This window comes from Bradyrhizobium sp. 2TAF24 (assembly GCF_052115025.1).
Classification (GTDB): Bacteria; Pseudomonadota; Alphaproteobacteria; order Rhizobiales; family Xanthobacteraceae; genus Bradyrhizobium_A.
The window spans coordinates 512,293-623,593 of sequence record NZ_JBFRFW010000001.1 but is presented as its reverse complement, the minus strand read 5'-3'; the positions used below and the strand labels follow the sequence as shown (position 1 = coordinate 623,593).

Here is a 111,301-nt window from a genome sequence, read left to right as displayed (position 1 = left end):
CGACGCCGCGCTGCCCCGGAGTTCCCTTCGGCGCGAGATCGATCGCCGCGGTGAGGCCGACGGTGCGGATGTCGACCACGTTCGGGGCGTTCCTGAGCGACATCACCGCTTCGGCCAGCACCGGCTCGAGCTTGCGAGCGCGTTCGAACAGCTCCTCCTGGCGGTAGAGCTCGAGGGTCGCAAGGCCGGCGGCACAGGCGAGCGGATGGGCCGAATAGGTGTAGCCATGGAACAGCTCCACCACATGCTCCGGTCCGGTCATGAAGGTGTCGTGCAGCGCATCGCGCACCAGCACGCCGCCCATCGGCACCGCGCCATTGGTGACGCCCTTGGCGAAGGTGATCATGTCGGGGAGGACGCCGTAGCGCTCGGCGGCAAAGCTGAAGCCGAGGCGGCCGAAGCCGGTGATGACCTCGTCGAAGATCAGGAGGATGCCATGGGTATCGCAGATCGTGCGGAGCCGCTGCAGGTAGCCCTTCGGCGCCGGCAGCACGCCGGTGGAACCCGCCATCGGTTCGACGATCACCGCGGCGATGGTGTTGGCGCCGTGCAGGCCGACCAGCTTTTCCAGCTCGTCGGCGAGATGCGCGCCCCATTCCGGTTCACCGCGGGTGAACGCCTGCTGCTCGCGATTGTAGGTCGAGGGCAGGTGGTCGACACCGGTCAGCAGGTTGCCGAACAGCTTGCGGTTGTTGACGATGCCGCCCACCGCGGTGCCGCCGAAGCCGACGCCGTGGTAGCCGCGCTCGCGGCCGATCAGGCGGTTGCGCGCGCCTTCGCCGCGAATGTTGTGGTAGGCGAGCGCGATCTTCAGCGCGGTGTCGGCGGCTTCCGAGCCGGAGTTGCAGAAGAACACATGGTCGAGCCCTTTGGGGGCCAGCGCCGCAATCCGGCTGGCGAGCTCGAACGCTTGCGGATGGCCGAACTGGAAGGGCGGCGCATAGTCCAGCGTTTCGGCCTGCTTGGTGATCGCGGCGGTGATGGCGTCGCGGTTATGGCCGGCATTGCTGCACCACATGCCGGCGGCGCCGTCGATCAGCTTGCGCCCGTCGGAGGTGAAGTAGTGCATGTCCTTGGCGCCGACGACCATGCGGGGCGCACGCTTGAAGGCGCGGTTCGCCGTGAACGGCATCCAGTAAGCGGCGAGATCGTTGGGAACCGTGGAGGGCGCGAGGGGGGCGGCGCTGCTGTTCGAGGACATGATGACCTGCTGTTTTTTGAACGGTTTTTGAGGCGGTGTCGCCGAGTGTCCGATTCTTACATTCGCATCACTCTGCGGCGGGCCGCTTTGCGAATGCGGGAGCTGTAAGGACACCAGCGAATATCAGTTTCTAGCGTGGTCTTGGACCTGACATGGGGCTTGAGAACCAGCGGCGAAGCTGACGCGAATGTCAGATCCACCATGCCAGCATCGTCACCCTATCAGGTCGCGGACGAGGCGGAAGGGTCGATGCTGACCATGCCATCGTAGGGGATTCGACGGATGGATGGCGGCAGGAAAATACTACCTAAGATTTAGTTTCTGATTCATCCGCACTTAAAGGTTGTGTGGTGTGATTGTGGCGATGACACGGAGAGCCACCATGCGTTGGTTTCGACGGTTTCGGGCCTGCCGCGGCGGAGCATCGGCTGTCGAGTTCGCGATGATCGCGCCGGTGTTTCTGATGCTGGTGTTCGGCATCGTCATTTATGGCAGCTATCTTGCGGTGGTGTATGGCGTGCAGCAGCTGACGGCGGCTGCGGCGCGCTCCTCGATCGCCGGGCTCAGCGACACCGAGCGCAGCAGCCTCGCCACGAGCTACGTGACCGCGAATGCCGGCTCCTATCCGTTGCTGTCCGCGGGCAACCTGACGGTCAATGCGGCGGCTTCCCCGTCCAACGCCAATGTGTTCGTCGTGACCGTCAACTACAACGCGTCCGGTCTCTTCATCTACACGCTGCCGAGTTTCATGCCGACGCCGCCGACGACGATCGTCAGCTCCGCGGCGATCCCGCGCGGCGGTTTCTGAGGAGATCATCATGCGGCGAACGATCCGGGGCTTCCGACGTGACCGCCGCGGCAACATCGCGGTGAGCGGCGCGTTGATGATGCTGGTGATGTGCGGCTTCGCCGCCTTCGGCATCGACATCGGCTCGATCTTTCTCGATCAGCGGCGCACGCAGAGCGCTGCCGATCTCGCCGCGATCGTCGCGGCGAGCAACATCAACAATGCAGTCAATGCCGCTACGGCGGCGGTGGTGGACAACAACTATCCTGCCAACTCTCTCGTGGCTGTGGAGTATGGTACATATGTTGCGAACGCGGCGCTGTCGCCGCAGCAGCGGTTCACCACCGCCGCCGGGCCCGGCCCCGGCACCAATGCCGTCCGGGTCACGCTGCAGACCCAGACCCCGCTGTATTTCGGCAAGGTCCTGGTCGGCAGCAACAGCGTCAATGTGCGCGCCACCGCGACCGCCGCGACCACCGGGATGGCGTCGTTCGCGATCGGTACGCAATTGCTGTCGCTCAATGCCGGCCTGCTCAACCAGATCCTCGGCAGTCTGCTCGGCACCACCTTGTCGCTGTCGGTCATGGATTATCAGGCGCTGCTCAACGCCCAGATCGACGCTTTCAAATACATGTCGGCGCTGGCGACGCAGGTCAACGTCACCGGCGTGACCTACAATCAACTGCTGGCGGGACAGGTGAAGATGCCGGACCTCGTCGCGGCGTTGCTGGCGACGCAGCGGGCGGCCAACGGCAACAATTCGGCGACGCTCGCGCTGTCGAGCATCAACCAGGCGGTGGTCGGTCTCACCAGCAAGTTCACTGCGCAAGCGCTGATGAATCCCGGCCCCTACGGCGGGTTGGTGGCTGGCCAGACCCCGCAAGTCGCGGTGCCGGTATCGGTGCTCGACATCCTGACCGCGATGGCGGTGATCTCCAACGGCACCAATCAGATCGCGGCGGGGCTCAATCTCAACCTGCCCGGCATCGCCAGCGTCGCGCTGCAGGCGACGGTCGGCGAGCAGCCGGTCGGCTCGAGCTGGTTCACCGTCGGCGCGGTCGGCGCCAGCGTTCATACCGCTCAGACGCGGGTGTTTCTTCAGATCCAGCTGCTCGGCAGCGGCAGCGTTGCCGCGGTCAACCTGCCGATCTATGTCGAGGTGGCGCCGGGGACCGCGACGCTCAACGCGCTGCAGTGCGGCTATCCCGACATCAGCACCTCGACGGTCACGCTCGGCGTATCGCCCGGCATCATTGATGCCTGGATCGGTGGGGTGACGAGCGCCGACATGACCAACTTCACGACCAAGCCCAACCCGCCGCCGGCGACGCTGGTCAATCTCGGCCTTATCCAGGTGACAGGACTAGCGCACGCCACGATGTCCAACAGCTCGCCGACCAGCGTCAATTTCAGCTATGCCGATATCCAGGCGATGACCCGCAAGACCGTCAACACCACCTCGTTCCTGTCGTCGCTGACGGCGAGCCTGCTCGGCAACCTGAACCTGAATGTGCAGATCATCGGGCTCGGCCTGCCGATCCCGGGGCTCACGGCCCTGGTCGCCAGCATCATCGGTGGAGTGACCGCGCCGGTCGATCAACTGCTCGCATCGGTGTTGCAGACGCTCGGCATCAGCCTCGGCCAGGCGTCCGTCTGGGTGACCGGCATCCGCTGTGACGGCGCCGTGCTGGTCAACTGACGAGCGGCGCGCGATTCCGATCTGCTTGCCCCTGCGTCCCCCGGCTGCTAACCGGTGGCCACGAGTAGGTTATTCTGACCTGCATCCGTGGTGGCGAGCGACATGTCCGAGAAAGCCAAAAAGCCCCAGAAACTCAAGGCCCGCCTGCCGCGCGGGCTGGCCGACCGCGGTCCCGTCGAGATCGCCGCGACGCGGCGCATGATCGCCACCATCCAGCGCGTCTACGAGCTCTACGGCTTCGAGCCGGTGGAGACGCCGGCGATGGAATATACCGATGCGCTCGGCAAGTTCCTGCCGGACCAGGACCGCCCCAACGAGGGCGTGTTCTCGTTCCAGGACGACGACGAGCAGTGGATCAGCCTGCGCTACGACCTCACGGCGCCGCTGGCGCGCTATGTCGCCGAAAATTTCGACGCACTGCCCAAACCCTATCGCAGCTACCGCGTCGGCTACGTCTATCGCAACGAGAAGCCGGGCCCCGGGCGTTTCCGCCAGTTCATGCAGTTCGATGCCGATACCGTCGGCAGCGCCTCGCCGGCGGCGGACGCCGAGATCTGCATGATGGCTGCCGATACCATGGAGGCGCTCGGCATCCCGCGCGGGGCCTATGTGGTCAAGGTCAACAACCGCAAGGTGCTCGACGGCGTGCTCGAGGCGATCGGCCTCGGTGGCGACGCCAACGCCGGGCGCCGCCTCACCGTGCTGCGCGCGATCGACAAGCTCGACAAGTTCGGGCCCGACGGCGTGCGGCTGCTGCTCGGCGAGGGCCGCAAGGACGAGAGTGGCGATTTCACCAAGGGCGCGCAATTGTCTGTCGACGCCATCGAGAAGGTGATCGCCTTCACCGAGGGTAAGCCGGCCGGGGACTCGCCGCTGGCGGCGGAGGGCCAGGCCGAGCTCGACCAGATCCGCCAGCTCGTCAACGCCGGCGGCTACGGCGAGGACCGCATCCGCATCGATCCGTCGGTAGTGCGCGGCCTCGAGTACTACACAGGCCCTGTCTACGAGGTCGAACTGCTGCTCGATACCAAGGACGAGAAGGGGCGTCCGGTACGCTTCGGCTCGGTCGGCGGTGGTGGTCGCTATGACGGGCTGGTGTCGCGCTTCCGCGGCGAGCCGGTGCCGGCGACGGGCTTCTCGATCGGCGTGTCGCGCCTGCAGGCGGCGCTGTCGCTGATCGGCAAGCTGGACAGCGCGCCGGACATCGGGCCTGTCGTGGTCACGGTGTTCGATCGTGATCGCGTTGCCGATTATCAGGCGATGGTCACGAGGCTGCGCCAGGCCGGTATCCGCGCCGAGCTCTATCTCGGCAATCCCAAGAACATGGGCAACCAGCTCAAATACGCCGACCGCCGCAACTCGCCCTGCGTCATCATCCAGGGATCGGACGAGAAGGCGCGGGGCGAGGTGCAGATCAAGGATCTGATCGAGGGCGCCAAGGCGGCGGCGGCAATCGCTTCCAACCAGGAATGGCGTGAGACGCGTCCGGCGCAGTTCGCGGCGCGCGAGGATGCGCTGGTCGAAGCCGTGCGCGAGGTGCTGGCCCGCCACGACGTCAACTGGTCCGCCTGACCGCGCCGTCTGCCGGTGCACAGCCATGCATCGGCGGAGCAGAGCGGTTGAGCAAATGATCGATGAAGGAATGCGCAGGGTCTGCCACACTGTCGCTGCGCAGCAGGAGGAGAAACGATGCCCGAAGTTCACGTCTTCATGGCCGAAGGCCGCACCGACGAGCAGAAGAAGAATATGATGTTCGACATCACCCAGGCGCTGGTCAAGAACCTTGGCGTGCCGGCGGACGTGGTCACGGTGCAGATCGTCGAGGCGCGGCTCGCCGACAAGATGAAGGGCGGCGAGACGTTCGTCGAGCGGGTGGCCAAGCAGGCCAAGAAATAGACGCCGTCATCGTCGTCAACCGCGCGGGGATGACATGAACGAGATGGCGGCGATCTCCATCGGGATGAGCGCCGAGCGCGGCGTGACGGTGACCGATGAGCTGACGGTCGCCCATGTCGCCGCGCACATGCCGCGGGTCTATGCCACCCCGATGATGATCCTGCTGATGGAGATGGCCGCGACGGTGGCCATCGCGCCGCATCTGCCGGATGGCTTTGTCAGTGTCGGCACGGAGGTCAATGTCCGCCACCTCGCGGCGACGCCGGTCGGGCGCCTGGTGCGCGCAACCGCGCGGGTGATCCGGATCGACGGCCGAAGCGTCCTGTTCGACGTCGCGGCTTTTGACGGTGATCGCAAGATCGGTGACGGCACGCACCGGCGTGGCGTCATCAATGTCGCGAAGTTCGAGAAGCGTTTTTCGGTCGCCTGATTGCGGCGTCGGCCGGCATCACGGCTTGCGCATCAGGCTCTTCGCCGCTTCCAGGTCCTTGATGTTGACCTTCATGCCGCCGGGCATCACGACATCGCCCGGCTTCTGGTCGGGTTTGCAGGCGCCCAGCCATTTCGCGTCGACGGTGACGGCGGTTTCACGCGGCACCGCGGCCGGGCCGCCGGACTGCTGTGATGTGATCCTGGCGGTGTAGGCCGAATTGAAGTCGCCGGCGATCTCCGCATGGGAAGTCATCGAGACCCCGGCAGCGGCACACTGGGCGTCGACCACAAAACCTGTCGCGGTCTTCTGGACCTTGCGATCGGCGCAGGTGTCGCGCTGCATCGGTCCGGCCATGGCAACCATCTGCTTGTCGGTGGTTTCGTCGGTGCATTGCTGGATCGTCATCGCCGGCACCTGTCCGCCTGCGATCGCCACCTTGAGGTCCCATAGCCCGGCCTTGCGGGTCGGCAACTCCTCTGCGTGCGCGGCGGCGGGCAGTGCAACGCAGATCAGGGCCGCACCAAGCACGCGGGACAGCGGGACGGTTCGCATGGAAGAAGAACTCCGGGCAGACGTCAAAACCTCGTCGCAGCTTGGACGATGCGGCGGGGAATTTGGTTCGGAGAATTCGTGCCGCCTCAGTAGCGCACGCTCAGCGGCCGCTCCGCCCGTCCCTGCGGCACCCAGATGCAGGCGAACGAGAGATAGCCGCCGTAGGACGGCTGCACGCCGGTCAGCTTCACCACCTTGCCGTACTGCGCACAGTGATTGACAGCGAGCGCCCTGACGTCGGTCTCGCCGGCCAGCGCATAGGCGATGATGCCGCCGGTATCATTGCCCTTGAAGGGCGGCACGTAGTCGGCCCGCGCGTGGCCGACCGTCAGCCCCCCGGCGAGGGCGCCAAGCACTGCCAGCACGCCGGTCATCTTCGTTCGCATGTCGATCTCCGGTTCGATTCCGACCCTCAACTTACCGGGCGCCCGCACAGCTGAGAAGCCGGCAAGGGCGATCCGCCGGGAGTTGTCGCTCGGTGTTGCCGCGGTGCACTTGACCTCATGCCGGCTTCGCGGCACCGTCCGCCGCAATCAACTTTGGCAGGCGGTCATGCGCAAGCTCCTCACGTCTTTCAGCCCATCCAGCATCGGAGCCGCTTTCGGCGTGCTTTTCGCCATGCTGGCGTTCCAGCCGGCGGCGCAGGCCGCCAATCCTCTCGAGATGAACTTCTGGCTGTCCGGTCCGCACTATGACGGCAATGTGCCGGGGTGCGAATCGGCGCTCGACACCATCTCATCGCGGTTCTCCGCCAAGGAGGGCGAGTTCTGGAACTCGGGTCTGCAGATCACCGGCTTCGCCAACGTGCGCGAGGTGGCGTTCCGGCCGTGGGCGTCGAACACCATTCCGCGGCGCTTCTGCTCGGCCAGCGCGATGCTGAGCGACGGCCATGCGCGGCAGGTCCACTATTCGATTATCGAGGATGGCGGTTTCGCCGGCTACGGCCCGGATGTCGAGTGGTGCGTCACCGGGCTCGACCGCAACTGGGCGTACAACCCGGCCTGCAAGGCGGCCCGCCCGTAAGCCCTTCTCCTATTTCAAGAATACGAAGCCCTGCGGAAGCGATCCGCAGGGCTTCGTATTTTGTTCTTGAAATGTTCTGGTTCGCTGGCTAGGGTCGCCGCGTGTCCGGTTGCGTCTCTGTTTGCGTTTTGGGGGATTGCCATGTTCGATTTGTCGGCTTTGCGTTTCTCGACCCGCGCTGTTGCCAAGCTCCTGCTGTTTTCCATCCTGATCGGCCTGCTGGCCGGCGTGCTTCCCCCAGGTCCGGCATCGGCGCAGGACCGGCGGCAGAATGCACCCGGCGAATTTGATTTCTACGTGCTGTCGCTGTCGTGGTCGCCGTCGTTCTGCGAAGCAGCGAGCGAGCGGGGCAACACTGGCCGCAACCAGCAGATCCAGTGCGGCGGGCGGCCCTATTCGTTCGTGGTGCATGGCCTGTGGCCGCAGTATGACCGTGGCTTTCCGAACTACTGCCAGCGTCCGGCACCGCGGCTCGACCGCAACATCGTCTCCTCGATGCTCGATCTGATGCCGGCCCCGGGATTGATCTTCAACGAATGGGACAAGCACGGCACCTGCTCGGGCATGCAGGCGCGGGCCTATTTCGAGACTGTGCGCAAGGCGCGGGCGGTGGTGAAGATTCCGACCGAATATCTCGAGCTGTCGGAGACCAAGGTGGTGTCGCCGGCCGAAGTCGAGGACGCCTTCGTGAAGGCCAACCCTGGACTCAGCAACGCGGCGGTCGCGGTGACCTGCGACAGCCGCCGCCTCAGTGAGGTGCGCATCTGCCTGAGCAAGGACCTCCAGTTCCGCGCCTGCGAAGAGATTGATCGGCGCGCCTGCCGTCGTGACAAGGTCGACATGCCGCCGATGCGCGGCGGTTCGAGCGGCTAAGTCCCGCCCCGGGGCGCCGCCAGGCCGAGCGGCGGCGTTTCCCTTTGCCGGAAAAATGCTCTACCGATGCCGGCATGAACTACCGCCATGCCTTTCACGCCGGAAACTTCGCCGATGTCGTCAAGCACATCGCGCTGGTGCGGATCCTGTTGTACCTGCAGGACAAGCCGGCCGCCTTCCGTGTCATCGACACCCATGCGGGGGCGGGGCGGTACGACCTGACCAGCGTCGAAGCCCAGCGCGGCGGAGAATGGCTGACCGGCATCGCGCGAGTGATGCAGGCGCGATTTTCCGACGCCGCGCTGGCATTGATCAGCCCTTATCTGGACATCGTCCGGGCCTTCAATCCGCCCGGGCAGCTCAAGGTCTACCCTGGCTCACCGTTGATCGCACGGGCGCTACTGCGGCCGCAGGATCGCCTGGTGGCCTGTGAGGTCGAGCCCCAAGCCCGCAAGGGCCTGATCGATGCCCTGCGGCGGGACGAGCAGGGCCGGGTGGTCGACCTCGATGGCTGGACCGCCTTGCCGGCCTTTGTGCCGCCCAACGAACGGCGCGGCCTCGTGCTGGTGGACCCGCCGTTCGAAGCTGCCGACGAGTTCACCCGCCTGGCGGACGGTTTTGCCGCAGCCTTCGCCAAGTGGCCGACCGGCAGCTACCTGCTGTGGTATCCGGCCAAGCAGCGCCGGGCGACCGATACCCTGGCCCAGGCGGTGGCGCGGGTCGCCGCCACCCGGCTTACGCCGGACAAGGTGCTGCGAATCGAGTTCAGCGTGGCCCCCCAGGACCCCGACGGGGGCCTGACATCCGCCGGCCTGCTGGTGGTCAATCCGCCTTGGACGCTGGCGAACGACCTGCGAATCCTGCTTCAGGAATTGGAGAAGCCCCTGGGGATCGGTGGTGCGGCGCGCTTCAAGGTTGAGTTTGCCAAGACCTGACAACCCTTTGGCGGTTAGATCCAGCCAAACGATCTGAAATTGCAACTGAGCCATAGTCAATTTGCATAGAAGCGTATTATGCTCGTCATGTGAGGGCGGGCTTTACGTTCCGCTTCCGCGAATGGAGGCGGCGGAGTGACGAGGCCTCTGGGGGATTTCAGGGCAAGGTCGGCCGTGACAGGCCTGCCCCGCCTGCCGGGATGAACCCCCAGCGTGCCGATGCTTTCCGGAAGTGAATGTCCGGTCGCGCCGATGCGTGGAATGCGCAGCGGTGAAGCATTGCGGGGAGAGGAGTTTTCCCGATGGCTATGACGGGTACCGTCAAGTTCTTCAATGGTGAGCGTGGCTATGGCTTCATCAAGCCGGACGATGGTGGCCGCGATGTGTTCGTCCACATCACGGCGGTCGAGCGCGCCGGTCTGAAGGACCTGAAGGAAGGACAGCGCATTACGTTCGAAGTTGAGCCGGACAAGAAGGGCAAGGGTCCGAAGGCGGTGGACCTGGTCGTTTCATCCTGAGCCGTCGGCTCGGGCGGACTTGAACTGAACGCGTCGAACGAAGCTTGCGGCGACTGCTGAGTGCTCCGCATCCGAAGTTCGTGATACATCGCAGCGTACTCCTCCACGATTTTCGGATGCAGGAGGGGCACTAGCAAATCTCGGATTCTAGTGCCGCTTTTCGCTCCGAAGCTCCTGAGATGAGCTTGCGGCGGGTTGTGCGGGAACTTCAGGCTGGTGGCACGAGTGCCCTCGCACGCAACCGGCTTGCTGTTTCCAGACAACCGCTCGACAACGGTATCGTCGGCAAAAAAAATCCCGGCTTGCGCCGGGATTTCAAGGGCTGGTGTCCGGCAGCTCGAGCTGCTCTTAGAAGTGATAGTTCACGCCGAGGCGAATGGTGCTGAAGGTGAAGCCGTTGTTCGTGCCGGTGAGCACGAAGTTGTGGTGCGACAGGTCCGTGTACAGATACTCGACCTTTGCCGACCAGTTCGGGGCGAAGCTCATTTCGGCGCCGCCACCCAGCGTCCAGCCTGCGGTGGTGTAGGATTCGGTGCCGCCGAACGCTTCCGCCTTCACCTCGCCGAATGCGAGACCGCCGGTGCCGTAAATCAGGATGTTGTTCATGGCGTAGCCGACGCGGCCGCGCACCGTGCCAAACCACGGATTGGAGAACTTCCAGGCCGCGAAGCGATCATCGGCGCCGCTCGCCTGGATATCGCCTTCGATGCCGAACACGAACTGGCCCGACTGCCAGTTGTAGCCGGCCTGCACGCCGCCGACGAAACCGGACGGCCGCGTCAGGCTGTTGTCGACCTCGCCCCAGCTGTAGCCAAGGTTGGCGCCGAGATAGGGGCCGGCCCAGCTGAAGGCGTTGAGCGGCTGATTGACCGTGTAGGGGCGGTAAGGCAGGTCGGCAGCCTGGGCCGACAGGGCCGTCATGCAGATGGCCGCGCACATCGCGGCTCCAAGGTGTGCCTTGCTCATCTCGATACTCCGAACTCCACTCGCCCGCCTGCCGCCCGTTCCCAGCCACGTCCTGCTGGAACCCGTACGGTTACGGAAGTCCAAACCTGATACGCGGGATTTATCGAGATCTTTAAGTTAAACGGGGGTTAAGTCCGGCACTCGCCGCCGTATCGTTGTTAAAAGAGTCTTACTTGTGGTCGTCTGCGTGGAACCAGCGCGGCCGTGAACCTTGCGACAGGAGCCCAAACGGCACCGCTATCGACGATTTGCTCCGCGGGTTCCGGACCATTACTTAGCGAACATGGACAGCGATCCGATCAATCCGACCAAGTCTGGCGACCAGCCGCGTTTGCCGAAAGCTGCGACGAGCGACATGCCGCCGCAGGACATCGACCTGACCGAGGTCRCAGCCGACGAGGATGATGAGCGTCTGCCCGATCTCGTCGATGAGTCCGGCGAGGCTGCGCCCGAGGGGCCGCTCGCGGTGGGGCGGGCGGCGATCGCTCAGGCGGTGCGGCTGGCGCCGACGCTGCCCGGCGTCTATCGCATGCTCAATACCGCGCACGACGTGCTCTATGTCGGCAAGGCCAAGAACGTGCGCAAGCGGCTGTCCTCCTATGTCCGGCCGACCGGCCATCCGCTGCGCATCGCGCGGATGATTGCGGCGACCGTCAGTGTCGAGATCGTATCGACCGCCACAGAGACCGAGGCGCTGCTGCTCGAAGCCAACCTCATCAAGCAGCTGCGGCCGCGTTTCAACGTGTTGCTGCGTGACGACAAGTCGTTTCCCTACATCCTGATCACCGGCGATCACTGGGCGCCGCAGATTCTCAAGCATCGCGGGGCGCAGAGCCGGCCCGGGCGCTATTTCGGCCCGTTCGCCTCGGTCGGCGCCGTCAACCGCACCATCACTGCGCTGCAACGCGCCTTCCTGGTGCGCTCCTGCACCGATTCGTTCTTCGAAAGCCGCAGCCGGCCGTGCCTGCTCCACCAGATCAAGCGCTGTGCTGGTCCGTGCACCCGCGAGATCGACTTCTCCGGTTATACCGAACTGGTGCGCGAGGCGACCGACTTCCTGTCCGGCCGCAGCCGCGCGGTGAAAGAGCAACTGGCTGCCGAAATGGAGAAGGCGTCGGCCGATCTCGCCTTTGAGACCGCCGCGATCTATCGCGATCGTCTCGCCGCGCTGTCGGCGATCCAGTCCCAGCAGGGCATCAATCCGCGCACCGTGGACGAGGCGGACGTGTTCGCCATCCACCAGGAGGGCGGCTACTCCTGTGTCGAAGTGTTCTTCTTCCGCACCGGCCAGAACTGGGGCAACCGCGCCTACTTTCCCCGTGCCGACAAGTCGTTCGACGCGGGCGAGGTGCTCGGCGCATTCCTTGCCCAGTTCTACGACGATAAGCCGCCGCCGAAGCTGGTCCTGCTGTCCCATGACATCGAGGAGCGCGGCCTCCTGGCCGAGGCGCTGAGCGCCAAGGCCGGCTTCAAGGTCGAGGTCAACGTGCCGCAGCGCGGCGAGAAGAAGGACCTGGTGGTCCATGCGCTCAACAACGCCCGCGAGGCGCTCGGCCGCAAGCTCGCAGACACCGCGACCCAGTCGCGCCTGCTGGAGGGGATCGTGACGACGCTCGGCCTGCCGCGGCCGCCGCGCCGCATCGAGGTCTATGACAACAGTCATATCCAGGGCACCAATGCAGTCGGTGCCATGATCGTGGCGGGGCCGGACGGCTTCATGAAGAACCAGTACCGCAAGTTCAATATCCGCTCGGAGGCGCTGACCCCGGGGGACGACTACGGGATGATGCGTGAGGTGCTGGAGCGTCGTTTCAAGCGGCTGCTGGCCAGTGCGCCGGAGGCCTTGCCGGAGGCGGGCGCGGACGCGGAGGGGGCGGCGGACGAGGTGACGCCGCAATGGCCGGATCTCGTCATCATCGACGGTGGTCTTGGCCAGCTCAACGCGGTGCGCGAGATCTTCACGTCGCTCGGGGTGACCAATGTCGCGTTGATGTCGGTGGCCAAGGGCCCGGACCGGGACGCCGGACGGGAGACCCTGTTCCTGCCGGATCGGCCGGCGATCAAGCTCGAGCCGCGGGACCCGGTGCTTTATTTCATCCAGCGCCTGCGCGACGAGGCCCATCGGTTCGTGATCGGGTCGCACCGCAAGTTGCGCAAGAAGGACATCCGCGAGGCTGGATTGCAGGAAATCCCGGGAATCGGCCCGTCACGCAAACGTGCGCTGCTGCACCATTTCGGCACGCTGAAGGAGATCGAGCGGGCGTCCGTCGCCGACCTCTGCAAGGTTCCGGGCATCAGTGCGGAGGGGGCCCGCAAGATCTTCGATTTCTTCCATGCACAGTCGAAATAAGGGCCTGCAAACACAGGGATCTTCATAACGGGTCAAAATTCGCCGTTCTCGGGCCGGGCCGGCTTTGCGGACGGCCGGAATGAGGCTATCTGTCCTTGCGCCCGTCCGGGCGATTTGGTTTGCAAGGGTGGGGACGCGAGCGATGCGCTCTCGGCGGTTGACGCCGATACGCGGGCGGTATTGGTAATGCAGATGGACAGCGTGACGGCCAGGGGATCGGCGAGGCACTCGTTCTCGCTCCCGAACGTGCTTACCTATTCGCGGATTGCCGCGGTGCCGGTCGTGGTCGGCTGCATCTACGCCCAGTCGATCATGGATGGGCCGCTGTGGTTGCGCTGGGTCGCGCTGGCCGTCTTCATTGCCGCCGGCGTGACGGATTTCCTCGACGGCTACTATGCCCGGATCTGGGACCAGCAGTCGGCCTTCGGCCGGATGCTCGATCCGATCGCCGACAAGCTTCTGGTCGCCTCCTGCCTGCTGATGCTGGCTGCCGACCGCATCATTCACGGCTGGACCCTGTGGGCTGCGATCGTCATCCTGTGCCGCGAGATCCTGGTGTCGGGGCTGCGGGAGTATCTCGCCGGACTGCGCGTCAGCGTGCCGGTCACGCGTCTCGCCAAATGGAAGACTACGGTGCAGCTGGTCGCCATCGGCTTCCTGCTGGCGGGTGAGGCCGGTGATCAGGTGCTGCCGGTGGTGACGCCGGTCGGCCTCGCGCTGCTGTGGATCTCGGCGATCGTCACGCTTTATACCGGGTGGGATTATTTCCGTGCCGGCATCCGCCATCTGATCGCGGAGGAATCATGAAGGTTCTCTATTTCGCCTGGGTACGCGAGCGCGTTGGCAAGGCGGAAGAGACCATCGATCCGCCGGCGTCGGTACGGACCGTGGCGGACCTGATGCAATGGCTGGCGGGACAGGGCGAGCACTACGCCAGCGCTTTCGAGAGGCCTGTGGTGCGGGCCGCGATCGACCATGCGCACGCCAAGCCGGATGCGGCGATTGCCGGCGCGCGCGAGATCGCATTCTTCCCGCCGATGACCGGCGGTTAGCACGGCCATGACGATACCTGTCACCATTCGCCTGCAGCAGGCCGATTTCGACATCGCCCGCGAGATCGCCGCTCTGACGGACGGCCGTACCGACATCGGCGCCGTGGTGAGTTTCAGTGGCATCTGCCGTGGCGGCGAGGGCGCCGACGCGATCACGGCGCTGACACTCGAACACTATCCCGGCATGGCCGAGGTAGAGATCCGTCGCCATGTCGACGAGGCGCTGGCGCGCTGGCCGCTCACCGCCGTCACGGTGATCCATCGCCATGGCCGCGTCGTGCCGGGCGACAATATCGTGCTGGTGCTGACGGCGTCGGCGCACCGCCAGGCGGCGTTTGACGGCGCCGAATTTCTCATGGACTATCTCAAGACCAACGCGCCGTTCTGGAAGTCCGAAGAGCGCGCGCAGGGTACGGCAAGCTGGGTCGAAGCGCATCAGCGCGACGACGTGGCGGCCGCCCGCTGGGGCAAATCCTGATGGCAAAGACTGCAAAGACGTCCGGCCGGCGCGGCAGCACGGCCAAATCGGCCGGCGCAAAGACTGCCTCCAAGTCTGCGTCCAAGTCCGACGCCAAGTCCGTCTCGAAGTCCGTCTCGAAGTCCGCCGTGACCAAGCCGGCCAAGGTCGGCCCGTCCGAACTCGTGACACTGCTCGACCATGTCCGTTTCGCCGTGAGCCGCTTCAATGCGGCCGAGCTGGTGTTCGCCCATGGCACCACCGATCCGGTGGCCGAGGCGATCTTTCTGGTCGGCGAGGCGCTGTCGCTGCATCCTGATCAGTTCGAGACGTTTGCCATGGCGCGGGTCACCCGCGCCGAGGGGCTCAAGCTGCTGGCCCTGATCGATGCCCGCGTCCGTACCCGCAAGCCGTCAGCTTACCTGCTCAACAAGGTCTACATGCGCGGGCTGCCATTCTATGTGGACGAGCGCGTCATTGTGCCGCGTTCCTTCATCGGGGAGCTGCTGGAGTCCCACTTCAGCGGCGACGACGGCTCGCTCATCGAGGATCCCGGCGCGGTCGGGCGGGTGCTCGATCTCTGCACGGGTTCGGGATGTCTTGCCATTCTCGCGGCGCGGCATTTCCCGAATGCCCAGGTGGATGCGGTCGAACTGTCCAAGGACGCGTTCGCGGTCGCCACCCGCAACGTCACGGACCATGGTCTCGACGGCACGGTCACACTCTACCGCGGCGACCTGTTCGCGCCCCTGCCGAAGGACGCGCGCTACGACCTCATCATCACCAATCCGCCTTATGTCGATGCCGAAGGCATGGCGGGCCTGCCGCGCGAATGCCGTCATGAGCCGAAGATGGCGTTCGACGGCGGCGACGACGGCCTTGATATCGTTCGCCGCATCCTGGCGGACGCGCCGCGCCATCTGACCGAGGATGGCGGGCTGTTGTGCGAGGTCGGTCGCGGTCGCAGCGCCATGGAAGAGGCATTCCCGCATCTGCCGCTGCTGTGGCTCGACACCGAGGAGTCCGAGGGCGAGGTTTTCTGGCTGCCGGCTTCAGCCTTGTGAGGCTGCGCGACGTCTCGTCGCAGCGCACGATCTCATGACCGTCCTGCGAGCGTCGCGCGGCTCAGGTCATCTTGCTGCCGTGATGTTGCGGTCATTCGGGTGTGCCCGGGAATTACTGTTGTCCCTTACTCACGGTTCGTGCGCTCCGACACCCATGGTCCGACCTCCATGGGATGACGGCCGCGCATGTATTGGTCTGAATGATTGATCATCCATGCTGCTGGTCCCCCGACAAAACGCGTTCTCACGCGACGCCTGGCTCGGAGAGCTCCGGGCGACGCTGGCGCTCGGCTGGCCGCTGGTGCTCACCAATCTCGCCCAGATCGCGCTGACCACCACCGACGTGATCGTGCTGGGACGGCTTGGCGCGGCGCAGCTCGCCGCCGCGACACTCGGCGTCAATCTCTATTTCGGCCTGCTGATCTTCGCCATCGGCGTGGTGACGGCGACCTCGCCGATGATGGCGAGCGCGATCGGGCGCGGCCGGCATGTGGTGCGCGACGTGCGCCGCACCTTCCGCCAGGGATTGTGGACGGCTGTCATCCTTGCGGTGCCGAGCTGGCTCGTGCTGTGGCACAGCGAACCGATCCTGCTGCTGTTCGGCCAGGAACCGCAGCTCGCCGCCGACGCGCAATCCTTTGTTCGCATGCTGCAGTGGGGATTCCTCCCGGCGCTCGGTTATATCGCGCTGCGCTCGTTCGTCGCCGCGCTGGAACGCCCGACATGGGCGCTCGTCGTGACCGGCACCGCGATCCTGTTCAACGTCGCGGCGAACTGGGTGCTGGTGTTCGGTCATTTCGGCGTGCCGGCGCTCGGCCTGCGCGGTTCGGGCCTGGCGACGACGCTGTCCAACCTGTTCGTGTTCGTCAGCCTCGCGTGCCTGGTGGCGTTCAGCCACCGGTTTCGCCGCTACCGCCTGTTCGGCAACTGGTGGCGGCCGGACTGGGCGCGTCTTGTCGCGCTGTGGCGGCTCGGCCTGCCGATCGGCGCGACGCTGGCATTCGAGATCACGGTCTTCAATGCCGCGGTCTTCCTGATGGGGCAGTTCGGCACCGTGGCAATTGCCGCGCACTCCATCGCCATTCAGATCGCCTCGGCCTCGTTCATGGTGCCGATGGGGCTCGGCCAGGCTGCCACGGTGCGGGTTGGTCTCGCCCGCGGCGCGCGCGACCGCGACGGCATCACCCGCGCCGGCTGGACCGCGTTCACGCTCGCGGTCACGTTCATGTCGACAACCTGCGTGCTCATGCTGTCGGCGCCGCATCTGCTGATCGGTGCCTTCGTCGACATCCATGATCCGGCGAATGCCGCGGTGGTGGCGACCGCAGTGTCGTTCCTGCTGTGGGCGGCGATCTTCCAGGTCGTCGACGGGGCGCAGGCGGTCGGGGCCGGCATGCTGCGGGGCCTGCAGGACGCCCGTGTGCCGATGCTCTATGCCGGCTTCGGCTATTGGGGCGTCGGCCTGTCGCTGAGCGCGATCCTCGCGTTTCGCACCGACCTCGGCGCTGTCGGCATCTGGATCGGGCTTGCCGCCGGGCTTGCGGTGGTGGCGTGCGTGATGATCCGGCGCTGGAGCCTGCGTGAGCGGCTCTGCCTGGTGCCGCTCTCCTGAACGGCGGCGCTCATCGTGCTGGCGGTGGCTGTCACCCTGTTCCTGATCAACAGCAGCGCGCTTGCGCCGCAGCCGGCCGGAGGGCCGCGGCTTCTCGCTCACCGCGGCATCGCCCAGCAGTTCGACACCACCGATGTGCGCAATGACACCTGTACGGCGACGCGGATGCGGCCGCCGACGCATCCCTATCTCGAGAACACCATCGCGTCGCTGCAGGCGGCATTTGCGGCCGGTGCCGATATCGCCGAGGTCGACGTCCATCCGACGACCGATGGGCAGTTCGCCGTGTTTCACGACTGGACGCTGGACTGCCGCACCAACGGCAGCGGGGTGACGCGTGAGCATGCGATGGCCGAGCTCAGGACGCTGGATATCGGCTATGGCTACACTGCCGACGGCGGCCGGACCTTTCCGTTCCGGGGCAAGGGCGTCGGGCTGATGCCGACCCTCGACGAGGTGCTGGCGGCGTTTCCCGATCGCGGCATCAACATCAACATCAACGTCAAGAGCCGTGACCGCAGCGAGGGAACGAAGCTTGCTGCCGTCCTGGCGCGGCTCGATCCGGCGCGGCGCGCGCAACTGAGCGTGTATGGCGGCGACGAGCCCGTGGGCGAGGCGCGGCGGCTGTTGCCGGATCTCAGGATCACCTCGCGCGCCTCTCTGAAAGCCTGCCTGCTGCCCTATCTCGCGCTCGGCTGGAGCGGTTTCGTGCCGGAGGCCTGTCACGGCGTCGCGGTGCTGGTGCCAATCAACCTTGCGCCCTGGCTGTGGGGGTGGCCCAACCGCTTCCTCGCGCGAATGGCTGGGGTCGGCACCGATGTCTATGTGATCGGGCCATACCACGGCGGCGAATTCTCCACGGGGATCGACTCGGCTGCCGACCTCGCCCGTCTGCCGGCAGGCTATGCCGGCGGCATCTGGACCAACGAGATCGTGCTGGTGGCGCAGCGGCTCAAGGACAGAGGCCCCTGAGACAAACAAAAACGCCGGGCTTTCGCCCGGCGTCGTGGACCTGTCGGCCTGAGGTGGCTCAGGCGGCGGCCTTCTTCGGCTGCACCTCGGCGGTGTAGTCTTCCATCAGCTGCTTGGTGATGGCGCCCGGGGTGAACTTCCAGTTGGCGATCTCGGCCACCGGGGTCACCTCGGCAGCAGTGCCGGTGATGAAGCATTCGGTGAAGCCATTCAGCTCCTCCGGCAGGATGCGGCGCTCGACCACCTCGATGCCGCGCTTCCTGGCGAGCTCGATCACGGTTTCACGTGTGATGCCGGCGAGGAAGCAGTCGGCGATCGGCGTGTGGATCTTGCCATCCTTGATGAAGAAGATGTTGGCGCCGGTGCATTCGGCGACGCGACCCTGCCAATCCAGCATCATGGCGTCGGCATAGCCCTCGCGCTCCGCCTTGTGCTTGGAGATGGTGCAGATCATGTAGAGGCCCGCAGCCTTCGCCAGCGCCGGGATCGTCTTCGGATCCGGACGGCGGTAGTCGGCGAGCGCGAGGCGGATACCCTTCAGCCGCTCGGCCGGGTCGAAGTAGCTCGGCCAGCTCCAGCAGGCGATCGCCAGATGGATGGTGTTGCTCTGCGCCGACACGCCCATCATCTCCGAGCCGCGCCAGGCCACCGGCCGGACATAGGCGTCGGGCAGGCCGTTCTTTTCCAGCACGAGCTGCTTGGCGGCATCGATTTCGGCCACCGAATAGGGGATCTCGAAGTCGAGGATGTTGGCCGAGCGCTTCAGCCGCTCGCTGTGCGCGGTGCTCTTGAAGATCTTGCCGCCATAGGCCCGCTCGCCCTCGAACACGCAGCTCGCATAGTGCAGCCCATGGGTCAGGACGTGGACATTGGCGTCAGCCCACGGCACCAGCTTGCCGTCGTACCAGATGACACCATCGATTTTGTCGAACGACACACCCATTGCTTTTCTCCCGGTGTAGAGCGGTCTTGCGTGGTTGGCGCACGGCCGAGGTTTCGTCGGGGCCCGGGTGGCCGACTTTTGCGGGAACACCCGAAGTCCAGTATGTTTCGCCAAGTCCTATTGCGCAAAGGACTGGCCGACAATCGGGCTCCGAAAAATCAGGGATTTTCCGGCAACCGGTTGTCCGTCATCCCGCCCGTGAGGCTGTGAAATATTCTAATATTTCGTGGCGACGGGTGTTTTTGTAACAATGAAACCGAAATATGTCAATATGCCTGACGTAAATTTCAAGCCTGATATGCCCCAGCCGCGCAGCGGGGCCGGCGAGTCGCAGTCGGTCTCCGACGGCGCAGATCCGCGCTGGGACATCATCGAGCTGTTGTTCTTCGCCTACCGCGACTTCGTCGGCGACGCCGATGACGTGCTGCGGGCGTTCGGGTTCGGCCGCGCCCACCATCGTGTGGTCCATTTCGTGACCCGCTACCCGGGGCTGAAGGTCGCGGATCTGCTGGATGTGCTGCGCATCACCAAGCAGTCGCTGGGACGGGTGCTCAAGCAACTGCTGGACGAGAATTACATCGTGCAGAAGTCGGGCGACAGCGACCGCCGGCAGCGGCTGCTCTACGCCACCGCCAAGGGCGAGGCGCTGGTCGCCAAGCTCGCTGGCCTGCAGACTGACCGCATCAACCGCGCGTTGCAGGGGGTGGGGGCGATGGAGGCCGAAACCATCCGCCATTTCCTGCGCGCCATGATCGATCGCCATGATCCGGACAAGGTGCTCGAAATCATTCTGGGCGCCGAGCCGATCGTCCCCGGATCCAAGACCGGGCCCAAAGTGGCGCTGAAGCCCGGGCCGAAGTGAGACCCAGCATGACCACAACGACCGCGCCGGTATCCCGCGCGAGACCCCAACCGACCGACGATGCCCCGCATATCCTGCTGGTGGACGACGATCGCCGTATCCGCGATCTGCTGTCGCGCTTTCTTGCCAACGAAGGCTATCGGGTGACGACGGCCATGAGTGCGGCGGATGCGCGCTCCAAGCTGGTCGGCCTGCATTTCGACCTGCTCATTCTCGATGTCATGATGCCCGGCGAGAACGGCTTCGACCTTGCGCGCTCGTTGCGCGCGTCGTCGCCGGTGCCGATCATCATGCTGACCGCACGGCACGAGCCCGAAGCCCGGATCGAAGGCCTGCAGATCGGCGCCGACGACTATGTGGCCAAGCCGTTCGAGCCGCGCGAGCTGGTGCTGCGCATCGCCAACATCCTCAAACGGGCGATGCCTGCACCGGCGCCTGCGATCGAGGAAGTGGCATTCGGTCCCTATGTCTATCATCTCGAGCGCGGCGAGCTGCGTCAGGGCGATGAGATCCTCAAGCTGACCGATCGCGAGCGCGAGATGCTGCGTATCCTGGCCGCGCAGCCCGGCGAGACCGTGCCGCGCGGTGCCCTGACAGGCGGCGGTTCCGTCAACGAGCGGGCGGTCGACGTGCAGATCAACCGGCTGCGCCGCAAGATCGAGCGCGATCCGGCCAATCCGCTGTTCCTTCAGGCGGTGCGGGGCATCGGCTATCGCCTGGTCGCTGCACCCTAGGGCAGGCCGGCAAAAGCCCTCTTTGACAAGATCGACGCGATGAGCACCCTCGACACTGGCCTCACCCTGATCCGCACCGCCTCCCAGAGGGTTTCGGATGCCAGCGGCTGGATGGGCACCACCTTCAAGAACTGGATGCCGAAGGGACTGTACGCCCGCGCACTGCTGATCATCATCGTCCCGATGGTGGTCCTGCAGTCGGTAGTCGCCTTCGTGTTCATGGAGCGGCACTGGAATACGGTGACACGGCATCTGTCGGCCGCCGTGGTGCAGGACATCGCCGCGCTGATCGAGGTCTACAAGGCGTATCCGCAGGACAAGGACCGCACCCAGCTGCGGCGCATCGCCCAGGAACGCCTCGGACTCGTGGTCGACTTCCTCCCCGTCGGCGACATGCCGCCGCCGGGACCGAAGCCGTTCTTCTCGCTGCTCGACCAGACGCTGTCGGTGCAGCTCAGCCAGCAGATTGGCAAGCCGTTCTGGATCGACACCGTCGGCAAGTCGTCGCTGGTCGAGATCCGCATTCGGCTCGACGACACCATCATGCGGATCTTCGCGCGGCGCAGCGCCGCCTACGCCTCGAATTCCGAGATCTTCATCTTCTGGATGCTCGGCACCTCGTCGATCCTGCTGATCGTCGCGGTGCTGTTCCTGCGCAACCAGATCAAGCCGATCCTGCGGCTGGCCGACGCCGCCGAGAGCTTCGGCAAGGGCCGCGAGCAGCCGGATTTCCGCCCGCGCGGCGCGCGCGAAGTCCGCCGCGCGGCACAGGCGTTCTTCGAGATGAAGACCCGCATCGAGCGCAGTATCGAGCAGCGCACCGCGATGCTCGCCGGCGTCTCCCATGACCTGCGCACCATCCTGACCCGCTTCAAGCTCGAGCTGGCGCTGATCGGCGACAGCCCCGAGGTCGAGGCGATGCGCAAGGATGTCGACGAGATGAACGGCATGCTCGAGGCGTATCTGGCGTTCGCCCGCGGCGACAGCGGTGAGACGGCGCAGCCGACCGACATGGAGGCGGCGCTCGAGGAGCTGCGCAGCGACGCCGAGCGGCATGGCCACACCGCGACCGTGGTGTTCCATGGCGATCCGCGGGTGACGGTGAAGCCGGCGGCGTTCAAGCGCTGCCTCGCCAACCTGGTGTCGAACGCGGCGCGTTATGCCGACACCATCTCGATCACCGGCCATCGCGATCACCGCTACCTCAGCGTTGCGGTGGACGATGACGGCCCCGGCATTCCGCCCGACAAGCGCGAGGAGGTGTTCAAGCCGTTCCTGCGCCTCGACGACGCCCGCAACCAGGACGAGGGCGGCACCGGGCTCGGCCTTGCCATCGCTCGCGACATCGCCCGCTCGCACGGCGGCGACATCATGCTCGGCGACAGCCCGCTTGGCGGCCTGCGCGCGACGGTCCGGATTCCGGTGTAGGCGGTCGCAGGCGGCGCGGCCTTCAGGTCTTGTCGCCGTCGAGACGCGACGTCCAGCTTTCGACGGTGTGGGAGTTGACGCGGCGGGCGGCGAGATTGCGCCAGCTCTCGGCGAGCTCAGGCAATTCGGCGAGCACGGCGAGTTCGTCGAACGCCGTGGTTCGGTGGTACAGCAGCGTGCAGATCCGCGACAGCGACCATTCGGGTTGAGGCCGCTCCACCAGCGTGATCGCGTCGCCCGGCATGATGCAGCCGCTCTCGATCACGCGATAATACCAGCCGGTGCGTCCCGTCATCTGGACGCGATAGGCCATGTCGTCGACCGCAAAGCGTGCGTTGAGCTTCCAGCATGGCTGGCGGCCCTGGCTGACCTGCACCAGCACGGCGCCGATGCGGTAGATGTCGCCGACGCACACCGTGGCCTCGGTCATGCCGAAGGTCGAGATGTTCTCGCCGAATGCGGGAGTGGTCGCCAGCGTCGGCGCGAGGGCCGGGTTCTCGTCCAGCCAAGTGGCATAATGTTCGCGTGCGTAGTGATGCAGCGCTTTCTCCGGACCGCCGTGATGACGCATGTCGGCCTGGGTATCGCCGACGAGGCCGACCAGGGTGATGTCCCAAGGGCCGGGCACGGCGGACTTGACGATCGCACTCGCGATCTTGCGCGGGCCGAGCGGGCTCGGCGCGCCGGCATACATCGTCTCGATCGGGATCGGTCCAGTCATCGCACCCGGCTACCCTGCCAGCTCTTTCGATCGCCTCGTCGCGGCGGCGACAGCCCGCGTGAGCAAGGGCTGCAATCCATCCGTCGCCATCAGCACACCAAGGGCAGCGGCGGTGGTGCCGCCGGGCGAGGTGACGTTCTGGCGCAGCACGGCGGCATCGAGGTCCGTGCGATGCAGCAGCTCGCCCGAGCCCGACACGGTCTCGCGCGCGAGCTTGGCTGCCAGGGCGGGGGGCAGACCGGCGGCGACGCCGGCGCGCGAGAGCTCTTCGGCGAGCAGGAACACATAGGCCGGGCCGGAGCCGGAGACCGCGGTGACTGCGTCCATCAACGCCTCGTCCTCGACCCACTCGACCGCGCCGGTGGCGCGCAGCAGCGTGTCGGTCATCGTTCGCTGCGCGGCGGTTACGCGGGGGGCCGGCACCGCGACCGTCATGCCGCGGCCGATCGCGGCCGGCGTGTTGGGCATGGCACGCACCACGGCGCCGCCGCAGACTTCGGTGATCGATGCGATGGTGGCGCCCGCCATGATCGAGACCACCAGCGTGGTATCGCCGACCAGCTGCCGCAAGGTCGGCCCGGCCTCGCGGAACATCTGCGGCTTCACCGCGAGCACCAGCGCGCCGACATGACCGACGTCGGCAGCCGCGGGATTGAGCCGCACACCGTGCGCGGCCTGAGTGCGGATATCGTCCGAGGGCTGAGGATCGATGACGACGACGCGCCGGGGATCGAGGCCCTGCGCCAGCCAGCCCGCGAGCATGGCGCCGCCCATCTTGCCCGCGCCTGCAAGCGCCAGGGTGCCGGAAAAGGTTGCGAGTGCGCCGGAAGGGGAAGTCATCGTCGGTGTCCTGGTCTGAATGATCAGGACGCCATATCACCGGAACGGGTCGGCGATGTCCATTGCAAAGGCTCGGTGCGGCCGAGCGGCAGCATGCGCCCGGCGACGGTTGCGACTGCTAAAATCGCTTCTGGAAAAAGATGCGCTTGTGGCCGCGCGGGTGATCCTCGATCGTGCCGAAGGCCGTGTAGCCCTGCTTGCGATAGAAGTCCGGCGCCTGGAAGGCGTAGGTGTCGAGCCACACCCCGATGCAGCTGCGGCTGCGCGCGATCGTTTCGGCCTGCGCCAGCAGGCGTGAGCCGAGGCCGCGACCGCGGAGCTGCTCCGGCACCACCAGCAGTTCGACAAAGAGCCAGTCGTAGATGGTGCGCCCCCACAAGCCGCCGAGCGTCGTGCCGGAGGCAGGGTCCTTGACCAGAATGGCAACAGGCTGGAAATGCGCCGGGCCGCCGGCCTTCTCGTTGAAGGCCATGAGAGCGTCGACGATGGCCTTGCGATCGCTGTCGCTTGCGGTCTTCGCGACCACAATGGCGGGGTCGCTCATCGTCGTGTCTCCCTGCGCGAAACCGTCAGGCTTCGCCCGCGGTGTCGAACAGTGCGGCGCTCATGGCGTCGGGAGCCGACTTGCCTGCCCACACCACGAACTGGAAAGCCGGAAAATAACGCTCGCAGGATTGCAGTGCGCCGACGAACATGGTCTCGCACTGCGCTTCGGAGGCGATGATGCCGTTCGGCAGCACCAGCGCCTGCCGGTACATGATGAGGCCTGACGACGTCCACAGGTCGAAGTGGCCGACCCAGAGCTGTTCGTTGATCGCCGCGATCAGGCGCTGGACTTCGGCGCGCCGTGCCTCGGGAATCTTCATGTCGAAAGCGCAGGCAAGATGCAGCGCTTCGATCTCGCCCATCCACGTGAAGGAGAGTTCGTAGTCGGTCCACGTCCCCTTGGAGAGGATCGTCACCTCGTCGGTGCCCGAACGCTCGAACGTCCAGTCGTTGAACGCAGCGATCTCCTCCACCACGCGGATGGGGTTGTTCCCTGAATCAAAATTGATGTCCAAATGGGACATGCTGTTTGCGCCCTGCCTTGTGCCGATGATGCGCACGCCGAATACAAGACGCCGGATGTCGCGCGATGTGTCGCAGCACGTTGTTCCCTGCTCATCGCCCGATTCCGTCTTGAATCAGGATGTTGCCCGGCGGAACAAACTGCGTTGATGGATTGATCAGTGATTTGCGGCAGGCGTGCAACGGGGGGCGAATCCCGTCCACAGGCAAAGGCCCGGTCGTCCACAGCCGATCATGGCAATAATGAGAACAAAACGGAATCGGATTCAGGCTGCGTCGATGGCTGCCACGTCCGGGCACGTCGACCCTCGCATGCCCGGCATGCCAGGCCGTGTCGTGGGGCGGCTTGCGCGCCTCGATCCGGTTCTGCATAGTTCGTGCAAGCCGTCCATACGGGCGGTGATGTTCTCAGGGCGGGGTGAAAGTCCCCACCGGCGGTAAGGGCGACAGCCCAAGCCCGCGAGCGCCCATCGGATGTCTTCGGACGTGTGAGATGTCTTCGGACATGTGATGGGGTCAGCAGATTCGGTGTAATTCCGAAGCCGACGGTTACAGTCCGGATGAAAGAGAACGGGAAGTGGCAGCCGCACGCCTCGCGCGCGGCTGAAGGCCCGTGTGCCCTGATTCTGGTCCTAATGAGGAAGAGCCATGAATCAGATCTCGAATGACCTTGTCTCCAACCAAGCCGTATCCAACCAGGCTGCATCCAGCCAGATCGTCTCCCCGGGCGAGCCGCTGCGGTTCGCGAAGCCGCATCGCGTCGCCTTCATCCAGTCGTCGTGGCATCGCGAAATCGTCGAGTCCTGTCGCCACGCCTTCCTGCAGGAGGCGGCTGTTCTCGGCATTCCCGAAACCCAGGTCGGTTTGTTCGAGGTGCCCGGAGCTTATGAGATTCCGCTCCACGCCCAACTGCTCGCCAAGACCGGGCGTTACACGGCCATCGTCGCGGCGGCGCTGGTGGTCGACGGCGGCATCTACCGGCACGAGTTCGTCGCCAGCACGGTGGTCAATGCACTGATGCAGGTACAACTGCAGACCGAGGTGCCGATCTTCTCGGCGGTGCTGACACCGCAGCAGTTCCACGAACATGCGGCGCATGTCGATTTCTTCCGCCAGCATTTCGCGACCAAGGGGCAGGAGGTGGCGCAGGCGTGCGCGCGCACGCTCTACAGCCTCGACTATCTCGGCAGCCAGGTCGCCGCCGGTATCGATTGACGGGCGAAGACGGGGCGCGTGGCATCGCTGCGCGCCCCATCGGCCATGGAGCAGCGCCCGCGTGCGGCGCTGCGCGTCTGCGAATGGCGCGGGATATGGCTGCAGCCGGCGCGCCGCGCCGGCTGTGATCAGTCGAACAGGCTGGAGACCGACTCTTCGGAGGCCGTGCGGCCGATGGCTTCGCCGATCAGGCTGGCGATCGACAGCACGCGGATGTTGTGCGCGACGCGAACCGCCTCGGTCGGCTGGATCGAGTCGGTGATCACCAGTTCCTTGAGCTTGGACGAGGCGATGCGCGCGGTGGCGCCGCCCGACAGCACGCCGTGGGTGATGTAGGCGTAGACCTCCTTGGCGCCGTTGGCGAGCAGCGCGTCGGCCGCGTTTACCAGCGTGCCGCCGGAGTCGACGATGTCGTCGATCAGGATACAGGTGTAGCCCTCGACGTCGCCGATCACGTTCATCACTTCGGATTCACCGGCACGCTCGCGGCGTTTGTCGATGATGGCGAGCGGTGCGTTGATGCGCTTGGCGAGGCCGCGGGCGCGCACCACGCCGCCGACGTCTGGCGACACCACCATCAGGTTGGTGAGATCGAACCGCTCCTTGATGTCCCGCACCATCACGGGCGAGGCATAGAGGTTGTCGGTCGGAATATCGAAGAAGCCCTGGATCTGGGCGGCATGCAGGTCGAGCGTCATGACGCGGTCGGCGCCGGCATGGGTAATCAGGTTGGCGACCAGCTTGGCCGAGATTGGCGTGCGTCCACCGGCCTTGCGGTCCTGGCGGGCATAGCCGAAATACGGGATCACCGCGGTGATGCGGCGCGCCGAGGCACGGCGCAGGGCGTCGGTGACGATCAGCAGTTCCATCAGGTGGTCGTTGGCCGGATACGACGTCGACTGGATGACGAACACGTCCGAGCCGCGCACGTTTTCCTGAATCTCAACGAACACTTCCATGTCGGCGAAACGCCGGACTATGGCCCTGGTGAGCGGCTGACCAAGAAAGGCTCCGATCGCTTCGGCGAGCGCCGGATTGGAGTTTCCGGCGACGAGTTTGATGGCCCCGTTTTTCGCCGACATCGACGCTTCTCCCCGTGTCATTGTGGCGATGGTCTTCAGCATGCCTACTGTTACCTAAGGTGGCTCAAACCGTGCCGGCTCCCGCCGGGCGAGCGAGGGAATAGCAAGGAGCATGCCGGACTGGCAATACGTCGCAGGGCGTTTTCCGGCGCAAAATCAGGTAGCCGCAATGCCCGCGGTTAATGGGCGCTGAAGCTCAGGGCCATGCCACCACCAGTGGTGGAGGAGATGTCCGTCATCCCCTCGGCGGATGCGATCGCGGGTCCTGCCTGGGCAGGCGCGGTGGGCTCGGGGGCCTCGGCCGGTGCGGTTCCATTGACGAAGCCGGACAGGCTGATCAGCCCGGTCTGGGCGATCCGGCGCAACAGTGCCTCGTCGGCCGTGGCCCACGCATCCTGGCCGGCCTTGCCTCCGGCTTCCTCGCCGGTCAGGCGCAGTGCACGGTTGTGGTTGCGGTCGTAGACATCCCACACCCAGGCGATCGAGGTGCGACCGCCTCGGACCTGGGCGGCGAGATAGCCGCGGACGCGGTAGCTCGCGGCGCCGTCGCGGGAGACCACCGTGACGTTGCGGGACTGCGCCTCGCTATCGAGCACCCGCACGAAGCGGTCGAATACCTGGGGCGGCGGACCGTCGATGGAGTCGAAGCTGACGGTGTTGCCGCCGCTCGTGGAGGCCGGCATCGCGGCCATCGCCGCCATTGGTCCGCCGGCATTGCCGGCCGGGCCACCGGCGCAACCGGCCACGGCGCCGGCAACAAGCAACAGCAGAGCCACCCGAATCCAGCCGGGGATCCAGCCCCTGACCGTCAGCCGCCCTGCCACGCCTTGCCCTGTCATGCCGCGATGTCCCGACCGTCCACCGGACCGGGTGCGTGCCCCCAAGGCATCGCCACCGGCATGGCCGAGCGATATCGTTAAAATCCGTTAACGTCTAGGGCAGGCGGCGGACAAGGTTACCGGGGCAGTGAGATCAAAGCTCGAACAAGCCTCGAACATGGCTCGAATTTGAGCCGCATTCGAACGGCCCGTTGTGGATGGCTCCATTGAGAAGGCTCGGGAGGCCCTGCTCACGCTCGGCGGACCCCGGATTAAGGAGGGGCTGTCGAGCGGGGCGTCCGCCGGCGAGAGCGTCAGCCGAGGCCTCCGTCGGCGATCAGCAGTTCCTGAGTATCCGCGAGCTCGCGTAATTGCCGGACCGCGCTCGGAAGATCCCCGACACCGACGGCGTTCCAGATGTCGTCCGTATGTCTTGGCAGATTGGCGATCGTCACGGCGAACGTGGCGGCCTCGGCCAGCGCTCCCTTCTCATTGATGAGATAGCGCCGGTTCAGCGCGAACAACACCTGGGCGAGGCAGCTCAGGGCGCGATAAGCGCAGCCGGCGGCGTGAGTCCGGTCGCCGCGAGCGATGGCGCCGGCTGCATTGTCGATGCTGAACGACACTTCCCAGGCGAACCGCTGGACGAGAGCGGAACGCAACGCGTCAGGGTATGGCAAGACCTCGGATTTGAGCGAGGCGATGGCATGTGCAGGATCGTGCAACGGTCGGCACAACGCGACCTCGCCGATCCAGATCGCCGAGCAGAAACCGTGCGGGTGTCCCGGCTGATAGTCGATGGCGATTTTCCCGGCCCTGCCCTCGGCGATGACCGCGTGCACACGCTTGAGATCGCGGTACAGGAGGTCGATCTTGCGGCCAGCGATGGAAAGCCACGCGCCGCCGTTGATCCACGGCCCCCATGCACCGGGCGGTGTCACGGTGGCAGCGGCGATATCGTCGACCAGCGGCGCGAGAGCCGTTCTGATCTGCTCGATCGCGAGTGGTGCCGTTGGTTCGTAGTAGAGCCCGAGATCATAGTCGGATGTCGCGATGGCCGTGCCGCGTGCCCGGGAGCCGCCGAGCACCAGTGCGGTCAGTCCGGTGATGGGGCGAAGAGCATCGGTCAGTTGCTGGAGGATGGCATCGGTCATGGGGCGCGCGGCTGTCAGGCATTCTCGAATGTCGTCGTCGGCATCGCGGTTACCGGTGATGTTCGTCTTCTCATGGCGGCAGGTCGAAGCCGATCGCGGCTTCCGCCTCCAGCGTTTGCTTCACCGCGGGGCGTGCCAGCATGCGTTCGAGATGGGCGTCGAGGTGCGGGAAGGTGTTCGGCGCGGGCTTGAGCGAGTTGAACAGCCGCCAGTACAGGCGGAACAGGTGGATGTCGACGATCGAGTAGCGGCCAAGCGCCCAGTCCCGCGCGCCGAGGCGGCGGTCGGCGATGCCATAGACCTGCGTCGCATAGTCAAGGCCGCGCTTGCGCGCTGGATGCAGGGTCGCCGCGATGAACGACATCCAGGACACCGCGCGCGCTTCCGTCTCGATGTCGTCGCCCGGGAGCAATGCCGCTTCGGGAAAGCGCTTGGCGAGATAGAACAGGATGCCGGCGACTTCGGTCAGCGGCCGGCCGTCGATCACCAGCGTCGGGACCTTGCCTTCGGGATTGAGAGCCAGAAATTCCGGCGCGCGTTGCTCCTGTCCGGCAAAAGACAGCGGGTGAACCTCGAACGGCACGCCGATTTCATACAGCGCGATGTGCACCGCCATCGAGCTCGAGCCGGGAGAAAGGTACAGCATCAGCATGGCGCGGCCTTGTCGCGGCGTGGGGCCTCGGTCGCTCAGCCCTCCAGCACGAGGCCGTGGATGTGCCGGCCGTAGTCCGGCTCGGAGCGGTGCACCGAGCGACGATAGCTGAAGAAGCGCTCGTCCTCATAGGTACAGATGTCGGGATCGTCGATCAGCAGTACGCCGGCGCGCTCGAGCCGCATCCGGATGTAGCCGGCGAGGTCGAACATGGCATGGCCGGTCCGTTCCGCAGGCGCGAAGAACGCGGCATTGGCCGGGTCGGCGCGGCCGAAGCGGCCGACGAACTCCTCGCCCACCTCGTAGCTGCGTTGCCGGATCAGCGGGCCGATCGCCGCGACCACGCGGCTGCGGTCGGCGCCGAGCTTGTCCATTTCCGCGAGCGTCGCTTCCAGCACGCCCATGAAGGCGCCGCGCCAGCCGGCATGCGCCGCGCCGATCACCCGCGCCTGCGGGTCGGCGAGCAGGATCGGCCCGCAGTCTGCCGCGCTGACACCGAGGGCGAGGCCAGGCGTCGCGGTGACGATGGCATCGACCTTCGGACGCGCCTCCAGGCTCCAGGGCTCGGTCACGACGGCGACGTCGGGCGAATGCACCTGGTAGGCGGTGAGGAAGTGCGCCGGCTGCACGCGGAGTGTCTCCGCCATGCGGCGGCGGTTCTCCGCGACATGGGCCTGATCGTCGTTCGAGCCGAGGCCGCCGTTGAGGCTGGCATAGATGCCTTGGGAAACGCCGCCTTCGCGGGTGAAGAAGGCGTGGCGCAGGCCCGGGACGGCGGACAGCAGCGGGGAGGTCAGGATCATTCCGGCTCTTCTCGTGTTGCGGCAGCGATCAGGCGCGCTGTGGCAGGCAAATTCGCGGCAAATGAGGCGGTCAATCGGATTCCGCAGCGGCGCCGTCTGCTGTTGGCGTGCTGCTGCGCGCCGGCGGGGCGTCCGGTTGATCGGAAAGGCCGGCGAGCTCGGTCAGCGCGGGATGTGAAACGCCAAGCACCTTGAACAGCGAGCCCATGCCACCGCGTCCGGAATCGGTCAGCCGCTTCAGCCCGCCGGCGATATCCTCGCCGACCTGGGGCGAAGCCTTCGACATCAGCGTGAGAGCGCGGGTCTCGATGCCGAGGCGGCGCAGGAAGGTGCCCTGTTCGACCGGGCCGTGCACCCGCGCGCCGATGTCCTCGGCGGCCTGAGTCAGCGCCTGGAAGTCGACATGGGCGGTGACGTCGATCTGGCCGGCATTCTTCAGCGGATCGGCGAAACTGTGTCGCGCGATCGCCTGGAGCGTGTCGCCGGCGTCGCTGCGCAGGTGGCCGTAGTCGATGAGCAGCGCCGCGCCGCCGAACTTCCGCACCCGGCTGGCGAGCTTCATGATCTCGGTCGGGGGGCGCCACTCGAACACGGCGCCGACCGGTGCCGCCTGCAGCAGCGGCGGCAGCAGCACGTCGAACTGCGGGGTCGGCGCGGCGGCGGTGCCGAAGGCGAGACGGTCGGTGCGGTCGATCTCCACCACGCGCTCGTGCCAGCCAGTGTCTTTGCGCACCATCTGGTGCACCGGCAGCACATCGAAATACTCGTTGGCGAAGATGATCGACGGGCCCTCCGGCACTTCGTCGATGCTGTTGTGCCAGTGCAGGTTCTTGACGCCTTCGAGCGCCGAGCCCTGGCGTTCGCGCAACGCGGCGTTGATCTCGACGAGGTGCACATGGCAGGCGAGATAGAACGGCGGCACGATACGGATGGCGCGCAGCGCGTCCATCATCAGTGTGCCGCGGCCGGGCCCCAGCTCGATCAGGCGCACCGTGCCGGGGGCTCCCATCGCCTTCCAGACCGATGCCGCCCATAGCCCGAGCAGTTCGCCGAACATCTGGCTGACTTCGGGCGCGGTGATGAAGTCCCCTTCGCGGCCGAGCGGGTCGCGTGCGATGTAGTAGCCGTATTCCGGATGGCTGAGGCACAGCTCCATGTAGCGCCACACCGGCATCGGGCCGGTGGCCTTGATCAGCCTGCGGATCTCGGCCTCGAGGGGCGAGCTGGCGAGCACGGGGGATCCTTGATTAATCTGTTCGGCCTTGGTCAGCCGTGTTCAACCCTGGGGAGCAATCAGCGGCTTACGGCGCCATGCCACCACAAGGAAGGCGATCCCTGCAAGAATCATCGGCACCGACAGCAGCATACCCATGGTCAGGCCGCCCCACAAAAAGCCGAGCTGGCGGTCGGGCTCACGGAAGCATTCGCCGGTGATGCGGAAGATGCCATAAAGTGTCGCGAAGGCGCCAATGATCAGGCCTGGGCGCTTGAGCGCGCCGCCGCGCACCAGCAGCGCCAGCACCGCGAACAGCACGATACCCTCCAGCGCGGCCTCGTAGAGCTGGCTAGGGTGGCGTGGATCCGGGCCGCCGGTCGGGAAAACCATCGCCCAGGACACGTCCTTCGCGACGCGGCCCCACAGCTCGCCATTGATGAAGTTAGCGATGCGGCCGAGGAACAGCCCGATCGGTCCCACCGCACAGGTGATGTCGCCGAGCGACAGCACTGAAATGCCCCGCCGGCGTCCGAACAGCAGCACCGCGGCGACGCAGCCGAGGAAGCCGCCATGGAACGACATGCCGCCCTTCCACAGCTCGATGATCTCGGCCGGGTGCTGGATGAAATAGTCGAGGTTGTAGAACAGAACGTAGCCGGTGCGGCCGCCGAGAATGATGCCGAACGTCACCCACAGGATGAAGTCGTCCATATCGAGCAGGGTGATCGGCGAGGTGCCGCCCCACAGCCGCCCGTTGCGAATGATGGCACGGGCATACATCCAGCCGAGTACGATGCCGCCGATATAGGCAAGCGCGTACCAGCGGACGGCGAACGGTCCGAAACTGACCGCGATCGGATCGAAGACCGGAAAAGCGAGGGCGAACATCGGTGCTGGTTTATGGCGTCAGCCGCCGCCGGTAAAGCGCGAACAGGCGCTCCCAGTGGCGTTCGGCGGCTTGCTTGTTGAAAGCGGCCCGCTGCGGGAAAGCGAAGCCATGCTCGACGCCGGGATAGAGCTCGACCTCGGCGTCGAGGCCGGCCTCCTTGAGGGCGGTCCGCAGCGGTGCCACCGTCTCCAGCGGCACGTAATGGTCGATCTCCGCACAGGCGATGTAGAACTCCGCCTTGGCCTGCCGCGCGGCGAGATGCGGGCTGTCGGGGTGGTCGGTCAGCAGGTGGGTGCCGTAGATCGAGGCTGCGGCCGCGACGCGGTCCGGGTAGCGCGCGGCGGCGCTGATGGCGTAGCGGCCGCTCATGCAGTAGCCGAGGGTTCCGAGCGGTCCCCGTGCCGCGGCGGCATCGCCGTCGACGAACGCCAGCAGTGCCTCGGTGTCCGCCATTACCTTGGGAATGTCGATCGAAGCCATCAGCGCGAACACGCGATCGAAATGGCGCTTGCGCTCGGGGGAGGCCGGGTCCTGCGGGATCGGGCCGAGTTCCAGCACGTCCGATCGATAGTACAGGTTCGGCAGCACCACATAGTAGCCGACGGCCGCCAGGCGCCGCGCCATGTCGCGCAGTTCCTCGCGGATGCCGGGGGCATCCATGTAGAACAGCAGCACCGGATGTGGGCCGTCGCGCTCGGGGTGGGCGATGAAGGTGGCGATCCGGCCGTCCTGCGACGGAATGTCGATCTGGCGCTCGATCATGAAATTGAAGCTTCGGCTGGATGGTCCAAGGAAAGGCGAATCACAGCTTAGCAGCCGCCGCCGTGCGAAAGTGTGACCGTGGCCGGCATGCTGGCGCATGCCCCGCTGCGATCCGGAAAATCCGACTTGAAGTGCGCCGTCTTCATCGCCATTTTGCCGCCTGGATGCAGCCGCCTGCTGCGCCGGACGCCAGCCTCAGGGAGACTTCGCGATGACCCAGACCACCAACCGGTTCTTTGACGAGATGGCCCGGCTGATGAACGACGCCGCCGGCGCCGCGCAGGGGGTCAAGCGCGAGGTCGAGGGCGCGTTCCGGCATCAGGCCGAGCGGATCCTGCGCGATCTTGATCTGGTCAAGCGTGAGGAGTTCGAGGCGGTGAAGGAAATGGCCCGTCTCGCCCGCGAAGAGAACGAGGCTTTGAAGGCGCGCCTCGAGAAACTGGAAAAGAAGGCGGGCCCGCTGGCGGAGACCTGATACGCGCGCGATGCGCAAGCCGCATGTGCCGCCGGCCGGAGCGCCAGCCAGCAAGACACGCGCTGGCAAAACGCCCGTCAGCAAGGCGCCTGCCCGAAAGGCGGCCGCAGCAGTGTCGGCGAACGGCAAAGCGTCGGCTGGCAAGACAGTTGGGTCCATTGTGAAGCGCAAGCCAGCTGGGCGGGCCGGGATGCTTCGCGATCTTCCGATTTTGGCTTTCGAGAGCCCGCGTGCGTGGGAGGCGTGGCTAAAAGCGCAGCCTGCCGCTGCGCCCGGCGTCTGGCTCAAGCTGGCGAAGAAGTCGGCGGGGACGCCCAGCGTGACCCGCCCGGAGGCGATCGACGGCGCCCTCTGCCACGGCTGGATCGACGGTCAGCTCGATGTCTACGATGCCGACTGGTGGTTGATCCGCTTCACCCCGCGCAGGTCCGGTAGCAAGTGGTCGCAGAAGAACCGCGACCGGGCGATCGAGCTGATCGCGGAAAAGCGCATGGCCGCGGCAGGGCTGCGTGAGATCGAGCGAGCCAAGGCGGACGGCCGTTGGGATGGCGCCTATGCGCCGCAGAAGACCGCAGGCGTTCCTGACGATCTCGCCGCGGCGCTGATGCAGAACCGGAAAGCCAAGGCGCTGTTCGGCGATCTGGACAGCGCCAATCGTTACGCCGTGCGGCGATGATCTTCTGACGGTTGTCCGGATCGTTGACCGCCCTGAGATAGGCCTCGCGGAATTTGGCGATGATGTCCGGGGCGGTTTTTATCGGTGCCGAGAAGCCCTGCCAGGCCCAGGCCTCGTAGCCGGGAATGTCGGCGGCGACCGGTGGCACACCGGGCAGGCCGTAGAATTCCTTCGGCGAGCACACCGCGATCGCCTTCAGCCCCTTGAGGTTGAGCTGGCCGCGGGCGGTGGCGAAGTCGATGAACATCATGCCGATCTGGCCGCTGGCGAGATCCTGCAGCGCGGGGCCCGCGCCCTTGTAGGGCACATGGTTGATCTTGATGCCGGCGCCTTGCGCGAACAGCTCGGCGGCGAGGTGGAACGGCGAGCCGACGCCGGCGCTGGCATAGTCGATGGCACCCGGGGCCTTCCGGGCGGTCTCGATGAGCTCCTTGACCGAGCCGACATTGAGCTTGTCGGTGTTGACCATCAGCACCAGCGCGAAGCGCCCGGTCAGCGTCACCGGCGCGAGATCCTTGTGCGCGTCGTAGGCGAGCTTCTGGTACAGCGAGCGGTTGGAGGCGTAGGTCGAGGTGTCGCCGAGCAGGAAGGTGTAGCCATCGGCTTCGGCCTTGGCGGCGGCTTCGGCGCCGATGTTGGTGCCGGCGCCCGGGCGGTTCTCGACCACGATCTGCTGGCCAAGGGTGGCGCTCATGGCCGTGCCGGCGAGGCGCGCGAAGAAGTCGGTGCCGCCGCCGGCGGCATAGGGCACGATCAGGCGCACGGGCCGCGTCGGCCAGGCGGCATCGGCATGTCCGCGTCCGGCGAAGGTGGCGGCAAGGCCCGCCGTGGCAGCGGTGGTCAGGAAGTGGCGTCGGCTGAACATCTTGAAGTCCTCCCGGGATGGTTGTGCGGATGGCTGGTTGCGTGGTGAGCCACCTTCTTGGAATAGTTGCACGTGCATCTAATAACCTCCCTTGCCCGATGGCAATGGGCGGCGTGTCCGAGCCAGAAAATCCCCGGCATTCCTTGTGTTTTCGCCCCTTTGGGGCTATGACGGCCGCGGTCTGCCACCCCCGCACCCCTGGAGGCTTGTGGCAGGCGTTTCACGAGGCCGCGGTGCGGCCTTTAACTTTATGAAAATGAACGTGTTTTTGACGCTGCGGGCTGCTTCCGCGCGTCCGGGGCATGTTCGCAACAAGGACTGACAACAATGGCGACCGTCAAGGAATTGAAGGCGACCGCGCGTCCGAAGGCCGGCAAGGGGGCCGCCCGCGCAGAACGCCGTGCTGGCCGCGTGCCGGCAGTGATCTATGGTGACAATCAGGCCCCGCTGACCATCTCGCTCGACGACAAGGCGCTGCGTCAGAACATCTTCGCCGGCCACTTCCTCACCACGATCTTCAACATCGATCTCGAGGGCAAGAAGCACCGTGTGATTCCGCGCGACTACGCGCTCGATCCGGTGAAGGACTTCCCGATCCATGTCGACTTCCTGCGCCTCGGCGAAGGCGCGACCATCCGCGTCAGCGTTCCGCTGCACGTGGTGGGCGCGGAAGCCTCGCCCGGCGTCAAGCGCGGCGGCACCGTCAACATCGTCAACCACACCGTCGAGCTGGAAGCGGAAGTCGATCACATTCCGCAGTTCATCGAGGTTGACGTCAGCAAGCTCGAGATCAACAACTCGGTGCACCTCAGCGAAGTCGTGCTGCCGAAGGGCGTGAAGGTCGTGTCGCGCGATGACCAGACCCTGGTCACCGTCGTGCCGCCGTCGGGCTACAACGAGGAGAGCAAGCCGGCCGGTGACGCGGCTGCGCCTGCTGCCGGTGCCGCGGCGCCCGCGGCGGCGGCTGCCGCTGCCAAGGCTCCTGCGGCCAAGGCTCCCGCTGCTGCCAAGGCCCCCGCGGCCGGCGGCGACAAGAAGAAGTAACCAGCAACCCGCGCCATGCGCCTGTTCGTCGGACTGGGCAATCCCGGCTCGAAGTACGAGCGCAACCGGCACAATATCGGGTTCATGGCTGTCGATGCGATTGCGCGGCGTCACGGTTTCTCACCGTGGCGCCGCCGCTTTCAGGGGGAGACCTCGGAAGGCACGCTCGACGGCGAGCGTGTCGTGCTGCTGAAGCCGACGACGTACATGAACGAATCCGGCCGCGCCGTCGGCGAGGCCGCGCATTTCTTCAAGATCGGCCTCGGCGACATCTCCGTCTTTCACGACGAACTCGAGCTGCCGCCGGGCAAGGTCCGCCTCAAGGTCGGGGGCGGCATCGCCGGCCACAACGGTCTGCGGTCGATCTCGGCTCATGTCGGCAACGACTATCGCCGCATCCGCCTTGGCATCGGTCATCCCGGCGTGAAGGAACGGGTGCATGGTCATGTGCTCGGCGATTTCGCCAAGTCGGACCAGCCGTGGGTCGAGGCGCTGTGCGAGGCCGTCGCCGACCATGCGGGGCTGATCGCCGGGGGGCGCGACTCCTCGTTCCAGAACAAGGTGCATCTGGCGATGGAAGCGAAGGGCTTCGGCGCCAACGGTGACAACGGCAACGGCAACGGCGGCGCGACGCCGTAACAGCATTCAGGACACGCTATGGGATTCAAATGCGGAATCGTCGGTCTGCCCAATGTCGGCAAATCGACGCTGTTCAACGCGCTGACCGAGACGGCCTCGGCGCAGGCCGCCAACTATCCGTTCTGCACCATCGAGCCGAATGTCGGCGCCGTGGCGGTGCCGGATCAGCGGCTCGACAAGCTGGCCGGGATTGCCAAGTCCGGCCAGATCATTCCGACCCAGCTCACCTTCGTCGATATCGCAGGGTTGGTGCGCGGCGCCTCGAAGGGCGAGGGCCTCGGCAATCAGTTCCTTGCCAACATCCGTGAGGTCGATGCGGTGGCGCATGTGGTGCGCTGCTTCGAGGACGACGACATCACCCATGTCGAAGGCAAGATCGCGCCGCTCGCCGACATCGAGACCATCGAGACCGAGCTGATGCTCGCCGACCTCGACAGCCTCGAGAAGCGTGTCGACAACCTCAGCAAGAAGGCCAAGGGTGGCGACAAGGACTCCAAGGAGATGCTGGATCTCGTGCAGCGGGCGCTCGTCCTGCTGCGCGACGGCAAGCCGGCACGCCTCCTGGAGCGCAAGCCCGAGGAAGAGCGCGTGTTCCGCATGCTCGGCCTGCTGTCGTCGAAGCCCGTGCTCTATGTCTGCAACGTCGAGGAGAGCTCGGCCCACAGCGGCAACTCGTTCTCCGCGGCCGTCGCCGAGTTCGCCAAGAAGGAAGGCGCGGTCGCGGTGGTTATTTCGGCCAAGATCGAATCCGAGATCGCGACGCTGTCGCGCGAGGAGCGCGAGGAGTTCCTCGCCACGCTGGAGCTGGAAGAGCCCGGGCTCGACCGCCTGATCCGCGCCGGGTATCAGCTGCTTGACCTGATCACCTATTTCACGGTCGGTCCGAAGGAGGCCCGCGCCTGGACCATCACGCGCGGCACCAAGGCGCCGGCGGCCGCCGGCGTCATCCATACCGATTTCGAGAAGGGCTTCATCCGCGCCGAGACCATCGCCTTCGACGACTATGTTGCGTTCAGCGGTGAGGCCGGTGCGCGCGATGCCGGCAAGCTGCGGCTGGAAGGCAAGGAATACGTCGTCGCCGACGGCGACGTCATGCACTTCCGCTTCAATAACTGAGGCGGATGGGCCTTGAGGCCGACGCGGCCGGATCTTGCCGATCCCGCCGCGTCGTGCCGGACAACTGGCTTAGTGGTGCTGGCCCTGGTCGCGGATCGCGCCGAGGTGCTCGTTGATGCGGAACACGATCAGGATGAACTCGGCGCCGATGCGCGCGGAGATCAGCCCGACGATGATGCCCGCCAGACTGAGCAGGATGCTGATGAAACCGCCGAACGGGGTGACCGCCATCAGCGCAAGGCCGGAGAAGATGCCCGACAGGCCGCCCAATCCGATCAGGATGATGACAAGCCAGTAGAACGACTTGATGATCGTCGGCGTGATGAACCGATCCCACTGGAACAAGTCGCGAAATTCGAACATCGGCAATCTCCCTGCAATCACGTCACGTTCGGCATGGCCGCGTGGACGGGGGTCCCGTTCGCCACACCGACCCGTCGGCGGAGCGGGCGCTCCACGGGCATCGGCGGCACGGCTTAGCCTCCACGCGTTCACGCGGCAAGATCGCAACCCGGCCGTGCGGACCGGATGGCTTGAGATTGCCGCCAATAACGGCCACAATCAGGCTATGCAAGATGTCATCCCCATCCATGACGCTGTCTTTTGAAGATTTTGAACCCGGTCATTTCGGGACTTTCGGCCCGCGCCATGTGACGCGGGAAGAAATCATCGCTTTTGCGGCCGAGTTCGATCCGCAGCCCATGCATCTCGACGAAGAGGCGGCGAAGCATTCGATGCTGCGCGGCCTGTCGGCGTCGGGCTGGCATCTGTGCTCGCTGATGATGCGGATGATCTGCGACGGCTTTTTGCTCCGGTCCACGTCGCTGGGCGGTCCCGGCATCGACGAGCTGAAATGGCTCGCGCCGCTGCGACCGGGGGACGACATCACCCTCGATGTCCATGTGCTGGAGACGCGGGTGTCACGCAACCGGCCGGAGCTTGGCATCGTGACGCTCAGGGTCGAAATCCACAACGCTTCCGGGCAAAAGCTGCTGGAAGGACGATGGCCGGCGATGTTTCGCCGGCGCGACGCCGCGCCGGCGGCGTGAGGAACGCTCATGCCCTATCTTGACGACATGGAAGTCGGCGCGCGCAGCGAGCTGGGCTCGTTCACCTTCACCGCGGAGCTGATCAAGGCGTTCGCGCGCCAGTTCGATCCGCAGCCGTTTCATCTCGATGAGGAGGCGGGGCGCAAGTCGCTGTTCGGCGGCCTTGCCGCCTCCGGCTGGCATGTGGCGTCGGTCGGCATGAAGCTGCTGGTCACCAAGCGCCGCGGGGAGATCGAGGAGGCGGCAGCGCGCGGCGTGGTCGAGCCGCCGTCCGGTCCGTCGCCCGGTTTCCGCGATCTGAAATGGCACAAGCCGGTGCTGGCCGGCGACACCCTGACCTACAGCTCGGAGATCACCTCGCTGCGGGCGTCCGGGTCGAAGCCCGAGTGGGGCATTCTGGAAGCCCGCAACAGCGCCACCAACCAGCGGGGTGAGCTGGCGTTCTCCTTCACCGCGATCGGCTTCATCCCGCGCCGGATAAGTTGATCTCGCCGGCTGTGGAAAACCTCTTGCGTGGATGGGGCATTTTTTGCCTATCTCCCGCCGGGTAAACGCCTCGTTAAGACTTTCGTCAGAATGTGGCCGCAGCATCATTTTGAACCTGTTGCGGCGACCGCCCGACCAAACTGCACGCACTGATGGGGACCACCATGGCCGACCGGGCCGGACTGAAAATCGTCGGCTTCATCTTCGCCACGGTGACCCTGGCGGTGATGTTCACCACCGTTCAGGTGGTCAAGGGGCAGGCTGACGGCCGCTATCAGCTCGAGGATGAGGCGTCACGCTAAGCACACGCCGGGCCGTTATCCTCTCGATCTCCAGACATCTGTGGCGTTGCGTTGCCGCACCGGGATGGTACCGGTGCGTTGGGAGAGCCACGACATTCGGATATCGAGGATGATGAGTATCGTGCCGTCACGACGCCCAAGCCCGGTGTGCTCACTGATCCTGGGGGCGCTTGGCATGCTGCTGCTCATATCCACGGCGCCTGCCTGTGAGGTGCCGCCGCCGCTCGCTTCCGTTGATGTCCCCGGCTTTTACGATGATCCGGAAGGTTATGGCCGGGCGATCGCGCCGCTCCATGCGTTCATCGATCGGGTGAACAAGGCGTCCGATGCTGGCGATGTGTCCTGTCTGGCGGATCTGCTTGGCCAATGGGCGCACGCCGACGCGCTGATGGCGCCGCTTCGTGGCTATCAAGGCTATTATGAGCGGTCCTGGGCGGGCACCGATTTTGCGCTGGTGTTGCTGAGGATTCGGCGGGCAGGCCGTCCAATGCCGGCGGCGATGCCCGAGATCGTGCCATGGCTGGTGCGGATCGCGGCCGCGACGCGCGACGCCGACGCCATCAATCATCTGCACAACAATCTCGTCTACTGGGCCGGTCTGAACCTCGCGGCGATCGGCACGCTGGCCGATCGGCCGGACCTGGTGGATGCCGGCATCGCGCGGGCGCGCGAGGGCATCCGTGACATCCAGCCCGATGGCACGCTCGCGCGCGAACTCAAACGCGGCGAGCGCGCGCTGCACTATCACAACTTCGCGCTGATCCCGCTGGTGTTCACCGCGGAGCTGGCTCGTGCCCGGGGTGTCGATCTCTATGCCGAGAACAATGGCGCGCTACGGCGGCTCGCTGATCTGGTGATCCGCGCGGTGATCGACCCGAACAGTTTTTCGGCCTATCTGCCGACGCCGCAAAAGCTGTTTCCCTGGACCTTCACCAGTGACCTGGCCTGGCTGGAGCCTTATCAGACCCATGTCCATGATCCGCAGTTGCTTGCACTGATGGCGCCGCGGCGGCCCTTCATCAATCTGCGGCTCGGCGGTGACGTCACCGCCGCTTGGGCGAAGCCTCCGCTGGCGGCTGCAGCGCCGCCGCCGCGACGCTAGAGCACGTTCGCTCCTGGTGAAAGCGCGAATGCGCTCTCATTTTTCGTTTTGACGCGTTGCCTTCACGCGAACCCAAGCCCATCCCGAATCAAGTCCGGGAGCATGCCTCGCTCGAAAGCGCTGGAGCTAACGGCTCCAGGCCAATGCCAGCAGCACGACGGCGACGGCCAGCAGCGCGACGAAACGCAGAAAGATTCGGCCCATGCGGTGCTGTGATGGCGGGGCGGGAATCGGGTCGGAATTGTTCGGGCGAATAATCTTCACGAAATGATCCCCGGTTGTCCCCGCCGCGCCAGCGGTGCCGCTGCACGGTGGCGGACAGAGGCCCGCGCACAACTGCTGGTATTGTCGCGTGTCGGCCGCAAATGCGCGGCAACGGCCGTTGGTCGCGGCCGGGTGGGCGCAGGTTCAAGGTGTGATGGGGATGCGCGCAGCCGTGCGGCGGATCTGCCACACCATGCTTCGCTTGGAGGCCGTGCGGCCGTTGCGAAGCCATGTCAGGTCCGCCACACGGGATGACCCGGAACGAAGCCGCCGCCTTTCGTTCGAAAGGCGGCGGGGTCGAATGCACGGGCCCTCGGGCGAGGCCGCCCAGATCAGAGCTGGCGCACGTTTTCCGCGGCGCGCTTCCACTGAGCGACGTTGTCGGCGATCATGCGGGTCGACTTCATCGCGGCCTGGCTGAGCTGGGCATAGCCGGCGATTTCCCGCTGCACGCGCTGACCTTCGCTGTGCAGGAGGTCGCGGAGCGCCTCGAGCTCGCCGATCAGGTTCTCGATTTCTGTCAAGGACGTCCCTGCGACGCGCTGGATCAGCGAGTTGACATTGCTGACGGTGGCTTCGGCGGAGGCATCCAGAGGCACGTCGCTGGCGGCACCACCAGCGGGCCGGCGCAGATAGGCGATGTCGTTGCGCACGAAGTCCCGAATTCCGGCCTCGACCTCCGTGACGGCGGCCAGATTGGCGTCGTCCTCGGGTGTTTCGGGCTTCTCTGGTCGAATGGCATTCATCGGCTTTTCCCTGTTTCGCATGGAGCGAGCGCGGACTGTCCCCCGCACGACGAAAGTTACGGCGCCATCAGTCCAGCCGATTTTGGCCATAGCGCGGCCAATCTGCGGCGTGTCCCCGGCAATCCTTCGGAATGAATCGGAGGCGGTTGTAGCCGAATCTTTTACCAGTTGCTCTTGAAACCTGCAGTCAGGCTTTTATTCAGGCTGCCGGTGGCGGTTTCACTGACCTGCCCCGACAGGCTGACGCCGCCGAATAGCTTCTGCTCGGCGCCTACCCGCCCGAGCCACCTGTCGTCGTTGGCGGAGAACGACTGGCCAGCGACGAAGCTCGTGCCGGTCTCGGCGATATTCAGTTTCGCGGCGTGGTCGACCTCGTAACTGCGTGCTGCGCGGCGCGCCACCGGTGCGAAGGATTGTTCGATGACGTGATAGCCCCCCTCAAGGGTGAGCGAATAGGCATCACCGTTCAACGGCACCGACTTGCTGATGGATGTGCCGACCTTGCTCTGGTCCTGAAGCGGGTCGACGCGGGCCTCGATGGCCGTCTTGTCCCAGACCGGTCCGAGGCCGGGGGCCGTCATCGATGCCCAGGCCGTGCCTGAAGATTGTGACAGCCGTGGATCTGTGGAGAGCTTTTCCGGGAGCGGCGCGAGCGTATAGGGGCCGCCGGCCACGTTCATGTCGGCCCCGACGCGGGTATCCCAGAACGGTGTCACGGCCTGCTTCACCGTCAGGGAAGAAAAACCTTCCGGCTTGCTGTCGCGGGACCACGCTGACGGACTGGCGTCGACGTTACGGACATTGGCACGCTGCGTCGGTCGGCGCCCGAGTTCGGACGCTGAGGGCTGGTTGGAATTCAGCGCGCTCCAGTCGACGCTTGCTGCATCGGGCAGCGCGGTGGCCTCGATGTCTGCGGTGGCACTGGCCTTGTCGGGACCGATCGCGGGGGCATCGGCTGCCGGCGCGGCCTTCTCGATGAACGCCCAGGGATTCTCAGCCGCGGCCGCCGGTGCGGCCATCGCCAGCACGCCAAGCGCGAGTGACGCAAACGGCCACCCGATCCACGACCGATGGCGGTGAAAGAAGGAGAGTGTCACGGACATCGAATGTCATTCACCACGGGCGCTCACGACGGGTCCGATCGCCAGATCGGACGGTCAACAGCAGCGCCAACACACGCATCTTTGTTCCAATGGTCTGTGGTGCAATTGTGGCGTGTCCTGCGGACGGAATTATGACGCGTGGATAACGTTCCACCGTCGGCTGCCGCGGCGCTCAAACCGCGCGGGCAGCTTTCGGTGAGAACGCGACCTCGACCAGTGTCCCGGCCTGCGGGGTCGCCTTGATCTGGAATTGGCCGCGATTGGCTTCCACCAGCGCCTTGGTGAGCGACAGGTTGATGCCGGCATTGTCCTGGGCGAGCTGCTCGCCGGCGGATGACCGTGACGGATCACCGGCAGCGTCGGTTTCAGGATGATTGAGACCGCGACCGGTATCGCGAATCCGCAGCACCACGTCGCCGAGATCAGTGAGCGCGGTCGAGACGATGACCTGGCCGCCGGCGCGGGCGACATGGATCGAGTTGCCGACCAGGTTCAGCACGATCTGGCGCAGGGCGCCGGCGTCGGCCGTCACCGGCGGCAGCGCATGGGCGAGCGACGTGCGGATGATGATGCGTTCGCGATTGGCCTGCGGCTGCATGATCGTCACGCATTTTTCGACCATGTCGTTGAGATCCTGCCGCGCGAATGTGAGGTCGAGCTTGCCGGTTTCGGCGCGAGACAGATCGAGCATGTCGTTGATGATGGTCAGCACGCGCTCGCCGGCGGCGCGGATGTCCTTGAGATAGGCGGCATAGCGCTCGTTGCCGAGCGCGCCGAAACGTTCCTCGACCATCACATCGGTGAAGCCGATGATCGCATTGAGCGGGGTGCGAACCTCGTGGCTGATGCGAGCCAGAATGTCCGCGCGGGCGTGCGCGGCACGATCGGGCTGCGGCGTGTCCGCCGTTGTCGCGCCGGGCGCTTGCGGTGCTGCCTCGCGGCGGCCGATGGCAAAGAAGCGGTCGCCATGCGCGGTGCTGCGGCCGAGCGTCAGGCGCAGCGGCACGACGTCGCCGCCATGCGTGCGCCCCTTGGCGCTGGCGCTGATGCGGCCGGTCGGGCCCGCGTGGCCGACCTCCGCGATGGCCTTGCGGATCGTGTCGTGATCGGCCGGAGCGAACAGGTCGGTGAGATGGCAGCGCACGATGTCGCGGTCGCCGTATCCGAACATGGTTTCGGCGCCACGGTTGCAGGTGACGATGTCGCCGGCGGCGTCGAAGATCAGGATGCCGTCGTCAGTGGCGTCGAGGATGGTCCCGAGCTCTTCCTCCACCGAGGTCGCGGGGGCGAGGGGAGGTGGCGCAGCCGGCGCGGCCGCTGGTGGCTGCGATCCCAGCGACGTCACCGCGGCAAAGATCAGCGCATGGGCATCTTCGCCGTCCCAGACGATGCGGTGCAGCCGCGCATCGGTTGGCGCACCGTGGCCCCCTGGGGCGGCGATCGTCACCGGCGTGCCGTCTTCGCTGGAGCTGTTGCCGCCGGAGCCGTGGGGTTCGACATACAGCGCGTCGAGGCCGCCGGCAGCCGTCAGCGCCGGCAGGTCGCTGTAACCGACACCCGCCAGGAAGGTCTTGTTGGCATACAGCAGCCGGTCGAGGCGGTAGATCAGGATGCCGACCGGCATGCGATTATAAAGCAGCGTGTCGCGCCGGGCATCGCCTTGCGGCAGAGCTTCGTTCGGGGCGGTTTCGATCATGGCGGCCAACGGCGCAGGGTCATCCAGCGTCGGCGGCTCCGGAGCGATCGGCGGCGCCGCATGCGCTTCGTCACGGGCATCGAGTTCGCGCCGTTCGGATTCCAGCCGTGCGGCGAGCTGGCGCGCCAGTTCGTTGAAGGCGTTGTTCTCGACCGGGGTCAGCGTCGGGGTTTTCAGATCGCTCGCCGGCCGGAACGGCACGACGTTCTGGGGAGTGTCCACGGGCTTGTTCGTTTCCGTTGCGGGCGCCGCCGAGGCAACGCCATGAGACGAGGGAGGAGGCGTGTCGCCAGCGCGCAGGGGCGTGTCGATGTCCAGGGGGGCTTGCGGCTCGCTGGGCGGCGGTGGGCGCAGCGGTTGCGCCGGCAGCAGGGTGTCGTGTCGTCGCAGCTCCGCGAGTTTGGCGAGCGCGTCGAGATCGCGGCAGACACCGAAGCCGCGATAGCCGAGAAACTGTCTTGCCTGATCGTAGACGGGCAGCCCCGACAGCTCGACAGGGAGACGGGTGCCATGGCCGTCGGCGGGCCAGTCGACGACGATCCCGCTCCAGGTGTCGCGGGTGGCGACGGCGGCGGCGACGCGGCCGTCCGGATCGAGCCCGAAGGCGGCGACGATGTCGGGCCAGGGCCGCCCGAAGGCCGTGGTCGTGCGCGGTCCGATCAGGCGGGAGAACTCGTCGGAGCCGAGTGCGAAGCGCCCCTCCGCGTCCATCTGCCACATGAAGCGCAGCGGGTGCCGGCGCGGCACGAGTGGCGGGGGGAATTCAGGTGCGGGGGCGAGGCCGGCGTCCTGAGGTCGCAAGGGCTGTGCAGCCGCGTCGAGCGGTGCGTCTTGCGGGATGTCTTGCGGGATGTTTTGGGGCGGATTGACAGGAGATGCCGCCATCGTCGCCGTCGGCGTTGCGGTGGGCGGCTGTTCGGGTGCTGCTGCGGCCGGCTCGGTTGCGGAGGGGATTGGCGCCGGGATGGCCTCCGCGATGTTGGGCTGCGCAGATGTTTCGATCTCGGCAGGGAGCGGCGCAGCCGGTTCGTCGTTGGGCCGCGCATGCATGTCGGCGGCGGCCGCGGGCGATGCGTGATCGGGCGCCGCCGGCTCGACAGCTGTCGTGGCCGTGATGGCGACATCGGCCGCCGCATGACCGGTCATGTCAGGCAGCGGTGTCGGCTCCGGCATCGCGGGCGCGGGTTCGTGGCTCAGGATCACAGCGCTCGGATGGACCTGATCGATCGTCGGCTCCGCATCCGGCTGTGGAGGCGGCGCGCGCGGCACTGGTGCGATCGGTGCGGCATCGTGCACCGCAGGCGCGGCCTCCGGCTGAGGAGCGGTCGGTTCGGCGGCTTGTTCGACAGCCGGCTCGGCGACGGCTGGCTCCTCAGTCACCGGCGGTGTGATGATCGCGATCACCGCGAGATCGGCGCCCTGGCCGACGCGATTCAGAACGACATCACCTGCCGCTGTCGTCGTTTCGGTGTGGCCGATACGCAAGGCGTCGTGAATGTTCGGCTCGAGCCCGAGCGATGCGGGGCCGGCGGCGGCCATGGGCGTGGTGGCGAGCAGCGCCGTTGCCGCAGCATTGGCGACCGCAGGCAGCCCGTCGGGTGTGAAGGCCACGACCGCAGCATCGATGTCGTCGACAAGGCCCAGCAGCCGGGCCTGGTAGGGCAGCGTGCGGCCGACCGGGTCGAGTGCCACCACCAGCACGCCGATGCCGCCGCCGGTGAACACCAGCCGCGTGCAGGCGCAGGTGAGAAGCTGTCCCAGCGACATGCCGAAGCCCCGCAGGCGTTCCAGGCGAACGGCGCCGTTGAGAGGCAGGCGCCCCGCCATCCGCGCGACCTGACGGCGGTGCTGGTCCGCCGGTCCGAAGGTGCGCCTGGCGAGCATGGTGCTGTTGTGGACGCCGAAAACCGCGGCGCCGGCCGGATTGGCCCAAAGGATGCGCGTTCCGTCGTTCGCCCAGAGCCAGGCCGGCCGACCGCTGGTCGCGTGAACCGCAAGCTGCGGGTCGCGGATACCCCGGACCTGAAATTCGGCTTCATTGATCGGCATGATCGATCGAATGGTCTCCGGTGGCTGTGGTCGCCCGCATGCTGGCCGTCGATGCCGGCGGCCATAAGGTAAACAGCCTTAATAAAACCTTTAGTAAAGGGCTGCCGCCCCGAGGTCCATGTCCGGGCCCCTGCCTATACCCGCAAACCTCAGATATCCTTAATTGTTATGGTCTTCGGCGCGGTTATCGGGGGCTGCGTCGAGATTGCGGGCGGTTGCAAAAAACATCCGAACGGTCACGATGTCGGCTGTGGGCGGAGCAATCCGGTGTCGGTTGTGTCCATTGGGCGCGCCCGCGACAACAGCAAAGAGCGCCGCGATCGGCGACAGCAGGGAGGCAGGCGATGGAGCAGAACAACCGGTTCGAGATTCCGAAGGAGCTGCGCACCATGGCGGAGGCGAGTTTCGACCAGGCCCGCAAGGCGTTCGAGGGCTTCCTGAGCTCCGCGCAGCAGGCGGTCAGCTCGTTCGAGGGCCAGGGTGAGGCGGTGCGTGCCAGCGCCAAGGACGTCAGTGTCAAGGCCATCACCTTCGCGGAGAAGAACATTGCGGCGTCGCTCGACTATGCCGAGCACCTGCTCAAGGCCAAGGACATGACCGAGGTCATGAAGCTGCACAGCGAATACGTCCAGGCCCAGATGCGGGCGCTGGCCGAGCAGGCGAGCGAGATCGGCCAGGCCGTCACCAAGGCGGCGCTGGATGTCGCCAAGCCGAAGTAAAGCTGAGGCCGCGGCGTCCGGGCCGGGCGCGTCCGGCAATGTTGCAATGCACAAAATGATGCGGTAGTCTGTTGAGATTGCAGGTCGGCGACGCCCTGCAATCGATCCTTGCGGATGGCCTGCCGCCACTGGTTGGGTTCCGCTTCCCCAAACCCGCCGAAGGATGCTGGCATGGCTCGCGATTCTGATCCGTTCTCGTTTTCCCCCACTTCGCTGACCGACTTCCCGGAGAGCATGCGCGCGTTTGCCGAAAAGGGCTTTGCCCAGGCGCGCGACGGCTATCAGAAGCTGAAGGAAGCTGCAGAAGCCAACAATGGCGCCATCGAGGCCGCCTATCAGTCGGCGACGCGCGGGGCGAGCGACTACGCCACCAAACTGCTGGAGATCGCCAAGACCAATACGGACGAGGCGTTCGGCTTTGCCCAGGCGCTGCTCGGCTCGAAATCGGTGACCGACGCGTTTGGCCTCATGAATAGCCACGCCCACAGGCAGTTCGAGCTGCTCACGGCCCAGTCGAAGGACCTTGTCGAGCTTAGCCAGAAGGTGGCAAGCGAAGCGGTCGAGCCGATCAAGAGCAGCGCCGCTAAGGCCTTCAAGACCGGCCTCTGAGGCTGGACCTGAGCCGGGGCGCTCACGCGCGCCCCGCGCGATACAAGAACGTTGTCCAAAGCGACCCGATGGCCTTGCCAAAGGGCCGCGATGCTCATAGTTTCCGGCCCGTTCGAGGGCCGTCGTCCGGGCCATGCGCTGGACCGGACAGAACGCCCCCCGTCATCGGGAATGCAGTTGTAGCTCAGTTGGTTAGAGCGCCTGTCTGTGGAACAGGAGGTCGGTGGTTCGAGCCCACCCAACTGTACCAGATGGCTTGACCATTTCCCCTCCACATCTTTCGGTTGACTGATCGCTCGGCCCCGCGATTTCCTAGCCCCGGGGCATGAGGGTCTCGTCGTGCGTGTGCGGACCAGCGCGCGGAGTGTCTTCGCGCCTTCGGAATGAGCGTGCCGCTGTCTCGCGGGCCGGTTGCGCCCTGCGTGGCTGCCCGGGGTACGTACGCATGGGGGAACCGGATGAGCGAGCTTTGGTACTATATCGACCCGAACGGCACGACGGCCGGGCCGGTGGGCTTCGCCGACCTGGTCAACGTGCTGCGGACCAATGGCACGGGATTGAACACCCTGGTCTGGATCGACGGAATGGGCGCCTGGGAGAAAGCCGCCGACAACCCGACCGTCGTCGAACGGCTGCGGTCGCGCCGCTCAGCAGTGCCGCCACCGCCGCCGCGCAGCCCGGGGGCAGCCCCTGCCGCACGCACCGATTCATCGCGGGCCGAGGCTTCATATGAACAGACGGCGGACACGCATCCGTGGCGGCGCTTTTTTGCCCGGTGCCTCGATGCGACGTTCGCGGCATATCTGATCGGGATCGTCGGCGCTGTTGTCTTCTTTTCGGCGGCGGCGGCCTTTTCGTTCTCTGCCTCGCCCCTGTTGCTCGCGATCCTGCTATTCCCGTTGCTGTTGCTCTTCGCCGTCCTCTTCCTGCTGGTCGAGGCTTTTTGCCTCAGCCGCTTTGGCACGACGCCGGGAAAGGCGCTGTATGGCATCTCGGTGAGAAGCCTGGAGGGCAGGCGCCTCACCTTCAAGCGCGCGTTGTGGCGAGCATTTGCTGTCCTGGTGAGAGGGCAGGGACTGTGGCTTCCGTTCGTCAGTCTGGTCACCGCCATCGTCGCCTACATCACATTGAAGCGCGATGGGCAGACGACCTGGGATCGTGACGGAGACATCGTCGTCCGTCACCGTCCTTTCAGCGTTCTGCGGATCGTCGTTCTGATCGTCATCTGGCTATCGGTCGTGGTCGTCTTTGTTGCCGGCTACACGTGATCGACAAGGCGACGATGTGGCACCGTGCAGCACTTGCGCATACGGCGACAAAGGAGCTGCGAGGATGGCGCATCCGCGATAGAATTCACGCGTGATCATCGACGCGATCGCCGCGTCTTCGAATGAGGATCGTCATGAAAAAGTCAGCGTTCGCCGTGCTCGCCATCGTGCTGCTTCCGCTCGCCGCTGCCGCCGCCGATCCCGCGGACGCGATCAAGGTGATCAAGCAGGTCTGGAAGAAGGGCGGGCACAACACCGCCGGGATCGCCGACATCACCATCGGCAACGACAATCCGTTCGCGGTGAAGGACATCAAGATCAAATGCGTGTTCACGACGCGCAGCACCGGCAAGGTGACCGAGATCCAGCAGACCATCGCCGGGCCGGTGAAGCCGAAGTCCGAGCACACCTTCAAGAAGGTGAGCTTCGGTTTCGTCGATACCCAGGGAGCGGACGGCGCCTGCGAGGTGCGCGGCGCCACCCAGATCTGACGGCCGGTTCTCGCGACATCGTGTCGTGCTTGGCTCGCGCCGACTGCGGGGCGTATCGGCGCTGCGCGTGAGGGGCAGGGCAGGCGAAAGCTCGGGACTCCAGCGGCGCTGCATCGGCAGCGGGGCGTATGGCCGTGTCCAGAATCCTTTTTTTTGCCACAATCTCGCATTGCGCTGCATGATGTGACTCAAATGTCGATGTTTTGCGCAAATCGGCGAACTCAAGACTTGCAATCAGAGTTTGCACTTTAACGAATCAAAATTTTGATTCATTTTTCGGCCCTGGGGTCAATCTGGAGGCCAAGCTATGAACGTCATTGTTTTTGCTTCGCGTAAGGGAGGCTCAGGCAAGAGTACTCTCGCCGCGCATCTTGCGGCCCATGTGCATAAGACATCGAAGCCCTGCCTGTTGATCGATGCCGATCCGCAGGGATCGCTCACCCTGTGGCAGAAGCTGCGCGGCACCAACGAGCCGCCGATCCGCACGGCCTCGCGCTCGGTCAGCGAGCTGGTGGCCGCGGCGAAGCGCAATGGCTTCGAATGGGTGTTCATCGACACGCCCCCGAACACCTCTGCGGTCGTCGAGGACGCCATCAGTTGCGCGACGATGGTCGTGATCCCGGCGCGTCCGGGCGTCTTCGACATCGACGCCGTGCAGGAGACGATTTCCACCTGCCGCTCGGCACGCAAGCCCTATGCCGTCGTGATCAATGGTGCGCCTGCGCTGCGCAACGATCAGGAAAGCCCGATCGTCACGCTCGCGCGCGAAGCGCTGTCCAAGTTCCGGGCTCCGGTGTGGAGCGGGCAGGTCACCAATCGCGCCGATCTGCTGCTGGCGCTGGCCCATGGCGAGGGCGCACGCGAATATAACGCCGAGGGGCGTGCGGCCACTGAGATCAACCGGTTGTGGTCTGCGATCGAGCGGTCGGTGAAGGCCATCCGCGGCATGGCGTCGAGTGCCGGCGCAATGCACAAGCAGGCGGCCTGACCCGCTTTCCCTCCCGCCGCAATTCGCCAGATAAAACGCGCGGGTCTCGCGCGTTTTTCGTTCGTGGGGGTCTGGCTGGTCAGGCGACGCGGACCGCAGCGCTCGCCGGCTGCTCTGCGTCGTCGCCGTTCGGCTCGTCATGGGTGAGGTTGCGGAAGACATCGATCGCCGACGGCTTGCCGACCAGGTAGCCCTGCACTTCGTCGCAGTGCTCGCTGCGCAGGAACGACAGTTCGTCGCTGGTCTCGACGCCCTCGGCCAGCACCGGCAGTCCGAGGCCACGGCCGAGGCCAAGCACGGCACGCACGATGGTCGCGGCCTGCTCGTTGGCGTTGACCGAGGTGATGAACGAGCGGTCGATCTTGATCTTGTCGAACGGGAATGCGCGCAGGTTGGACAGCGACGAATATCCGGTGCCGAAATCGTCCATGGCGATGCGGATGCCGAGCGCCTTGATCTGGCGCAGCGTGGTCAGCGCGCGGTTGAGGTCGCGCACCAGCGCCGTCTCGGTGATCTCGATCTCGAGCCGCCCGGGCGACAGGCCCGTCTCAAGCAGGATCTGATGCACCGTTTGTGAGAAGTTCGGGCTGTGGATCTGCACTGCCGAGACATTGACGGCGACCGTCAGCGGCCGCGACCAGGACGCCGCTTCGCTGCAGGCCTCGCGCAGCACCCAGGTGCCGATCTCGAGGATGGCGCCGGTTTCCTCGGCGATCGGGATGAAGGTGGCCGGCGACACTGAGCCGCGTTGCGGGTGCTGCCATCGCAGCAATGCCTCGAAGCCGGTGACTTCCTGGCTCTCGATGTCCTGCTGGGGCTGATAGACCAGCCGCAGTTCGCCGCGGGCGGTGGCGTGGCGCAGGTCGTGTTCGAGCTCGCGGCGGTCACGCACTTCGACGCCCATCTTGGCCTCGAAGAAGCGGAACGTCGAGCGTCCCTCGCTCTTGGCGCGATACAGCGCCGTGTCGGCGTGGGTGAGCAAGCTTTCGCGGTCCCGCGCATCGTCAGGACACAGCGCGATGCCGATGCTGCACAGGATGCCGTCGGCATCCGAATTGTTCACCTCCTGGCGCAGAGCGTCGAGCACGGCCTCAGCAAGCCGGCCCGCAGCCGAAGGGCTGGTCAGCTCCGGCACCAGGATCGCGAATTCGTCACCGCCGAGCCGCGCCATCATCTGCCGTTCGCCAAGCAGTGCGGTCACGCGCGAGGCGACTGTCTGCAGCACCTTGTCGCCCGCGGCATGGCCGAACAGGTCGTTGATTTCCTTGAAGCGATCGAGATCGAGGCACAGCACGGCCAGCCGCTCGCCGCGCGCGAGAGCGAGGGTGATTTCCTGATCGAGGCGAGTGTTGAAGTGGCTGCGGTTGGGGAGCGACGTCAGCGCGTCGTGGTGGGCGAGGTAGCGGATGTGCCGCTCCGCTTCCTTGCGGGCGCGCAGGTCGCGCACGGCGATGACATGGTGCGGCCGTCCGCCATAGTTCATCGGTCGCAGGATCACCTCCACCGGCAGCACGGAACCGCTGCGGTGGCGCAGTTCGGTTTCGATCGGCTGGTCGGACGTCGACAGCAGCCGGGTCTGCAGGGTCACGTCGGGGAAGCAAATCGAGAGGCTGTTGTGGGCGAGCTCATCGAGATCGTAGCCGCACAGTCGCGCAAAACTGTTGTTGACGGTGATGATGGCGCTGCCGCTGGTCAGCACGAGGCCCTCGACGGCAGCGTTGGCGAGACTCTGCATGCGGTCGGATTCCAGTTCCGAACGGCGCCGGTCATGGATATCGAGCGCGACCCCAGCCATCGCCAGCAGCATGATGCTGAAGCTCGCGACCGCGACACCGGCAGCCAGCCAGCCGTTGGGGATGGCGAGCTCCGAGATTGGGATGGTCGGATCCGGAATGATCGCGACGGCGCCCATCGCGGTGAAATGATGGCTGACGATAGCAAGGGTCAGCAGCAGGGCGCCGGCAGCCTTTCGCAGCTGCGTCGTGGCGTGCAGGGCGACCGGCATTGCGGTCGCGCCGATCACCGCACCAAGCGCGATGGAGAGCGCGATGAGCGTCCTGTCCCACAGGATGAGGCCCTGGATCTCGAACGCTGCCATGCCGGTGTAGTGCATGGCTGCGATGCCGCCGCCGACGACGGCGCCGCCCATCCACGGAGCGAGGCGCCGGTTCGGCAGCAGCGACACCGCAAGTCCGGCGCCGGTCAGCAGCATCGCCATGACCAGCGAGGCGACCGTGAGGATGATGTTGTAACGGTTCGGAATGCCGGGACTGAAGGCCAGCATCGCGATGAAGTGCGTCGCCCAGATGCCGGATCCCGTCGAGATCGCCGCCACGGCAAGCCACACATCGCGCATGCGGCCCTTGGAGCTGCGCGCGTGACGAAGCAGGTTGACAGCGGCAAACGAAGCTATGGCGCAGATGACGGCTGCGAGCGCCACGAGAGAGAGATCGTGAGCTGTGACGATGCAGTTGTAGACCTTGAACATGGATATCCGCGCCCGTTTGTCTCAACATTCGGGCTTACGGGGAACTGCGTAACCTGAGGTAAATAGATCGGTCGTGGACAAAACCAATAAGCAACAAGGTAAATAGTTTGCGCGATGGTCAGCTGATTGCCGTCATAATTTGCAGGGTCGGCGCGAACATCCTTCAGGAAACACGCCGACGTAGAGTCGCGGCGATGGAACTCAAGCTCGCATGGCGCTGCGTTAGCGGTCGGCGCGGCTGATCACGTCCATCAGCTCTGCGATCTTGCGTCGCTGATCCGCCTTGTCGCCTGAATGGATCGCATGCTCGACGCAATGCGCGACGTGATCGCGCAGCACCTCTTCCTCGACCCGGCGCAGGGCCGCACGTGCCGCGGCGATCTGCGTGACGATATCGATGCAGTAGCGGTCGTCCTCCACCATTCCGGCGAGGCCGCGGATTTGCCCTTCGATGCGCTTGAGGCGCTTCAGGCACGATGACTTGATCTCGGTGCGCATGGCCTTTATATACCCCCATGGGGTATAAAGTTCAAGCCCGTGATGCAGGCGGTGCGTAGCGCCGAAGGAGTGCGAAATGTCGACGTCAGGGAAGAGTGAGGGGGCCGGCTGCGGCCATGGCGATCATGCCGAAGCGGCGGTTGCCCCGCCTTCCCCGACATGCTGCCAGCATGACCACACGCATCATCACGGCAGTCACCGTCATCATGGCCATGACGACGGTCGCGAGACGGTGCGGGCGATTGACCCCGTCTGCGGCATGAGCGTCGATCCGGCGAAGGCAAAGCATGGCTTCAGCTATCGCGGCCAGGATTACTTTTTTTGCTCGGCCGGTTGCCGCAGCAAGTTCGAGGCAGCTCCGGAGACTTATCTGGCGCGTACACCGCCGGCGCCGAAGCGGCCGGCGCCAACTGCCCAGCCCGTCGCAGAGGATGCGATCTACACCTGTCCGATGCATCCGGAGGTGCGTCAGGTCGGCCCCGGCGCATGCCCGCTCTGCGGCATGGCGCTCGAACCTGAGCTGGTGACGCTCGACGACAAGCCGGATCCTGAACTGGTGGACATGACCCGTCGCTTCTGGATCGCGCTGGCGCTGACGATTCCCGTCGCGGTGATCGATATGGCCGCGCATCTTGCCGGCGTGTCCATCCTCCCCGCGCCCTATGCCAACTGGGTCTTGCTGACGCTGGCGACGCCGGTGGTGGCATGGGCCGGAGCGCCGTTCTTCGCGCGCGGCTATCGCTCGCTGCAGACCGGGCATCTCAACATGTTCACGCTGATCGCCATGGGGACGGGCGTGGCCTGGCTCTACAGCGTGGTCGCGACGCTCGCGCCGCAGGTGTTTCCCGATGCGTTTCGCGATCACCATGGCGCGGTCGCCGTCTATTTCGAGGCGGCGGCGGTCATCACCGTGCTCGTGCTGTTGGGGCAGGTGCTGGAGTTGCGCGCCCGCGAGCGCACGTCAGGTGCGATCAAGGCGCTGCTCGGGCTCGCGCCGAAGCTGGCACGCCGGATCACCAGCAGCGGCGATGAGGACGTGTCGCTGGAGGCGATCGCCGTCGGCGACCTGCTGCGGGTGCGCCCCGGCGAAACCATTCCTGTCGACGGCGTCATTGTCGAGGGGCGCTCGAACATCGATGAATCGATGGTGACGGGCGAGGCGATGCCGGTCGGCAAGGGGGAAGGTGCAGCGGTGATCGGCGGCACGCTCAATCAGAGCGGCGGCCTGGTGATGCGGGCGGAGAAGGTCGGCCGCGACACCATGCTGGCGCGGATCGTGGACATGGTGGCGCGGGCGCAGCGGTCGCGCGCGCCGATCCAGCGCCTCGCCGATCGGGTGGCGGGCTGGTTTGTCCCGGCCGTGATCGCGGTGGCCGTGATCGCGTTCCTGGCGTGGGCCGTGTTCGGGCCGGAGCCGCGGTTGTCCTTTGGCCTCGTCGCCGCCGTAACCGTGCTCATCATCGCCTGTCCCTGCGCGCTTGGCCTCGCGACGCCGATGTCGATCATGGTCGGCGTCGGGCGCGGCGCGCGCGCAGGTATCCTGATCCGCGATGCCGACGCGCTGGAGCGCATGGAGGCCGTGGACACGCTGGTGCTCGACAAGACTGGCACGCTGACCGAGGGCAAGCCGAAGGTGGTGGCCGTTGTCGTCGCGCGGGATGGCACGGAGACCGAGCTGCTGCGGCTTGCCGCCAGTGTCGAACGTGCCAGCGAGCATCCGCTGGCGCGAGCGGTGCTCGCCGAAGCTGACGCTCGCAAGCTCACGCTCGGCGATGTCCGGAATTTCCAGTCGCCTGTCGGCAAGGGGGCTTCGGGTGAGGTCGACGGCCATCGCGTTTTGCTTGGCAATGCGATGCTGATGGCCGAATCCGGTGTGGATGTCGGAGCGCTCGAGCCGCGCGCGCGGGAGCGGCGCGAGGCCGGCGCGACCGTGATCTATGCCGCGATCGATGGAGTGGCGGCGGGGACCATCGCCATTGCCGATCCGGTCAAGGCGGGCGCGCGGGCGGCACTCGATGCGCTGCGCAGGGAGGGCCTGCGGATCATCATGCTGACCGGCGATCATGCGGCGACCGCGCAGGCGGTGGCCAGAACCCTCGGCATCGATGAGGTCGAGGCCGGCGTGCTGCCTGAACGCAAGGGCGCCGTGGTAGAGCGGCTCAAGGCCGAAGGCCGGCGGGTCGCAATGGTCGGCGACGGCATCAATGACGCCCCCGCACTGGCGAGCGCCGACGTCGGTATTGCGATGGGGGGCGGTACGGATGTCGCGATCGAAAGCGCGGGCATCACGCTGCTCCGCGGCGATCTCAACGGCCTCGTGCAGGCACGGACGCTGTCGCACGCGACCATGCGCAACATCCGGCAGAACCTGGCGTTTGCGTTCGTCTACAACGCCGCCGGTGTTCCCGTCGCGGCCGGCGTGCTCTATCCGCTGTTCGGCTTGCTGTTGTCCCCGATGGTCGGCGCTGCCGCCATGGCGCTGTCGTCGGTCAGCGTCATCGCCAATGCCCTGCGGTTGGCTCGGCTGCGCCTGTGATGGCATGCGGCGTTCCACGCCGCGATCACACCGAGCAACAAACTGACATCGGGCGTGAGCGTCCGGTGTCATCGCCGGGCGTCCAGGCGCCGGTGATTTCACAGTCGTCAGACGCGGCACCGCAAAAGAAAAAGCCGGACTCTTGCGAGCCCGGCTGGACAGTTATGGCCATGAGAGGCCGACACAATCACCTTCCAAGAGGGATAGCTGAAGTCCAGCGGTCACTGGAGGAGGGGGACGATGCGCAACCGCAAGCATTCAGTAAGCGCATTTGATTCCTGTTCGCGTGATGCGGCAACAGCCCACTCCGCATGTCAGTCATGCGGAGTTTGCGGGAGCGATCACAGGATCATGATGGCCAGCGCTGCGCCTTGCTCACCACGAAGTCACGGAAAACCTGCACGCGGGCAACGGTTTTCAGCTCCTCGGGATAGACGAAGTAGGTGTCGAGCTGGATCGAATCGGCTTCGCCGAACAGCTGCACCAGGCGGCTGTTTTCATCGACGAGATAGTCGGGCAGGGCGGCGATGCCGAGCCCCTGCTGGCAGCCGCGCAGCAGGCCGAGGATGTTGTTGACCTTGAAGTAGGGCTCGCGCGGGCCGGAACCGTTGCGGCCGGCCTCGATCAGCCATGCACGGTTTTGCAGATGCGACGGAACCTGGGAATCGCTGAGGATGATGATGCGATGGTTGTCGAGGTCGTCGAGGGTGCGCGGCGTGCCGAAGCGCTTGATGTATTCCGGCGAGCAGTAGGCATGAAAGCCGATCGAGAACAGCTTGCGCTGGATCAGGTCGGGCTGGGTCGGCTTGCGGGTACGGATGGCGACATCGGCCTCGCGCATCGACAGGTCGAGCTCTTCGTCCGTGACCATCAGCTGCACGCGGATCTCGGGATAGAGCGAGGTGAACTCGCCGAGCCGCGGGATCAGCCAATTGATGCCGACGCCCGGCGTGGTCGTCACTTTCAGTTCGCCGCTCGGGCGTTCGCGGCTGTCCGTCAGCTTGGCGCGGGCGGCCTGCAGCTGCATGAACACGTCATGCGCCGTGCGAAACAGCAGGTCGCCCTGTTCGGTCAGGATGAGACCGCGGGCGTGGCGGTGAAACAGCGAGACGGCGAGCTCCTGCTCCAGCGCGCTGACCTGACGGGATACCGCGGACTGCGACAGCCCGAGTTGCTCGCCGGCATGGGTGAAGCTGCCGGCTTCTGCCGCAGCATGAAATACCTTGAGCTTGTCCCAATCCATCGAAGTCGATCCGTGACGATTCTGAGGCATCAAACTGTTCCGTCTGTTCGGCCTACTCGGCGGCGGCGCGCTCGGCCGCGGTGGCATGGATGAAACGCTCCGCTTCCAGAGCGGCCATGCAGCCGAGGCCGGCGGCGGTCACCGCCTGCCGGTAGGTTTCGTCAGCAACGTCTCCGGCGGCGAAGACGCCGGGGACCGAAGTGGCAGTCGAGTGCGGGGCGATCTCGACATAGCCCGACGGTTTGAGTTTGAGCTGGCCCGCGACCAGATCGGTCGCCGGCGCATGTCCGATGGCGACGAAGACGCCGTCCGCCGGCAGGTCGGTGACTGCGCCGGATTTCAGATTCTTCAGGCGGATGTGGGTGACCTTCGACGGGTTCTGCTCGCCGCGGATCTCCTCGATCGCGGTGTCCCAGATCACCTTGATCTTGGGGTGCTTGAACAGGCGGTCCTGCAGGATGCGCTCGGCGCGCAGCGTATCGCGACGGTGCACCAGCGTGACCTGCGAAGCGAAATTGGTGAGGAACAGCGCTTCCTCGACGGCAGTGTTGCCGCCGCCGACGACGAACACCTGCTTGCCGCGGTAGAAGAAGCCGTCGCAGGTGGCACAGGCCGATACGCCAAAGCCCTTATAGGTTTCCTCCGAGGGCAGGCCCAGCCAGCGCGCCTGCGCGCCGGTCGCCAGGATGACGGTCTCGGCGAGATAGACGTCGCCGGAGTCGCAGGTGATGCGGAACGGGCGGTGGCCCAGCTCCAGCTTGTTGACATGGTCGGTGACGATCCGCGTTCCGACGTGGGTCGCCTGTTTCTCCATCTGCTCCATCAGCCACGGGCCCTGGATCACGTCGGCAAAGCCCGGATAGTTCTCGACGTCAGTGGTGATGGTGAGCTGGCCGCCGGGCTGGATGCCCTGGATCAGGATCGGTTCGAGCATCGCGCGTGCCGCGTAGATCGCCGCCGTGTAGCCAGCAGGCCCGGAGCCGATGATCACCACCTTGGCGTGGGTGGCTTGGGAGGCGGCTTGGGAAGCGGACGAGTGGGCGGCAGGCGCGTTAGCAGAAGACATGGATCCATCCTCGCTCCCCAGATGCGGTGTGTTCGCGGGGAGGCAGAAACTGCTCAGAAAGGTGGCTGCGATGCATCAAAAACAGCAAATTTCATCTTAGGTTATCTGGGCAGCCATGCAAGTTATGCAACCCATTTCCACCGATTTTCTGACGCAGTTGTCATATGTCGGCTGTCACAATTTACTCGCGCGCTTTGGCGCAATAAAATTTCACAAACGAGGTGGCACTGCGGTATGAAAGGCTGACAGCTCCCGTCGGCTGTCGCGCCAATTGAGGAATCCTGCGTCCGTGTCCAAGGGTCTCGACGAGATCGATCTGAAAATTCTCCATGAAATTCAGGCCGATGGCCGAATTACCAATGTCGAATTGGCCAAGCGCGTCGGCATATCGCCTCCGCCCTGTCTGCGCCGTGTGAAGGCACTGGAGGACGCGGGCTACATCCAGGGCTATCGCGGCCTGCTGGATCCTCATCGGCTGGGCTTCGATGTGACCGTGTTCGCTTCGGTCCATCTCTCCAGCCAGGCGGAAGCAGACCTGCGGGCCTTCGAGCAGTTCGTGCGCGGCGAGCCGCTGGTGCGCGAGTGCTGGATGCTGTCGGGCGAGGTCGATTTCATCCTGAAATGCGTGGCGCCCGATATGGCGACCTTTCAGCATTTCGTCTCGCATCTGACCGCGGCGCCGCATGTGCGCAACGTCCGGACATCGCTGGTGCTGCATAACTCCAAGAACGCGGCGGCGGTGCCGCTGGAAATGAAGCTGCAGCCGGCACAGGGGCGGCGCGCCACCACGCCCTGAAACAAAAACCGCGCCGCGGAGGGCGTCCACGGCGCGGTGCATGTCATTCGAGGCGCGCCAAAGCGCGCGTTGGCTTTGTCAGGCCTTGTTGCGGATTGCGGCGTCGGCGCTCCACGCTCCGCCACCTGCGCATGCGAGGTAGAGGAAGATGAAGCAGAACAGGATCGCCTGGCCGCCATTGTTCAGGATCGGCAGGAACGCGCGCGGCGCGTGCCCCATGAAATAGGCAAACGCCATTTCGCCGCTGACGATGAACGCCACCGGACGCGTGAAGAGACCGAGAACCAGCAGGATGCCGCCAACGAGTTCGAGACTTCCGGCGAGGCCATAGAGCGAAAACAGCTCGACCTTTTCGAACATCGGAATCGGCGGCCATTTGAACAGCTTCGCGATGCCGTACTGCAGAAATAGAAGTCCAGTAACGATGCGTAGGAGGCTGAGCACGCGTGGCGCCCACGATGCTGCGATAGTGTCCAAAGCCATTCTGATCCCCCAGTGTTTGGCGTCATGGAATTTAATCGTGTCGAACTCGACAGTACCCCTTCTGGGGCTAAGGCCGAGCTCACGGCTTTATTCCATGCACGGACTGCGCGGTGCAATACAACCGGCGGCGCGGCCCGGCTGGAAAGCGCTCCGATCACGAAGAGTTATGTGCGTACCGCAACACACGAAAAAGCCGCAGCCCGAAGGCTGCGGCTCGACGCATGACGGAGAGCGATGTCCATCAGGTAACTTGCAGGTTACCGCCACTCCACGTTGGCGATCTCGTAGGCCTTGGCGCCGCCGGGCGCCATCACTTCGACGGATGAGCCCTTGGTCTTGCCGATCAGCGCACGCCCCAGCGGCGAGGTGATCGAGATGCGGCCCTTCTTGGCGTCGGCTTCGGGCTCGCCGACGATCTGCCACACCGCCTTCTTCTCGGTGTCCTCATCGATCAGCGTCACAGTGGCGCCGAACTTGATCGTATCGCCGGACAGTTTGGCGACGTCGATGACGTCGGCGCGCGCGAGCTTGTCCTCGAGCTCGGCGATGCGGCCTTCGTTGTGCGACTGGGCTTCCTTGGCGGCGTGGTATTCCGCATTTTCCGACAGGTCGCCATGGGAGCGCGCTTCGGCGATAGCCTCGATGATGCGCGGGCGCTCAACCTGCTGACGCTGCCTCAGTTCTTCCTCCAGGGCAGTATGTCCGGCCTGGGTCATGGGAACTTTCTCAACCATTCGTCGTCGTCCTTGGTTTTCGTGCGCGGGGCCGACGGGCTGCCGATGCACGAAACATCACATTGTGCTCTGCCCCGGGATGGGGGCGAGCGCTGAAAGGGAACACAGCCTCACTCTACTGGTTCCAGCAGATCATGGCCTGATCGCAGGCCATTTGGGCCGGATCAGCGTCGTGTCGGGCGGATGAATGCTGCCGTGACCGTGCAACGACCCCGCATGCCCCGACCAGCCGTCCGTCTTCCGGATCCCTGTCCCGTCGGCCCTGACGCATGCGCGCGGTGCCGGTTTGGGGACACTAGAGGTCGGAAGAATAGCTTTGCAGTGTGCGGACCTCGAGATCTCCGCCGAGATAGGCGCGGATTCCCTGCGCGGCCGCCACGGCCCCGGAAAGAGTGGTGTAGTACGGTACTTTATGCAAGAGGGCAGCTCGCCTCAGGGAACGGCTGTCAGCCAGAGCCTGCGGTCCCTCGGTGGTATTGAAGACGAGCTGGACGTCACCGTTGGTGATGGCGTCGACGATATGCGGCCGTCCTTCCAGCACCTTGTTGACCTTCTCGGCCGGCACGCCGTTGTCGGCGAGGAAGCGCTGCGTGCCCGACGTCGCCAGCACCCGGAAGCCGAGCCCGACCAGCAGGCGGACGGCGTCGAGAATGCGGGTCTTGTCGTCCTCGCGCACCGAGACGAACACGGTGCCGGAGCGCGGCACGCGGGTGCCGCCGCCGAGCTGGCTCTTGGCGAAGGCCACAGCGAACGAGCGGTCGAGGCCCATCACCTCGCCGGTCGAGCGCATCTCCGGGCCGAGCACGGTATCGACGCCGGGGAAGCGGGCGAACGGGAAGACGGATTCCTTGACGCCGACATGGTTGAGCTTCGCCGGCCTGAGCCTGAAATCGGCGAGCTTCTCGCCGGCCATCAGGCGCGATGCGATCTTGGCGACGGGCATGCCGACCACCTTGGCGACGAACGGCACCGTGCGCGAGGCGCGCGGATTGACCTCGAGCACGTAGATCTCGCCATCCTTGATGGCGTACTGCACGTTCATCAGGCCGACGACGTCGAGACCGAGCGCCAGCGCGCGGGTCTGGCGTTCGAGCTCGGCGAGGGTCGCCGGGTCGAGCGAGTGCGGCGGCAGCGCGCAGGCGCTGTCGCCGGAGTGGATGCCGGCTTCCTCGATGTGCTCCATGATGCCGGCGACGAAGGTGTCCTTGCCGTCGCACAGGCAATCGACGTCGACCTCGATGGCGTCCGACAGATAGCGGTCGAACAGCAGCGGGTTCTTGCCGAGCACGGTGTTGATCTGCCCGGTCTTGTCGTTGGGATAGCGCGCCTTGACGTCGGCGGGCACGAGCTCGGGCAGGGTGCCGAGCAGGTAGTCGCCGAGCTGGCCTTCCTCGCGGATGATCTGCATCGCGCGGCCGCCGAGCACGTAGGACGGGCGCACCACCAGCGGGAAGCCGAGATCGCCGGCCACCAGGCGCGCCTGCTCGACCGAATAGGCGATGCCGTTCTTGGGTTGTTTGAGGTGCAGCTTGTCGAGGACACGCTTGAAGCGGTCGCGGTCCTCGGCGAGGTCGATGGCGTCGGGCGAGGTGCCGAGGATCGGCACCTTGGCGTCTTCGAGCGCGCGCGCGAGCTTCAGCGGAGTCTGGCCGCCGAACTGCACGATCACGCCATGCAGCGTGCCGTTGGAGCGCTCGGTGTCGATGATCTCCAGCACGTCTTCGGCGGTGAGCGGCTCGAAGTACAGCCGGTCGGCGGTGTCGTAGTCGGTCGACACCGTCTCCGGATTGCAGTTGATCATGATGGTCTCGTAGCCGGCGTCATGCAGCGCGAAGCAGGCATGGCAGCAGCAATAGTCGAACTCGATGCCCTGGCCGATGCGGTTCGGGCCGCCGCCGAGGATCACGACCTTCTTGGCATCGCTCGGCGCGCTCTCGTCGGCGGTCTGGCCGGCGAACGGCGCCTCATAGGTCGAGTACATGTAGGCGGTGGGCGAGGCGAATTCGGCGGCGCAGGTGTCGATGCGCTTGAACACCGGGCGGACGCCGAGCGTGCGGCGCAGCGACTTGACCTCGGCCTCGCTCTTGCCCGCGAGCACGGCGAGGCGTGAGTCCGAGAAGCCCATGGCCTTCAGCGAGCGCATCGCGAACGCGTTGCCGGGCAGCCCGTGGGCGCGCACCTTGGCTTCGGCGTCGACGATGCCGCGGATGGCATCGAGGAACCAGGGGTCGATCTTGCAGGATGCGAAGATCTCCTCGTTGGTCCAGCCCAGCCGCATCGCCTGCGCGACCTGCAGCAGGCGGTTCGGCGTTGGCGTGCCGAGCGCGGCGCGGATGGCGTTCTTGTCGTCGCCCTTGCCGAGGCCGTCGATGTCGATCTCGTCGAGGCCGGTGAGACCGGTCTCCAAGCCCCGCAGCGCCTTCTGCAGGCTTTCCTGGAAGGTGCGGCCGATCGCCATGACCTCGCCGACCGACTTCATCGACGTGGTCAGGGTATGGCTCGCGCCGGGGAATTTCTCGAACGCGAAGCGCGGAATCTTGGTGACGACGTAGTCGATGGTCGGCTCGAACGATGCCGGGGTCGCGCCGCCGGTGATGTCGTTGGCGATCTCGTCGAGGGTGTAGCCGACCGCGAGCTTGGCCGCGACCTTGGCGATCGGGAACCCGGTCGCCTTCGACGCCAGCGCCGAGGAGCGCGACACGCGCGGATTCATCTCGATGACGACGAGGCGGCCATCGGCCGGATTGACGCCGAACTGCACGTTCGAGCCGCCGGTCTCGACGCCGATCTCGCGCAGCACCGCAAGCGATGCGTCGCGCATGATCTGGTATTCCTTGTCGGTCAGCGTCAGCGCCGGCGCGACCGTGATGGAGTCGCCGGTGTGCACGCCCATCGGATCGAGGTTCTCGATCGAGCAGACGATGATGCAGTTGTCCTTCTTGTCGCGGACGACCTCCATCTCGTACTCTTTCCAGCCGAGCACGGACTCTTCGATCAGCACTTCGCTGGTCGGCGAGGCATCGATGCCGCGCTCGACGATCTCGATGAACTCCGCCTTGGTGTAGGCGATGCCGCCGCCGGTGCCGCCCATGGTGAAGGACGGACGGATGATCGCGGGCAGGCCGATATAGTCGAGGGCGCGCAGCGCGTCGGGCAGCGTCTTGGTCTGGGTCGAGCGCGGCGTTTCCAGCCCGATCTTGGTCATCGCCTCACGGAAGCGGCCGCGGTCCTCGGCCTTGTCGATAGCGTCGGCGGTGGCGCCGATCATCTCGACATTGAACTTGTCCAGCGTGCCCTGCTTGCGCAGCGACAGCGCGCAGTTGAGCGCGGTCTGGCCGCCCATGGTCGGCAGCAGCGCAAAACCACCGGGAACGACGTTGCGCTCCTTCTCGATGATCCTCGCGACGATCTCGGGCGTGATCGGCTCGATGTAGGTGGCGTCCGCCAGCTCCGGATCGGTCATGATCGTCGCCGGGTTGGAATTCACCAGGACGATACGGTAGCCCTCTTCCTTCAGCGTCTTGACCGCCTGGGTTCCGGAATAGTCGAACTCGCAGGCCTGGCCGATCACAATGGGACCGGCGCCGATGATCAGGATCGTCGAAATGTCTGTTCGTTTGGGCATCGCGTCTCACACCAGCATGGTCCGGAACTGCAGGGCACTTCCGAAAAATCATGCTTTGACAATAGGATAAAGCGCAACCTGGCACGCTTCACGCGGGCAGAAACCGGGCACAAAAAAAGGGCGCGCTCCTCGCGCGTCCTTTGGCAGGCGCCAAGACAGTGCCTCGCGCGGGGTGTCTTTAGACCAGATTCCGGGGGTGGGGAAGGGGATTAAAGTCCCCATCAACCGGGGATTTGCTGCCCGAGCGTTTGGCGGAACCCGCCGAACGCGACCAGCAGCGCCAGGCCGGCGGCGGCAAAGTCACCTCCGGCCCAGCCAAGATCCTGCACCGACAGGGCGGAGACGACGAGGCCGCCGTTCAGGCTGCCCAGCGCGAAGCCGAGATACATGGCCGAGGCATTGAGCGACAGCGCGATCATCGGGGCCGTGGGAACGAGTGCCACGAGCTTGGCCGACTGTGCGGGATGGAAGGCCCAGCCGGAGATGCCCCAGGGCAGCATCACCACCAGCAGCGCGATCCAGGCGGTGGTCGCGGGCAGGGCGTGCAGGATGACCGAGACCAGCATCAGCGCCGTCATGACGCCGGTGAGTGCGATCGCGCTGGTGCGGGGCGCCCCGATACGATCGACCAGGACCCCGCCCAGCATGTTGCCGATGGCAGCGGCCGAGCCGAACAGGAACAGGGCGAGGCTGACGCCGGCGGTGTCGAGTCCGACCGTGCCGAGCACGAGCGCGAGATAGGGAAAGACCGTGAAGCCTGCGGTGCCCCACAGCACCGTTACCAGCAGCGCTCGAAGCACCGATGGCTGCCGCGCGACGGCGAGGCGCTGCGATAGTGTTGCCGTGACCCGCGGCAGCCCGCGCGGCAGGCCCCACAGCAGCCCGCCAAGCGCCACAAGGCCGAGTGCCGCGACCAGCACGAACATCGTTCGCCAGTTCGTGGCATGGCCGATCAGGGTGCCGAGCGGCACGCCGAGCGCGGTGGCTACCGTCAGGCCGGAACTGACGATGGCGATGGCGCGGCCACGCTGGTGCTCCGGTGCGATCGCTACCGCCACCGCATTGGCGGCGGGCATGCACAGCGCCGCCGACAGGGCCATGAGGATGCGTGCGGCCATCAGCGCGCCATAGCCGCCGGCGCAGGCCGCGAGCAGGTTGCCAAAGATGAAGCCGCCGAGCGCGATCCCGAGCATGGCCTTGCGGTCGACATCGTTGAACAGCGTGGCGAGCACCGGCGAGCCGATTGCATAGCTGAAGGCAAAGGCTGTCACGAACTGGCCCGCGGCCGAGACGGATACGCCGAGATCGGCTGATATCGCCGGCAGCAGCCCGGTGATCATGAAGCTCTCGGTACCGATCGCGAAAGCGGCCAAGGCCAGCCAGAACAGGCGCGCCATCCTGCACTCCAAAGTTCAAAATTTATTGAACAATGAAGCAGTAGTGGCTCAATGTCAATTAGTTCAATTAGTATTGAACATTGTCGCTAGGCAGCAGCCCAGCTATGATCGTCCCATGAAGATTCTGGCCCACCCCACCCGCGAGCAGCTCGAGCTGCCGACCGTGCTGGATTGTTTCGGCGATCCGACGCGTCTGGCGATCGTTCACGGCCTTGCGCAGCATGAACGGGACGGCGCGGAGCTGCGGTGCGGTGACTTCAGCGGGGTCGGAGCGAAGTCGAACCTCGCCTACCACTTCGGCCGGCTGCGTGAGGCCGGCGTGATCCGTGTCCGTCTCGAAGGCACGGCCCGCTACATGAGCCTGCGGCGTGACGATCTCGAGGCGCGCTTTCCCGGATTGCTGGACGCCGTTCTCGCCGCGGCGGCACGCGATGTCGATCGTCTGGCGTTGGCCGAGTGCACGTTCGATGACGCGCCTGACGCGCAGCAATCACAGTCGCGCATGAGTCCGGCCTGACGGCGGGGCGCTGCCGGCATGCTGAGCTGGAAGGAGTGGAGGCCAGCGCGTCTGCCGCCCCCTGGTCACGGCGGTGTCGATGCCAGCGTCAATATTGGGTCGCTATTGCGGTGCGATCAGAAGGCGTGCCTGGCCACGAAGGTCATGCGCGAGGGGTTGTGACCGACATTGGCGTGGGCGCGTGATGCGGAAAAGCCGGCAGCTGCCAGCTTCGCCAGCATCTCCTGCTCGGAATAGCGCTGCAGGCCGACCTGACTGCGCAATTGCCAGTAGTCCGAGAGGTAGGTGCGCATCAGCCCGATCAGGGCATCTCTGAGGAAGCCGTGGGCGCGAGCCATCCGCAGCAGAGCTATGACGTCGGTCGCGGCGCTGACGTCAGGGCGCAGGATATCGCCGAGGATGAACCGGCCAGCCGGCTTCAGCAGCCGGCGTACCACCGCGAAGGCGCTGTCGAGCTCGGCCGGCGTCATGTACTGGGCCACCGAGATCATCACCACCAGGTCGATCGAGTTGTCGTCGAGATAGCGTAGCTCCTCCAGCGACCGCACCTTGACGTTGAGGTTGCGCGCGTACCGCGCGATCAGGCGACCGCGCACACCCGGCGCCGGCTCGGCGAGGATCAGGCGGCTGCAGCGCTCCGCGACCCGCGCCGCCGAGGTCGCCTCGCCGCAGGAGTAGTCGAGGACGACGGCGTCCTTTGAGGAGATGTAGCCGATGATGTCGTCGGCGATGATGCTGAAGTGCAGGTCGCGATGCAGCTTGCTGACATAGATCGTGTGGGTGGAGTCGTAATAATCGATCCAGTCATCCATGGCGGCGCTCCGGCACCGTGCTGTCCGGCCCGGCGCTCCTGAGCGGCCAATGGAACCTTCCGGCTTTCAACGGTTTGCTCTTTCCGATCGTCACGCTGCGGCGGTCCACGCCGTCTGGGCGGTTCCGGAAGCCGGAACCTGTGCGCCGACCACGCGTTATCCGGTCCCACGCGACGTGTCCATTGCATCCCTGAATGCTTCAGCCTTAACGAATTCCTAACAGGAAGGTCAGCCGTGAGCAAAACTGCCAAAAAGGTCGCTGCCGAGCTCGATACCCCCACGGATCTGTCGGCCGAGGCGGTCGAGAGGATTTCCGCGGCTCTCAATCCGCTGGTTGCGGATTCGTTCGCGCTCTATATCAAGACCAAGAATTTCCACTGGCATGTCAGTGGTCGGCATTTCCGCGACTACCATCTGCTGCTCGACGAGCAGGCTGACGCGATCTTCGCGGGCATCGACGACATTGCCGAGCGGGTCCGCAAGATCGGCGGCACCACGCTGCGTTCGGTCGGGCATCTCGCCCGCCTCACCGGTGTGAAGGACAATGACGAGGCCTATGTGCCGCCGCGTGAAATGCTGCGCGAATTGATGGCCGACAACAAGGCGTTCACCGTGGCGCTGCGCAAGGCGCACGAGGTCGCCGACAAGTACGGCGATTGCGCCACCACCAGCATCCTCGAGAACTTCATCGACGCCACGGAGCGGCGCACCTGGTTTCTGTTCGAGGCCAGTCGTCAGGAAGGCGACAACGCAGCCTGACGGGCGCCGCACGGCGCAGTTGAACCCACCGTGCCGCAGAAAAGACAACGCCCGCGATCCGGGGGCGTTGTCATCTGACGATATCGGGCCGTGCTCAGGCGCTCTTGCGCTGGCGCATCAGGTCGGCGAAGCGGCGGAACAGGTAGTGCGAGTCGCGCGGACCGGGCGATGCCTCGGGGTGGTACTGCACCGAGAACACCGGCTTGTCTTTCAGCGCGATGCCGCAATTGCTGTCGTCGAACAGCGAAATGTGTGTCTGGACGACGTTGTCCGGCAGCGTGGTCTTGTCGACTGCGAAGCCGTGATTCATCGAGGTGATCTCGACTTTGCCGGTGGTCAGATCCTTGACCGGATGATTGGCGCCATGGTGCCCCTGGTGCATCTTCATGGTCTTGCCGCCGACGGCGAGGCCGAGCATCTGGTGGCCGAGGCAGATGCCGAAGGTCGGCAGGCCCGACGCGATGACCTGACGGATCACCGGCACGGCATATTCGCCGGTGGCGGCCGGGTCACCGGGGCCGTTCGATAGGAACACGCCGTCCGGCTGCAGCGCCAGGATTTCCTCGGCCGATGTGGTGGCGGGAACGACCGTCACATTGCAGCCCTCGCCGGCGAGCAGGCGCAGGATATTGCGCTTGATGCCGTAGTCGATGGCGACCACGTTGAACTCGGGCTTGTCCAGGCGCCCGTAGCCCTCCTGCCATTGCCAGGGCGTCTCGTCCCAGGTGAAGCGCTGGCCGCTGGTCACCATCGGCACGAGGTCCATGCCGACGAGGCCCGGCCATTCCCGGGCTTCTTCCTTCAGCGCCCGCAGGTCGAACTTGCCGTCCGGAGAATGGGCGATCACGGCATTGGGCATGCCCTTGGTGCGGATCAGGGCGGTCAGCGCGCGGGTGTCTATGCCGGCGAGGCCGACAATGCCGCGGGCCTTGAGCCACTGGTCGAGATGCTTCACGGCGCGGTAGTTCGACGAATCGGTGATCGAGGCGCGCAGGATCACGCCGCGGGCGCCCGGCGTCGCCGCCATGTTCAGCGCCTCGATGTCCTCCTCATTGGTGCCGACATTGCCGATGTGGGGGAAGGTGAAGGTGATGATCTGCCCCGCATAGGACGGGTCGGTGAGGATCTCCTCATAACCGGTCATCGCGGTGTTGAAACAGACTTCACCGACGGCGGAGCCTTCGGCACCGAGGCCAAAGCCCTCCAGCACCGTGCCATCGGCGAGCACAAGGAGCGCGGTCGGTTTATGGTCCGGCCAGGCAGCAGCGTTTTCAGATTGGGTCATGAGCGCATCCCATAGCCCGAGCGGTGGGCCGCGTCAAAGGCCCCGAGCAGGGATTCACATGCAAAACGGCAACTTTTCGGCCGTTTTCCTGAAGTTTGACAGCGAGGTAGGTCGCATTAAGCTGCGGTTCCGCGGCGATCGGCCAAAACGGAAAAACAAGCCGCACAGGGAGCGACGCACACCATGGATCGGCTGCATACGGGCGGAACGATGGGGGGACTCATCATCACCGCGATCACCCGCTACGGCGACCGGCCGGCCATCGCCGATGCCACCACGCGCTGGAGCTATCGCGAGCTCGGAGATGCCGTCGGCCGCTTCATCACCGTTTATCGCGCCATGGGCCTTGGCAAGGGCAGCGCGGTCTCGGTGCTGGCCAGTAACCGGGTCGAGAGCTGGGCGGCGATCTGCGCCGCGATGGTGATGGGGGCGCGCTACACCTCGCTGCATCCGATGGCCGCGGAAGACGACCAGGCCTTCATCGTCGACGACGCCGAGATCGACCTCCTGATCGTGGAGGCCGCCAAATTCGGCGAGCGCGGCCGCGCGATCCAGCAGCGGTCGCCGCGGCTGAAGCATCTCGCCTCGTTCGGCGCGATGGAGGGCGTGCGCGACATCCTCGCCGAGGCCGCGGTGGCTGAACCGGCGCCGCTGGCGGATGCCGGCGACAACGATGCGATCGCCTTCCTTGCCTACACCGGCGGCACCACCGGCCGCTCCAAGGGCGTGATGCTGCCGCATCGGTCGCTGGTGGCGATGACGCTGACACTGTTCGCTGACTGGGACTGGCCGCCCGAGATCCGCTTCCTCGCGGCGACCCCGATCAGCCATGCCGCGGGCGTCACGTTGTTTCCGGTGATGCTGCGCGGCGGCTATTCGCGCCTGGTGCAGGGGTTCGAGCCGGAGGTCTATGCCCGCACCGTGCAGGATGAGCGGATCACCGCGACCTTCCTGGTGCCGACGCTGATCTATGCCCTGATCGACAACACCGAGTTGCGGCGGCGTTTCGATTTTTCGTCCCTCGACATGATCGTCTATGGCGCGGCGCCGATGTCGCCGGACCGTCTGCGCGAGGGCATGGCGATCTTCGGCCCGGTGTTCGTGCAGCTCTACGGTCAGACCGAGGCACCGCAGGTCATCACCACGCTGCGCAAGATCGATCATGATCCGGCCAAGCCGCGCCGGCTTGGCTCCTGCGGCCGCGCCAATCCGATGCTGGACGTGAAACTGTTCGATTCCGAAATGCGGGAGGTCGCGGTCGGCGAGCCCGGCGAGATCTGCGTGCGCGGCTCGCTGGTGATGGACGGCTACTGGAAGCGCGCGGATGCGACCGAGGAGACGCTGCGCGGCGGCTGGCTGCACACCGGCGACGTCGCGGTGATGGACGAGGACGGCTACTATTATATCGTCGACCGCACCAAGGACATGATCATCTCCGGGGGCTTCAATATCTATCCGCGCGAGGTCGAGGATGCGCTGATGTCGCATCCGGCAGTGGCGTCGGCGGCGGTGATCGGCATTCCCGACGACAAGTGGGGCGAGGCCGTGAAGGGATTTGTTGTGCCCAAGCCCGGCTGCACCGTCGATGTCGCCGAGCTGCAGGCCCATGTGAAGGACAAGCGCGGTGCGCCATGGTCACCCAAGACCATCGACGTCGTCGACAGCGTGCCGGTGACCGGGCTCGGCAAGATCGACCGCAAGGCGCTCCGGGCGCCGTACTGGCAGGGACGCACGCGCGGCGTCGCATGACAGTCGAGGCGCTGTCGCGATCGCGGCGGGGGAGATCATCATGACTGACCGTCTGCCGCTCGTCCTGGTGCCGGGGCTGGCGTCGTCGTCCCGTATCTATGCCGCGGTGATGCCAGTGCTGTGGCAGGCCGGCCCGGTCATGGTCGCCAGTCATGTCCGGGACGACAGCATCGGCGCCATCGCCGCGCGCATCCTGCGCGAGGCGCCTGCGCGCTTTGCACTCGCCGGTCATTCGATGGGCGGCTACATCGCCTTCGAGATCATGCGGCAGGCGCCCGAGCGTGTCGCGAAGCTGGCGCTGCTCAACACCTCGGCGCGTCCCGATACGCCGGAGGCGACAGCGCGCCGCCACCAGCAGATGCAGCTCGCCCGCGACGGCCGCCTGCACGAGGTGCTCGACATGATCTTCCCGAGCTTCGTCCACCCGGCGCGGGTCACCGACGCGGCGCTGCTGCGTCTCGTGCACGACATGGGGGACGATGTCGGGGCCGCGGGCTTCGTCAACAACCAGACGGCGATCATCGCCCGGCCGGATTCCCGCCCCGGCCTTGCTGCCATTTCCTGTCCGACACTGGTGCTGGCGGCGGAACAGGACGCGGTGTTGCGGAAGGCCCTGTCGGTCGAGATCGCCGATGCAATCCCCGGGGCTCGCCTTGCCGTCGTTCCGGATTGTGGTCATCTCGCCCCGGTCGAGCGACCGGAGGCGGTCGGCGCCGCGTTGTCGGCCTGGCTGGGCGGCTCCGGTGCCAGTCCGGCATGACCTTGTCAGCTTGATGAAATCTTGGGCTCTTTGAATTTTAACAAAGTTGGATGATTTTGAGCCGGTCCGGCTTGCCCTGTGCGGGACACAATCATACACAACCTTACCGGGCGTTAATCTTTTGGGACGGCTCTTTCGTGACTTCAAACGTTGGGACCTCGGCGACCTCGCCGACGGCGCTGCCACGCTCGCGCGTGGCCTGGCGACGGCCGTTTGAGGCATGGCTCGATGGCATCGAGGCGGGGTGGGCAATCCCGCTCCTGCTTGTCATCTTTGTTGCCGTCTGGATGGGATTCCTGACTCTCGCCTACGTCAATGCCGACCTGCACCCTGATGTCCTGGAGACCTGGTCGGTCGGGCGGACGTTCGAATGGGGCAATCCCAAGCACCCGCCGCTGATGGGCTGGATTGCGTATCTCTGGTCGCAACTCTTTCCGCTCGCTGACTGGTCGTTTCACCTGCTGGCCATGATCAACGCGGCACTCGCGCTGTGGGTGGTGGACCTGATCGCGCGGCGCTATGTGCGCGGCGACAAACGCATCATCGTGCTGCTGCTGCTGATGCTGGTGCCGGCCTATCATTTCCATGCGCAACGCTTCAACGCCAACAGTGTCCTGCTGGTGCTGTGGCCGCTGGCGGCCTATTGCTTCCTGCGCTCCTACGAGACACCGCGCAGCGTGCGCTGGGCTGTCGCCGCCGGCATCTGCGCGGCGCTCGCCATGCTCGGCAAATACTATTCGGTCTTCCTGATCGGCGGGTTCGTGGTGGCCGCCGTTCTGCATCCGCAGCGGCGGGCCTACTTCACGTCGTGGGCGCCGTGGCTTTCGACCGTTGCCGGCCTGCTGGTCCTGGCACCGCATCTGCACTGGCTTGTGGCGAGCGACTTTGCGCCGTTCACCTATGCGGAGACCGGGCATACCGGGCGCGGGCAGTGGCTCGCCGTGCAGGAGGCCAGCAAGTTCCTGCTCGGCATTGTCGCCTACTTCATCGCGCCGGCCTTTGCATGGCTGCTGATGATCCGGGCGAGCCTGCGCCGGTTTGGCGATGATTTGCGGCGCATGCAAGCCGCGCCTCGCCTGCTGCTGCTGGTGTTCGCCGGCACGGTGGTGCTGCCGGTGGTCGTCGGCGTCGCGCTCGGCGCCGACCTGCCGGCGCTATGGCATCTGCAGGGGTTGTTTTTCGTCGTCGTGGCCGTCGTGATCGCCACGTCGTTCGCGGTCGATCGGTTCGATACGGTCAATCTCGCCGTAGTGCTGCTGCTGCTGTCCGTGGTCACGGTCGCGGCCGCGCCGTTCCATTCGATCTACCGCAATACCGAGGGCTACAAGGAGGGCCGGCATTTCTACCGGCTCGCGGCCGAGGAACTGACCCGGCAATGGCATGCCCTCGCGGCGACACCCCTGCCAGCTGTGAGCGGTGACGACAGTCTGGCGTTCGCGACGGCGTTTTATAGCCCCGATCATCCTTTTTACGGACGGCCGTTCCGTCTCCAATATGCCTGGTCGTTGCCGCCTCAGCGCAAGCTCGACCGGGGGTGGGCCGCCCTGTGCTTTCGTGACGACGCACCTTGCATGGGCTGGATGCAGCGACTGGAAACCGAACAGACGCATTTCGTCCGCACGGAATTCACCTTGACGGCGACACTCTGGGGGCGACCCGGGACCAGCGCCACCGTCGTTGCCATGATGGCCTTGCCACGCACAACTGACGCCGCGCCCGCGGCGCCCGGCGCGCAAGCGCCGAAGGATGTCAGCGCCAGCCGGCGGCGGGAGGCTCCTGGGCCGTGATGTCGGCGGCGGCCGGCGGTCTGCACGGACGGTTGTGCCTGGGGGGAAAACCCACTAGATCGTCGAGGGAGCCGGTTCCGTGCGGTTGTGCGAATGTCCGCCCGGTCGGCGCCGTTTTCTGAGGAGACGATCATGCTGCGCGACAACATCAACACGGCGGTGAAAGAGGCCATGAAGGCCAAGGACGAGCGCAAGCTGTCCACGCTGCGCATGGTCAATGCGGCGATCAAGAATGCCGACATCGAAGCCCGCGGCCAGGGTAAGCCGCCGCTGAGCGACGACGATCTGCTCGGCCTGCTGCAGAAGATGATCAAGCAGCGCCAGGAGTCGGTTCTGCTTTATGACAAGGGCGGACGCGCCGAGCTTGCCGCGCAGGAGCGCGAGGAAATTGCGGTGATCTCGGCCTACCTGCCGAAGCAGATGTCCGACGACGAGGTCAAGGCCGCCATCGCCGCCGTGATCCAGGACACCGGCGCCGCGGGCATCAAGGACATGGGCAAGGTGATCGCCGCGCTCAAGGCCAAGTACGCCGGGCAGATGGATTTCGGCAAGGCCAGCGGTCTCGTCAAGGCGGCGCTCGCGGGATAGTCTGCAGTGCGGTGGACCTGACATTCGCAAAAGAGCCTGCCGCAATGCGATGCGAATGTTAGAACCGGGACACCAGGTGCCGTGCGGGAGGTTCTCGTCATGCTCACCGAAACCGACGACTACGAACATCTCGCCGCCGACTTCCGCTGGTCCGTTCCGGCGCAGTTCAACATTGCCGAGGTCTGCTGCGACCGTCATGCCGACGGTCGCAATCGGCTTGCGCTGATCGATGTCGACGAGGCCGGGGGCGTGCGCCACGTCTCCTTCGACCAGATGGCTTCGTGGTCACGGCGCTTCGCCAACGTGCTGCGCGCCGACGGGCTGTCGCGCGGCGACCGGGTCGCCGTGTTCCTGTCGCAGTCGGTCGAGCTCCCGATCGTGCATCTGGCCGCGTTCCGCTCCGCACTGGTGTCGGTGCCGCTGTTCACGCTGTTCGGCGAGGACGCGCTGGCGTTCCGTCTCGCAAACAGCGGCGCGAAAGCGGTCGTCACCGATCAAACGGGTTTCGAGAAGCTCGCGCGAATCCGCGATCAGCTGCCCGATCTCCAGCACGTCTACGTCATCGCCGACATCCCGCCTGCCGGCACGCGATCGTTCTGGCAGGCCATCGCAGATGTCCCCGACGCGTTCGCCAATGTCGCGACGGCGGCGGACGATCCGGCGATCATCATCTTCACGTCCGGCACCACCGGCAATCCGAAAGGGGCGCTGCACGCGCACCGGGTGCTGCTCGGCCATCTGCCCTGTGTCGAGATGGTGCACGACTTCTTTCCAAAGCCCGACGACGTGTACTGGACCCCGGCCGACTGGGCCTGGATCGGCGGCCTGTTCGATGCGTTGTTTCCGGCGTGGTATCACGGCGTGCCGATCGTGGGCTATCGCGCCCGGAAGTTCGAGCCGCAGGCCGCCATGCAGCTGATGGCGGACCACAAGGTGCGCAACGTATTCCTGCCGCCGACCGCGCTCAAGCTGATGCGCCAGGCCAATGTCAACCATGCGGATGTCCGCCTGCGCAGCATTCTCACCGGTGGCGAGTCGCTCGGCGCCGCACTGCTCGGCTGGGTGCGCACGACGTTCGGCATAGACGCTCACGAGATCTATGGCCAGACCGAGTGCAACCTGGTGGTCGGCAACAACGCACGGCTGTTTCCGATCCGTCCGGGATCGATGGGACGGGCGATTCCCGGCTTCGATGTGCGCATCGTCAACGAGCAGGGCGAGGAGCTGCCGCGCGGCAGCCGCGGCATCATCGGCGTGCGGCGGCCGAACCCCTGCATGATGCTCGAATACTGGCGCAATGCGCAGGCGACCGCGAAGAAATACGGTGGCGATTTCCTGCTGACCGGCGATCTCGGCATCCAAGATGCCGATGGCTACTTTTGGTATGTCAGTCGTGAGGACGACGTCATCACCAGTGCTGGCTATCGCATCGGCCCGTCGGAGATCGAGCACACGCTGCTCAAGCATCCGGCGGTGGCGCTCGCGGCGGTGGTCGGCGTGCCCGATCCGATCCGCACCGAGGCGATCAAGGCCTGGATCGTGCTGCGGCCCGGCTTCAGCGCCGGTGATGATCTGGCGCGTGAGATCCGGGATTTCGTCAAGGTCCAGCTCGCCGCCCACGAGTATCCCCGCCATGTGCAGTTCGTCGACAGCCTGCCGATGACCGCGACCGGCAAGGTGCTGCGCCGCGAGCTGCGCGAGCGCGGCTGAGCGCGGCGCGCCTGCGCCACCGTCGGCGCTGGCGCGGCTGTCGATGGTGCGCTACGCTTTTGTTTCTCGAAGCCGGGGACTTTCCATGTCGCTGCAGCTCTATCTCGCCTATGTCGCCGCCTGCATCGCGCTGGCATTATTGCCGGGGCCGGTGGTGACGCTGGTCATCGCCAATGGCCTGCGCCATGGCACCCGTGCCGCGCTGATCAACATCGCCGGTGCGCAGGTTGGGCTCGCGATCGTGATTGGCATTGTCGGGATCGGGCTGACCTCGCTGATGGCGACCATGGGCTACTGGTTCGACTGGGTGCGGTTCGCCGGCGCGGCCTATCTCGTCTGGCTGGGCATTAAGTTGATCCGCTCACCGAACCTGCTGGAGACGTCGGACGCCCCACCGCCTCCGCCGCGCGGCGGTTTTTTCCTGCAGGGGCTTGTTGTGCTGCTGAGCAATCCGAAAGTGATGGTGTTCTTCGGGGCGTTCCTGCCGCAATTCATCGACATGGACCAGGCGCGCTTCCCGCAGATCGTCCTGCTCGGACTCACCTTCATGGCGACCGTTGCGGTGTCGGACGCGACCTATGCGCTGCTGGCCGGCCGGGCGCGGACACTGCTGTCGGCGCGGCGGGCCCGTCTGCTGTCGCGCGCTTCCGGCGGTTTCATGATCGGCGGCGGCATCTGGCTGGCCCTGTCGCGGGCGCGCTGAGCAGGGCACGGCGCCGATCGTTACACCGGAAGATGCTCGGCGCCGAACACCGCCTCGATCTCGGTCAGAATCCGCGCCAGCCGCTCGGCCCACTGCTCCTGGCCAAACGGTTCGTCAATCAGGTCCTGGCGAATCTCGATGCCGGTGTTCATCAGTCCGCGCCGTTCGCCATGCACCGGGATGGTATAGTCGGTCGCGTCGCTCACCGCATAAGGCTCGTTGTCACCGACCACCAGATCGCCTTCCTTGCGCAGCAATTGCAGCAGCAGTGGCGGCAGGCGGGTGTTGCGATGATACAGCGTGCCGACATGCCATGGGCGCTTGATGCCCGCATACACCGGCGTGAACGAGTGCAGGGAGACCAGGATGGTGGGGCGCCTGTCCTGCTGCCGCTGGCCAAGCACGGTTTCGATCCGGCGGTGATACGGCGCGAAGATGGCGCTGCGGCGGGCGTCCGCCGCCTCGCGGGTCAGGCCTTCGTTGCCGGGTATGGTCGTCGCCTCGCTGATCATCGGAATGGACGAGGGGGCCTCCCACGGGCGGTTGCAGTCGATCACGAGGCGGGAGTAGCGCTGCGCGATCAGGTGGGCGTCCAGCATCCTGGCCAGCGCTGTCGCAACGCCGGCGATGCCGATATCCCAGGCGATGTGGCGGACAAGCTCTTCCTCGGGCAGGCCGAGCTGGCCGAGAGCCCGCGGGATCAACCGCCCATAATGATCGCAAGTGAAGACAAAGGGAGATCTGCCGTTGTCGTTGACCTCCAGGACCGGCGGGACTTCGTCGTCGGCGAGAAGGTTCGATCGCGATATCACCGTGTCCAAGCTCATTCCTGTCCTGCCGTCTGCGTCGCTTGCGGGTCTGCTGCAGAATGCGCCAATTCGGGAAACAGTCTGCCTCAGATTCGCGCCGCGGCAATCGCGGGTTTGAGTCTAGGATGTTTCGACCTTGATGTCATGAATGTGGCGGAGCCGGCATGGCTCGCTGGAGCGTTCGGCAGGATGACCGTTCACCTCTTCGTCTACGGCACCTTGATGCGGCGGGCGCGCCATCCAATGGCAGCGCTGCTCGCCGCGCATGCGGATTTCGTCGACGAGGGGCAGTATGCCGGGCGGCTCTACCGGGTGGCGCACTATCCCGGCGTGGTGCCGTCGGAGCGGCCCGGCGAGGTGGTGTTCGGGGATATCTATCGCTTGCGCCATCCGGAGCGGCTGCTGCGGCGGCTCGACGTTTATGAGCAGGCCGCGTTCCAGTCGCGCCGGCCGGTGCAGTATGTCCGTGCGCTGCAGCCGGTAACTCTCCGCGACGGCGCCACGCTGGATGCCTTCGTCTACCTCTACAATCGTCCGGTGGCCGGTTTGACGCGGATCCGCCGGGGACGGTTCTTGCCGGCCCGGCGATAGCAGGGGCCGCCGGGGAACGGGCCGGGGTGCCTGTGGACGGCCGTGGACAACCGGCCGGGCTATGGCTCCCATGGCCGCGTGCCTATATGGATGGTCGGTTGCCATCCCAGTTGTCCGTGCCATGCGCTTTACGCCTCAATTTCTCGAAGAACTGCGCGAGCGGCTTCCGGTCTCGGAAGTCGTGGGGCGGCGCGTCAAGCTGAAAAGGGCGGGGCGCGAGTGGAAGGGGCTGTCGCCGTTCCAGCAGGAGAAGACGCCCTCCTTCACGGTCAACGACCAGAAGGGCTTCTATCACGACTTCTCCTCCGGCAAGCACGGCAACATCTTCGATTTCGTGATGGAGACCGAGGGGGTGAGTTTCCCCGAGGCGGTCGAGCGGCTGGCGTCAATGGCCGGGGTGGCGCTGCCGGCGGCGACGCCTGATGCCGTGCGGCACGAGCAGCGCCGCCGCACGCTCCACGACATCATGGACATGGCGGCGGTCTATTTCGCCGAGACGCTGGCTTCGCGTGCCGGCGCCAAGGCGCGCGGCTATCTCGCCGATCGCGGCATCTCGCCGGCGACACAGCTGCAGTTTCGCCTCGGCTACGCGACGCCGGAGCGGTTCGGGCTGAAGGAGCATCTCGGCAAGGCCGGCGTATCCGCAGACGACATGGTCGAGGCCGGTCTGCTGATCGGCGGCAGCGACATTCCCGTGCCCTTTGATCGTTTCAAGGACCGGGTGATGTTTCCGATCGGCGATCACCGTGGCCGCGTCATCGCGTTCGGCGGACGGGCGCTGCAGAAGGACGTTCCGGCGAAGTACCTGAACTCGCCGGAAACGCCGCTGTTTCACAAGGGCGACAACCTCTACAATTTCGCGCCCGCGCGCCAGGCCGTCCACAATGGCGCGCCGTTGATCGTGGTCGAGGGCTATGTCGACGTCATCGCCATGGTGACGGCCGGTTTCGGCGGTGCGGTGGCGCCGCTCGGCACCGCGCTGACCGAGAACCAGCTCGCCCATCTCTGGAAGATGGCCGACGAGCCGATCCTGTGCTTCGACGGCGACAAGGCCGGGCAGCGGGCGGCCTATCGCGCCGCCGACATCGCGCTGCCGCACCTCAAGGCCGGCAAGAGCCTGCGCATCGCGCTGCTGCCGGAGGGGCAGGACCCCGATGACCTCGCCCGTGCCGGTGGCCGGGCCGCCATCGAGGACGTGATCGGCGCCGCGCGTCCGCTTGCCGACGTGTTGTGGGCGCGCGAGCTCGAGGGCGGCAATTTCTCGACGCCGGAGCGGCGTGCGGCGCTCGAGGCCCGCATCGGTGAACTGACCAACAGCATTCGTGACGAGGTGGTGCGCCGCTATTACCGTCAGGATCTGGTCGAGCGGCTGCAGCGGACCTTCGCGCCGGAAGGCCGCGGCTACGGCCGGGGTGGTGGCGGCGAATCGGGACGTCGATTCGCACCGCGCGGGCCTGCCGGGGGCGGCCGGCGCGAGTTCCAGGGAAATCGTCAACAGCTTTCCACCGCCTGGACCCTGGGCCGCGGGGCCTATCAGCCGGCAAGCCCGCAGCTTGCCCAGAGCCCGCTGATGCGCGGGCAACGGACGGCGCTGTCCCGCCGCGAGGCCTTGATCCTGCAGTCGCTGATCAACCATCCCTGGCTGCTCGACGACCATCTGGAGGAGGTGGCGGCCCTCGAGCTCGCCCACCCGGAGGCCCATCGGCTGCGGGCAGCGATCATCGCCGCCTTCGCCCATGATCACCATCACAGCCCGGACCCGGCGACGCAGAGCGACAAGCTGCGGGCGGATCTCGTAAAAGCTGGATTTTCAGAGCTTGTTCAAAGGGTTGAGAAATCCATCACGACCGGGGCGGTGTGGGGCGCGCAGCCCGGGGCCGCGGCGGGCGACGTGCTGGCAACCTGGCGTCAATTGATTGTCTTGCATCGTCAGTGGCACTCCCTACTTAGGGAGCTGAAAGACGCCGAGCATGCCCTGGGCGAGGTGACCAATGACGCCAACTATGCGTGGCTCAACGACGTCAAGGCTCGGCTTTCAGAAGTGGACGGTACGGAGGCCCTGATCGAGGGATTCGGCGAGTCCTCCGGGCGGTTCCAGCGATCGGTCTGAGCGGCAGGCCGGCCCGGAGCGCAGGAACCGCAATAAAGACTCGCAAAATGGACGGTTTGGACGCAAAAACAGGGTTAAGTGGCGCTTAACGGCGCCCGGGCGAGAGTGGCGACATCGATTCGGGGTGGCGTTGGGATGACGCCGCCCTTTCCGCATCAAGGGCGGATGGTACAGCAGGGCAGCGAGGGCGGTGACGCCCCCGTGGGTAATGCGCGTTTCAGGAGCAGTGAATGGCCAGCAAGGCGAAGACGGCGCAAATCAAGGAAAAGGACAAGGACGAGAAGGTCGCTGACGCGCCGGAGAAGGATTCCTCTGAAGCGCCTGGCCCGTTGCTCGACCTGTCCGACGCCGCCGTCAAGAAGATGATCAAGCAGGCGAAGAAGCGCGGCTTCGTCACCTTTGATCAGCTCAACGACGTGCTGCCGTCCGACCAGACCTCGCCCGAACAGATCGAAGACATCATGGCGCTGCTGTCCGACATGGGCATCAACGTCATCGAGTCCGAGGACAGCGACAACGACGACGAGGACGCCAAGGAAGAAGCCGACGACGAACCCGATAACGATCTCGTCGAAGTCACCCAGAAGGCTGTCACCGAAACCAAGAAGTCCGAGCCGGGCGAGCGCACCGATGACCCCGTGCGCATGTACCTGCGTGAGATGGGCACGGTCGAGCTGCTGTCGCGCGAGGGCGAAATCGCCATCGCCAAGCGCATCGAGGCCGGCCGCGAGGCGATGATCGCGGGCCTGTGCGAGAGCCCGCTGACCTTCCAGGCCATCATCATCTGGCGCGACGAGCTCAACGAAGGAAAGATCTTCCTGCGCGACATCATCGACCTCGAGGCGACCTATGCCGGTCCCGAGGCGAAGGGCGGCGTCAGTGCCGCCGGCAATGGCGAAGCGGGCGCTGAAGGCGCCGAGAGCACCGAGGCCGACGCGCCGTCGCTGGTCGCCCCGCCGGCGGCGCCGCCGGCCGCCACCCCGTTCCGTCCCGCCGCCCAGCGCGGCGCGCCTGCCGAAGGCGGCGAGAAGGATCCCGGCGAGGCTGCGGCCGAAGCCGACATGGACGACGACGAGTTCGAGAACCAGATGTCGCTCGCGGCCATCGAGGCCGAGCTGAAGCCGAAGGTGGTCGAGACCTTCGACAAGATCGCCAGCGAGTACAAGAAGCTGCGCCGCCTGCAGGAGCAGGACATCCAGAACCAGCTGCAGAACGAGACGCTGTCGCCGGCCCAGGAGCGCAAGTACAAGAAGCTCAAGGACGAGATCATCGTCGAGGTGAAGTCGCTGCGCCTCAACCAGGCCCGCATCGACTCGCTGGTCGAGCAGCTCTACGACATCAACAAGAAGCTGGTGTCGTATGAGAGCCGCCTGTTCCGCCTCGGCGACAGCCACGGCGTCAGTCGCGAGGATTTCCTGCGCAACTACCAGGGCTCCGAGCTCGATCCGCGCTGGCTCAACCGCGTGTCGAAGCTCGCCGCCAAGGGCTGGAAGAATTTCGTCGCCCACGAGAAGGATCGCATCCGTGAGCTGCGCCATGAGGTGCAGCAGCTTGCCGCGCTGACCGGCCTTGAGATCGGCGAGTTCCGCCGCATCGTGCTCAGCGTGCAGAAGGGCGAGCGCGAAGCGCGCCAGGCGAAGAAGGAAATGGTCGAGGCCAACCTGCGCCTCGTGATTTCGATCGCCAAGAAGTACACCAACCGCGGCCTTCAGTTCCTCGACCTGATCCAGGAAGGCAACATCGGCCTGATGAAGGCGGTCGACAAGTTCGAGTACCGCCGCGGCTACAAGTTCTCGACCTACGCCACGTGGTGGATCCGGCAGGCGATCACCCGCTCGATTGCCGACCAGGCGCGCACCATCCGCATTCCGGTGCACATGATCGAGACGATCAACAAGATCGTGCGCACCTCGCGCCAGATGCTCAACGAGATTGGCCGCGAGCCGACCCCCGAAGAGCTCGCCGAGAAGCTCGGCATGCCGCTGGAGAAGGTGCGCAAGGTTCTCAAGATCGCCAAGGAGCCGCTGTCGCTCGAGACCCCGGTGGGCGACGAGGAAGACAGCCATCTCGGCGATTTCATCGAGGACAAGAATGCGATCCTGCCGATCGACGCGGCGATCCAGTCGAACCTGCGCGAGACCACGACGCGCGTGCTTGCCTCGCTCACGCCGCGCGAGGAGCGCGTGCTGCGCATGCGCTTCGGCATCGGCATGAACACCGATCACACGCTGGAGGAAGTCGGCCAGCAGTTCTCGGTGACGCGCGAGCGCATCCGTCAGATCGAAGCCAAGGCGCTGCGCAAGCTCAAGCATCCGAGCCGCTCGCGCAAGCTGCGCAGCTTCCTCGACAACTGAGATCGGCTCCTGATATTCGGGACAAGACAACGGCGGCCGCAAGGTCGCCGTTGTTGCGTCAGGGGCAGGCGTCTTGGCCCTTGCGCGAGGTGACCTCTCGAAGGCTGGAACAAGACGTGTTAGAAGTCGCCCCGTTCGCATGACGTACGCATCGAAAGGACCGGTTCGACATGATCAGGCTGCGCTTCGCCGTCATCCTCGGGATGCTCGTGGCGTCTTTGCCCGCCCAGGCCGCGCAATGCGGCGGGGATTTCCGGACATTCGTCACCAGCATCTCCCGTGAGGCCGCGGCCCAGGGTATCTCGCAGGGCGTCATCGATGCAGCGCTTGGTGGCGTCACCCAGGACCAGGGCGTGCTGGCGTTCGATCGTCGCCAGCGCGGCACCTTCAAGAAGTCGTTCGAGGATTACGTCGCGACGCGGGTCGGCCCGGGACGGATCAAGACCGGGCTTGCGATGATGCAGCGGCATGCGTCGCTGCTGTCGCGCATCGAGCGCGAGTTCGGCGTGCCGCCGCAGATCCTTGTTGCGATCTGGGGGCTGGAGACCGATTTCGGCGCCGGCGACATGGGCAAGCTGCCGGTGTTCCGGGTGCTGGCGACCATGGCGCACGACTGCCGCCGCACCGATCTGTTCCAGGGCGAACTGCTTGCGGCACTCAAGATCGTGCAGCGTGGCGACCTCGGCCTGCGCGACATGATCGGTGCCTATGCCGGCGAGATCGGCCAGACCCAGTTCCTGCCGTCGTCCTACATCAAGTACGGCGTCGACTATGACGGCAATGGCCATGTCGACCTGCGCCACAGCGTGCCGGACGTGCTGGCATCGACCGCCAACCTGCTGAAGACCAATGGCTGGCGTGCCGGCGGGGGCTATGACGAGGGATCGGCGAATTTCGAGGCGATGCGCGAGTGGAACAGGGCAGTCGTCTACCGCAAGACCATCGCTTATTTTGCTGACCGTCTGGCACAAGGGCACTGATCATCATGAGTCTGGAATTCGTCATTACGTCGTTGATCGTGATCGCCTCGCCCGGCACGGGCGTGCTCTACACGCTGGCAACCGCGCTGTCGCGCGGGGCGCGCGCGAGCGTGGCGGCGGCGTTCGGCTGTACGCTCGGGATCGTGCCGCACATCGCCGCGGCGATGCTCGGCCTTGCCGCGGTGCTGCACACCAGCGCGCTTGCGTTCCAGGCCCTGAAATGGCTCGGCGTGCTGTACCTGCTCTATATGGCCTGGCAGGCGCTGCGTGAGCGCGGCGCGCTGCAGGTCGACGAGAACGTGCGGGTGGGTTCGCTGCGGGAGACCATCGTCACCGGCTTTCTGATCAATATTCTCAATCCCAAGCTGTCGATTTTCTTCCTGGCGTTCCTGCCGCAGTTCATCCAGGCCGGCGAGTTGCATCCGCTGCTGCGCATGCTCGAGCTCGGCCTGATCTTCATGGCTCTGACATATGCGGTGTTCGTGGTGTATGGCCTCGCCGCGGCGCGGGTGCGCAGCCGCGTGATCAGCCAGCCGTCGGTCATGACGTGGCTGCGCCGCGCGTTCGCCGGCGGCTTCGTGCTGCTGGGCGCCAAGCTCGCGCTGGCGGAGCGCTGACCCCGGGCCGCAACGTCCCGGGTCGGCGGTTCACGCCGGTTCCGGCACGCGTTGCAGCGCATAGAACTGCACCTTGGCCGCGCGTCCTTTGACGGCGGCCTCATGCAGCGTTTCCAGATTCATGTCGAGGCCGGCGGCATCCGCGGCCTGGCGGGAAACGATGAGCGGGCAGTTGTAGTCCTTGGTCAGGCTTTCCAGCCGTGCGCAGGTGTTCACGGTGTCGCCGATCGCAGAGATGATCTGCGAGTTCGGCGGTCCCATGGCGCCGACGATGGCTTCATTAAAATGGATGCCGATGCCGATCCGGAGCGGCTGCGGCAGCTCGGCGGACATCTCGTGATTGAGGCGGTCGAGGCGAAGCAGCATCTCGCGGGCACCGCGGAGGGCGTCGGCCGCGCCGCGGGTGCTGTCGCCATCGAGGCCATAGAGCGCCATCAGGCCGTCGCCGGTGAACTGTGAGTAGTGGCCGCCGGTCACTTCCAGCGCGCTGGTCATTTCCCGAAAGAAGCGGTTGAGCAGGAACAGCACATCGTAGGGCATGCGGGTCTCGCTGATGCTGGTCGATCCGCGCAGGTCGACGAAGATCACGGTGATCAGCCGTTCGCTGCCTTCGAGCCCGCCGCGAGCCGCGCCGTCGGCCGCGGATGCGTCTGCCGACAGCAGCGGCAGCACGGTGATGTCTGCGACGGGATGGATCTGGCAGGCCAGCCTGGTTTCCGGCGAAGCGTGGATGCGCATCAGCGCCTTGGCCTCGAGGGCGTCCGGCGGCGGCAGGTGCTCCAGGCCGCGGGTCACCAGCACCCGGCAGGTCGTGCAGCGCGCCCGGCCGCCGCACACGGCGGCATGGGGAATGCCGTTGTCGCGCAGCGTCTCGAGTACGCTGGCGCCGGGCTGCACCACGCAGCGCCGCCCGCTGGCGTGGGTCACTGTCGGTGGACGGCGGCGGCGGTAGAGCGCGCCGCGCATGCCGCGGGTCGCGAAGGGGAGCAGAGTCAGCAGAATGTGACCTGCCATCACCGCGAACGCGATGTCGGCGAGCGCATGCCTGCTGGCCTCGGAAATGTTGGAATCAGCTTCGGCGATCTGCGTGAACTCCGGATTCCTGTCGGCTTCGCGACGGACCTGGTTGCCGGTGGTGACAAAGCCGGCGAGCGCCAGCGTGGGCAACAGCAGCGCGACCGGGCGCAGAAGCGGCAGCGCCGTGGGAAACCAGGGTTTCAGGCGCAGCCAGAAATGAACGCCGATGCAGGCGTGGGTCCAAACCACGAGGATCGCCGTGAACTGCAGGACTGCGAACAGCGGCTGGCGGACCCACCAGGAGACCAGGGCCGACACGTAATACGGCGTGGTGTCGAACGCGAGCTCGCCGATCCTGGTATCGACGACGTGCAGCGCCACCAGCAGGGGAATGCTCAAGCCGAGCACGAGTTGCCATAGCTCCCACTGTGACATGCGGAGCGAGCGGCGGCGGTAGATCGACCACAGCGCGTTGAGGTAGTGCACGGCGGCGGCTGTCGCCAGCACCGCTGTGCCTGCGAGCGTTTTCCACGGCGCCATCAGCGCAGTGAGCGCGGCCTCCCCGAACGGAATGGAGATCAGCAGGCAGGCGTGGGCCATAAAATGGCAGATGACGAAGGTCAGCAACGTGAGGCCGCTGGCGAGGCGAAGGTTGGCGCGCAGCAGCGACGGAGTGAGGGGCATTCGTGCTCTCGAAAGGCCGTTCTGGCGGATACCATAACCGCTGGTCATCCGGGATGAAACCGGACGCCCCAGCCCCCGGCATGCGGTTGAAGCCCCCTTGCGAAAGCGGGAGTTCGGAAGGCAGCATGCCGTCCGGTGGTCGAGTGACGGATCGAGGAGAACGCATGCCGGGGGTAACGCTGGCCGATCGCGTGGTGCGCCTGGTCGCGTCCATGAGCGTGGTGCTCTGCGCCACGACACGGTCATGTGAGGCGGCGGATGCAGGACCAGACCTGTCGTCGGACCTGTCCTGGGTTGCCACGGCGAGCGGCACGCCGGACATCCCGGGCCTGCGTGTGGTCTGGCTGGTCCCCTGGAGCGTTCCTCATGCGTGGCGATGGCAGAACATCATCGTGCACCAGACAGAGGGGCCCCCGGGCTCGGCGCGGAACGGGGCGCTGGAGCAGGCGAGGCATCCGACACGCCGTGGCGTGATGGTCTGGGTGGAGACCGATGGCACCGTCTACTGGGCGACGGCTGAGGATGCGATTCCGACCCACGGCGATGGTGCCAATCGTAACGACAACAAATACATCGACAACCGGTCGACCTATCACCGCGTCGTGAAGGAAAATTCGATCGGAGTGGAGTTCGCAGGCAATTTTCCTGACGTGTCCGCGCCTGCGACCGCGGCGCAGGCCGCCGCCTGGGACGTGCTCGTGCACGTGCTGCAGATCCGCTACGGCATTGCGCGCGACCAGATCTACGCGCACAACTGGATCGATTTTAAGGATGCGCGCTATTGCGAAGGGTGTGCGCTGGCGCAGCAGGCCCGTGCGTCCGGTGTGGGCAAGCCATGACGCTGGGGGACAACGTGACGCTTGCGCCGGCACCTGCCATAGATGAGGTTGACCGCCCGGTCAGGAGCCCCATATGCAGCGCATGAAATCGACCAGTGGTTTGATCATTGATCAGGACGGCCGGGAAGTCCGCCCCGAGGAGCTATCGCATGGCGCCGGGCGGACGTGGCATTTCCATGGTGCGCCATTTCAAGGCGCGCAGTTCCAGGCGTTCGGCATCAATCTGCAGCCATTGACGCGCGAGCAGCGGATCGCGCGGCTCGATACCCTGGCACAACTGCTCGACATCGCCTTCATCATGCCCGGCACCAACATCCGCTATGGTCTGGATGGCCTGATCGGGCTGATCCCCGTGATCGGAGACCTGATCACCACCGCGATCTCGCTGTGGATCGTGCGCGAGGCGCGAGCGCTCGGGGCACCCTGGCATCTCACCGCACGCATGCTCGGCAACGTCGCCCTCGATGGCGTCGTGGGCATGGTGCCGCTGGCCGGTGATGCGTTCGATGTGATGTTCAAGGCCAATATGCGCAACGTTCGCCTGCTGCGGCGCTGGCTCGACAGGCAGCGTTAGCGAAACGGGGCACCAGCCGCCGCGGTCAGGCCGTGGAACGGCGTCAGGCGACGTCGGCTGGAGCGGGCTTGCGCTCGAGGGGAAATTCGGCGCTGTCGTAGAGATCACGAATGCCATTCTTGTCGAAGCGCGCCTCGCCAACTTGCAGGTATGCGCCGTTCAGAAGATCCGATGGAAGTTCCTCGATCGCAAAGCGCACCGCATCGGCCGCCGTATCGAACCGGCGGTAGGCAAAGCCGGCGCGCCGCTTCTTGCGGATCGCGGCAGGAAACAGTTCGGCGGATTTGGCATAATTGAAACAACGCATCATCACTATCTCGACATATGTCCGGTGTGGGTTTCGGATTCACACAAGAGCGCTCAAAGTCGACTGCAACGAGCCAACTGCAATCGCACTCTGACTTCGATCGGCAAGGATCAGCGGGCTCCGGCATCAGGGTCGCGAACGGCGCAACATCCGGTTCCGGCCTATCGTATACCCTTCAATATGGGCACGAATGTGAGAATTGCGACCCCAAGCGGCAAGGAATGAATCATGCGCGTTTGGAGGCGGGAAATAAGCTCAATAAATCAAATGCATAAATGCCAAACGAAAAACCCGCAACATTGTTGCGGGTTTTTCGTGGGAACTTTCTGGGAGGAGGCCGTGCTTGCCGGCTACTTGGTCTCGTCGATCGGTACCACCTTGACCGGCGAGATGTAGGGCTCGACGCGCAGCGCGTCGGTGGCCATGAGGCCGATCTTTCCGGCGGGAGCCTGCTCCAGGTCGCCGGAACCGGCCTTGCGCATCGCATAGCGCCACACCGAAAGCGTGCCCTCGGTCTTCAGCGCCTTGGCGATGCCGCCCGCGTTCCTGCCTTCGAATTTTGCGAGCTCGTCATCGGTCAGTCCGATCACGATCTCGTCCTTCGCGGTGACCACCTTGAACAGAGACACCTTGTCGGTGGCGAGCGCAGGGTGAGAGATGATGGTCTCGAGGATGAGACCAAAGAGGCCGAAGCCAAGAACTCGGCTGCGGGAAGCTTGCGACATGTTGTAATTCCTTAGGCGGTCTCGCGCTGCGCGGCGTTTACGCTCGTGAGGTAAACAAATCCTCGCGCAACGGCTGCTGATCGCGCGAAGTCGACTGCGCGTCCACAGCGGAGACCGCCTATCTGGTTATTTCGGACTTAGTTTCAAGGCTGCGGAGTTAATACAATAACGCAGACCTGTTGGTCCCGGGCCGTCGGGGAAGACGTGGCCGAGATGACCTTGACAGCTCGAGCACAACACCTCCGTACGAATCATGCCGTGGCTGAAGTCGCGTTCCTCGTCGATATGGGTGTCACGCACAGGGGCCGTGAAGCTCGGCCAACCGCAGCCGGAATCGAATTTGGTGTCGGATTCGAACAGGGACTGGCCGCAACCCGCACAAACATAAGTGCCTTTGGTCGTGGTGTGCTCGTATTCGCCCGAAAACGGCCGCTCGGTGGCTTTCTCGCGCAGCACGGCATACTGCATCGGCGTCAGTTCCTTGCGCCACTCGGCTTCCGATTTCTGTATCTTGGGGGCTTTGGTGTCGGTCATGCTCCACTCCGTCGCTGAAGACGATTGCGGCGCAGCTCCGCCACTGAAGCGGCGATGCTGCGCACGAAAATGTGAAATCGCGTGAAGCGCTGTCGATCCCTGCCGGGCTTCGTCCGGACGATCGCTCGCGCTCAGCCGGTTGCCTTTTCAGTTGCTCGCCTTGGCATCCCGCACCAGCACTGGCTGATCACGATAGACATCTGCGAAGATCTTCTTGAGGGCTTCGATCTTCGGCGCGTCGTTATAGACGATGTAAGGCTGATAGGGATGCAGCGTGAGGTAGTCCTGGTGATAATCCTCCGCCGGATAGAACGTCCTGCCGCTTTCGATCGAGGTGGCGATCGCCTTGCGGTAGACCTTGGCGCTGTTCAGCTGCGCGATATAGGCTTCCGCCACCGTCTTCTGCGCGTCGTTCTCGGCGAAGATCGTCGAGCGGTACTGCGTGCCGGTATCGGGCCCCTGACGGTTGAGCTGGGTCGGATCGTGCGCGACGGAGAAATAGATCTGCAGCAGTTTGCCGTAGGAGATCACCTTGGGGTCATAGGTGATCTGGACGGATTCCGCGTGGCCGGTCCGACCGGTGCCGCTAGCTGGATAGTTCGCGGTATCCTTGCTGCCGCCGGCATAGCCCGACACGGCGTTGAGCACGCCGCGGGTGTGCTGGAAGACGCCCTGGACGCCCCAGAAGCAGCCGCCGGCAAGGACCATGGTCTGCGGGCCATCGGCGGCTGGCAGGTCGGCTGCGGGAGCGGGAATGACCACGGCGTCTTCGGCCGCAGCCACCGGGCTGGTCAGCACGGCGCTCGACAGCAGGCACGCGGCCGCGGTCAGGGCCAGTCGGTGCAGGATTTGGCGTGGCATCGGTGTGTCCTCGGCGCGCGCGGCAGCATCCGCGCAATGGATTATGGGGATTTGAGCCTCACCGCGCAATCGAGCGGCGATCACCCCGAGGTACGGCCGACGGACCCATTCGTTACCGGCGTCGGTTACACGACTTTGTGACCCTGCTGTCGGCGTGCGCGGAGCCGTGATCACAGTCCTGCCAAAAGATAAGGGCTGCAGGACCGAAGTCCCGCAGCCCGCAGATAGCTCGCATTGCAATTGCCCGTTATGGGCAGGGATAGCGGTTGCCGTCGCGGTTGAGGTAGGTGCCCGAGGCAGGATCGTAGGAGCGATAGCGCTGAGCGCAATAGGCCGCGTTGCGCTGGGCAGCGGCGTTGGCCTGGCCGGCGGCGATGGCACCGCCGATGATGGCACCCGCAGCCAGCCCGCCGATGACCGCGCCGGCGCCGACACCGCCGCGATGGTGGTGATGGCGATAGCCGTGGCCGCGATAGCCGTGTCCGCCGTGGCCGTGCCAGCGGCGGTACTGTACGCCTTCGGTGATCGCCGGAGCGGCATTGGCAAGGCCTGCATCTGCACGCAGCGGCGCGGACAACGCCGGCGCGCTCGACACGGCCGAAAGCGCCGTGGTTGCGATCAGGGCAGCAGCAAGGGGACGGACAAAGCGCATTCTATTCTCCTTTGTGGCAAGTCCATTCAACGCCGGGTGGGGAGAATTGTTCCCGCAGGACGACAGCTGTGCCAGATCCATAACAGCGACGCATTGTCGCTGCTCAGATCACGACGCTCAGTTTCTTCGCCGCGCGGGTGATGCCGGTGTAGAGCCAGCGCGCCCGCGATTCCTGAAATGCAAAACTCTCGTCGAACAGCACGACATCGTCCCACTGCGAGCCCTGCGACTTGTGCACGGTCAGGACGTAGCCGTAGTCGAACTCGTCGTACGGCTTGCGCTGCTCCCACGGAATTTCCTCGATGCCGCCGCTGAAGCATTCGCCGCGCACGGAGACTTTCGTCACCTTGCCGCCGACCTCCTCGTCAGGCATCAGGCGCATGGTGACGATCAGCGACTTGGACTGCGCGCGCGCCTTGACGCGCCACAGGCCGCCGTTGAACAGCGCCTTCTTGCGATTGTTTCGCAGGCACACCAGCTTGTCGCCGGCGACCGGCAGCGCCTCTTCGATGCCCTGCTTCTCGCGGACCCGCATGTTGTAGGCACGGCGGGTGTTGTTGCGGCCGACCAGAATCTGGTCCGCTCTCATCACGCGGTCGGGGTCGAGCGCATTGCGTTTCACCACCTCGCTGTCGCCGAACTGCCCGATTTCGAGCGGACGGCCTTCGCGCACCGCCATCGACATCCGCACGATCGGATCGTTCTCCGCCTGACGGTGCACCTCGGTCAGCATGGCGTCGGGCTCGGAATCGGTGAAGAAGCCGCCGCCCTGGATCGGCGGCAACTGCGCCGGGTCGCCGAGCACCAGCAGCGGCGCGCCGAACGACAGCAGATCGCGGCCAAGATCGCCGTCGACCATCGAGCACTCGTCGACCACGATCAGCTTGGCCTTGGAAGCGGGGGCATCGTCCCACAGCTCGAAGTTCGGCTGCTCTTCACCGGTCTCACGGGCACGGTAGATCAGCGAATGAATGGTGGACGCGCCCTCGCACCCCTTGTTGCGCATCACCAGCGCGGCCTTGCCGGTAAAGGCGGCGTATTTGACATCGCCGTCGACGCCGTCGGCGATATGGCGGGCGAGCGTGGTCTTGCCGGTGCCGGCGAAGCCGAACAGCCGAAAGATCTGCGGCGTGCTGCCCTCGCCGGGCCTGGCCTTCAACCATTGCGCCACGGCATTGAGCGCGGCGTTCTGGTGCGGGGTGAACGTGGTCATGATCGGGCGGGTACAAAGATGGAACGAGTCGTGTACATACATGACTCGGCAGGCTTTGGTTGAGAAAAACGATGCGGTCGATCATCCGCCGCCGATAGGGGCTGGTGGACGAACGAGGCCCATGATGTGGGGTGGCGACAGGCTCATCCGGAGCGATGGCCCAGCGCGTCAGTTCGCCGGGGATACGCAGGGGTGATATGCGATAATCGGCCTCGCGCGCTGTCGTTTTGCAGTTCATCGCCATATGGAAGGAGCGGGGCGCGGCCAGTGGCGCCGGAGCGGCGCCCGATCCCGTCGTCGCAGTGAGGGCATCATGGAACGCAGGCTGCTGCAGCTCGCCATCTTTATCGCAGGCGTCGTGCCGATCGGGATGGGACTTGCCGGTGTCGCCTGGGGCGTGCACTTCGTCAGCCTCGACGACAGCCCGTCAATGGATGGCGCCGTCCGCTTCCTGTCCGGCGTGCTGCTGGCGGTGGGCGTGCAATACTGGATCGCGATCCCCCACATCGAAAAGCATCAGACCCAGTTTTCGGTGCTGACCTTCATCCTGGTGTTCGGCACCCTGGCGCGTCTCACCTCGCTGTTCTTCGGCGGCGTGCCGAGCTTCGGCACGATCTTCATGTCGGTGGTGACGTTGATCTATGTCCCGCTGCTGTGGTTGTGGCAGCGCCGGCTCGTGCACAGCCACCGCGTCTACAACACGCCCTGATGCGAGGAGCGTGACGGCCGATGATGCAGGCGTTTATCGAGCGCGGACTGGCCTGGCTCGCCGTGGCGGTTGTGGTCGTCGTGGCAGGCTTTCTCGCGCTTCGGCTTTATGACGTCTATGTGCGCAAGCCCTCCGAGCCCCAGCAGCCGATCAGGATCTTTCGCTCGCCGACCAACAATGATTTTTCCTGACGAGGGCGGCGAGCTCGCGTCTGCTGCATTCAAGCAACGGCGCGAGGTAAGCTACCGAGGCGCAGGCTGAAATCCATCCTGTGGTGCTGATCGGGAGGGCGCGTCCGGCGGCGCAAAGACCTGATGATCGGGCACCGCAGCTGAAGCGGATGGCGCGACGGCCCGCGTCGTCGTTTCTTGATCCCGCATGCCCGGTGGCGGTGCGTCATCCCATGCGTTCTGCGGCCGGACCCTGACGGTGCGGACATTCCCTGAGCCGGTATCCGGCGCCGATAGTTTGCCATACCCCTCGCTAGGGATCGGCGGCATGGACTGGGTCCGGATTCGGGATGGCCCCATCTCGTCCGCTGTCGCGAGCGTCGCTGGCGCGATTGTCACGGCCATGACGACCACAGCGAGGATCCGATATCGGTTCGCGCAGAAGGCTGGCAACATCCGAACCTCACGATTGACCGCTCGACGCAGACGACCGGACCCCGTCAGTCGCGGACACCATGTTGCGGATCACCATTCGTCGTCTTGTGACGACGTCGCAGTCATCATGACATAGGCGTCTTTCGGCAGAAAGAGATATCGCGGCGATCGAGATCGTCTCCGTGAAATGAATAAAGGCCGGCGCAGCGGAAGCCGCGCCGGCCTTGTCATTTGGATGGGCAGTCCGTCAGGCCGATGCAGCGATGTTGCGATAGTCGCCGGCGCCGGCCGGCGTGATCGGCAGGCCGCCGTCGGCGTATTCGTTGAGCTTGTTGCGCAGCGTGCGGATCGAGATGCCGAGGATGTTGGCCGCATGGGTGCGGTTGCCCAGGCAGTGCTTCAGCGTCTCGAGGATCAGGTCGCGCTCGACGTCGGCCACGGTACGGCCGACCAGCGCGCGCGTCACCTGCTCGGCGGCAAGCGTGGCGTGGGCGACTGCCGGCGCGGTCTTGGCGAGATCAAGCCGGTCGCCGTCAGGTGTCAGGATCGCGTCGGCGCCGATCTCGTCGCCGCTCGCCATCAGGACCGAGCGGTGGATGGTATTCTCGAGCTCGCGCACGTTGCCCTGCCAGCGGTTGGCCGTCAGCACCCGTCGCGCCTCTGCCGACAGCGGCCGCACCGGCACGCCGTTGGCTTCGGCGTACTTCCTGGCGAAGTGCTGGGCCAGCTCCAGGACGTCTGCCGGCCGGTCGCGCAGCGCCGGAAGCTTGAGGTTCACCACGTTCAGGCGGAACAGCAGGTCTTCACGAAAGCTGCCTTCGCGGACGGCTTCAGTGAGGTTGCGGTTCGAGGTGGCGATGATGCGGATGTCGACAGGCACCGGGCGGGTGCCGCCGACACGGTCGATCACGCGCTCCTGGATCGCCCGCAGCAGCTTCGACTGTAGCCGCACGTCCATCTCGGAGATTTCATCGAGCAGCAGGGTGCCGCCGGTCGCTTCCTCGAACTTGCCGATACGCCGTGCGATCGCACCGGTGAAGGCGCCTTTTTCATGGCCGAACAGCTCGGACTCCAGCAGATGCTCGGGGATCGCGGCGCAGTTGACCGAGATGAACGGGCGCTTGGCGCGCTGCGAGCGGCCGTGGACATAGCGTGCCAGCACTTCCTTGCCGGTGCCGGATTCACCGGTGATCAGCACCGATGCGTCCGATCCTGCGATCTGCTGGGCGAGCTTGATGACCTTGGCCATCGCGTCGTCCCGGTAGATCAGGTCGCGGGCATCGTTGGCGACGGCGGCGATCACCGCGGCGATCAGTTCAGGATCGGGCGGCAGCGGGATGTATTCCTTGGCGCCGGCGTGGATCGCGGCCACTGCGGCGCGGGCGTCGCTGTTGATACCGCAGGCGACGATCGGAACGTGGATGTGCTCGGCCTCGAGCCGCATCACCAGGTCACGGATGTCGAGGGCGACGTCCACCAGCAGCAGGTCCGCGCCCTTGCCGTTGCGCAGAACCTTGAGCGACTGTTCGCAATCTTCCGCGTGGGTGACCGTCGCGCCGTTCTCCATCGCGATCTTGGTCGCGGTCGTGAGCTGGCCTTTCAGTGAGCCAACGATGAGAAGCCGCATGTCCTGCTCCTGTATCCTGTCCTGTTATCGCGGGTCCGGCGGCACCGGCCCGTCATCGTCCCAAAATTCGTCAGCCGCGTTCGGCCTTGATGATTTCCGTCATCGTGACGCCGAGCTTGTCCTCGACCAGCACCACTTCCCCGCGCGCCACCAGGCGGTTGTTGACATAGATGTCGATCGCTTCGCCGACCCGGCGGTCGAGCTCCAGCACCGTGCCGGGCCCGAGTTTCAGCAGGTCGCCGACATCCATCTTGGAGCGGCCGAGCACTGCGGACACCTGCACGGGGACGTCGAACACCGCCTCGAGGTCGCCGGCGACGCGCGAGGCCTGCTCTTCTTCCTCATGGTAGCCGACATCGGCGAGATCCGGCGCATCCGTCGTATTGAGGTCCTGCAGCGGGACATGGGTGTCGTTGTTGCTCATGCGTCGGTCCCCGTTGTCAGTAGGCTGGTCGGTTGGCGGCCGTCTGACCGCGCGAGGCCATGTAACGCGCCACCATCTCGTCGATCTTGGCCTCGGTCGCCGAGCGGTCCAGCGTCACGCCGCCGTCGGCCCATTCGATCCGGCAGTCGCCGCTGGCGATGTCCGGCTCGGCGAGGATCACGAGGCGGCCCTGGAAGCCGCTCTGCGCGGCAAGACGCTCGATGTCCTGCCGGGCGTTGTCGTACAGCTGGTCGTTGATGCGGACCACGATGTGCGGCGTCGAAGTCAGATGGCGGAAGCAGTCGCTGATCAGCGCCATGGTCTCGCGCAGCGGCTCGGCGGCCATCAGTTCGGTACAGAGCTTTCTTGCGACCGCGACCGCAACATCCACCGCCTCAGTCTCCATGCGGGTTTCGATGGTGGTGAACTGCTGCGCGATCGCGCCGATCGCCTGTCCGATCTGCTCGAGCGCGACCGCCATCCGGCGGTTGCTCTCGGCGCTGGCTTCGTGGCGGCCGGCGTCATAACCGGCACGATAGCCACGGGTCTCGCCGTCGGCGACCTGCTCAGCGACTTCCGCCGGCGTCGGCGCGCGCTGCTGCTGGGTCCGCGGGGCGGAGAAGTCGGTATCGAACAGGAATTTTGCGGGAGCGCCCATCAATACACCAATTCGTCGTCGGCACGGTTCTTGGACAGCATGATCTCGCCCTTGGCGGCGAGATCCTTCGCCAGGTTGACGAGCAGCGCCTGGGCTTCGTCGACGTCACGCAGCCGCACCGGCCCGCTCGACGCCATGTCGTCGCTGAGCATCTTGGCGGCGCGGCTCGACATGTTGCCAAAGAAGAACTGCCGCACCGCCTCGTTGGCGCCCTTCAGCGCCACGGCCAGCTTCTCCTTGTCGACGTTGCGCATCAAGGTCTGTGCCGAGCCGGCATCGAGCTTGATCAGGTCGTCGAAGGTGAACATCAGCGCCTTGATGCGCTCGGCGGATTCGCGGTTGTCTTCCTCGAGCGAGGTGATGAAGCGGGTCTCGGTCTGACGATCGAAATTGTTGAAGATCTCGGCCATCACCTCGTGGGCGTCGCGGCGACGGGTCTGCGACAGGTTGGACATGAACTCGACGCGCAGCGTCTGCTCGACCCGTTCGATGACTTCCTTCTGGACGGCTTCCATCTTCAGCATGCGGCTGACGACGTCGAGCGCCATCTCTTCCGGCAGGATCGAGAGCACGCGCGCGGCATGCTCGGGCTTGAGCTTGGACAGCACCACCGCGATGGTCTGCGGGTACTCGTTCTTGAGATAGTTCGCGAGCACCTCTTCCTGCACGTTGGAGAGCTTCTCCCACATGTTGCGCCCCGCGGGACCGCGAATCTCGTCCATGATGCCATTGACCCGATCGGCAGGCAGATACTGTTGCAGCAGGCGCTCGGTCGCGTCGAAGTTGCCCATCAGCGAGCCGGAGGCCGACATCCGGGACACGAACTCCAGCAGCATGTCCTCGACCACCTCGGGCTCGATGTTGCCGAGGTTCGACATCTGCAGCGACAGTTCGCGCACCTCGTCGTCGTCGAGCAGGGCCCAGACCTTGCCGCCATACTGCTCGCCGAGTGCGAGCATCAGCATCGCGGCGCGCTTCTGGCCGCTGACCTTCTCGCCCATGGCGCGGCCAGCCTGCCGTGCCGCGAGTGCGGCGACGGTGCTCGCGATGTCAGTTGCGTTGGGGGTGGTGAGCTGGGTTGACGCCATGTCGGATCACGCGGGTTCCTGGAGCCATTGACGAATGATCGCGACCGTTTCGTGCGGGTTGCGGTCCGCCAGTTCGCCGACGCGATGGACGGACTGGGCGTGGACCTGCCCCTGCACCTGGGCGACGTCGATCATTTGGGACATTGCGCTGCCGCCGCCGGTCAGTTGGGCCGGAGCCGGTGCGGAGGCGTCGGGCAGCGCCGGAGCGGAGGGCGCCTGGGGCGCGCCGGTCAGCAGGTTGACCTCAGGGGACAGGATGCGTTTGACCAGCGGGCGGATCACCACGAACAGCACCACGATGCCGAGCAGCATCATGACGATCAGTTCGATGACGTTCATCACGTCGTCCTTGGTGAACTGCATCATGCCGAGCAGGCCGGCCGGTTCGTTGAGCGGCGCTGCGGCGGGCGCCTCGGCGAATTTCAGGTTGACCACCTCGACCTGGTCGCCGCGCTTCTGGTCGAAGCCGATCGCCGAGCGCACCAGCGCGCCGATGCGGTCGAGTTCTTCCTTGTTGCGCGGCTGATAGACGGTCTCGCCCTTGTCGTTCTTGGTGTAGGTGCCGTCGACCAGAACGGCGACCGAGATGCGGTTGACCCGGCCGACTTCCGTCACCTCGGTCTTGGTGGTGCGGGAAATCTCGTAGTTGTTGATTTCCTCGCTCTTCTTGCTCTGGTCGCGGGTCTGGGTGCCGTTGTCGTTGCGCTGCTGGCCGGGGAGCTCGTTGTTGACCGTCACCTGGCCGTCGCGCTGGTCGCCGGTGAGGCTGGATTCCTCACGGGTCTGGCTGGAGCGCAGCACCCGGCCTTCCGGATCGAACTTGTCGGAGGTCTGGGTGACCTTGTTGTAGTCGAAGTCGGCGGAGAGCTGCACCCGGGTCCGTCCGGAGCCGACCACCGAGGATACGATGTTCTCGATCTGGTCGCGCATCCGCTTCTCATAGGCGATACGCCGCTCGTCGCCGCTTGCCCCTTCCGCCGCGTCGCCGGAGGCGCCGTCGGCGAGCAGGCGGCCTGTCTCGTCCACGATCGACACGCGCTGCGGCTTGAGGCCGTTGACCGCGGAGGCGACGACATGGCGGATGGCGCGGACCTGCTGGGGCTCGAGCATGCCGCGGACCCGGACCACGATCGAGGCGGACGGCTCCGGGGTCTCGCGAGAGAACAGCGGACGTTCCGGCAGCACCAGGTGGACGCGGGCGAACTGCACCCGGTCGATCGCGCGGATGGTGCGGGCAAGCTCACCCTCAAGCGCCCTCAAGTGATTGATATTTTGGACAAAACTTGTGGTGCCGAGGGCGTCCGACTTGTCGAAGATCTCATAGCCGACGCCGCCGCCCTTGGGCAGTCCCGATTCGGCGAGCTTCATGCGCAGCTTGGTGACCTTGTCCTTCGGCACCATCAGCACGGCGCCGTCGTTGCGCATCTCGTAAGGAATCGCCTGCCGCTCCAGTTCCTTGATGATGCCGGAGGAATCCTCGTAGCTGAGGTCGGTGAACAGGGTGGTCATCTGCGGTGTCGTGACGCGCATGATGACGAAGGCAAAGAAGCCGATCAGGGCGAGCGTCACGGCGGCCATCGCCGCCAGTCGCGCCGCTCCCAGCGATCTCAGAAATGCCAACAGACCTTGCAAGGACTTGCCCCAGATTCGGCACACGCACCGACTGGGCAAAATTTGCCCATGGGATGGTTTCCATATGGTTAACAAAAGTTAACTGCTGGGGACGTTTTAAAGATTTGGGAACCATCTGGTGTCTAGAAAGCACACCATTCGAGCGGTTCGGGAAGGCCGGGATTGACCACGGCCGTGTCCGGGGGCGGCAAAGGTTAACGAAAGTTGACCATGCCGCAGCGGACCAACATGAAAAAACCGGCCTCGAAGGGCCGGTTCTTCAAAACTCGCTGCTTGCGCGCCGGAAAGGTCGCTTATTGGCGATACTGCTGGATCCGTGTGGTGCGCAGTCCAGCCAGGCCATGCTGGTCGATGGAGAACTGCCAGGAGAGAAATTCGTCCACTGTCAGCGTGTAGCGGCTGCAGGCCTCTTCGAGGGACAACAGGCCACCGCGCACAGCGGCGACGACTTCGGCTTTCCGGCGGATGACCCACCGTTTCGTCCCAGGAGCGGGCAGATCCGCGATCGTTAGCGGGCTGCCGTCTGGCCCGATGACGTATTTCACCCTCGGGCGATGGGGTTCTGTCATGGCTTACTCACATACTCTAACCACTGAACTCACCCGGGAACTCTACCCCCGTCCGCTTAAAATTTGCCTAAGCATATGGCTTCAATGAGAATCTCCTTGGAAACAACGCGTCAACCACCCGCCGCCGGCCCAACGGGCCGGACGGGGGTGGTCGGATGGCAGTATGAAGACGGAGGCGGGCGGGCCGATCAGGATGATGTCGGCCGCACCACGCGCTTGACCTTGTCGGTGGTGTAGCTCTGGCCGCCGATCGAGAGCAGTGCGGGGCTGGCGGTCAGGTCGACGGAATCGACAACGCCCTGGATCTGGGTCGACACCGCGACGGACTGTCCGCTGCCATCCTTGGCGGTGACATTCATGGTGTAGGTCCCGTCAGGCCACTGCGTGCCGTCATTTCCCTTGCCGTCCCAGACGAAGCTGGCGTTGCCGGAGTTGAGCGAGAAGTTACCGCTGTAGACGGTCTGTCCGACCGAGTTGGTGATGGTCATGGTGGCCGTCGCACTCTTGGGCGAGTTGAAATTCCAGCTCGCCGTGCTTTTCCCGGTCGAGGCATTCTTCGCCAGCGACGTGGAGCTGCCGTCCACAACCACGGTGCTGCCGACGAACGCAAGCGCCTGCGTCGACTGCGCCGCCTTCTCGATGTTGACCAGCGTGGTGAGCTGGGTGTTGCTCTTGAGCTGCTGCTCGACCTGGGCGAACTGCACGAGCTGCTGGGTGAACTGGTTGGTGTCCAGCGGGTCGAGCGGGTTCTGGTTCTTGAGCTGGGTGGTGAGCAGCGTCAGGAAGGTCTGGAAATTGTCGGCGATGCCCGGCGTGCTGGTCCCCGAGCTGGATCCGGAGCTGCCCGAGTTGGTGGAGGACGAGCCCGGGGTTGTTCCCGATGTGATCGGGTTCGGCATGGTGGCATCAACGGCCATGATCGTCTCCTTACACCCTGATGTCGACGCCGCCAGTGACTCCCAGGGCGCGGCCGTAGCTGCGTCCTGCCACCTGGGCGGGGACGGTGTCGTCGTCCTGAATCACCAGCCGTTGGGCGTGGCGGCCGGAATTGCCGTCGTCTCCGCGACCGTTCGACGACGATGATGACTGGTCGCGAAGGCTGAACTGCAGGCCGCTGTCGCCGGTCTTGAGGCCGGCATCCTCCAGCGCGCGTTGCAGGTGCGGCGCATCCCGCCGCAGCATGTCCAGGGTCTCGACCTTGTCGACGGTAAGATGTGAGGTCACCTGGCCGTTCTTGTCGACATCGAGGCGCACATCGATGCGTCCGAGCTCGGGCGGATCGAGGCGGATCTCGAACCGGCTGCGGCCCGTCTGGGCCTGTACCGCGATCTCGACCGGCACGGCGCTGAGCGGCACGGCGGTCGTGCTGGCGAGCGTGCCAATGGCCGCTGTCGCTGGTGTGGCGGCGGCAGCCGGCGTGGTGTGCTGGAGCTGGAATGCGGCGGCGGCGCGCTGTCCGGCGTCGGCCGGCAGCGCGGACGCATCGAGGGGCGCGGCCTGCAAATGATGTCCGGCGGGTGCAGCCGGCGCCGCGTTGGCGTCCTTGTTCGCGCCGTCGCTCTTGCCGGCATCCGGCGCGGACGTCTGCGGCTTGCCGCTGGCGTCGGTCGGTTGGGCCTGCGCGGCGTCGCCCGCCTTCGCAGCCGTGCCATTGGCTTGAGGCGGCGCGGCGGTCGATGCGGTGGCATCCGGGGCCTGGGCTGGCAGTGCCTGGTCGGGCGTCAGCGTGGTCTTGTCGGTGGCCTTGCCGGCCTGCGCGGGCGTGCCGCTTGCCGAAGCGGTGCCTTTGCCAGTTCCGTTGCCGCTATTGGCGGGCGCAGCGGCGAGCACTGCGGCGGCATCGACACCGGTCGTCGGGCCGGCCGCGACGCCATTGGCGCTCGCAGCGCCGGTGGCGGCGGTGAGAATTGCGCCGGCTGTCGCATCCGTCGCCGTCGTGCCGTCCTTGCCCGCGCCCGTGGATGCTCCAGCAGTTACGGTCGCCGCGATCACGACGGCGACGGGCTGTTGCGGCACGCTGGGCTGGGTCGTCGCTGCCGCGGCCGCTGCGACGTCGGCGTCCGGCGTCTTCTGCAAGCCGTCCTTGTCCTTGTCGGCATCGGCCTTGGTCGATTTGCCAGGCTTGTCCGGTGGATTGGTCTTGCCCGACGCCTGGGTGGTTCCGGCCGAGTTGGCCGGTGCCGGTGGATTGTTTGTGGTATTATTGTCCTGCTGGTCCGCTGCCGAAGATCGGTCGGATCGCTGAGGTGATGGCTGCGACGAATTAGCGGCCGCCGAGCGCGCCTGGTCGGCTGCATCGGTGTTGCTGTTGACGAGCGCAGCGAAGCCGCCTCCGCTGGAGGGGGCCGGCGACGCGGATCTCGGCCGCGCGGGTGGCGGCGGCGCGGCGGTCGCGGATGTTTCGGACGTTACACTGAACACAGGCACCCTCTCGGACGTGAGCACTGGTTCCGCAGCAAGGACCGGGCCAGATCCGACAAGGCTGAAACGTGATATGAATCAAAGGCTTAATTTCTGGATGCTGCTGGCAAGGCTGCCGGTCGGGGGCGCGTTTCTGCCCGGCGGCAAGATTTGCCTCATTCTCGTTGGCAGGTGGCCGTTCCAATTGCCTCCCGGGAGACCCACCTACTATAAAGAGTGGCAATGACGGTCGGCGGCTCCTGGAGTCGGCGCCGCGGGTGAGGTTGGCCGAACGAAATGCTCAACAGTCTGGATCTGGAAGGTCGTCCCGAAGAGACGCGGGTGGTCGTCGCCATGTCAGGTGGCGTCGATTCGTCGACCACGGCTGCGCTGCTGAAGGCGCAGGGCTATGACGTCGTCGGTATCACCCTGCAGCTCTATGATCACGGCGCGGCCACCCATCGCAAGGGCGCCTGCTGTGCCGGCCAGGACATCTACGACGCGCGCGCGGTCGCCGAGCGCATCGGCATCCCGCACTACGTGCTCGATTATGAAAGCCGCTTCCGCGAAGCGGTGATCGATCGCTTCGCCGAAAGCTATGTGCTCGGCGAGACGCCGGTGCCGTGCATCGAGTGCAACCGTTCGATCAAGTTTCGTGACCTGCTGGCGACCGCCCGTGAGCTCGGGGCGCAGGCACTGGCCACCGGCCACTACGTGTCATCGCGCCGTCTCGCCGATGGTTCGCGTGCGCTGGTGTGCGCGGCGGATGCCGAGCGCGACCAGAGCTATTTCCTGTTCGCCACCACAGGTGAGCAGCTGCAGGACCTGCGCTTTCCGCTCGGGGACATGACCAAGGCGCAGACGCGCGAGCTGGCGCGGCGCTTCGGCCTCTCGGTAGCCGACAAGCACGACAGCCAGGACATCTGCTTCGTGCCCACCGGCCGCTACACCGACGTGATCGAGCGGCTGAAGCCGAACGCGATGCTGCCCGGCGACATCGTCGATCTCGACGGCCGCACCATCGGCAAGCATCAGGGCATCGCGCATTTCACCGTCGGCCAGCGCCGCGGTCTCGGCATCGCCGCCGACGCCCCGCTCTATGTGGTGCGGCTCGACGCGACGACGCGTCACGTGGTGGTCGGTCCGCGTGAGGCGCTGCGCATGCGGCGCATCGTGCTGCGCGACGTCAACTGGATCGGCGATGGCTCGCTCGATGAGGCGGCGAGCCGCGGGCTTGAGATGTTCGTCAAGGTGCGCTCGACCCGTGCGGCGCAGCCGGCCTGGCTGCGCCGGGTCGACGGCGCCTACGAGGTGGAATTGGTCGACGGCGAAGAAGGGGTGTCGCCGGGACAGGCGTGCGTGTTCTACGACGCGCCGAAGGGACAGGCGCGGGTGCTTGGCGGCGGGTTCATTACCCATGCCATGCCTCAGGTCGTGCGACCGGCCGCCGCCACGTCCACGGCCGAGCCGCTCGCCGCGGACGTACACTGACACAATCGACAGGGCAGGGGGATGGCGAACGATATCGATCGCGCCGGCGTCGCGAAGGCGTATGCGCGCTGGGCGCCGGTTTATGACCTGGTGTTCGGCCCGGTTTTCGACCACGGCCGCAAGTCGACCATCGCGATCGCGGATGCGATCGGCGGGCGCGTGCTGGATGTCGGTGTCGGCACCGGGCTGTCGCTGTCGGAGTACTCGCCGACCACCAAGCTGTGTGGCGTCGACATCTCCGAACCGATGTTGCGCAAGGCGCAGGAGCGGGTGCGTGCGCTCAATCTCACCAATGTGGAAACGCTGTCGGTGATGGACGCCAAGCATCTCGCCTTCGCCGACAACACGTTCAATGCGGTGGTCGCGCAATATGTCATCACCGCGGTACCGGATCCCGAGGCGACGCTCGATGATTTCGTGAGGGTGCTGAAGCCGGGCGGCGAGCTCATCCTGGTCAATCATATCGGCGCCGAGAGCGGTCCGCGCCGCGTGTTCGAGCTGGGTTTTGCGCCGCTCGCGCGCCGGCTCGGCTGGCGTCCCGAATTTCCTTGGGCGCGCCTCGTCGAGTGGGCGCAGCGCCATGGCGGCGTCACGCTCAGGGAGCGCCGGCCGATGCCGCCGATGGGGCACTTCTCGCTGATCCGTTATGTGAAGACCTGACGGCGACACTTGTCACGTCGTCGCGAGGATGCGGAAGTCCGGCGCCGCGCCGGGTTCTGCTGGCATGCGATGGGCCAGAATCCTGTTTATGATCGGTGCGGCGGTGCTGGTTTCGGCGAGGGCCGCCGCACAGGCGCCGCCCTCCGCGGCGACGCCGCTGCCGCCGACCGCATTGCCCGTAGCCGACGATCATCGGAACTGAGCCCCGACCATCCCCCGCGACGGGGCGATGGCCCCAGCGATCAGACCACGGGCAGGGCTCGCGAGCCGCTCGCGGACCGGCTGGCAAGATCCGACGTCTGCCCGCCCAGCAATATCGATCCGCAGATGCGGGCCCGCCTCCGGGCGGCGGCCGGATGCCGGTAATCCCGCCACCGGGGAGCCCCGGCGGCGCCCCCTCGATCCGCCGGAAATAGCGTTATCACCAATTGGATAGTGATTTCGAGGAGGTTGCTTGACATCGATTTGGCAGCCTCCTTATATGCGGCCCGTTCGCGACCGCTTCGGTCGGCGCGGGCCCGTTGTGGCGGGGTAGCTCAGCTGGTTAGAGCACGGGAATCATAATCCTGGGGTCGGGGGTTCGAGTCCCTCTCCCGCTACCAACGTTTTTTGTGTAAAATCAATCTCTTAGATGGCCCGCGTCGAGCGGGCCTTCAGCGTTATTCGAGGTCAGAACCGGCATTGTACCGATTCTGTCCCAGAGGTTACTTTGAGTGCTTCGGACTCGGCGTCATGCGTCGGCCCCTGATGAATCCTCAGCTCACCATCGCATAGACATCGCTGATCTCCTGCTTGAGCAGACCGTTCGCCACGATCGGCGCCTTGATCGTCTGCATCAGATCGCCTTGGCGGTAGCGCTCTCCAGCTCGGCAGCTTCATCGACGATAGGGGCTGCTCGACGGACGCGGTCTGCATTCCAGACGGCTTCCCTTCCGGAACTGGGTATGGTGTCAGCTTGAGTAAATACAATACCAATACGTGGGTGACTGGTGGGCACCATGACGAAGGCGCGTGCTCTTGTAGGAGCAATAATTCAAAGCTTTAGTCCGAGCCGTGCCGGCTTGCTAATGGCGATATTCATGCTTCTGTTTACGTCAACTATTATCAACGTTCAGCCGTATGGATGGCTGTCGTGGTATAGGCTTGCAGTCTCTGGTCAAAAGACGTTGGGGCAGATAGTTGAATTGCGTCCGCATCTCCATCGTACGTGCTACTTTCAATTTTCTGTTGATTCGAAGTCATACTTAAGTAGTGACCAAGGTTGTCGTTTCCAGGTCGGTGATCGAGTTGTCGTGAATTACCTGCCGAGTAGCCCCGCGTTTTCGACTGTGTCCTCACCGGTTCGGCAGGTTATTTCACTCGTTTTGGGACCAATAGTAATGTCGATCGTAGCGGGCGTAATGACCGGGCTTTGGATACGACGGCTGAGACGCCGGCAAGGATTGAAGTAGCAATCGTCGTAAATGACATCCGTTTTCCGTTTTGTGCGAAGCGCGGACGACTGCGGGAAGAATTTTTGAACGAGACTCTGTTCACGTCCCTCGCCTAGGCTCGCGTTGCCCTCGGATGCTGGCGGACCGACTACAGCGGCGCTCGACCACACTTGCAACTTGGATAGAAGACGCCTTCCGAGTTCGCCTTTATCAACTATCCGCACCGGGGATCTGGCGCTGCGCTACGCCAATAGCTCCGAGTCGGCTCCCGTCGCTTCCAGGATTTGAACAGGCTCGCCGCGTTGCTGCAGCGTTTATGCAACGCCATGCGCGATACAACATGTCGCATGGGATCGCCCATGCGCATCGCCTATGCATCGCGACCTGTTTCGCTGGTCGACGGGTCGAATGCACTCGTCAGTCCGTGAATGCCGGTGACAGGCGGCGTGTGCGGAACGGCCAACCTGCGGCCGTTTCCAGAAGATCCCGAAGGCCACGCGGCGGCCGTTCGGTCGAGGACGAACTGAAGAACAAGACGATGATGTGCAATCGGGATTGGTGCCGGAAACATCCGGTGTCGGTGATGTCTCAATGCTGAGCATGACCGATCGCAAGGGCGGGATTGATCTGCCGGACGCGCGGGTGCGGTTGCATTGATCGGACGGCTTCCTTCATTCGCGGCCTGTCTTGCCGAGCGACGCGACAGCGTCGCTGACGATCGGGACAGCTGGCTCGCGGAATGTCTGCGGATCGCGGATGTTCAGTCATCGTTGTCGGAGCGCGCGATCGCCGAGGGACGGCGAGAGGCTGCCCTTGCGGCGGGCCTCGCCGCGGTGGCGGCGCTGCGGACAGCTGTTCATCTCGTCGCGGATGATGATCCGCGACACGCGGGATGCGTCGGCAGGCTGCAGGCGAGCCTTCGGAATGTGTCGCGCGCGGTGGAGCCTCGGGCGGAGATCGTCATGCTGCCGGGGGCCGACCGTGCTCCACTGCAGGCTTGTTTCTGGCCCGCCCCGCGTGGTCTTGGGGGCGCGCCCGTCGTGATCTGCATTGGTGAAGAGGGCGAGACGCTGGAGCTGCTGGCGGGACGCCTGGCGCCGGCGGCCGCAGGGACAGGTCTGGCATTGCTGCTGGTCGCGATGTCTGACGTTCAGGATGCACCAGGTCTCCAGCATGCGGGCCTGATCACCGCCGAGATGAGGCTTGGCGACTGCATCGACCATCTGGTGTCTCGCGGCGACGTGGATGTCGAGCGAATTGCCGTGCGTGGTGATGGCTTGGCTGCGGCCCTCGCAACGCGCCTTGCGATCAGCGACGCACGCATCGCGGCCGCGGTTTGCGACGGGGGATTGTGGGACGCGTCGCGCGTCCGGGCCGGCATCGGTTGGCTGGCCGGGCAGGAGGGGACGTCGGGCCTCGACGCCGCCGCCCAACGCACACGGCTGGTGCGCCGGATACGATGTCCGTTTCTGGTCGTTGCCGATGAGCGCGGTGTGATCTGCACGGCGGAAGCCCTGGCATTGCAGGCCGATTGCGCCCTTCTCGGTGTGCGGATGGACCTGGATATCCCGCCAGCGGCTGCTTCCGTGCAGGAGACGATCGAGGGGCTGCTGCGAAGCGAGGCGGGGATTGTCGACTGGCTGGTCTCCAGCCTTGCCATGTCCGCGCGCGGCGCGGCGGTGCTGCATCGTCTGCCGCACGCCCAGGCAGGATAGCGGCGCTCAGAGATCGAGTGCGAGCTGGCGCACGGCGCGGTCGGCGGCCTTGCGGATGGCGTCGAGCCGTGTGTTCAGATCTGTCAGGGCGCCCGTGCCGAGAGTGCCGAAGATCGCCCTGTGAAGTGCCTCGCGCCTCTCGGATAGCTTGGCAATCTCGCTGCGGGCTTTCTGTGTCAGGGACATCAGGACAAATCGGGCATCGCTCGGCGAGGGAGATCGCGCGAGCAGTCCTGCACGCTCCAGGCTCTTGGTTTGCGTGGTCACGAAAGCCGGATGCACCCGCAGTTGGGCTGAAACGTCGACCCCCGAGACGCCTCCGCCTTTGTCGAGCTCATCGATCGCCATGAGAATGAGCCATTGCGGCTCGCTGATCCCGAGCAGCTCGGCCCAGGCTCTATGAATCGATTCGAGATGAGAATGAATTTCCAGAATGTTCCAGACGAATTGCCCTGTCGCTTCGCTGAAATGATTCCCGCTCATGCCAATGCCATCGAACTATCGCTGCCCAATAATGTCGAGTGCGCGTCATCATTGGTCTAGCGATAAAACCGGAAGCCGTCTGTGACCGGGTCGGTTCCCGGCCCCGCGGCGAGCAAAAAAATCTGACCGCAGCTGCATTTAACAGCAATTTTGCGGGCTTAGGGGCTGTTGCACAACCGCAACAGCCATGACCGGAATGAGGCTGTAGCAAGTCAATTGATTGAATTAATTATCTTAGTCAATTACCTGTGAGGAGCGGCCGAGGGGGGCACCCTCAAGGACGTTCCGTCGGGCAACCCCGGCCGGCGCAAGCCAGCGGGAAGGCGGATAAGCGGGCGATCGCGATTCCCAGAGGTGAGCATCACCGGGAACGTCGGCCGCCTGGAAACGCAAACTTGGAGGTTTGAATGAAGATGGCAAAGAGCTTCATGCTCGGTTCCGCGGCGGCTCTCGTCGCTCTGACCGGAGCTCAGGCGGCTGATCTTCCCGTCAAGGCCAAAGCGGTCGAGTACGTGAAGGTCTGCTCGCTCTACGGCGCGGGTTTCTACTACATCCCGGGCACCGATACCTGCATCCGCATCGGCGGTGCGCTGCGTTTGGACACTTCGTTCAACGCCGGCACCTACGACGTGCCGTTCTGGCAGGGCGGCGTTGGCGGTGCGAACTCCTACAACCGCAACTACTTCACGACGCGTGAGCGTCTGAACCTGTTCCTCGACACCCGTACCGCGACCGAATACGGCGTCGTTCGTACCTATGCCAACCTGCAGTTCGACTTCCTGCAGGGCCGCGAGAGCATCGCGGGCGGCTACATGGAGAACGACTTCCTGTTCATCCAGTTCGCCGGCTTCACCTTCGGTAAGGCGGTGTCGCAGTTCGACCCGCAGTGGGCACTCGCCAAGCCGTGGATCGCCTCGGGCGTGCTCGGTGGCTCGAACAACGCGACCGGTATCCCGCAGCTCGCCTACACCGCCTCGTTCGGCAACGGCGTGTCGGCGACGATCTCGCTCGAAGACGCGCAGCCCTACCGTTCGGCTGGTGTCGTGAACGCGTCCGCCGGCTTCCTTGGCCCGTTCGGCGCGGCCACCTCGGCCTACGGCGTGTCCCCGAACAACTTCACCGGCAATACCCAGAGCGGCGACCACGTTCCGGACATCGTTGCCAACGTTCGCCTCGACCAGGCCTGGGGCTCGCTGCATGTCGGCGCCGCTGCGCATGAGGTTCATGGCACCTACTACAGCGCTGGCATCAGCGACTCGGGCAAGCCGAGCTCGACCTGGGGCTACGCCGTCACCGGCGCTTTCGAGCTGAAGAACCTGCCGACCGGCGTGGGCGACAGCTTGAAGGTCGAGGCGAGCTACGCCAAGGGCGCTGCCAAGTACGTCTGGGGCGGCACCGTGGACACCGCCGGCGGCGGTCGCTTCGCCAAGCTCGGCGCCGGTGCCGGTACCGCGGGCAGCATGGCGTTCGGCTATGTGCTTGATGGCGTCTACACCACCGGTTCGAGCATCGACCTGAGCTCGGCCTGGGAAGTGAGCGCCTACTACGAGCACTACTGGACCCCGGCGTGGCGCACCTCGCTGTTCGGTTCGTACACCTCGATCACCTACGGTTCGGCTGGCAATGCAGCCCTGCTCGCGGCGGCGAATGGTACGGGCTTCGGCGGCTTGGGCTCGTTCAACGGCACCAACACCGGCAACTTCAACTTCGCGGTTGCTCAGGTTGGTACGCGTACGGCCTGGACCCCCGTTCAGAACCTGACTCTGTCGGCTGAGTTCGTTTACAGCCGCCTGATCCAGAACCAGAGCGGCCTCTACACCATCGGTGGCGGCATCCCGGGCGTTGCCGCTGGCACCCTCGAGATGAAGAACCAGAACCTGTTCAACGGTTCGGTTCAGATCCTGCGGAGCTTCTAAGCATCTACCACAAGAGAGGAGTCTTAACGTTCGCGTAATGTAAATCTCCGAATGCCTCCGGCAATGCCCTGCCGGAGGCATTTTCCTTTGGTGTCAGCGTTGCCGTATTGAAATGACGCCCGTCGTTCGCTGGTTGCGCGCTGTGCCCGGACGACACCCCCGGGAATTGACCGCCGCAGGCTCAGTGCTGCAGCAGCTCGCGCAAGCTGGTCACGCCCATGCGGGCATAGGCGTTCTTGCGATGGGAGATGACGGTGGTCTCGGAGATGCCGAGATCGAGACCGATCTGCCGCGCCGACAGGCCCGCCTTGACGCGGGCGGCGACCTCGCGCTCGCGTGCGGTCAGTCCCGGATGGCGGCGTGCCAGCTCCCGCTCGAAAGCCTCGATCGAGCCGCGGCCACGCGCGCGATCGCTGGTCGTATGCCGGTCGACCACGGCCACCAGGATCGGCATCATCGCCGATGTGCGATCGCATTCGCGCTCGGAGAAGCGGCCGCTCTTGCGGCTGCGATAGACGCTGATCGAGAGCGCGTCACCACGATCCGCGCGGACATAGGACAGGCGGTCGGCGATGCCAGTGCGGTCGTAGCAGGCGCGTCGATATCCGGCCGATGTGATGTCGGCGGCCGTCTGATAGGTCAGATAGGAACGATCGTCGGCGCGGGTCATCAAGGCGAAATTCACGTCGCTGGCGTAGTGCTGCATGTAGCCTTCGGCGGCGCGGCGTGTGTTGGCGGCGCATGTGGTCGTCGCGGTGCCGACGAGGTGTGGCCCGCCGTTGCCGGCGCGCGCGAACACCGAGACGAAGTCGGCGCCGATGCTATGGCGGCAGAACACGAGCAGCGACTCGATGAAGCGCGGTGTACCGGCGTCGCGCAGCAGCGCGGCCATGGCGTCGGCGGGAATGTCGACTGTGCCCGCGGCGGGCGTAAAGGCCTGGATGCTGCTCATGTCCGGCGCTCTCCCTGTCGATCGCGGCACCGCCGGTCGCGGAGGCCGCTGCGGCCGCTCTTCCTCAGGTCTGAGGAATGCGGTCATCATGCTTTGTTCCTAGAGTAGCGGCATTCGAGGTTTCAAGTCGAGGATCATCGTCGCCATGACCGAGCCCCTGTTCCAGGATGTCATTCGCCGCCGCCGCAGTGTTCGCAAGTTTGAAGCCGGCCGCAGCGTTGGCCGTGATGTGCTGCAGCGGATCGTCGATTGCGGGCGCTGGGCGCCGTCCGGCGCCAACGTGCAGTGCTGGGACTTCATCGTTGTCGACGAGCCCGCGATGCGCGATGCCGTGACGGCGGTGTTCCTGCGCCAGGCGCAGCGTCTCGTCGACCACGCCAAGGGCTTCCCGGCGGTGAAGAAGACCTATCTCGCCAACACGGTGGCCATCGTCCTGGTGCTGGGCGATCCGCGCTGGAAGGCCTGCTTCCCGCAGGCAACGACGCCGGAGTTCGATGCCGAATACCGCGACAACAACGAGGCGATCTTCCTGTGCTCGCTCGGGGCTGCGATCCAGAACATCCAGCTCGGCGTCGCCGCCGAGGGGCTGACCTCGGCCTGGCTGTCCGGTGGCGGTGAGGATGAGACCAACCGCGAGCTCGCGGCACTGTTGGGCTATCCGGCCTGGATGAAGGCTTACGGCACCATTCCGATCGGCGTTCCCGCCGCGGACCAGAACCGGCGCTACCGCCGGCCGCTGGCGCAGACCCTGCACTGGAATCGCTATGAACCGCGCCAGTATCGCCAGCATTCCCAGGTCGATTTCTACGAAAGCACGCTGCGGCCGTTCGCCATGTACCGCGACGAGGAGACCATGGACGCCTGGCCGGATCGCGACGAGATGCTCGGCGAATGGAAGGATGCATTCGTCAGCGCCGTGACCAATCCGGACGGTGAGCTGGAGGCGGAAGCCGATTTTTCCAAGCCGCGGGTGATCGGCCAGGCGACCAAGCGGCGCAAGACCTGATCCCGTGTCAACCTGATCCAGCGCCAGGGCGCATCGGGCAGAGCTCTGCCCGATGCCCTTCTGCCGTGCGCGATCCTGCCTGTCAGATCAGGTCGTGTGTATCGCCGCACGCGGAAGGATGGGTTTCCGTCAGCGTCCGGCCGCGGCGGTGAGCCCTGCTCCCGGAGTGGTCAGGAAGCCTTCGAACATGTTGACCAGCGGCGCGCCATTGTAGTGCTTGGTGAGTTCTTCGGGGTGGATGAATTCGTCGCGGAACCAGGGGAATT

At 65.4% G+C, this 111,301-nt stretch carries 109 protein-coding genes, 2 tRNA genes, 1 pseudogene and 1 riboswitch (2 of these 113 running past the window's edge); of the genes and pseudogenes, 60 read left to right on the top strand and 52 right to left on the bottom strand.

From position 1 onward, the window contains the following. Nucleotides 1–1,201, bottom strand: the 5' portion of a protein-coding gene (locus AB4Z37_RS02780) for an aspartate aminotransferase family protein (protein WP_441515136.1). The gene continues 149 nt to the left of window position 1, outside the view; the window shows 1,201 of its 1,350 coding nt (coding positions 1–1,201); it begins with the start codon at nt 1,199–1,201; its stop codon lies off the left edge, out of view. Nucleotides 1,202–1,583: 382 nt separating this feature from the next. Between AB4Z37_RS02780 and AB4Z37_RS02775 the strand changes: the two genes are divergently transcribed. From AB4Z37_RS02775 to AB4Z37_RS02755, 5 genes are all read left to right on the top strand, one after another. Continuing rightward, nucleotides 1,584–2,009, top strand: a complete 426-nt coding sequence (locus AB4Z37_RS02775) for a TadE/TadG family type IV pilus assembly protein (protein ID WP_441515135.1) — start codon at nt 1,584–1,586, stop codon at nt 2,007–2,009. Nucleotides 2,010–2,019: 10 nt separating this feature from the next. After that, nucleotides 2,020–3,687: a pilus assembly protein TadG-related protein gene (locus tag AB4Z37_RS02770; RefSeq protein WP_441515134.1), complete on the top strand. Its 1,668-nt coding sequence runs from the start codon at nt 2,020–2,022 to the stop codon at nt 3,685–3,687. 102 nt (nt 3,688–3,789) lie between these two features. Further along, the gene (hisS, locus tag AB4Z37_RS02765; RefSeq protein ID WP_441515133.1) at nt 3,790–5,259 is read left to right on the top strand and encodes a histidine--tRNA ligase; all 1,470 of its coding nucleotides are present in this window, start codon (nt 3,790–3,792) and stop codon (nt 5,257–5,259) included. Nucleotides 5,260–5,376: 117 nt separating this feature from the next. Next, nucleotides 5,377–5,583 carry a tautomerase family protein gene (locus AB4Z37_RS02760; RefSeq protein ID WP_441515132.1) on the top strand — a complete coding sequence of 69 codons (207 nt, stop codon included), beginning with the start codon at nt 5,377–5,379 and terminating at the stop codon, nt 5,581–5,583. Nucleotides 5,584–5,617: 34 nt separating this feature from the next. Next, nucleotides 5,618–6,013: a thioesterase family protein gene (locus AB4Z37_RS02755; RefSeq protein WP_441515131.1), complete on the top strand. Its 396-nt coding sequence runs from the start codon at nt 5,618–5,620 to the stop codon at nt 6,011–6,013. A gap of 18 nt (nt 6,014–6,031) precedes the next feature. Here AB4Z37_RS02755 and AB4Z37_RS02750 read toward each other — a convergent pair whose 3' ends face one another. Beyond that, entirely contained in the window at nt 6,032–6,568 is a 537-nt protein-coding gene (locus tag AB4Z37_RS02750; protein WP_441515130.1) for a DUF3617 domain-containing protein, read from the bottom strand. A gap of 86 nt (nt 6,569–6,654) precedes the next feature. Beyond that, a complete protein-coding gene (locus tag AB4Z37_RS02745; protein WP_441515129.1) occupies nt 6,655–6,954 on the bottom strand; it encodes a hypothetical protein in 300 nt (99 codons plus the stop codon). Nucleotides 6,955–7,186: 232 nt separating this feature from the next. Between AB4Z37_RS02745 and AB4Z37_RS02740 the strand changes: the two genes are divergently transcribed. The 4 genes from AB4Z37_RS02740 (at nt 7,187) to AB4Z37_RS02725 (ending at nt 9,917) form a co-directional block, all read left to right on the top strand. Then, on the top strand, nt 7,187–7,591 hold the full coding sequence (locus tag AB4Z37_RS02740) for a hypothetical protein (protein WP_441515249.1): 405 nt from the start codon (nt 7,187–7,189) through the stop codon (nt 7,589–7,591). A gap of 141 nt (nt 7,592–7,732) precedes the next feature. Beyond that, on the top strand, nt 7,733–8,464 hold the full coding sequence (locus tag AB4Z37_RS02735) for a ribonuclease T2 family protein (RefSeq protein ID WP_441515128.1): 732 nt from the start codon (nt 7,733–7,735) through the stop codon (nt 8,462–8,464). A 74-nt stretch (nt 8,465–8,538) separates the two neighbouring features. Then, complete coding sequence (locus tag AB4Z37_RS02730; protein WP_441515127.1) at nt 8,539–9,399, top strand: 23S rRNA (adenine(2030)-N(6))-methyltransferase RlmJ; 861 nt, start codon at nt 8,539–8,541, stop codon at nt 9,397–9,399. 302 nt (nt 9,400–9,701) lie between these two features. Continuing rightward, nucleotides 9,702–9,917, top strand: a complete 216-nt coding sequence (locus tag AB4Z37_RS02725; RefSeq protein ID WP_211966385.1) for a cold-shock protein — start codon at nt 9,702–9,704, stop codon at nt 9,915–9,917. A gap of 348 nt (nt 9,918–10,265) precedes the next feature. On the opposite strand, the gene AB4Z37_RS02720 is transcribed toward AB4Z37_RS02725, so the two are convergent. After that, on the bottom strand, nt 10,266–10,883 hold the full coding sequence (locus tag AB4Z37_RS02720; protein WP_441515126.1) for an outer membrane protein: 618 nt from the start codon (nt 10,881–10,883) through the stop codon (nt 10,266–10,268). 355 nt (nt 10,884–11,238) lie between these two features. Between AB4Z37_RS02720 and uvrC the strand changes: the two genes are divergently transcribed. The 7 genes from uvrC to AB4Z37_RS02685 all read left to right on the top strand — a co-directional run bounded on the left by uvrC (nt 11,239) and on the right by AB4Z37_RS02685 (nt 18,390). Next, the gene (gene uvrC / locus AB4Z37_RS02715) at nt 11,239–13,233 is read left to right on the top strand and encodes an excinuclease ABC subunit UvrC (protein ID WP_441515248.1); all 1,995 of its coding nucleotides are present in this window, start codon (nt 11,239–11,241) and stop codon (nt 13,231–13,233) included. Nucleotides 13,234–13,425: 192 nt separating this feature from the next. Beyond that, entirely contained in the window at nt 13,426–14,040 is a 615-nt protein-coding gene (pgsA, locus tag AB4Z37_RS02710; protein WP_441515125.1) for a CDP-diacylglycerol--glycerol-3-phosphate 3-phosphatidyltransferase, read from the top strand. Next, complete coding sequence (moaD, locus tag AB4Z37_RS02705) at nt 14,037–14,285, top strand: molybdopterin converting factor subunit 1 (protein WP_441515124.1); 249 nt, start codon at nt 14,037–14,039, stop codon at nt 14,283–14,285. The genes pgsA and moaD overlap by 4 nt, the downstream gene beginning before the upstream one ends. 7 nt (nt 14,286–14,292) lie before the next feature. Next, nucleotides 14,293–14,763: a molybdenum cofactor biosynthesis protein MoaE gene (locus AB4Z37_RS02700; RefSeq protein ID WP_441515123.1), complete on the top strand. Its 471-nt coding sequence runs from the start codon at nt 14,293–14,295 to the stop codon at nt 14,761–14,763. Further along, on the top strand, nt 14,763–15,806 hold the full coding sequence (gene prmB, locus AB4Z37_RS02695) for a 50S ribosomal protein L3 N(5)-glutamine methyltransferase (RefSeq protein WP_441515122.1): 1,044 nt from the start codon (nt 14,763–14,765) through the stop codon (nt 15,804–15,806). The genes AB4Z37_RS02700 and prmB overlap by 1 nt, the downstream gene beginning before the upstream one ends. A 214-nt stretch (nt 15,807–16,020) precedes the next feature. Beyond that, a complete protein-coding gene (locus tag AB4Z37_RS02690) occupies nt 16,021–17,418 on the top strand; it encodes an MATE family efflux transporter (RefSeq protein ID WP_441515121.1) in 1,398 nt (465 codons plus the stop codon). A 15-nt stretch (nt 17,419–17,433) separates the two neighbouring features. Beyond that, a complete protein-coding gene (locus tag AB4Z37_RS02685) occupies nt 17,434–18,390 on the top strand; it encodes a glycerophosphodiester phosphodiesterase family protein (protein ID WP_441515120.1) in 957 nt (318 codons plus the stop codon). A gap of 58 nt (nt 18,391–18,448) precedes the next feature. Here the strand turns inward: AB4Z37_RS02685 and AB4Z37_RS02680 are convergent, their stop codons facing one another. Further along, nucleotides 18,449–19,333 (bottom strand): branched-chain amino acid aminotransferase, encoded by an 885-nt coding sequence (locus tag AB4Z37_RS02680; protein ID WP_441515119.1) that lies wholly within the window; start codon nt 19,331–19,333, stop codon nt 18,449–18,451. A gap of 271 nt (nt 19,334–19,604) precedes the next feature. Here AB4Z37_RS02680 and AB4Z37_RS02675 point away from each other — a divergent pair, with 271 nt between their 5' ends. From AB4Z37_RS02675 to AB4Z37_RS02665, 3 genes are read left to right on the top strand one after another with little or no spacing between them, the layout of a single operon-like run. Then, on the top strand, nt 19,605–20,195 hold the full coding sequence (locus tag AB4Z37_RS02675; protein WP_441515118.1) for a MarR family winged helix-turn-helix transcriptional regulator: 591 nt from the start codon (nt 19,605–19,607) through the stop codon (nt 20,193–20,195). 8 nt (nt 20,196–20,203) lie between these two features. Then, nucleotides 20,204–20,929: a response regulator gene (locus tag AB4Z37_RS02670; RefSeq protein WP_441515117.1), complete on the top strand. Its 726-nt coding sequence runs from the start codon at nt 20,204–20,206 to the stop codon at nt 20,927–20,929. A gap of 39 nt (nt 20,930–20,968) precedes the next feature. After that, a complete protein-coding gene (locus AB4Z37_RS02665) occupies nt 20,969–22,357 on the top strand; it encodes an ATP-binding protein (protein WP_441515116.1) in 1,389 nt (462 codons plus the stop codon). Nucleotides 22,358–22,379: 22 nt separating this feature from the next. Here AB4Z37_RS02665 and AB4Z37_RS02660 read toward each other — a convergent pair whose 3' ends face one another. From AB4Z37_RS02660 to AB4Z37_RS02645, 4 genes are all read right to left on the bottom strand, one after another. Beyond that, the gene (locus AB4Z37_RS02660) at nt 22,380–23,078 is read right to left on the bottom strand and encodes an MOSC domain-containing protein (RefSeq protein ID WP_441515115.1); all 699 of its coding nucleotides are present in this window, start codon (nt 23,076–23,078) and stop codon (nt 22,380–22,382) included. 9 nt (nt 23,079–23,087) lie between these two features. After that, entirely contained in the window at nt 23,088–23,918 is an 831-nt protein-coding gene (gene proC / locus AB4Z37_RS02655; protein WP_441515114.1) for a pyrroline-5-carboxylate reductase, read from the bottom strand. 118 nt (nt 23,919–24,036) lie between these two features. Beyond that, nucleotides 24,037–24,462 carry a GNAT family N-acetyltransferase gene (locus AB4Z37_RS02650; protein ID WP_441515113.1) on the bottom strand — a complete coding sequence of 142 codons (426 nt, stop codon included), beginning with the start codon at nt 24,460–24,462 and terminating at the stop codon, nt 24,037–24,039. 25 nt (nt 24,463–24,487) lie between these two features. After that, nucleotides 24,488–24,988 (bottom strand): YbjN domain-containing protein, encoded by a 501-nt coding sequence (locus tag AB4Z37_RS02645; RefSeq protein WP_441515247.1) that lies wholly within the window; start codon nt 24,986–24,988, stop codon nt 24,488–24,490. Between the two features lie 398 nt (nt 24,989–25,386). Continuing rightward, nucleotides 25,387–25,562: riboswitch (FMN riboswitch) on the top strand. 72 nt (nt 25,563–25,634) lie between these two features. On the opposite strand from AB4Z37_RS02645, the gene AB4Z37_RS02640 reads away from it, so the two are divergent. After that, nucleotides 25,635–26,201, top strand: a complete 567-nt coding sequence (locus tag AB4Z37_RS02640) for a 6,7-dimethyl-8-ribityllumazine synthase (protein WP_441515112.1) — start codon at nt 25,635–25,637, stop codon at nt 26,199–26,201. A 128-nt stretch (nt 26,202–26,329) separates the two neighbouring features. On the opposite strand, the gene AB4Z37_RS02635 is transcribed toward AB4Z37_RS02640, so the two are convergent. The 8 genes from AB4Z37_RS02635 to AB4Z37_RS02600 form a co-directional block, all read right to left on the bottom strand. Further along, the gene (locus AB4Z37_RS02635) at nt 26,330–27,283 is read right to left on the bottom strand and encodes a ribose-phosphate pyrophosphokinase (RefSeq protein ID WP_441515111.1); all 954 of its coding nucleotides are present in this window, start codon (nt 27,281–27,283) and stop codon (nt 26,330–26,332) included. A gap of 179 nt (nt 27,284–27,462) precedes the next feature. Then, on the bottom strand, nt 27,463–28,122 hold the full coding sequence (locus AB4Z37_RS02630) for a hypothetical protein (RefSeq protein WP_441515110.1): 660 nt from the start codon (nt 28,120–28,122) through the stop codon (nt 27,463–27,465). 293 nt (nt 28,123–28,415) lie between these two features. After that, a complete protein-coding gene (locus AB4Z37_RS02625) occupies nt 28,416–29,255 on the bottom strand; it encodes a nucleotidyltransferase domain-containing protein (RefSeq protein ID WP_441515109.1) in 840 nt (279 codons plus the stop codon). 70 nt (nt 29,256–29,325) lie between these two features. Next, the gene (locus AB4Z37_RS02620; RefSeq protein ID WP_441515108.1) at nt 29,326–29,907 is read right to left on the bottom strand and encodes a glutathione S-transferase family protein; all 582 of its coding nucleotides are present in this window, start codon (nt 29,905–29,907) and stop codon (nt 29,326–29,328) included. Nucleotides 29,908–29,942: 35 nt separating this feature from the next. Further along, nucleotides 29,943–30,710: a peptidoglycan editing factor PgeF gene (pgeF, locus tag AB4Z37_RS02615; RefSeq protein ID WP_441515107.1), complete on the bottom strand. Its 768-nt coding sequence runs from the start codon at nt 30,708–30,710 to the stop codon at nt 29,943–29,945. A gap of 70 nt (nt 30,711–30,780) precedes the next feature. Further along, on the bottom strand, nt 30,781–31,884 hold the full coding sequence (locus tag AB4Z37_RS02610; RefSeq protein WP_441515246.1) for a class I SAM-dependent methyltransferase: 1,104 nt from the start codon (nt 31,882–31,884) through the stop codon (nt 30,781–30,783). A 102-nt stretch (nt 31,885–31,986) separates the two neighbouring features. Continuing rightward, entirely contained in the window at nt 31,987–32,814 is an 828-nt protein-coding gene (gene lgt / locus AB4Z37_RS02605) for a prolipoprotein diacylglyceryl transferase (protein ID WP_441515106.1), read from the bottom strand. A gap of 10 nt (nt 32,815–32,824) precedes the next feature. Next, complete coding sequence (locus AB4Z37_RS02600) at nt 32,825–33,577, bottom strand: dienelactone hydrolase family protein (RefSeq protein ID WP_441515105.1); 753 nt, start codon at nt 33,575–33,577, stop codon at nt 32,825–32,827. Between the two features lie 211 nt (nt 33,578–33,788). Here AB4Z37_RS02600 and AB4Z37_RS02595 point away from each other — a divergent pair, with 211 nt between their 5' ends. Continuing rightward, nucleotides 33,789–34,052: an accessory factor UbiK family protein gene (locus tag AB4Z37_RS02595; protein WP_441515104.1), complete on the top strand. Its 264-nt coding sequence runs from the start codon at nt 33,789–33,791 to the stop codon at nt 34,050–34,052. A gap of 413 nt (nt 34,053–34,465) precedes the next feature. Here the strand turns inward: AB4Z37_RS02595 and AB4Z37_RS02590 are convergent, their stop codons facing one another. Then, on the bottom strand, nt 34,466–35,593 hold the full coding sequence (locus AB4Z37_RS02590; protein WP_441515103.1) for a Bug family tripartite tricarboxylate transporter substrate binding protein: 1,128 nt from the start codon (nt 35,591–35,593) through the stop codon (nt 34,466–34,468). 327 nt (nt 35,594–35,920) lie between these two features. On the opposite strand from AB4Z37_RS02590, the gene AB4Z37_RS02585 reads away from it, so the two are divergent. Genes AB4Z37_RS02585 through ychF form a run of 3 tightly spaced genes read left to right on the top strand, consistent with a single transcriptional unit; the run spans nt 35,921 to nt 38,392 of the window. Next, nucleotides 35,921–36,637: a 50S ribosomal protein L25/general stress protein Ctc gene (locus AB4Z37_RS02585; RefSeq protein ID WP_441515102.1), complete on the top strand. Its 717-nt coding sequence runs from the start codon at nt 35,921–35,923 to the stop codon at nt 36,635–36,637. Between the two features lie 15 nt (nt 36,638–36,652). After that, nucleotides 36,653–37,276 (top strand): aminoacyl-tRNA hydrolase, encoded by a 624-nt coding sequence (pth, locus tag AB4Z37_RS02580; protein ID WP_441515101.1) that lies wholly within the window; start codon nt 36,653–36,655, stop codon nt 37,274–37,276. Nucleotides 37,277–37,294: 18 nt separating this feature from the next. Further along, nucleotides 37,295–38,392 (top strand): redox-regulated ATPase YchF, encoded by a 1,098-nt coding sequence (gene ychF / locus AB4Z37_RS02575; RefSeq protein WP_441515100.1) that lies wholly within the window; start codon nt 37,295–37,297, stop codon nt 38,390–38,392. Nucleotides 38,393–38,461: 69 nt separating this feature from the next. Here ychF and AB4Z37_RS02570 read toward each other — a convergent pair whose 3' ends face one another. Next, complete coding sequence (locus AB4Z37_RS02570; protein WP_441515099.1) at nt 38,462–38,755, bottom strand: DUF4282 domain-containing protein; 294 nt, start codon at nt 38,753–38,755, stop codon at nt 38,462–38,464. 227 nt (nt 38,756–38,982) lie between these two features. Between AB4Z37_RS02570 and AB4Z37_RS02565 the strand changes: the two genes are divergently transcribed. The 4 genes from AB4Z37_RS02565 (at nt 38,983) to AB4Z37_RS02550 (ending at nt 41,331) form a co-directional block, all read left to right on the top strand. Next, the gene (locus tag AB4Z37_RS02565; protein WP_441515245.1) at nt 38,983–39,441 is read left to right on the top strand and encodes a MaoC family dehydratase; all 459 of its coding nucleotides are present in this window, start codon (nt 38,983–38,985) and stop codon (nt 39,439–39,441) included. Nucleotides 39,442–39,450: 9 nt separating this feature from the next. Continuing rightward, nucleotides 39,451–39,927 (top strand): MaoC family dehydratase, encoded by a 477-nt coding sequence (locus AB4Z37_RS02560; protein ID WP_441515098.1) that lies wholly within the window; start codon nt 39,451–39,453, stop codon nt 39,925–39,927. A 152-nt stretch (nt 39,928–40,079) separates the two neighbouring features. Continuing rightward, on the top strand, nt 40,080–40,229 hold the full coding sequence (locus AB4Z37_RS02555; protein WP_441515256.1) for a hypothetical protein: 150 nt from the start codon (nt 40,080–40,082) through the stop codon (nt 40,227–40,229). 109 nt (nt 40,230–40,338) lie between these two features. Further along, nucleotides 40,339–41,331, top strand: a complete 993-nt coding sequence (locus AB4Z37_RS02550; RefSeq protein ID WP_441515097.1) for an alginate lyase family protein — start codon at nt 40,339–40,341, stop codon at nt 41,329–41,331. A gap of 126 nt (nt 41,332–41,457) precedes the next feature. Here AB4Z37_RS02550 and AB4Z37_RS02545 read toward each other — a convergent pair whose 3' ends face one another. The 4 genes from AB4Z37_RS02545 to AB4Z37_RS02530 form a co-directional block, all read right to left on the bottom strand. Beyond that, nucleotides 41,458–41,595, bottom strand: coding sequence for a hypothetical protein (locus AB4Z37_RS02545; protein WP_441515096.1), 138 nt, complete (start codon nt 41,593–41,595; stop codon nt 41,458–41,460). Between the two features lie 332 nt (nt 41,596–41,927). Continuing rightward, nucleotides 41,928–42,341, bottom strand: coding sequence for a hypothetical protein (locus AB4Z37_RS02540; protein ID WP_441515244.1), 414 nt, complete (start codon nt 42,339–42,341; stop codon nt 41,928–41,930). 161 nt (nt 42,342–42,502) lie between these two features. Continuing rightward, nucleotides 42,503–43,444, bottom strand: a complete 942-nt coding sequence (locus AB4Z37_RS02535) for a hypothetical protein (RefSeq protein WP_441515095.1) — start codon at nt 43,442–43,444, stop codon at nt 42,503–42,505. Between the two features lie 172 nt (nt 43,445–43,616). Beyond that, a complete protein-coding gene (locus tag AB4Z37_RS02530; protein ID WP_441515094.1) occupies nt 43,617–47,189 on the bottom strand; it encodes a PAS domain-containing protein in 3,573 nt (1,190 codons plus the stop codon). Nucleotides 47,190–47,533: 344 nt separating this feature from the next. Here AB4Z37_RS02530 and AB4Z37_RS02525 point away from each other — a divergent pair, with 344 nt between their 5' ends. From AB4Z37_RS02525 to AB4Z37_RS02500, 6 genes are all read left to right on the top strand, one after another. Continuing rightward, a complete protein-coding gene (locus AB4Z37_RS02525; protein WP_441515093.1) occupies nt 47,534–47,908 on the top strand; it encodes a phasin family protein in 375 nt (124 codons plus the stop codon). 171 nt (nt 47,909–48,079) lie between these two features. Further along, nucleotides 48,080–48,517 (top strand): phasin, encoded by a 438-nt coding sequence (locus AB4Z37_RS02520; RefSeq protein WP_441515092.1) that lies wholly within the window; start codon nt 48,080–48,082, stop codon nt 48,515–48,517. 173 nt (nt 48,518–48,690) lie between these two features. After that, nucleotides 48,691–48,767: transfer RNA gene (locus AB4Z37_RS02515), tRNA-His, on the top strand. Nucleotides 48,768–48,975: 208 nt separating this feature from the next. Then, on the top strand, nt 48,976–49,785 hold the full coding sequence (locus AB4Z37_RS02510) for an RDD family protein (RefSeq protein WP_441515091.1): 810 nt from the start codon (nt 48,976–48,978) through the stop codon (nt 49,783–49,785). Between the two features lie 134 nt (nt 49,786–49,919). Next, a complete protein-coding gene (locus AB4Z37_RS02505) occupies nt 49,920–50,276 on the top strand; it encodes a hypothetical protein (RefSeq protein ID WP_441515090.1) in 357 nt (118 codons plus the stop codon). A gap of 307 nt (nt 50,277–50,583) precedes the next feature. Then, complete coding sequence (locus AB4Z37_RS02500; protein ID WP_441515089.1) at nt 50,584–51,264, top strand: AAA family ATPase; 681 nt, start codon at nt 50,584–50,586, stop codon at nt 51,262–51,264. Between the two features lie 79 nt (nt 51,265–51,343). On the opposite strand, the gene AB4Z37_RS02495 is transcribed toward AB4Z37_RS02500, so the two are convergent. Both AB4Z37_RS02495 and AB4Z37_RS02490 read right to left on the bottom strand, forming a co-directional pair. Continuing rightward, nucleotides 51,344–53,752, bottom strand: coding sequence for an EAL domain-containing protein (locus tag AB4Z37_RS02495; RefSeq protein ID WP_441515088.1), 2,409 nt, complete (start codon nt 53,750–53,752; stop codon nt 51,344–51,346). A 222-nt stretch (nt 53,753–53,974) separates the two neighbouring features. Further along, entirely contained in the window at nt 53,975–54,250 is a 276-nt protein-coding gene (locus tag AB4Z37_RS02490; protein ID WP_441515087.1) for a metal-sensitive transcriptional regulator, read from the bottom strand. Nucleotides 54,251–54,326: 76 nt separating this feature from the next. Here AB4Z37_RS02490 and AB4Z37_RS02485 point away from each other — a divergent pair, with 76 nt between their 5' ends. After that, nucleotides 54,327–56,786, top strand: a complete 2,460-nt coding sequence (locus AB4Z37_RS02485) for a heavy metal translocating P-type ATPase (protein ID WP_441515086.1) — start codon at nt 54,327–54,329, stop codon at nt 56,784–56,786. A gap of 349 nt (nt 56,787–57,135) precedes the next feature. On the opposite strand, the gene AB4Z37_RS02480 is transcribed toward AB4Z37_RS02485, so the two are convergent. Next, complete coding sequence (locus tag AB4Z37_RS02480) at nt 57,136–58,029, bottom strand: LysR family transcriptional regulator (protein ID WP_441515085.1); 894 nt, start codon at nt 58,027–58,029, stop codon at nt 57,136–57,138. 52 nt (nt 58,030–58,081) lie between these two features. Further along, nucleotides 58,082–59,095 (bottom strand): thioredoxin-disulfide reductase, encoded by a 1,014-nt coding sequence (gene trxB, locus AB4Z37_RS02475; RefSeq protein ID WP_441515084.1) that lies wholly within the window; start codon nt 59,093–59,095, stop codon nt 58,082–58,084. A 289-nt stretch (nt 59,096–59,384) separates the two neighbouring features. On the opposite strand from trxB, the gene AB4Z37_RS02470 reads away from it, so the two are divergent. Then, entirely contained in the window at nt 59,385–59,891 is a 507-nt protein-coding gene (locus tag AB4Z37_RS02470) for an Lrp/AsnC family transcriptional regulator (protein WP_441515083.1), read from the top strand. A gap of 78 nt (nt 59,892–59,969) precedes the next feature. Here AB4Z37_RS02470 and AB4Z37_RS02465 read toward each other — a convergent pair whose 3' ends face one another. The 4 genes from AB4Z37_RS02465 to AB4Z37_RS02450 all read right to left on the bottom strand — a co-directional run bounded on the left by AB4Z37_RS02465 (nt 59,970) and on the right by AB4Z37_RS02450 (nt 66,130). Continuing rightward, a complete protein-coding gene (locus AB4Z37_RS02465) occupies nt 59,970–60,374 on the bottom strand; it encodes a DoxX family protein (protein WP_441515082.1) in 405 nt (134 codons plus the stop codon). A gap of 257 nt (nt 60,375–60,631) precedes the next feature. Beyond that, complete coding sequence (gene greA, locus AB4Z37_RS02460; RefSeq protein WP_441515081.1) at nt 60,632–61,108, bottom strand: transcription elongation factor GreA; 477 nt, start codon at nt 61,106–61,108, stop codon at nt 60,632–60,634. Nucleotides 61,109–61,403: 295 nt separating this feature from the next. Next, nucleotides 61,404–64,733, bottom strand: a complete 3,330-nt coding sequence (gene carB, locus AB4Z37_RS02455; protein ID WP_441515080.1) for a carbamoyl-phosphate synthase large subunit — start codon at nt 64,731–64,733, stop codon at nt 61,404–61,406. A 221-nt stretch (nt 64,734–64,954) separates the two neighbouring features. Further along, complete coding sequence (locus AB4Z37_RS02450) at nt 64,955–66,130, bottom strand: MFS transporter (RefSeq protein WP_441515079.1); 1,176 nt, start codon at nt 66,128–66,130, stop codon at nt 64,955–64,957. A 115-nt stretch (nt 66,131–66,245) separates the two neighbouring features. Here AB4Z37_RS02450 and AB4Z37_RS02445 point away from each other — a divergent pair, with 115 nt between their 5' ends. Then, the gene (locus tag AB4Z37_RS02445) at nt 66,246–66,647 is read left to right on the top strand and encodes an ArsR/SmtB family transcription factor (RefSeq protein WP_441515078.1); all 402 of its coding nucleotides are present in this window, start codon (nt 66,246–66,248) and stop codon (nt 66,645–66,647) included. Between the two features lie 116 nt (nt 66,648–66,763). On the opposite strand, the gene AB4Z37_RS02440 is transcribed toward AB4Z37_RS02445, so the two are convergent. Beyond that, nucleotides 66,764–67,459 (bottom strand): class I SAM-dependent methyltransferase, encoded by a 696-nt coding sequence (locus tag AB4Z37_RS02440; protein ID WP_441515077.1) that lies wholly within the window; start codon nt 67,457–67,459, stop codon nt 66,764–66,766. 234 nt (nt 67,460–67,693) lie between these two features. Here AB4Z37_RS02440 and AB4Z37_RS02435 point away from each other — a divergent pair, with 234 nt between their 5' ends. Next, nucleotides 67,694–68,218, top strand: a complete 525-nt coding sequence (locus AB4Z37_RS02435; protein ID WP_441515076.1) for a Dps family protein — start codon at nt 67,694–67,696, stop codon at nt 68,216–68,218. Between the two features lie 94 nt (nt 68,219–68,312). Here the strand turns inward: AB4Z37_RS02435 and carA are convergent, their stop codons facing one another. Beyond that, complete coding sequence (gene carA / locus AB4Z37_RS02430; protein ID WP_441515075.1) at nt 68,313–69,503, bottom strand: glutamine-hydrolyzing carbamoyl-phosphate synthase small subunit; 1,191 nt, start codon at nt 69,501–69,503, stop codon at nt 68,313–68,315. A gap of 183 nt (nt 69,504–69,686) precedes the next feature. On the opposite strand from carA, the gene AB4Z37_RS02425 reads away from it, so the two are divergent. The 6 genes from AB4Z37_RS02425 (at nt 69,687) to AB4Z37_RS02400 (ending at nt 76,800) form a co-directional block, all read left to right on the top strand. Then, a complete protein-coding gene (locus tag AB4Z37_RS02425) occupies nt 69,687–71,252 on the top strand; it encodes an AMP-binding protein (protein WP_441515074.1) in 1,566 nt (521 codons plus the stop codon). A 40-nt stretch (nt 71,253–71,292) separates the two neighbouring features. Next, nucleotides 71,293–72,012, top strand: coding sequence for an alpha/beta fold hydrolase (locus AB4Z37_RS02420; protein ID WP_441515073.1), 720 nt, complete (start codon nt 71,293–71,295; stop codon nt 72,010–72,012). Nucleotides 72,013–72,062: 50 nt separating this feature from the next. Beyond that, nucleotides 72,063–73,799 (top strand): glycosyltransferase family 39 protein, encoded by a 1,737-nt coding sequence (locus tag AB4Z37_RS02415; RefSeq protein WP_441515072.1) that lies wholly within the window; start codon nt 72,063–72,065, stop codon nt 73,797–73,799. 132 nt (nt 73,800–73,931) lie between these two features. Beyond that, on the top strand, nt 73,932–74,387 hold the full coding sequence (locus AB4Z37_RS02410) for a GatB/YqeY domain-containing protein (RefSeq protein ID WP_441515071.1): 456 nt from the start codon (nt 73,932–73,934) through the stop codon (nt 74,385–74,387). A gap of 99 nt (nt 74,388–74,486) precedes the next feature. Next, nucleotides 74,487–76,097 (top strand): acyl-CoA synthetase, encoded by a 1,611-nt coding sequence (locus AB4Z37_RS02405; RefSeq protein ID WP_441515070.1) that lies wholly within the window; start codon nt 74,487–74,489, stop codon nt 76,095–76,097. Nucleotides 76,098–76,182: 85 nt separating this feature from the next. Continuing rightward, the gene (locus AB4Z37_RS02400; protein ID WP_441515069.1) at nt 76,183–76,800 is read left to right on the top strand and encodes a LysE family translocator; all 618 of its coding nucleotides are present in this window, start codon (nt 76,183–76,185) and stop codon (nt 76,798–76,800) included. A 20-nt stretch (nt 76,801–76,820) separates the two neighbouring features. Here AB4Z37_RS02400 and AB4Z37_RS02395 read toward each other — a convergent pair whose 3' ends face one another. Beyond that, entirely contained in the window at nt 76,821–77,627 is an 807-nt protein-coding gene (locus tag AB4Z37_RS02395) for an N-formylglutamate amidohydrolase (RefSeq protein WP_441515068.1), read from the bottom strand. Between the two features lie 171 nt (nt 77,628–77,798). Between AB4Z37_RS02395 and AB4Z37_RS02390 the strand changes: the two genes are divergently transcribed. From AB4Z37_RS02390 to AB4Z37_RS02370, 5 genes are all read left to right on the top strand, one after another. After that, nucleotides 77,799–78,200 carry a gamma-glutamylcyclotransferase family protein gene (locus AB4Z37_RS02390; RefSeq protein ID WP_441515067.1) on the top strand — a complete coding sequence of 134 codons (402 nt, stop codon included), beginning with the start codon at nt 77,799–77,801 and terminating at the stop codon, nt 78,198–78,200. Between the two features lie 121 nt (nt 78,201–78,321). Beyond that, on the top strand, nt 78,322–80,310 hold the full coding sequence (gene dnaG, locus AB4Z37_RS02385; RefSeq protein ID WP_441515066.1) for a DNA primase: 1,989 nt from the start codon (nt 78,322–78,324) through the stop codon (nt 80,308–80,310). Between the two features lie 230 nt (nt 80,311–80,540). After that, the gene (gene rpoD / locus AB4Z37_RS02380; RefSeq protein WP_441515065.1) at nt 80,541–82,664 is read left to right on the top strand and encodes an RNA polymerase sigma factor RpoD; all 2,124 of its coding nucleotides are present in this window, start codon (nt 80,541–80,543) and stop codon (nt 82,662–82,664) included. Nucleotides 82,665–82,834: 170 nt separating this feature from the next. Then, a complete protein-coding gene (locus tag AB4Z37_RS02375) occupies nt 82,835–83,644 on the top strand; it encodes a lytic murein transglycosylase (protein ID WP_441515064.1) in 810 nt (269 codons plus the stop codon). A 5-nt stretch (nt 83,645–83,649) separates the two neighbouring features. After that, nucleotides 83,650–84,261, top strand: coding sequence for a LysE family translocator (locus AB4Z37_RS02370; protein ID WP_441515063.1), 612 nt, complete (start codon nt 83,650–83,652; stop codon nt 84,259–84,261). A 30-nt stretch (nt 84,262–84,291) separates the two neighbouring features. On the opposite strand, the gene AB4Z37_RS02365 is transcribed toward AB4Z37_RS02370, so the two are convergent. Continuing rightward, a complete protein-coding gene (locus tag AB4Z37_RS02365; protein ID WP_441515062.1) occupies nt 84,292–85,962 on the bottom strand; it encodes an adenylate/guanylate cyclase domain-containing protein in 1,671 nt (556 codons plus the stop codon). Nucleotides 85,963–86,174: 212 nt separating this feature from the next. Between AB4Z37_RS02365 and AB4Z37_RS02360 the strand changes: the two genes are divergently transcribed. Beyond that, complete coding sequence (locus AB4Z37_RS02360) at nt 86,175–86,801, top strand: peptidoglycan recognition protein family protein (protein WP_441515243.1); 627 nt, start codon at nt 86,175–86,177, stop codon at nt 86,799–86,801. A gap of 73 nt (nt 86,802–86,874) precedes the next feature. Then, entirely contained in the window at nt 86,875–87,375 is a 501-nt protein-coding gene (locus AB4Z37_RS02355) for a DUF4112 domain-containing protein (RefSeq protein WP_441515061.1), read from the top strand. Nucleotides 87,376–87,418: 43 nt separating this feature from the next. On the opposite strand, the gene AB4Z37_RS02350 is transcribed toward AB4Z37_RS02355, so the two are convergent. The 6 genes from AB4Z37_RS02350 to AB4Z37_RS02325 form a co-directional block, all read right to left on the bottom strand. Beyond that, nucleotides 87,419–87,682: a hypothetical protein gene (locus AB4Z37_RS02350; protein ID WP_441515242.1), complete on the bottom strand. Its 264-nt coding sequence runs from the start codon at nt 87,680–87,682 to the stop codon at nt 87,419–87,421. A gap of 350 nt (nt 87,683–88,032) precedes the next feature. Continuing rightward, nucleotides 88,033–88,407 (bottom strand): hypothetical protein, encoded by a 375-nt coding sequence (locus AB4Z37_RS02345; RefSeq protein ID WP_441515060.1) that lies wholly within the window; start codon nt 88,405–88,407, stop codon nt 88,033–88,035. Nucleotides 88,408–88,533: 126 nt separating this feature from the next. Continuing rightward, complete coding sequence (msrB, locus tag AB4Z37_RS02340; protein WP_441515059.1) at nt 88,534–88,941, bottom strand: peptide-methionine (R)-S-oxide reductase MsrB; 408 nt, start codon at nt 88,939–88,941, stop codon at nt 88,534–88,536. Between the two features lie 147 nt (nt 88,942–89,088). Then, entirely contained in the window at nt 89,089–89,802 is a 714-nt protein-coding gene (gene msrA, locus AB4Z37_RS02335) for a peptide-methionine (S)-S-oxide reductase MsrA (RefSeq protein WP_441515058.1), read from the bottom strand. Between the two features lie 247 nt (nt 89,803–90,049). Continuing rightward, nucleotides 90,050–90,454, bottom strand: coding sequence for a BA14K family protein (locus AB4Z37_RS02330; protein WP_441515057.1), 405 nt, complete (start codon nt 90,452–90,454; stop codon nt 90,050–90,052). Between the two features lie 103 nt (nt 90,455–90,557). After that, nucleotides 90,558–91,667 (bottom strand): ATP-dependent DNA helicase, encoded by a 1,110-nt coding sequence (locus AB4Z37_RS02325; protein ID WP_441515056.1) that lies wholly within the window; start codon nt 91,665–91,667, stop codon nt 90,558–90,560. A gap of 313 nt (nt 91,668–91,980) precedes the next feature. Between AB4Z37_RS02325 and AB4Z37_RS02320 the strand changes: the two genes are divergently transcribed. Further along, nucleotides 91,981–92,376: a DUF4345 domain-containing protein gene (locus AB4Z37_RS02320; RefSeq protein WP_441515055.1), complete on the top strand. Its 396-nt coding sequence runs from the start codon at nt 91,981–91,983 to the stop codon at nt 92,374–92,376. A 20-nt stretch (nt 92,377–92,396) separates the two neighbouring features. Next, nucleotides 92,397–92,567 carry a hypothetical protein gene (locus AB4Z37_RS02315; RefSeq protein WP_441515054.1) on the top strand — a complete coding sequence of 57 codons (171 nt, stop codon included), beginning with the start codon at nt 92,397–92,399 and terminating at the stop codon, nt 92,565–92,567. Between the two features lie 661 nt (nt 92,568–93,228). Here AB4Z37_RS02315 and flbD read toward each other — a convergent pair. The 8 genes from flbD to AB4Z37_RS02275 form a co-directional block, all read right to left on the bottom strand. Then, nucleotides 93,229–94,608: a sigma-54-dependent transcriptional regulator FlbD gene (gene flbD / locus AB4Z37_RS02310; protein WP_441515053.1), complete on the bottom strand. Its 1,380-nt coding sequence runs from the start codon at nt 94,606–94,608 to the stop codon at nt 93,229–93,231. Between the two features lie 70 nt (nt 94,609–94,678). Next, nucleotides 94,679–95,032: a flagellar motor switch protein FliN gene (gene fliN, locus AB4Z37_RS02305; RefSeq protein WP_441515052.1), complete on the bottom strand. Its 354-nt coding sequence runs from the start codon at nt 95,030–95,032 to the stop codon at nt 94,679–94,681. A 16-nt stretch (nt 95,033–95,048) separates the two neighbouring features. Continuing rightward, nucleotides 95,049–95,690, bottom strand: coding sequence for a FliH/SctL family protein (locus AB4Z37_RS02300; protein WP_441515051.1), 642 nt, complete (start codon nt 95,688–95,690; stop codon nt 95,049–95,051). Then, entirely contained in the window at nt 95,690–96,778 is a 1,089-nt protein-coding gene (gene fliG, locus AB4Z37_RS02295; RefSeq protein WP_441515050.1) for a flagellar motor switch protein FliG, read from the bottom strand. The genes AB4Z37_RS02300 and fliG overlap by 1 nt, the downstream gene beginning before the upstream one ends. 6 nt (nt 96,779–96,784) lie before the next feature. Then, nucleotides 96,785–98,410, bottom strand: a complete 1,626-nt coding sequence (gene fliF, locus AB4Z37_RS02290; RefSeq protein ID WP_441515049.1) for a flagellar basal-body MS-ring/collar protein FliF — start codon at nt 98,408–98,410, stop codon at nt 96,785–96,787. A gap of 293 nt (nt 98,411–98,703) precedes the next feature. Next, nucleotides 98,704–98,979 carry a CtrA inhibitor SciP gene (gene sciP, locus AB4Z37_RS02285; protein ID WP_002714638.1) on the bottom strand — a complete coding sequence of 92 codons (276 nt, stop codon included), beginning with the start codon at nt 98,977–98,979 and terminating at the stop codon, nt 98,704–98,706. A 188-nt stretch (nt 98,980–99,167) separates the two neighbouring features. Continuing rightward, nucleotides 99,168–99,896: a flagellar hook assembly protein FlgD gene (locus AB4Z37_RS02280; RefSeq protein WP_441515048.1), complete on the bottom strand. Its 729-nt coding sequence runs from the start codon at nt 99,894–99,896 to the stop codon at nt 99,168–99,170. Between the two features lie 10 nt (nt 99,897–99,906). After that, on the bottom strand, nt 99,907–101,400 hold the full coding sequence (locus tag AB4Z37_RS02275; RefSeq protein WP_441515047.1) for a flagellar hook-length control protein FliK: 1,494 nt from the start codon (nt 101,398–101,400) through the stop codon (nt 99,907–99,909). A 276-nt stretch (nt 101,401–101,676) separates the two neighbouring features. On the opposite strand from AB4Z37_RS02275, the gene mnmA reads away from it, so the two are divergent. The 5 genes and pseudogenes from mnmA (at nt 101,677) to AB4Z37_RS02250 (ending at nt 106,678) form a co-directional block, all read left to right on the top strand. Beyond that, on the top strand, nt 101,677–102,870 hold the full coding sequence (gene mnmA, locus AB4Z37_RS02270) for a tRNA 2-thiouridine(34) synthase MnmA (RefSeq protein WP_441515046.1): 1,194 nt from the start codon (nt 101,677–101,679) through the stop codon (nt 102,868–102,870). 21 nt (nt 102,871–102,891) lie between these two features. Beyond that, a complete protein-coding gene (locus AB4Z37_RS02265; RefSeq protein WP_441515045.1) occupies nt 102,892–103,530 on the top strand; it encodes a class I SAM-dependent methyltransferase in 639 nt (212 codons plus the stop codon). Between the two features lie 525 nt (nt 103,531–104,055). After that, nucleotides 104,056–104,132: transfer RNA gene (locus AB4Z37_RS02260), tRNA-Met, on the top strand. Between the two features lie 893 nt (nt 104,133–105,025). Then, nucleotides 105,026–105,251 (top strand): annotated as a pseudogene (locus AB4Z37_RS02255) (integrase core domain-containing protein); the annotation flags it as partial. 365 nt (nt 105,252–105,616) lie between these two features. Next, entirely contained in the window at nt 105,617–106,678 is a 1,062-nt protein-coding gene (locus AB4Z37_RS02250) for an alpha/beta hydrolase family protein (protein WP_441515044.1), read from the top strand. A 6-nt stretch (nt 106,679–106,684) separates the two neighbouring features. On the opposite strand, the gene AB4Z37_RS02245 is transcribed toward AB4Z37_RS02250, so the two are convergent. Next, nucleotides 106,685–107,161 carry a MarR family winged helix-turn-helix transcriptional regulator gene (locus AB4Z37_RS02245; protein ID WP_441515043.1) on the bottom strand — a complete coding sequence of 159 codons (477 nt, stop codon included), beginning with the start codon at nt 107,159–107,161 and terminating at the stop codon, nt 106,685–106,687. A gap of 407 nt (nt 107,162–107,568) precedes the next feature. Between AB4Z37_RS02245 and AB4Z37_RS02240 the strand changes: the two genes are divergently transcribed. Beyond that, nucleotides 107,569–109,077: a porin gene (locus AB4Z37_RS02240; RefSeq protein WP_441515042.1), complete on the top strand. Its 1,509-nt coding sequence runs from the start codon at nt 107,569–107,571 to the stop codon at nt 109,075–109,077. Between the two features lie 181 nt (nt 109,078–109,258). Here AB4Z37_RS02240 and AB4Z37_RS02235 read toward each other — a convergent pair whose 3' ends face one another. Further along, nucleotides 109,259–110,029, bottom strand: coding sequence for a LuxR C-terminal-related transcriptional regulator (locus AB4Z37_RS02235; protein ID WP_441515041.1), 771 nt, complete (start codon nt 110,027–110,029; stop codon nt 109,259–109,261). A gap of 145 nt (nt 110,030–110,174) precedes the next feature. Between AB4Z37_RS02235 and AB4Z37_RS02230 the strand changes: the two genes are divergently transcribed. After that, a complete protein-coding gene (locus AB4Z37_RS02230) occupies nt 110,175–111,035 on the top strand; it encodes a nitroreductase family protein (protein ID WP_441515040.1) in 861 nt (286 codons plus the stop codon). 129 nt (nt 111,036–111,164) lie between these two features. On the opposite strand, the gene AB4Z37_RS02225 is transcribed toward AB4Z37_RS02230, so the two are convergent. Beyond that, nucleotides 111,165–111,301, bottom strand: the 3' end of a protein-coding gene (locus AB4Z37_RS02225) for a LysR family transcriptional regulator (RefSeq protein ID WP_441515039.1). Its footprint extends 874 nt past the window's final position; only the last 137 of its 1,011 coding nucleotides appear in the window; the start codon falls outside the window, past its right edge — the gene reads right to left on this strand; it ends in the stop codon at nt 111,165–111,167.

Bases quoted from the DNA above. Each gene is read 5' to 3' on its own strand.
- AB4Z37_RS02775 (WP_441515135.1), top strand. From the start codon at position 1,584: ATGCGTTGGTTTCGACGGTTTCGGGCCTGCCGCGGCGGAGCATCGGCT.
- AB4Z37_RS02770 (WP_441515134.1), top strand. From the start codon at position 2,020: ATGCGGCGAACGATCCGGGGCTTCCGACGTGACCGCCGCGGCAACATC.
- hisS (WP_441515133.1), top strand. From the start codon at position 3,790: ATGTCCGAGAAAGCCAAAAAGCCCCAGAAACTCAAGGCCCGCCTGCCG.
- AB4Z37_RS02760 (WP_441515132.1), top strand. From the start codon at position 5,377: ATGCCCGAAGTTCACGTCTTCATGGCCGAAGGCCGCACCGACGAGCAG.
- AB4Z37_RS02755 (WP_441515131.1), top strand. From the start codon at position 5,618: ATGAACGAGATGGCGGCGATCTCCATCGGGATGAGCGCCGAGCGCGGC.
- AB4Z37_RS02750 (WP_441515130.1), bottom strand. From the start codon at position 6,568: ATGCGAACCGTCCCGCTGTCCCGCGTGCTTGGTGCGGCCCTGATCTGC.
- AB4Z37_RS02745 (WP_441515129.1), bottom strand. From the start codon at position 6,954: ATGCGAACGAAGATGACCGGCGTGCTGGCAGTGCTTGGCGCCCTCGCC.
- AB4Z37_RS02740 (WP_441515249.1), top strand. From the start codon at position 7,187: ATGCTGGCGTTCCAGCCGGCGGCGCAGGCCGCCAATCCTCTCGAGATG.
- AB4Z37_RS02735 (WP_441515128.1), top strand. From the start codon at position 7,733: ATGTTCGATTTGTCGGCTTTGCGTTTCTCGACCCGCGCTGTTGCCAAG.
- AB4Z37_RS02730 (WP_441515127.1), top strand. From the start codon at position 8,539: ATGAACTACCGCCATGCCTTTCACGCCGGAAACTTCGCCGATGTCGTC.
- AB4Z37_RS02725 (WP_211966385.1), top strand. From the start codon at position 9,702: ATGGCTATGACGGGTACCGTCAAGTTCTTCAATGGTGAGCGTGGCTAT.
- AB4Z37_RS02720 (WP_441515126.1), bottom strand. From the start codon at position 10,883: ATGAGCAAGGCACACCTTGGAGCCGCGATGTGCGCGGCCATCTGCATG.
- pgsA (WP_441515125.1), top strand. From the start codon at position 13,426: ATGGACAGCGTGACGGCCAGGGGATCGGCGAGGCACTCGTTCTCGCTC.
- moaD (WP_441515124.1), top strand. From the start codon at position 14,037: ATGAAGGTTCTCTATTTCGCCTGGGTACGCGAGCGCGTTGGCAAGGCG.
- AB4Z37_RS02700 (WP_441515123.1), top strand. From the start codon at position 14,293: ATGACGATACCTGTCACCATTCGCCTGCAGCAGGCCGATTTCGACATC.
- prmB (WP_441515122.1), top strand. From the start codon at position 14,763: ATGGCAAAGACTGCAAAGACGTCCGGCCGGCGCGGCAGCACGGCCAAA.
- AB4Z37_RS02690 (WP_441515121.1), top strand. From the start codon at position 16,021: ATGCTGCTGGTCCCCCGACAAAACGCGTTCTCACGCGACGCCTGGCTC.
- AB4Z37_RS02680 (WP_441515119.1), bottom strand. From the start codon at position 19,333: ATGGGTGTGTCGTTCGACAAAATCGATGGTGTCATCTGGTACGACGGC.
- AB4Z37_RS02675 (WP_441515118.1), top strand. From the start codon at position 19,605: ATGCCTGACGTAAATTTCAAGCCTGATATGCCCCAGCCGCGCAGCGGG.
- AB4Z37_RS02670 (WP_441515117.1), top strand. From the start codon at position 20,204: ATGACCACAACGACCGCGCCGGTATCCCGCGCGAGACCCCAACCGACC.
- AB4Z37_RS02665 (WP_441515116.1), top strand. From the start codon at position 20,969: ATGAGCACCCTCGACACTGGCCTCACCCTGATCCGCACCGCCTCCCAG.
- AB4Z37_RS02660 (WP_441515115.1), bottom strand. From the start codon at position 23,078: ATGACTGGACCGATCCCGATCGAGACGATGTATGCCGGCGCGCCGAGC.
- proC (WP_441515114.1), bottom strand. From the start codon at position 23,918: ATGACTTCCCCTTCCGGCGCACTCGCAACCTTTTCCGGCACCCTGGCG.
- AB4Z37_RS02650 (WP_441515113.1), bottom strand. From the start codon at position 24,462: ATGAGCGACCCCGCCATTGTGGTCGCGAAGACCGCAAGCGACAGCGAT.
- AB4Z37_RS02645 (WP_441515247.1), bottom strand. From the start codon at position 24,988: ATGTCCCATTTGGACATCAATTTTGATTCAGGGAACAACCCCATCCGC.
- AB4Z37_RS02640 (WP_441515112.1), top strand. From the start codon at position 25,635: ATGAATCAGATCTCGAATGACCTTGTCTCCAACCAAGCCGTATCCAAC.
- AB4Z37_RS02635 (WP_441515111.1), bottom strand. From the start codon at position 27,283: ATGTCGGCGAAAAACGGGGCCATCAAACTCGTCGCCGGAAACTCCAAT.
- AB4Z37_RS02630 (WP_441515110.1), bottom strand. From the start codon at position 28,122: ATGACAGGGCAAGGCGTGGCAGGGCGGCTGACGGTCAGGGGCTGGATC.
- AB4Z37_RS02625 (WP_441515109.1), bottom strand. From the start codon at position 29,255: ATGACCGATGCCATCCTCCAGCAACTGACCGATGCTCTTCGCCCCATC.
- AB4Z37_RS02620 (WP_441515108.1), bottom strand. From the start codon at position 29,907: ATGCTGATGCTGTACCTTTCTCCCGGCTCGAGCTCGATGGCGGTGCAC.
- pgeF (WP_441515107.1), bottom strand. From the start codon at position 30,710: ATGATCCTGACCTCCCCGCTGCTGTCCGCCGTCCCGGGCCTGCGCCAC.
- AB4Z37_RS02610 (WP_441515246.1), bottom strand. From the start codon at position 31,884: ATGCCGGTGTGGCGCTACATGGAGCTGTGCCTCAGCCATCCGGAATAC.
- lgt (WP_441515106.1), bottom strand. From the start codon at position 32,814: ATGTTCGCCCTCGCTTTTCCGGTCTTCGATCCGATCGCGGTCAGTTTC.
- AB4Z37_RS02600 (WP_441515105.1), bottom strand. From the start codon at position 33,577: ATGATCGAGCGCCAGATCGACATTCCGTCGCAGGACGGCCGGATCGCC.
- AB4Z37_RS02595 (WP_441515104.1), top strand. From the start codon at position 33,789: ATGACCCAGACCACCAACCGGTTCTTTGACGAGATGGCCCGGCTGATG.
- AB4Z37_RS02590 (WP_441515103.1), bottom strand. From the start codon at position 35,593: ATGTTCAGCCGACGCCACTTCCTGACCACCGCTGCCACGGCGGGCCTT.
- AB4Z37_RS02585 (WP_441515102.1), top strand. From the start codon at position 35,921: ATGGCGACCGTCAAGGAATTGAAGGCGACCGCGCGTCCGAAGGCCGGC.
- pth (WP_441515101.1), top strand. From the start codon at position 36,653: ATGCGCCTGTTCGTCGGACTGGGCAATCCCGGCTCGAAGTACGAGCGC.
- ychF (WP_441515100.1), top strand. From the start codon at position 37,295: ATGGGATTCAAATGCGGAATCGTCGGTCTGCCCAATGTCGGCAAATCG.
- AB4Z37_RS02570 (WP_441515099.1), bottom strand. From the start codon at position 38,755: ATGTTCGAATTTCGCGACTTGTTCCAGTGGGATCGGTTCATCACGCCG.
- AB4Z37_RS02565 (WP_441515245.1), top strand. From the start codon at position 38,983: ATGACGCTGTCTTTTGAAGATTTTGAACCCGGTCATTTCGGGACTTTC.
- AB4Z37_RS02560 (WP_441515098.1), top strand. From the start codon at position 39,451: ATGCCCTATCTTGACGACATGGAAGTCGGCGCGCGCAGCGAGCTGGGC.
- AB4Z37_RS02555 (WP_441515256.1), top strand. From the start codon at position 40,080: ATGGGGACCACCATGGCCGACCGGGCCGGACTGAAAATCGTCGGCTTC.
- AB4Z37_RS02550 (WP_441515097.1), top strand. From the start codon at position 40,339: ATGATGAGTATCGTGCCGTCACGACGCCCAAGCCCGGTGTGCTCACTG.
- AB4Z37_RS02540 (WP_441515244.1), bottom strand. From the start codon at position 42,341: ATGAATGCCATTCGACCAGAGAAGCCCGAAACACCCGAGGACGACGCC.
- AB4Z37_RS02535 (WP_441515095.1), bottom strand. From the start codon at position 43,444: ATGTCCGTGACACTCTCCTTCTTTCACCGCCATCGGTCGTGGATCGGG.
- AB4Z37_RS02530 (WP_441515094.1), bottom strand. From the start codon at position 47,189: ATGCCGATCAATGAAGCCGAATTTCAGGTCCGGGGTATCCGCGACCCG.
- AB4Z37_RS02525 (WP_441515093.1), top strand. From the start codon at position 47,534: ATGGAGCAGAACAACCGGTTCGAGATTCCGAAGGAGCTGCGCACCATG.
- AB4Z37_RS02520 (WP_441515092.1), top strand. From the start codon at position 48,080: ATGGCTCGCGATTCTGATCCGTTCTCGTTTTCCCCCACTTCGCTGACC.
- AB4Z37_RS02510 (WP_441515091.1), top strand. From the start codon at position 48,976: ATGAGCGAGCTTTGGTACTATATCGACCCGAACGGCACGACGGCCGGG.
- AB4Z37_RS02505 (WP_441515090.1), top strand. From the start codon at position 49,920: ATGAAAAAGTCAGCGTTCGCCGTGCTCGCCATCGTGCTGCTTCCGCTC.
- AB4Z37_RS02500 (WP_441515089.1), top strand. From the start codon at position 50,584: ATGAACGTCATTGTTTTTGCTTCGCGTAAGGGAGGCTCAGGCAAGAGT.
- AB4Z37_RS02495 (WP_441515088.1), bottom strand. From the start codon at position 53,752: ATGTTCAAGGTCTACAACTGCATCGTCACAGCTCACGATCTCTCTCTC.
- AB4Z37_RS02490 (WP_441515087.1), bottom strand. From the start codon at position 54,250: ATGCGCACCGAGATCAAGTCATCGTGCCTGAAGCGCCTCAAGCGCATC.
- AB4Z37_RS02485 (WP_441515086.1), top strand. From the start codon at position 54,327: ATGTCGACGTCAGGGAAGAGTGAGGGGGCCGGCTGCGGCCATGGCGAT.
- AB4Z37_RS02480 (WP_441515085.1), bottom strand. From the start codon at position 58,029: ATGGATTGGGACAAGCTCAAGGTATTTCATGCTGCGGCAGAAGCCGGC.
- trxB (WP_441515084.1), bottom strand. From the start codon at position 59,095: ATGTCTTCTGCTAACGCGCCTGCCGCCCACTCGTCCGCTTCCCAAGCC.
- AB4Z37_RS02465 (WP_441515082.1), bottom strand. From the start codon at position 60,374: ATGGCTTTGGACACTATCGCAGCATCGTGGGCGCCACGCGTGCTCAGC.
- greA (WP_441515081.1), bottom strand. From the start codon at position 61,108: ATGGTTGAGAAAGTTCCCATGACCCAGGCCGGACATACTGCCCTGGAG.
- carB (WP_441515080.1), bottom strand. From the start codon at position 64,733: ATGCCCAAACGAACAGACATTTCGACGATCCTGATCATCGGCGCCGGT.
- AB4Z37_RS02450 (WP_441515079.1), bottom strand. From the start codon at position 66,130: ATGGCGCGCCTGTTCTGGCTGGCCTTGGCCGCTTTCGCGATCGGTACC.
- AB4Z37_RS02445 (WP_441515078.1), top strand. From the start codon at position 66,246: ATGAAGATTCTGGCCCACCCCACCCGCGAGCAGCTCGAGCTGCCGACC.
- AB4Z37_RS02440 (WP_441515077.1), bottom strand. From the start codon at position 67,459: ATGGATGACTGGATCGATTATTACGACTCCACCCACACGATCTATGTC.
- carA (WP_441515075.1), bottom strand. From the start codon at position 69,503: ATGACCCAATCTGAAAACGCTGCTGCCTGGCCGGACCATAAACCGACC.
- AB4Z37_RS02425 (WP_441515074.1), top strand. From the start codon at position 69,687: ATGGATCGGCTGCATACGGGCGGAACGATGGGGGGACTCATCATCACC.
- AB4Z37_RS02420 (WP_441515073.1), top strand. From the start codon at position 71,293: ATGACTGACCGTCTGCCGCTCGTCCTGGTGCCGGGGCTGGCGTCGTCG.
- AB4Z37_RS02415 (WP_441515072.1), top strand. From the start codon at position 72,063: ATGATTTTGAGCCGGTCCGGCTTGCCCTGTGCGGGACACAATCATACA.
- AB4Z37_RS02410 (WP_441515071.1), top strand. From the start codon at position 73,932: ATGCTGCGCGACAACATCAACACGGCGGTGAAAGAGGCCATGAAGGCC.
- AB4Z37_RS02405 (WP_441515070.1), top strand. From the start codon at position 74,487: ATGCTCACCGAAACCGACGACTACGAACATCTCGCCGCCGACTTCCGC.
- AB4Z37_RS02400 (WP_441515069.1), top strand. From the start codon at position 76,183: ATGTCGCTGCAGCTCTATCTCGCCTATGTCGCCGCCTGCATCGCGCTG.
- AB4Z37_RS02395 (WP_441515068.1), bottom strand. From the start codon at position 77,627: ATGAGCTTGGACACGGTGATATCGCGATCGAACCTTCTCGCCGACGAC.
- AB4Z37_RS02390 (WP_441515067.1), top strand. From the start codon at position 77,799: ATGACCGTTCACCTCTTCGTCTACGGCACCTTGATGCGGCGGGCGCGC.
- dnaG (WP_441515066.1), top strand. From the start codon at position 78,322: ATGCGCTTTACGCCTCAATTTCTCGAAGAACTGCGCGAGCGGCTTCCG.
- rpoD (WP_441515065.1), top strand. From the start codon at position 80,541: ATGGCCAGCAAGGCGAAGACGGCGCAAATCAAGGAAAAGGACAAGGAC.
- AB4Z37_RS02375 (WP_441515064.1), top strand. From the start codon at position 82,835: ATGATCAGGCTGCGCTTCGCCGTCATCCTCGGGATGCTCGTGGCGTCT.
- AB4Z37_RS02370 (WP_441515063.1), top strand. From the start codon at position 83,650: ATGAGTCTGGAATTCGTCATTACGTCGTTGATCGTGATCGCCTCGCCC.
- AB4Z37_RS02365 (WP_441515062.1), bottom strand. From the start codon at position 85,962: ATGCCCCTCACTCCGTCGCTGCTGCGCGCCAACCTTCGCCTCGCCAGC.
- AB4Z37_RS02360 (WP_441515243.1), top strand. From the start codon at position 86,175: ATGAGCGTGGTGCTCTGCGCCACGACACGGTCATGTGAGGCGGCGGAT.
- AB4Z37_RS02355 (WP_441515061.1), top strand. From the start codon at position 86,875: ATGCAGCGCATGAAATCGACCAGTGGTTTGATCATTGATCAGGACGGC.
- AB4Z37_RS02350 (WP_441515242.1), bottom strand. From the start codon at position 87,682: ATGCGTTGTTTCAATTATGCCAAATCCGCCGAACTGTTTCCTGCCGCG.
- AB4Z37_RS02345 (WP_441515060.1), bottom strand. From the start codon at position 88,407: ATGTCGCAAGCTTCCCGCAGCCGAGTTCTTGGCTTCGGCCTCTTTGGT.
- msrB (WP_441515059.1), bottom strand. From the start codon at position 88,941: ATGACCGACACCAAAGCCCCCAAGATACAGAAATCGGAAGCCGAGTGG.
- msrA (WP_441515058.1), bottom strand. From the start codon at position 89,802: ATGCCACGCCAAATCCTGCACCGACTGGCCCTGACCGCGGCCGCGTGC.
- AB4Z37_RS02330 (WP_441515057.1), bottom strand. From the start codon at position 90,454: ATGCGCTTTGTCCGTCCCCTTGCTGCTGCCCTGATCGCAACCACGGCG.
- AB4Z37_RS02325 (WP_441515056.1), bottom strand. From the start codon at position 91,667: ATGACCACGTTCACCCCGCACCAGAACGCCGCGCTCAATGCCGTGGCG.
- AB4Z37_RS02320 (WP_441515055.1), top strand. From the start codon at position 91,981: ATGGAACGCAGGCTGCTGCAGCTCGCCATCTTTATCGCAGGCGTCGTG.
- AB4Z37_RS02315 (WP_441515054.1), top strand. From the start codon at position 92,397: ATGATGCAGGCGTTTATCGAGCGCGGACTGGCCTGGCTCGCCGTGGCG.
- flbD (WP_441515053.1), bottom strand. From the start codon at position 94,608: ATGCGGCTTCTCATCGTTGGCTCACTGAAAGGCCAGCTCACGACCGCG.
- fliN (WP_441515052.1), bottom strand. From the start codon at position 95,032: ATGAGCAACAACGACACCCATGTCCCGCTGCAGGACCTCAATACGACG.
- AB4Z37_RS02300 (WP_441515051.1), bottom strand. From the start codon at position 95,690: ATGGGCGCTCCCGCAAAATTCCTGTTCGATACCGACTTCTCCGCCCCG.
- fliG (WP_441515050.1), bottom strand. From the start codon at position 96,778: ATGGCGTCAACCCAGCTCACCACCCCCAACGCAACTGACATCGCGAGC.
- sciP (WP_002714638.1), bottom strand. From the start codon at position 98,979: ATGACAGAACCCCATCGCCCGAGGGTGAAATACGTCATCGGGCCAGAC.
- AB4Z37_RS02280 (WP_441515048.1), bottom strand. From the start codon at position 99,896: ATGGCCGTTGATGCCACCATGCCGAACCCGATCACATCGGGAACAACC.
- mnmA (WP_441515046.1), top strand. From the start codon at position 101,677: ATGCTCAACAGTCTGGATCTGGAAGGTCGTCCCGAAGAGACGCGGGTG.
- AB4Z37_RS02265 (WP_441515045.1), top strand. From the start codon at position 102,892: ATGGCGAACGATATCGATCGCGCCGGCGTCGCGAAGGCGTATGCGCGC.
- AB4Z37_RS02245 (WP_441515043.1), bottom strand. From the start codon at position 107,161: ATGAGCGGGAATCATTTCAGCGAAGCGACAGGGCAATTCGTCTGGAAC.
- AB4Z37_RS02240 (WP_441515042.1), top strand. From the start codon at position 107,569: ATGAAGATGGCAAAGAGCTTCATGCTCGGTTCCGCGGCGGCTCTCGTC.
- AB4Z37_RS02235 (WP_441515041.1), bottom strand. From the start codon at position 110,029: ATGAGCAGCATCCAGGCCTTTACGCCCGCCGCGGGCACAGTCGACATT.
- AB4Z37_RS02230 (WP_441515040.1), top strand. From the start codon at position 110,175: ATGACCGAGCCCCTGTTCCAGGATGTCATTCGCCGCCGCCGCAGTGTT.